Below are 93,898 nucleotides of genomic sequence, written 5' to 3'. Positions count from 1 at the left end.
GCCACCACCGGGCCGGGCGACGGCGCGGACGCACCCACCAGCGAGGGCGGGACCCCGCTCGCCGCAGCCGACGTGACCGGGGCGACCAGCGACTCCCGGCCGGCCACCGGCAGCACGACGGACGCCGCCGCTCCCCGCCCCGCGCCCATCGAGGAATGGCTGCGTCAGCAGGTCGCCGAAGCCCGCTGGTCGCAGCCGCACGACGTGCTCGGGCCGCACCCCGTCGACGGCGGCACCAGCGTGCGCGTCGTCCGGCACCTCGCGACCGCCGTCCGCATCGTCCGGCCCGACGGGGACGACATCGAGTTGACGCACGAGGGCGACGGTCTCTGGGCCGGAGCCACCGCGGGCGAACTCGGCCGGTACCGGGTCGAGGCCGACTACGACCCGGACCCTTCGGCGGACAGCGACGACATCACGTGGACGACGGACGACGCCTACCGCTTCCCACCGACCATCGGCGAGCTCGACCTGCACCTCTTCGGCGAGGGCCGCGACGAACAGCTGTGGCACCACCTCGGCGCGCACGTCACGACCGTCGACGGGGTCGAAGGCGTCTCGTTCACCCTCTGGGCACCCCGCGCCACCGCGGTCCGCGTGATCGGTGACTTCGAGGGGTGGGAAGGCCGCACCACCGCGATGCGCCGCCTCACCGACCTCGGCGTGTGGGAACTGTTCTGGCCGGGCGCGCTCGTGGGCCAGCGGTACAAGTTCCAGCTCCTCACCGACTCCGGCTGGGTCGAGCGCGCGGACCCGTTCGCGCGCCGCACCGAGGTGCCTCCGCTGACCGCGTCCGTGATCGACGACTCGCACCACCAGTGGTCCGAGGGCGATGCGCAGTGGATGGAGCACCGGGCGCGCACCACCACGCACGACCGTCCGATGAGCGTGTACGAGGTGCACCTGGGATCGTGGCGTCCCGGGCTGTCGTACCGCGAGGCCGCCGATCAGCTGATCGGGCACGTGCAGTACCTCGGGTTCACCCACGTGGAGTTCCTGCCGCTCTCCGAGCACCCGTTCGGCGGCTCGTGGGGCTACCAGGTCACCGGATACTACGCGCCGACGGCACGGTTCGGCTCCCCCGACGACCTCCGGTACCTCATCGACCGTCTGCACTCCGCGGGCATCGGCGTGGTCATGGACTGGGTGCCCGGGCACTTCCCGAAGGACGAGTGGGCGCTCGCGAAGTTCGACGGCTACGCGCTGTTCGAGCACCCGGATCCCCGCCGCGGTGAGCAGCTCGACTGGGGCACCTACGTGTTCGACTTCGGGCAGCCGCAGGTCCGCAACTTCCTCGTCGCGAACGCGCTGTACTGGCTCGAGGAGTTCCACATCGACGGGCTCCGGGTCGACGCCGTCGCCTCGATGCTCTACCTCGACTACTCCCGCACCGAGTGGTTGCCGAACATCCACGGCGGGCGAGAGAACCTCGAGGCGATCTCGTTCCTGCAGGAGACGAACGCCACCGCGTACAAGCGCTACCCCGGCATCGTGATGATCGCCGAGGAGAGCACGTCGTGGCCCGGCGTCACACAACCCACGAACGCCGGCGGCCTCGGGTTCGGCCAGAAGTGGAACATGGGCTGGATGCACGACTCGCTCCAGTACATCGAGCGCGAGCCCGTCTACCGCAGCTACCACCACGACGAGATCACGTTCTCGTTCGTGTACGCCTTCAGTGAGCAGTTCACGCTGCCGATCAGTCACGACGAGGTCGTGCACGGCAAGGGTTCCCTGTACGGCAAGATGCCCGGCGACGAGTGGCAGAAGCTCGCGAACGTCCGCGCCTACCTGGCGTTCATGTGGGCGCACCCCGGCAAGCAGCTCCTCTTCATGGGGCAGGAGTTCGCCCAGTCCTCCGAATGGTCGGAAGCCCGCGGGCTGGACTGGTGGCTCCTCGACGACCCGGGACACCGGGGCGTGCAGGACCTCGTCTCCGCGCTCAACCGGGTCTACCGCGACACGCCGGCACTCTGGACGCACGACGCCACACCGGACGGCTTCGAGTGGATCGAGGGTGGCGACGCACCGCACTCGACGCTCGGGTTCCTGCGCAAGGACGGCGACGACCGGCTGGCGGTGTTCGTGAACTTCTCCGGCGTGCCGGTGGAGCGACGCTTCGGGCTGCCGGCGGCCGGCGCGTGGCACGAGGTGCTCAACACGGACGCCTCCGAGTACGGCGGGTCCGGCGTGGGGAACCTCGGCGTCGTCACCGCGGAGGACACCCCGTGGGCGGGACGCCCCGCGTCCGCGCACCTCGTGGTGCCGCCGCTGGGCGCCGTCTGGCTGAAGCTGGCGCGGTAGCCGCGACCACCTGACGGACGGGCGGCCCGGTGCCGGCTGGCACCGGGCCTCCCGTCCGTCGCACAACCGCGTGCGCCGCGTGCGCCGCGTGCGCCGCGAGACGGAAGCAGTACGCGAAAGCGACAGTGTTCGCGCGGAATCCGCGCGAACACTGTCGCTTTCCCGGACCACTCCGGCGGACCAGCCCGGCGGACCGCTCCGACGGAGCGCCCGGCGGCGGCGCCGCGGTCAGTACAGGGCGCTCGCCAGGCGGCGCCGGGCCGCGACGACTCGGGGATCCTCGGCACCGATCAGCTCGAAGTACTCGACGAGCCGGACGCGCAGCGCCTCGCGCTCCTCGCCGAACACCGTCGGCACGAGGTCGAGCAGGCGGCCGAACGCGTCCTCGACGTGCCCGCCGGAGATGTCGAGGTCCGCGACGGCCAGCTGCGCCTGCACGTCCGACGGTCCGGCTGCCGCGGCAGCACGGATGTCGTCGGCGGTGCGGCCGTTCAGCCGGTCGAGCAGCGACACCTGCGCGAGCCCCGCAACGGCCATCTGGTCGTGCGGGTCCTGCGCGATGGCGGTCTTGTACTCCTGGATCGCGGTGGCGTAGTCGCCCTGCTCGATCGCGTCGTACGCGGCCTGGTGGTGCGGCGGCAGTGGCTCCGGCTCGGGCTCGCCCTGCTCGGTGACGTCGGCGGAGGCAGCCCCGTCGACGGTCACACGGCCGGAGACGCCGTTCTGCTCGGCGGCGGCGAGCACCTGCTCGTAGACGTCGCGCACCTGCGCCTCGGGCAGCGCTCCGACGAAGAGTCCGAGCGGGCGCCCGCCGATGAGCGCGGCCACGGTGGGGATCGACTGCGCTTGGAACGCCTGGACGAGCTGCGGGTTGGTGTCCGCGTCGACCTTGGCGAGCAGGACCCGGCCGTCGTACTCGGCGGTGAGCTGCTCGAGGATCGGCGAGAGCTGCTTGCACGGCCCGCACCACTCGGCCCAGATGTCGACGATCACCGGGACGATCGTGGAGAGCTGCAGGACGTCCTGGAAGGTCTGGTCGGTGACGTCCAGGACGAGCGACGGGACGGTCAGGTCGGCGCCGGTCTCGCTGCCGGGCGCACCGGCCGCGGACGCACCGGCCGGGCCGCCACCCTGGCCGGCAGCGGGGCCGCCGGTGGGCTGCGGCGGCCGCTGCGCGCGGTCGACGAGGGACGACAGGTCGACGGCTCCGCGGAGACCGGACGGGGTCGGGGGGACGTTGGTCATTGCACCTCACTCGCTGCTGTCAGGCCCTGCGTGAACCCGAGCAGGACCACTTTGTCATCGGTGCCCACCGGGGGCACGTAGAAGAGCAGCTGCACGCCGTACGTGGCGCTGATGCCCTTCGTGCTGGAGTCGACGCCGGAGAGGGCCTTCACCGCACCCTCGGTGTTCACCTCGGCGCCGGCCGCCGTCGGCGTGACCTTCTCGATCTCGTTCAGGTCGGCGGAGACGAGTGCCCCCGCGCCGTCCGTCGCGATCGCGACCGCGCTGTCGTCCGGGACCTCGGACGAGTACTCGATCTTCGCGGTGTCGGGCAGCGCATCGGACTTCTTGTCCTTGTACGCCTTCCCGATGGTCGAGCGGAGACCGTCGCCGTCCGACTGGAAGAGCGACGCGTACGTGCTGTCCTCGTCCTTCGACAGGATGTCGCCGTACGCCTTGGCGATCTGGTCCGGCGCGATCGAGAGCAGCTTCGTGTTCGACGCGAGCAGCGCGGCGCCGAGGGAGGTGGGCGCGAGGCTCGGGATCTTCGCGGCGGCCTCGAGCGAGACGTCGTACGCGACCTTGTAGTCGTCGCGCGCGGAGTCCTGCACGAGCGTGAGCGCCTGCGGCGCGGACTTCGCGTCGCAGTCCTCGGCGACGACGGCGAACACCGTGCGCGGCCACGAGTCGGTCTGCTGCGGCAGCGCCACGCACACCTGTTCGGCGGAGATCGCGGGCGGGGCGTCGACGTCGGAGTCCTTCCCGCGGATCGTGTAGTTCGCCTCGCGCAGGTCGAGCGCGGCACCGGTGAACCGCTGCGCGGCGATCTTCGCGTCACGGGCGTCGTCGGCCTTCTTCGCGACATCGGCCACCCGCTGCACGATGCGACGGATCTGCTGCTCGGTCGCGGCGGTCGGCTCGGTCTGTCCAGCGGCGCCGGTGGCGGTCGCGGTGGGGGTCGGGCTGGCGGCCGACCCGCCCTGGGGCCAGTAGTCGGACGAGCACCCGGCCAGACCGAGCGCGCCGACGAGCACCACGGGGACCGCCACGAGGGCACGGCGTCCGCGACGGCCACGGACCGGCACCTGGGCACCGGCCGCTGCTGCACGGCGGGAGGCACGCACGCGCGGCGGACGCGATCCCCCGCTGCGACGGCGCGGGCCGCGGCCGCGACGCTGGTGGACGAAAGCCCAGATGAGCAGGACGACGCCGCCGACGAGGAAGACGGCGCCGGCGACGAGCAACGGGCCGACGGTCGGCGTCGCGGTGTCCCGCGGCCAGGTCACCGACACGTCGCTCGGAGCCGCGGCCTTGCCGTCGCCGACGATGATCACGGAGACGTCCTTCGGCAGCCGCACGGTGAACTGCCCCGCGCCGTCGTACTCCTGGTACCAGAGATCGCTTCCGGCGGGGTCCGGCACCGAGGTCGCGCTGCCGGTCGTGCGACCGACGAGCTTCGCCTGCTCCGCATCGAACCGCAGGGTGGTGTGCTTCGCGTCACCGACCCAGGCGTCGACGTCGGTGCTCTTGCCGTACGCGGCGAACACCTTGCCGGAACCGGACACGTTGATGCGCTGGTAGCCGGGGTTGGCGTTGAGCGTCGACCCCGGGATCACCGTCACCGGGGCCGAGGCCTTCGACGACGATGCCGCGACCAGCGACGACGGTGGCTCGAACACGGTCCGCTGGCCGACCGCGAGCGCGACGAGCAGCAGACCGATGACGAAACTGACGATCGCCAGGACGAATCGCACGGATCTTCTCCCTACCGCGCCGGGGTGGGGGTGTCGGCGCGCGAATCAGCGCTCCAGGATAGCGAGGGAGTCTGGACAGCGCATCCCCCGCCGCTGTCCGCGGTCACAGCCGCCGGTGCCCGCGCGCCACTACAATCGGGCCCGGGCCTTCCCTGCGCCCTCCCGCCGAGCACCCAGGAGCGAACACGTGGCGAACGACGAGGCAGAGTTCGGAACCGAGCTGCGCGGGTACCGCCGCGAAGACGTGGACCGTGCCCTGAACGACCTGCGCCGCGAGCTCATCAAGTCGAACAACGACCGCGCCGACGCCGCCAAGGAGATCCGTCTCCTGCAGTCCCGCGTCTCCGAGCTCCAGGGCGAGCTCGACGAAGCCGGCACCCCGACGTACAGCGGGCTCGGCACCCGTCTCGAGTCCACCCTCCGTGTCGCCGAGGAGCAGTCCACCCGCCTGATCAGCCAGGCCGACATCGACGCGCAGCGCCTGCGCGCGTCGAGCCGTGCGGAGGCCGACCGCACCCTGCGCGAGGCCCAGGACGAGGCGCGCGACACCCTCGAGGACGCCCGCACCCGCTCCACCGACGAACTCACCCGCGCGCGCGCCGAATCGGCCGACACCGTCGAGCGTGCGCGCGCGGAGGCCGGCCTCCTCGTGCAGGACGCCCGCAACGAAGCGGCCGCGATCCGCGGTGCCGCCGTCACGGAGGCCGCCGAGGTCCGTTCCGTCGCCATCCGCGAGACGAACGCCCTCCGCGCCCAGGTCGAGCACGAGGTCGCCGAGCTCCGCGAGATCGCCCAGCGCGAGTCCGCCGAAGCCCGTCAGGCCGCCGCGGACCTCACCCGTGAGACCGAGCACCGTCGCAGCGTGTTCGAGGCGGACCACGCGCGACGCGTCGAAGACCTCGACCGTGAGGAGACGACCCGCCGCGACGCCCTGGAGCGCGAGGTCACCGAAGGACGTGCCGCCTGGCACCGCGAGCGGGACGAGCAGCAGCAGGCGCACGCGCTGGAGCTCGAGACCGGGCGCGCCGACCTCGCGGCCGAGGTCGACCGGCGCCACGCCGAGATCGACGCCGAGCTCGCCGACCGCCGCCGGGTCCTCGACGAGGAGCTCGCCGCCGCACGCGCCGAGTGGGAGCGCGAACTCGCCGCGGCCCGCACCGCGCTCGCGCAGGAGATCGAGGCCGCACACGCGCAGCTCCGCGTCGACGAAGAGCAGACCCGGGCCGAGAACGCGCGCCTCGTGCAGGAGACCGCCGACCGCATCGCCCGCGAGCTCGACGAGCACGCCAGCCGTATCGAGCGCGAGCGCACCGAGGCCGAGGCCGCCGCGGAACGCGCCGCCCGCGAGCACGAGAACGAACTCGCCGCTCGCCGCGAGCGGGAGCACGCCGAGGTCGACACCGAGATCGCCGACCGCCGCACGGCCGAGCTGGGAACGCTCGAGGCGGAGCGCACCGCCCTGCGCCAGGAGATCGACACCGCTCGCGCCGACCTGAAGAAGGAGCGCGACGAGGTCCGTGCCGAGATCGCCCGGGAGCGCGACGAGGCCCGGACGACGCTCGAGTCGGAGCTCGCCGCTCGCCGTGACGACGCCGAGCAGGACTACCTGCAGAAGCACCACGAGACCGTCACGGAGACGCAGAAGTACCTCGACGAGGCGAACCTGCAACTCGCCGAGGCGACCCGTCGTGCGACCGAGGCCCGGGAGCGTGCCGAGCGGCTCCAGCAGGAGGCCGACGACCTCGAGCGCTCCAGCACCTCGGACGCGCAGGAGCACGCGCGGACGATCGTCGCCGACGCGCAGGACCGCGTGCACAAGATGATCGCGGACGCCGAGGAACGCACCGCGGGCATCATCGCCGAGTCGGAGGACCGGCTCGCGGCGATCCGTACCGAACGAGACGCGGTGGCCGGGTACCTCGAGAACCTCCGCGGCGTGTTGACGCACGCCACGGGGCTGCTCGGCACCGGACCGTCCGTGTCCGACGACGCCGACACCGCAGCAGACGAGGCCGCGGACGACAGCGAGGATGCGACCGCGCGCTGACGCACAGGGGCCTGGAGGCGCGACCCGCGCCTCCAGGTCGGCTCTCGTCGTCGACGCGGGCCGCTGGTCAGGCCGGAACGTGCGTCGGCAGCGGCGCGCTGCCGGGGACGACGAGGTCCGCGATCGCGTCGAGCACGATCCGCACGTACCGCTCCCCCACCCAGAGGTGCTTCGCGCCCGCGACGGGGACGACGCGGACGTTCGGTGCGAGCGCGAACCGTCGCGTCGCCTCAGCCGGCTGCAGGAAGTCGTCGTGCTCCGGCACGAGCGCCACCACCGGGACGGACACGTCCGCCCAGCGGGCGAGTTCCTCGTCGCTCGTGCGGTGCAACGGCGGCGACAGCAGGACGACCCCGGCGACCCGGCCGGCCTCGACGTGCTCGAGTGCGTGCTTGAGGATCACCTCGGTGCCGAACGACCAGCCGACCAGCCACGGCGTGGGCAGGCCGCGGTCGGCCACGTCGGCCACCGCGGCGCGGAGGTCGAACCCCTCGGAAACGCCGTCGCCGAAGACGCCCTCGGAGGTCCCCCGTGGCGACGTCACCGACCGGAAGTTGAAACGCAGCACGGCGATGTCGGCGAGGGCCGGCAGCCGCGCTGCGGCCTTCTTCAGCACGTGGGAGTCCATGAAGCCGTGCGCGGTCGGCAGCGGGTGCAGGGTGACGATCGTCCCGCGGGCCGGACGGTCCAGCGGTTCGGCGATCTCCCCCACGAGCGTGAGGTGGTCGTCGGTGACGAGCTCGATGTCCGTCCGCCGTGCGGGCAGCTCGGTGTTCGAGCGGATCTCGTCGGTGCTCACGAGGCGGTCCGGCACGTGGTCATGCGATGCTCCAGCAGTGGTTGTGCCAGTGGCGGCGGGACGCGAGGTCGGCTTCGTCACCGAGGACTCCATCGGCGCGCCACACGACCACGTGGGCGACCCCGGGCAGCACCGTGCCGCCGCAGCCCGGGCAGACGTACTCCTTCTGGGCGGACGCGGCGGAGACCGGCTGCACGAGGAACTCGCGCCCGCGCCGGACCTCGGTGCGCTTCCAGGAACTCATCAACCGGTCGAGGCCGGTCGGCTCCTCATCCTGCTCGGAGCCGCGGCCACGAGGACGCCGCGGCCGGTTGCTGCGCGGCACCCGTGCGGCCGATCAGTACCAGTTGTTCGCGACGCTGTGGGCCCAGGCACCGCACGGGGTGCCGTACACGCCCGAGATGTAGTTGAGACCCCAGGTGATCTGCGTCGCCGGGTTCGTCTGCCAGTCGGCGCCGACCGAGGCCATCTTGCTGCCGGGGAGCGCCTGCGGGATGCCGTACGCGCCGCTCGGGTTGTACGCGTTGACGCGCCAGCCGGACTCCTTGTTCCACAGGGAGACGAGGCAGTTGTACTGGTCGGTACCCCAACCGCGGGCGGTGACCATCTGCTGCGCGATGGCCTGGGCGCTCCCCGGGTCGGGGGTCGCGGCGGTGGCGGCGAGCGTGTTGGACGCGCTGACCGTGGCGGTCGTGTCGGTGGAGTCCGTGGTGTCGTCGGTCTCGGTCTTCGGCGCCTCGGTCACCTTCGGCTTCGGGACCGTCACGCCGTACGCGTCGCGCGTGACGTCGAACGCGGCGTAGGTCCCGTGCGCGGTGTACTCCTGCGGCGCGACCGGGGCCTTCACGAGCACCGGCGCGGTGACCGCTGCCTGGGCGACGTCGGGCTGCATCGGGTTGAAGAGCGAACCACCGACGAACCCGAACACCGCGAAGAAGGACAGCGCCGGGATCGTCGCGCGCTTGCGCATGAACGTGTTCACACTGCGGACGGCGGTCGGCTTCGCCGGGGCGGCCACCGCGCGCGCCCGACGCTGCTTGACGATGCGAGGGTCCGACGGGGTGGCGGGGACGGCGTGCGCGACCGATGCCTGCGCTTCCTGCGTGTCCGAGACCCGGTTCGCCGCGACCGACTTGGGGGCGATCACGGGCGCGATCGGCACCGCTGCCGTCGCGACCTGTGGGTTCGCCGGGAGGACCGAATTCTCCGCCGTGCGGGTTCGGTTCAGTGCCGCGCGGCGCTCACCGGCGGCCGAGAGGCCGAGGTGCTCGCGGGTATCGCGGTCGGAGCTGATGTCTGCCGTGTGCCTGCCCATGAGTTCGACCAGGATAACGGAACGATCACGGAAAGCGAAGCACCTGTGCGCAGCGCGTCGTCAGCGGACGGCGAGCATGACCTCGACGACGGCGTCGAGGAGCGCATCGACCTGCGATTCGCGGTAGCCGCCGTGCTTCGGTCGGAACACGATCGAGCGGACCTCGGTCAGGCTGAGCGGCTTGCCCTCGCGGAAGTACCCACCGAGGCGCTTCGCGAACGTGTCGACGTCCTTCGGGTGGTACCCGGTGCCGAGGACGCTCACCCTGCTGAAGCGCTGCCCGTCCGGCCGCTCCAGCCGCGCCACGACGTCCGAGGCCTTGGAGCGGGCATCCGCGTACCAGGCCTTCTGTCCGATCTCGGCGATCTCCCGCTCGCGCTCACGGGCGGCGAAGGCGTCCTCGAGACGCTCGAGTGCCGCATCCACGTGTGCGGTCGAGTAGCCGCCCTTGCGCATCGAGAACGCCGTGGCCCGGATCTTCGCCGCCTCGATCGCGGGAGCGGTGTCGTTCGTCGTGTAGGCGCGACGGGCGTCCTCGAGGAAGCGCTCGACCTCGTCGACGTCGTATCCGAGGGCGGAGCGGTCTGCGTTCGGGAAGGTGGTGGCCACGGCGACATTCTGCCAGGACCGGAGCCTGGTGTGACCTGGACGCGCTGTCGGTGCTCAGTGGTTGACGACGAGGTACAGCACGTACGCGACGGCGGCCGACGGCAGGATGCTGTCCATCCGGTCGAGCAGTCCCCCGTGCCCGGGCAGGAACGACGAGATGTCCTTGATGCCGAGATCGCGCTTGATCATCGACTCGGTCAGGTCGCCCAGCGTGGCCGACCCGGAGATGAGCACCCCGAGGATCACGCCCGTCCACCACGGCAGCCCGAGCATGAGCCACGCCACGACGATGCCGACGATGATGCTCGCCCCGACGGACCCGGCGAAGCCCTCCCACGTCTTCTTCGGGCTGATCCGCGGCGCCATCGGGTGCTTGCCGAGGTTGAGTCCTGTCGCGTAGGCGCCGGTGTCGACCGCCACGACGACGAGGATGAACGCGATCACCCAGAGCTCGCCGCGCGGCTGGGCGGCGAGCAGCACGACGCACGCACCGAGCAGCGTGATGTAGGCCTGTACGAACAACCCGTTCGTCAGGTCGCGCACGACGTTGCCGACGGGCGGCTTGGGACGCGCGACGGCGACCTCGACCAGGCGCCAGAGGCTGATGAAGACGATGCCGCCGAGCAGCGTGAACAGCGCGGGGATCTGTCCGCCCAGGAACGCCGCGGGGACCACCGCCACGCTGACGAGGACGCTCGGGATCCGCGGGACGTCGCGGCCGGCGAACCGCATGGCGCTCGCGAGCTCGTACACGCCGACGCCGAGCAGGAACGCCCCGACGACCATGAACGACGGCTTCCAGATGAGCAGCGACGCCAGCATCACCACCGCGAAGGCCAGGGCGATGCCGATCGCCGCCGGCAGGTTGCGCCCGGTGCGCGCCGTCAGTGCCTCGTTGCGGGCGCCGAAGTCGGCCTTCCGCTGCCGGAGCTGCGCCTCGAAGTCCGTGCGGGCAGCACGTGCCCGCGCATCGAAGTCCTGGCGCAGCCCCTTGGCGGAACGCTTCTGTGCTGTGGGGCGGTCATCGCCCTGGTCTGGACGGGGCATCAGACCTCGAGGAGTTCGGCTTCCTTCTTCTTCAGCGCGTCGTCGATCTGATCGACGTGCTTCTTCGTGAGGGTCTCGAGGTCCTTGTCGCCGCGCGAGATCTCGTCGTCGGAGATCTCACCCTTCAGCGCGTCGAGGTCGTCCTTCGCACGGCGGCGGATGTTGCGGATGACGACCTTGTGGTCCTCGCCCTTGCCGCGGACGAGCTTCACGAACTCCTTGCGGCGGTCCTGCGTGAGCTCCGGGATCGTGACGCGCACGATCTCGCCGTCGTTCGTCGGGCTGGCGCCGAGGTTCGGGAACGTCGCGATGGCGCGCTCGATCTCCTTGAGCGCCGACTTGTCGTACGGCGTCACGACGAGCGTCCGCGCTTCCGGCGTCTGCAGGGACGCCAGCTGCGCGAGCGGCGTCGGCGTGCCGTAGTAGTCGACCGGGATCTTCTGGAAGAGGGCGGCGTTGATGCGGCCGGTACGGACGGTCGAGAAGTCGTCCTTGGCGACCTCCACGGCCTTCGCCATCTTCTCGGTGGCTTCGGTCAGGACATCACTGATCACGGTGGTTCTCCTTCGGTACTGGCGTCGAGTCTAGTCAGCGGACGGGGTCAGTTGCTGACCACCGTGCCGATGCGCTCGCCCCGGATCGCCGCGGCGACGTTGCCGTCGCCCTCCATGCCGAAGACGTGCATCGGCATGCCGTTGTCCATGCAGAGCGAGAAGGCGGTGGCGTCGACGACCTTCAGGCCCTTCAGCAGGGCGTCCTGGTAGGTGACGTGGTGCAGCTTCTCGGCAGTGGCATCCTTCTTCGGGTCCGCCGTGTAGACGCCGTCGACGCCGTTCTTGGCGACGAGCACCTCGTGCGCGTCGATCTCGAGCGCGCGCTGGGCCGCGACGGTGTCGGTCGAGAAGTACGGCAGACCGGCGCCGGCGCCGAAGATGACGATCCGCCCCTTCTCGAGGTGCCGCTCGGCACGCCGCGGGATGTACGGCTCGGCGACCTGGGTCATGCTGATGGCCGACTGCACGCGGGTCGCGGCGCCGGCCTGCTCGAGGAAGTCCTGCAGGGCGAGGGCGTTCATGACGGTCCCGAGCATGCCCATGTAGTCGGCTCGGCCCCGGTCCATGCCACGCTGCGAGAGCTCGGCACCACGGAAGAAGTTGCCGCCGCCGACCACGATCGCGACCTCGACGTCCTGTGCGGCGAGGGCGATCTCCTTCGCGATGGTGCTGATGACGTCCGGGTTCACACCGAGGGACCCGGCGCCGAACGCCTCCCCCGACAGCTTCAGCAGCACCCGGCGGCGTCCGGTCTTCTCGTTCGTCATGTGGTCGCACCCTTCGTCGAATGTCTCGTGGGAATCTACTCGCGGCCCCGGTCGGGGCGCGAAAAACGGGGCCCGGAACCTGTTGGTTCCGAGCCCCGTCACGGGTTCGTTACGCGCCGACCTTGACGCGGGCGAAGCCCTGGATCGTGATGCCGGCGTTCTCGGCGGCCTTCGCGACGGAGATCTTGTTGTCCTTCGCGTAGTCCTGGTCGAGCAGCGACACCTGCTTGATGTAGGCGTTGAGGCGACCCTCGACGATCTTCGGCAGGGCGGCCTCGGGCTTGCCCTCTTCGCGGGTGATCGCCTCGACGGTCGCGCGCTCCTTCTCGATCGCCTCGGCCGGGACCTCGTCACGCGTCAGGTACGTCGGGTTCGCGAACGCGACGTGCTGCGCGATGGAACGAGCCTCGGCGGCGTCGGAGCCCGAGTAGGCGATGACGACGGCGATCTGCGGCGGGAGGTCCTGGCTGGTCTTGTGCAGGTAGATCTCGAAGTTCTCGCCCTCGACACGGGTGACCGTGCGGAGCTCGAGCTTCTCACCGAGGGCGGCGGCGTTCTCGTCGATGACCTCGGCGACGGTCTTGCCGTCCAGGGGCGCGGCGTTGCCGGCCGCGACGTCGGCGGCACCGGCGGCGGCGACCGCGGCGACGACCTTGTCGGCGAGCGTGGTGAAGCGCTCGTTCTTCGCGACGAAGTCGGTCTCGCTGGCGAGCTCGACGACGGTCGCGGCGCCGTTCCCGGCGGTCGCGACGACGACACCCTCGGAGGTGGCGCGGTCGTCGCGCTTGGCGACGGCCTTCGCGCCCTTGATGCGGAGGAGCTCGACGGCCTTGTCGTAGTCGCCGTCGGCCTCGACGAGCGCGTTCTTCGCGTCCATCATGCCGGCCCCGAGGTCCTCACGGAGCTTCTTCACGTCAGCAAGGCTGTAGTTGGCCATTGACTGGAGTCCTTTCTGGACTGTGCGTTCGTAGAGAGAGGAAAGGGGCGCCGAGCCGACCGGCCCGACGCCCCCGGTGGTCACTCGGCGGGGGTGGTCTCCGCGGCGGCCTCGGCCTCGGCCGTCGGCTCCGCGTTCTTCGCCTCGTCGGCGATCGGCTCGCCGATCTCCTTCGCGGCGACCTGCGCGTCTGCGTCGTTCTCTTCGACGGTCGCACCCTCGGGCGCGGCGTCGGCGGCCGGCGTCGCGGTCTCGCCACCGAGGAGCTCCTGCTCCCACTCGGCGAGGGGCTCGGCGGCCTCGTCGTCGTCGCCACCGTTGTGGCGGGTCTTCAGGCCCTCGGCCGCGGCGTCGGCGACGATGCGGGTGAGCAGACCGACGGAGCGGATCGCGTCGTCGTTGCCCGGGATCGGGTAGGTGATCTCGTCCGGGTCGCAGTTGGTGTCGAGGATGCCGATGATCGGGATCCCGAGCTTCTGCGCCTCGTCGACGGCGAGGTGCTCCTTCTTGGTGTCGACGATCCAGAGCGCGCTCGGGGTCCGCGTGAGGTTGCGGATACCACCGAGGGTCTTGTGGAGCTTGTCCAGCTCGCGCTTCTTGATGAGGAGCTCCTTCTTGGTGAAGCCCTTCGTCGTGTCGTCGAAGTCGATCTCCTCGAGCTCCTTCATGCGCGCGAGGCGCTTGGAGACCGTCTGGAAGTTCGTGAGCAGACCGCCGAGCCAACGCTGGTTGACGTACGGCTGGCCGACGCGGGTCGCCTGCTCGGCGATGGAGCCCTGCGCCTGCTTCTTGGTGCCCACGAAGAGGATCGTGCCACCGTGGGCGACCGTCTCCTTGACGAAGTCGTACGCACGGTCGATGAAGGCCAGCGACTGCTGCAGGTCGATGATGTGGATGCCCGAGCGCTCGGCGAGGATGAAGCGCTTCACCTTCGGGTTCCACCGACGGGTCTGGTGTCCGAAGTGGACGCCGCTGTCGAGCAGCTGGCGGATGGTGACGACGGCCATGCCGTCCCTCCTTGTTCTCGGCGCACGCCATCGAGGACGTACGCACGGTTGCGGTTGTGTCGGTCACGACCGGTGGTCGTGGCCCCTGGCGCCTCGGTCCGCATCCGCCCGCTCCGTGAGGAGCGGGACCGGTGGATGGGGTGCCTTGGTAGGCGCGCGAAGTCAGCGCAGGATGCGCTGCTGGAAGAACCTTAGCAGGTCGCAGGACGCACGGGAGGCGCGGTGCGGGTCGGACCCGCACCGCGCCTCCTGGATGGTCGCGTGGACGCGTCAGGCCTTGGCGCTGATCGTGTCGCCCTCGGCCGTGATGCCCATCTCCTCGAGGGAGCGCCCCTTCGTCTCCGGGATCTTCGCGAGGACGAAGAACAGGGAGAGCAGGGCGAACAGGGCGTAGATGCCGTAGGTCACGGTCAGGTTGAAGCCGGACAGGACCGGGAACGAGATCGTGACGAGGAAGTTCGCGATCCAGTTCGCCGCGGAACCGACGCCGAGCGCGGTGGCACGGATGCGGTTCGGGAACATCTCGCCGAGCAGGACCCACATGAGCGGACCCCAGGTGGCGCCGAACGAGACGACGAAGAGGTTCGCGAAGATCAGCGCGATGACGCCCCACGCGCCGGGGAGGCTGGGGTTGCCGTGCACGATCGTGGCCTGCGAGAACGCGATGGCGACCATCGTCAGCGACACGAACATACCCGCGGAGCCGGAGACCAGGAGCGGCTTGCGACCGACCTTGTCGACGAGCCAGATCGCGATGAAGGTCACGGCGACGTTCACGACCGAGGTGATCGTGGAGATGAGGAAGGAGTCGCTCTCCTTGAAGCCGACGGCCTGCCAGAGCGTCGTCGAGTAGTAGAAGATCACGTTGATGCCGACGAACTGCTGCAGGACGGCGAGGATGATGCCGACCCAGACGATCGGCTGCAGGCCGAAGCGGTTGCCCCGGATGGAGCCCTTCTTCTCGGTGGCCTCGCGGTCGATGCCGTCCTGGATCTCTTCGAGGCTCGTGTTGACCGTGTCGCGCGGCACGATCTTCTCCATCACGTCCCGGGCGTCGTCCTTGCGGCCCTTGGCGAGCAGGAAGCGCGGCGACTCCGGCAGGGTGATCGCCAGGATGCCGTACACGACCGACGGGATCACGCCGACGAGGAACATCCAGCGCCAGGCCGGCAGGCCGAGGACGACCTCGGAGGCGCCGCCGGCGGTGACCGCGAAGACCTGGTCGGACAGGAGCGCGGCGAAGATACCGATCGTGATCGCGAGCTGCTGGAAGGAGGCCAGCGTGCCGCGGATCTGCTTCGGCGCGACCTCGGAGATGTACGCGGGCGCGATGACCGACGCGGTGCCGATGCCGAGGCCGCCGACGAGACGCCAGATCACGAGGTCCCAGGTGGCGAACGCGAACCCGCTGCCGATCGAGGAGATGAGGAAGAGCACCGCTGCCCAGAACATCACCCGGGTGCGACCCCAGCGGTCCGCGAGGCGACCGGCGAAGTACGCGCCGAACGCGCAGCCGATGAGCGCCGAGGCGACCGCGAAGCCGCTCGCCGCCTCGGACAGACCGAACTCGTTCTTGATGGCGTCGACCGCTCCGTTGATGACGGACGAGTCGAATCCGAAGAGGAAGCCGCCGACCGCCGCTGCGATCGCGAACGCGGTGACCTTCCCCTTGAACGCACGGTCCTCGCCGTGCTGGGTGGACGTGTTCGACACGATGCTCCAGGTTCCCTGCCGCCGTGCGGGATGCTGCACGGTGCCCCGGCGGTCGGCTGGTTCGCCGTCCGAGCGGCGTTGCGTGTTCCGGAGCGCCCCAGACTGTACTCCCCGTCGAGCGCGGAGGCCCAACCCGGCGGCGCGCGCGGCTCACCTGTCCTCCCCAGGCCTGGAGGCGCGGCTCGTCATCCACGGATCGGCTCGCGGTGGTCGGTTCCCGCGTGGTTCCTCGGGAGGGTGGCCGCATGCAGCTCCGTCGCCGGCTCTCCCGCCTCGTCCGCCGTGGGCACCCGGTCGCGTGGTTCCCCGCCCTCCTGCTGGTCCTGGCCGTGCACGGGGCGATCTCGACCGCCGGAGCACGTTCGTCCGTCAGCGGTTCACCCCCGGAGGCGTCGGCGCGGGGGTCCGATGGCGAGCGGTGGGTGTGGCCGACCGGGAGCCGCGTGGTGAGCCGACCGTGGGAAGCCCCGGCGGACGACTACGCGGCGGGCCACCGGGGGCTCGACGTCCCGGCGGCGATCGGGGCCGTCGCGGTCGCGGTCGATGACGGCACCGTGACGTTCGCCGGTGCGGTCGCCGGTCGCGGTGTCGTGACGATCGACCACGGTGGCGGGCTCCGCAGCACGCTCGACTCCGTGGAGCCGACGGTCGCGAAGGGCGACACCGTGGCGCGGGGGGACGCCGTCGGCCGGGTGACGATCGGGCACTGCCCGGCGTCGGACCCGTGCGTGCACCTCGGCGCGCGGATCGACGACCGGTACGTCGATCCGACGCCGTACCTGCCGGCTGCGGCATGGCCGGTCCTGCTGCCCGAGGACGCCTGGACCGGCTGACCCGACCCACTAGGCGCGGGGATGTGCGGTGCGGTAGACCTCGCGCAGGCGCGCCGAGGAGACGTGCGTGTAGATCTGCGTCGTGCCGAGGCTCGCGTGCCCGAGGAGTTCCTGCACGGCACGGAGGTCCGCGCCCCCGTCGAGCAGGTGCGTCGCCGCCGTGTGCCGGAAGGTGTGCGGTCCGCTCGGCCCCTCGCCCGGGAGGTCCTGCAGCAGCCGTGCGACGATGCGGTAGGCGCTCCGCACCCCGAGCCGAGCTCCTCGATCGCCGAGGAACAGCGCACCGGTGTCCGCGGCGTCGGACCGCGCTGCGATGACCGGACGCCCGCGTTCGAGCCACGCCTCGAGCGCATCGCGTGCCGGCACCCCGAAGGGCACCACCCGTTCCCGCCCGCCCTTCCCGAGCACCCGGACGGTGAGTCGCCCGCGGTCGAGGTCGAGCACGTCGATGCCCACGAGCTCGCTCACCCGGATCGCCGCCGCGTACAGGAGCTCCACGACCGCGAGGTCCCGGAGCGCTCCCGGGTCGTCGCCCGCTGCTCGGCCTGCGAGCCCGTCGAGCAGCGTGCGGACCTGGTCCGACGAGACCACCCGCGGCAGGTGCGCCGCGCCCTTCGGTGCACGGAGTCGCGCGCCGGGATCACTCGCGATGAGACCGGACTCGCTCGCCCATCGCGTGAACGCCCGGACCGACGACGACCGGCGCGCGATGGTACTGCGGGCGAGCCCCCGGTGGTCGGCGTCCCACAACCAGTCGCGGAGCAGCTCGAGCCCGACGTCCGGGAGCCGTTCGGTGCCCCGGGCAGCGGCGAACTCCACGAGTTGCTCGAGATCGCCGGCGTAGGCCCGGACGGTCTGTTCGCTGAGGCCGCGGCCGTGCCGGGCGTGCGTGAGGAACGCGTCGACCGCCACTGCGAGCCGTTCGTCCGTGCGTTCCGTCACGCGCCCAGAGTAGGTCCGCCGACCGCCGTACCCGGCCGCACCCGCCGCGGGCGTCCAGCGTAGGTCCGGTGACCGCAGGTTCCCTGCCCACCCGCCGCGGCCGTCGGACGATCACCGTCAGCGGCGACACCACCCCTCGGCGAGCGGCGTCACGAGCCCCTCCAACTGTGCCAACGCGAGCGCGTCCGCAGCGTCGTCGACGGAGAGTCCGCTGCGCCTGGCGACCTCCTCCACCGGGATCGGCCGCCGGTCGAGCGCATCCAGCGCACGCTTCACGTGCGGGTCGGCATCGGTCGCGAGGACCACGGTCTCGGCGACCCGCGACCGCACGGCCACGTCGTCCGTCCCCGTCAGCACCGCAGTGATCGGGTCGCGCGGCGAGACGACGATCTGCGCGTTCCCCTGGGCGATGAGCCGGTGACACCCGACCGACGCCGCCGACGTGAACGCCCCGGGCACCGCGAACACCGGTCGCCCGAGCTGCATGGCGTGGTGCGCGGTGTTGAGGGCACCCGAGCGCGCAGCGGCCTCGACGACGACGGTCGCTTCCGACAGCGCGGCGATGAGCCGGTTGCGGCTGAGGAACCGCCACCGGGTCGGACGAGTCCCCGGCGGTGACTCGGAGAGCACCCGCCCGCGGGCGAGCACGTTCCGGAGCAGCTCGTGGTTGCCCGCGGGGTAGAACTGATCGATCCCACCCGCGAGGACGGCCGTCGTCGGCGTCCCCGCCGCCACGGCGACGCGGTGCGCGACCGCGTCGATGCCGTAGGCCCCTCCGGACACGATCTCGACCCCCGCGTCGGCCGCGAGCGACGCGATCTCGGCCGCGGCTTCGGCACCAGCGACGGTGTTCGCCCGGCAGCCGACGACCGCCATCGCCCCGACGCAACCGGCCGCCCCCACCGGGTCGTCCTGCTCGGACCGACTCCACAGCACGAACGGCGCGTGCGGGCCGAGGTCGTCCAGAGCGGTCGGCCATCCGGGATCGCCCGGGACGACCAACCGCGCTCCGACGGCCGTCCCCGCGGTGACGGCGGCGTTCGGGTCTGCTCCGCCCGCGCGTGGACGCCACCGCTCGAGTGCGGCGACGATGGCCGTGCGAACGCGATCCGGCCCGTCGGCGAACGACACCCCGCTCCGGAGGCGACCGACGAGGTCGTCCGGACCGGACTCGACCGCCCGACGGACCATGGCGAGCGACTCCTGCGCGCCGAACAGCGTGACGAGTTCGCCTGCCACGACGTCGCCCGGCTCGGCGAGGACACTCCACGCGACGCGGGCGAGCACGTCGTCGGGCGCGGCGGTCACAGGGCGCTCCGCAGCGCGAGCGCCCGTCGGACCTCATCGGCGCCGGGCCGCGACACGTCCCCGAGGTCGGCCATCGTCCACGCCAGCCGCATGACCCGGTCCCAGCCCCGCATGGTGAGCGTGCCGAAGTCGAGCGCGCGGTCCAGCGCGGTCGTCGCGCCCGGCTCAGCACGTCCCTCCGACCGGAGCCAGGGACCGGTCACCTCGGCGTTGCAGCTCCAGCCCGTCCCCCGCAACCGCTCGGCCATCCGCTGCCGGGCGATCGCCACGTGTTCCGCCGCGGCGGCCGTGGTCGGCGCGGTCCCCTCGGTCGCGCGGATCGTGCCCGTGGTCACGCGCGGGACGGCCACGCGGATGTCGATCCGGTCGAGGAGTGGCCCGGATATCCGACCGAGGTACTTGCGCACCGTACTCGGACTGCAGGAGCACAGCGGGCCGCCCCGGGACCCCGCGTTCCCGCACGGGCAGGGGTTCGCGGCGAGGACGACCTGACACCGTGCCGGGAACTCGGCGCTGCCGACGCTCCGGTGGATCGTGATCCGCCCGGACTCGAGCGGCTGGCGGAGCGCGTCGAGGACGGCCCGGGGGAACTCGGTCGCCTCGTCCAGGAAGAGGACCCCTCGCGTGGCGCGTGACACGGCCCCGGGCCGGAGGAGTCCCGATCCCCCACCGATGAGCGCCATCGCCGACGACGAGTGGTGCGGAGCTTCCCACGGCGGTCGGACGCTCCAGGACTGGTTGCCGAGGCCGCTCACGGAACGGACCGAGGCGACCTCGAGCGCAGCCTCGGCATCGAGGTCCGGCAGGAGTCCGGGCAGGCGCTCGGCGAGCATCGTCTTGCCTGCGCCCGGTGGGCCCAGCAGGAACATGTGGTGCCCGCCGGCCGCGGCGGCGATGACCGCTCGCACGCCGACGGCGTTCCCGATGACGTCGGCGAGGTCGTGCACCCGCGGAACGGGGTCGAGGGCAGCCGGTGGCAGCACCGGCTCGATGTCGACCGGAGGCAGCAGCGCACCGGCGGTGATGGCGCTCGCCCGCAGGGACGCGGTGCCGAGGACCTCGATGCCCGGGACGACGAGCGCTTCCTCGAGGTTGCCGACGGGAACGACGACCCGCTCGACACCGGCGTCCCGTGCCGCGATGACCATCGGGATGACGCCGGGGACCGGTCGGACCCGCCCGTCGAGACCGAGCTCCCCGATGTAGGCGACGTCGCGGGAGACCTCGGGCGCGATGCCCTCGGCCCCGAGGATCGCCATCGCGATCGCGAGGTCGAACCCCGACCCCCGCTTCGGGATCGACGCCGGCGTGAGGTTCACCGTGATCCGTCGGGCCGGGAGCGGACAGTCGGCGACCGCACTGGCAGAACGGACACGCTCGCGCGCTTCTCCGAGTGCGGCGTCGGGTAACCCGATGATGCTGAACCCGGGCAGCTGACTCGTGAGGTGGGCCTCGACCTCGATGACCCGACCCTGCACGCCCACGAGCGCGATGGCGGAGGCGCGACCGATGTCCGTCGTCACAGCACACCCGCGATGTGCTCGATGCCGACCCGTTCCCCGTCCACGTGCACCGCGACGGCGTCGATCCGGATCGCCCGTGCCGACACCTCCGGATGGGCGTCGAACCACGCCGGAACCAGTCGTCGCAACCGGGCGACCTTCGATGCCGTGATCGCCTCGAACGGATGCCCCGTCGAGATGCCCGCTCGCGTCTTCACCTCGATGAACACGAGCGTGCACGACTGCCACGCGATGATGTCGATCTCCCCGCGGGCACAGCGCCAATTGCGTTCGACGATCCGGAAGCCGTGGTCCGTCAGCCATTCCGCGGCGCGTTCCTCGCCGAATCGTCCGAGACTGCTGTTCCGCAGCGGTGTTTGCTCCATGTCGTTGCCTCCGCCACGACGATGTCGGAGCACGCCGCTGTCCGGGCAAGCGCGCAGCCGAATTGTGGAGAAGCACCACAGGGGTTCACTTGTGGAGGACAAACGAAGAACCCCGGACGACCGAAGTCGTCCGGGGTTCCCGATGCCACGCTCAGTGCGCGGCGGCGTACGCTTCCTGCACCTGGGTGGAGATACGGCCGCGGGTCGACACCTCGTACCCGTTCTCCTTCGCCCATTCGCGGATCTTCGCGAGCTCTTCGGAGTTGCCGCGCTTCGGCGCCGACTTCGGAGCGGCACCACCCGAACGACGGCCGGAGACCTTGCGCGCTGCCGCGACGTAGTCGGAGATGGCTTCACGGAACTTGTCGACGTTGTCGTCCGTCAGGTCGATCTCGTACGACGAACCGTCGAAGGCGAATTCGACGGTGCGGCCCTCGCCCGGGGCGATCGGCGAATCGTCGAGGTCGTCGACGAGCTGGACGGTGACCTTCTGTGCCATGACGTTGCTCCTGCTTTCGGGGATGGATATCCCCTCCACATTAGCGGGCGGAAATCACCGACGGACAATGGCCGCGGCGTTTCTCAGGAGTTGCAATAGAAGTGACGATCACTCGTCGAGCGCGAGTTCCTTCGGGAGTTCGAGTTCGCGGGAGGTGAGTTCCTCGACGTTCACGTCCTTGAACGTGAGCACACGCACCGATTTCACGAAGCGGTCGGAACGGTAGACGTCCCACACCCAGACGTCGCTCATCGTCAATTCGAAGTAGAAATCGTGCTCGGTGTCCCGACGGACGAGTTCCACCTCGTTCGCCAGGTAGAAACGCCGCTCGGTCTCGACCACGTACCGGAACTGCGACACGACGTCGCGGTACTCCCGGTACAGAGCCAGTTCGACCTCGCGGTCGTAGTCGTCGAATTCGTCGTCATCCATCGCGCCCACAGTCTACGGCGACGAGAGCGACCACGGCACCCGCGACGAGCACCGCCGGGTCAACCCGCGAACGCGTCCAGCTCCGCGAACCCGTCCAGCGCCACGCTCGACGCCTGGTGCAGCCAGCTCTTCCGGTGCAGCGCGTGCGCCCCGACCGCGCGGATGGCGTCGTAGTGCGCCGTCGAACCGTACCCCTTGTTCGAGGCCCAGGCGTAGTGCGGTGCCTCGTCGTGCGCCGCCGTCATGAGCGCGTCCCGGGCGACCTTCGCGACCACCGAGGCAGCGGCCACCGAGGCGCAGTCCCGGTCGGCCTTGACCCGCACGACGACCTCGAGCGGGTGGGCCGGCAGCCGCAGCGTCGCCGGGACCGCGCGGGTGAGCCAGTCGAAGGACCCGTCGAGCACGACCACCGCACCGTCGAGCGTCACTCCGTCCGAGACGAGCGCACCGAGCGCCGCCGCACCGGCCTGCCCGAGCGCCGGCACGATGCCCTGCTGGTCGACGACCTCGGCGGACGCCATGCCGACCGCGGTCCTGGTCCAGCGGCGCACCACCGGGTCGAGGGCTTCACGCCGAGCAGCGGTGAGCAGCTTCGAGTCCGCCAGACCCTGGGGGACGCGGCCGACGTCGATCGTCACCGCCGCGACGCCGACGGCCACGGGACCGGCGATCGCGCCCCGGCCGACCTCGTCCATGCCGATGACGGTCACACGGCCGTCGCCGAGGAGCTTCTTCTCGACGCGGAGGGACGGTCGCACGACGGTCACCCGTCCCGCTCCTCCGCGCCGGCGAACACGTCGGGGTAGTCGTCGAGCCACGTCCACCGGCTCGACGGCCACGAGATCACGAAGGCACGCCCGGTGACGTCGGAGAGCGGCACGAAGCCCTTGGACGGGGTGTCGCCGTTGTAGCGGGAGTCCTTCGAGTCGTACCGGTTGTCACCCATCACCCAGATGGTGCCCTTCGGCACGGTCACGGAGAAGTCGGTTCCGGAGGCGCGGGTCTCGCCCGTGGGCAGCTTCAGGTACGGCTCCTTGATCGGCACGCCGTTGACCGACATCTGCCCGAGGTCGTTGCAGCAGGACACCTTGTCGCCGGGGAGTCCGATGACGCGCTTGATGAGGTGGTCGTCGCTGTCGCCGGTACCGAGGCCGACCTGCGTGAGGAGCCAGTCGATCGCCTTCGCGGGCTGCGTGTCCGGCGTCACGTTCGGCACCTCGGAGCCGGTGAGCCACCCGCCCGGGTCCTTGAACACGACGACGTCCCCGCGCTTGAGCGAGACGACGTTCGGCACGAGCTCGTTGACGATCACCCGGTCGTTGATCTGCAGGGTGTTCTCCATCGACGCCGACGGGATGTAGAACGACCGGATGAGGAACGTCTTGACGAGGAACGACACGAGCAACGCCGCGATGAAGATGATGACGAGGTCGCGGAGGAACGTGAGGACGCCGTTGCGCTTCTTCTCGACACGGGGCCGGCGCCCGGTTTCGTCAGTCGTGTCCGTCATTTCCGCTCTCGTTCACACACCACACGCTCATGCAGGGAGCGAACACATGGGAAAGCCCCCCGTCGATGCACAACCGTACATGGACGAGGGGCCGACAGCGGCGTCCGGCTCGCGGACGCTCACTGTGAAGGCGATCAGGACTCGCGCTTCTCCTTGATCTTGCGGCGGGCGGCCTTGCCGCGGAGCTCGCGGAGGTAGTAGAGCTTCGCACGACGGACGTCACCCTTGGTGACGATCTCGATGTGGTCGATGATCGGCGAGTGCACCGGGAACCAGCGCTCGACGCCGACCTGGAAGCTCACCTTGCGGACCTTGAAGGTCTCGCCGAGGCCGTGACCCTGACGCGCGATGACGACGCCCTGGAACACCTGGACACGCGAGCGCGTGCCTTCGATGATGTTGACGTGCACCTTGATGGTGTCGCCGGGACGGAAGTCCGGGACGTCGGTGCGCAGCGACGCTGCGTCGACGTGGTCGAGGAGCTGGCTCATGATTGGGTCACTCTCTGCGGACGCGCACGGGTCGCCGCGGATCGATTTCGGTAAGTGGTGGTGTGCCCGGTGTCGGCGACTCCCCCGTGGCAGAGTCCAGCCAGGGCACGGCTGTCCATCTTGCCACATCGCAGCACACACGCCAAACGACGCCGACGACCCGGCAGGATGGACCCATGATCGAACTCCGCACCCCCGCCGAGCTGGACGGCCTCCGCGTCGCCGGCCGGTTCGTGGCCGACGTCCTCGACGAGTTGCTCGACACCGTCGACGTCGGCGTGAACCTCCTCGACCTCGACCGGGTCGCCGCGCGGATGATCGCGGACCGTGGTGCCGTCAGCTGCTACGTCGACTACCACCCGTCGTTCGGCAGGTCGCCGTTCGGCAAGAACCTCTGCACGTCGGTCAACGACGGCGCGCTGCACGGCCTGCCCCACGACTACACGCTCGTCGACGGGGACCTGGTGAGCCTCGACTTCGCCGCGAGCGTCGACGGCTGGGTCGCGGACTCCGCCGTGACCGTGCAGGTCGGGACCCCGCGGGAGGACGACCAGCGGCTCGTCGACACGGTCGAGCGCGCCCTGGTCGCGGGCATCGAGCAGTTCCGCCCGGGCAACAAGCTCGGCGACGTCTCGTACGCCATCGGACGGATCGCGCACGACGCCGGCTACGACGTGAACCTGCAGTTCGGCGGTCACGGTGTCGGCCGGACCATGCACGGCGACCCGCACGTGCCGAACGACGGGCGACCGGGCCGGGGGCTGAAGCTCCGCCCGGGGCTCGTGGTGGCGATCGAGCCGTGGCTCATGCAGGGCACCGCCGAGCTCTACCAGGACGACGACGGCTGGACGCTCAAGAGCGCGGACGGCTCGCGAGCTGCGCACGTCGAGCACACCGTCGCAGTCACGGAAGCAGGTCCCGAGGTCCTGACCCTGCGTCGCGCCCAGCGGGCCGACGCACCCGCCTGACGGACGCGCCCGGCGAGGGACTGGAGGCGCGGTGCCAGCTGGCACCGCGCCTCCAGTCCGACGCCCGTCGCGTTCACCCCCGCGAAAGCGACAGATGCACCCGATGCGACACCGCTTGTGCCGCCGAAGCGACGGATCACAGGGAACGTCCCGCGGCAATCTGTCGCTTTCGCGACAACGGCCAGGCCGCGACAGCGCAGCTGCGCTACGCGTCCGGCAGCAGGTCCGGCCGGACGCGCCGCGTCCGCTCCAGCTGCTGCTCGTGCCGCCACGCGCCCACGCGGGCGTGGTGCCCGCTGAGCAGGACGTCCGGCACGTCGAGGCCGCGCCACGACGCGGGCTTCGTGTACGACGGGTACTCGAGGAGGCCGTCCTCGTGCGACTCCTCGACGAGGGACTCCGGGTTGCCGACGACCCCGGGGACGAGTCGCCCGACGGCCTCGATCATCGCCATCGCCGCGACCTCGCCGCCATTCAGCACGTAGTCACCCAGCGAGAGTTCGACGACGGAGCAGCGCGACGCCGCCCACTCGAACACGCGGGCGTCGATGCCCTCGTACCGCCCGCAGGCGAACACGAGGTGCGGCTCGTCCGCGAGCGTCCGGGCGATGGACTGCTTGAACGGCGTCCCCGCGGGCGTCGGCACGACGAGCGTCGACGAGCCGTCGGGCCGCAACAGCTCGTCGAGCGCGAGCGCCCAGGGTTCGGGCTTCATGACCATGCCCGCTCCCCCGCCGTACGGGGTGTCGTCCACGGTGCGGTGCCGGTCGGTCGTCCACGAGCGGAGGTCGTGCACGTGCAGGTCGAGCAGGCCGCCGGAGCGGGCCTTGCCGAGCAGGGACACGTCGAGCACCGAGAAGAACTCGGGGAAGATCGTGACGATGTCGATGCGCACGACGGCTACGAGATCGTCTCGGGCCGGGAGGTGTCCTCGGGGTCCTCGAACAGGCCGGTGGGCGGCGTCACCGTGACGGTGCCGGCCGCGATGTCGACCGCGGGCACGATCGCCGCGACGAACGGCACGAGGACCTCACCCCGCGACGGGGTGTCGATGGCGAGGAGGTCCTGCGCCGGCAGGTGGTCGACACGGGCGACCCTCCCGACGGAGACGCCGTCACGGAGCACCTCGAGACCGACCAGCTGGTGGTCGTACCAGGCGTCGTCCTCGCCGGTCTCGGCGTCGGCGTCCTGCTCGACCCAGAGGATCGCGCGAGCGAGGGTCTCGGCGGCCGTGCGGTCTCCGACGCCCTCGAAGAAGGCGACCGGGTGGCCGTTGTACCAGCGGAGCTCGTCGAGCGTGATGGTCTTGCCGGCCCACGGCGAGTCGTCCGGGACCTGGAGCGTGAAGACGGCTCCGGGCGTGAACCGACGATCCGGGTCGTCGGTGTAGAGCTCGAGCTTGATGCCGCCCTTGAGCCCGTGCGCCTTCGTGATGCGACCCACCCGGAGCTGGGTCGTCTCCCTAGGAATCGGTGTCGACCACGTCGACACGCACCCGCTTGCCGTCGGCGAGAGCCGAGACGAGGGTGCGCAGCGCCTTTGCGGTCCGTCCGGCGCGACCGATCACGCGGCCGAGGTCCTCGGGGTGCACACGCACCTCGAGGACCTCGCCCCGCGCGGAGGTGGAACTGGCGACGCGCACGTCGTCAGGGTGATCGACGATCCCCTTGACGAGGTGCGTCAGCGCGGATTCGAGCAAGGAATTACGCCTCGGTCGTCTCGGCAGTGTCGTCGGCCGACTCGGCGGGAGCGGCGGCGGGGGCCGTCTTCTCCGACTTCGGCTTGAGGACGGCCTTCTTGGCGGTGTCGGCGACGAAGGGCTGCTTCGGCTCGGCGACCTTCACCTTGGACGCGGTGTCGGCCTCGCCCTTGAACTTGGCCCAGTCGCCCGTGAGCTTGAGGAGGGCGGCGACCTGCTCGGTCGGCTGCGCGCCGACGCCGAGCCAGTAGAGGGCACGGTCCGAGTTGATCTCGATGACCGAGGGCTCCTCGGTGGGGTGGTACTTGCCGATCTCCTCGATCACGCGACCGTCGCGCTTGGTGCGCGAGTCGGCGACGACGACACGGTAGTACGGCGCACGGATCTTACCGAGACGCTTGAGACGGATCTTGACAGCCACAAATGCTCCTGTTGCGTGTTGTTGTGGTTGAACCGGGACCGCGGGCGTGGGGGCACACACGGTGGAAGCTCGATGAGAACGTGATCCGCTGGATAGAGGGTCGAGCGGACACGATTCGACCGTTCATTCTTGCAGGTTTCCGAGCGAGAAGCGAGTCGGGACGCGCCGCTACGGCGCGAGTCGCCGCACCGCCTCGAGCGCTTCGGACGTCGCGCGGACCGCGTCGACGCTCCGGGCGTCCCGGGCACCGCCCACGACGGCGTACGGCACGCCGGCTGCCTGGAGGCCCGGCTCGAGTCCGTCGGCCGGCCCCGCGGCCGCCTCGGCACCGGTCCCGAGCGCTCGCTCCTGCCCGGCGCAGACGACGACGTGGTCAGCGGGGACCGGCCGCTCCTCGCCGTGCTCGTCGCGGATCCAGAGCACGCCGGGTTCGATCCGCAGGTACTCCCGCACCCCGCCGACCATGTGCACGCCGGCGTCCCGGAGCCGGCCGATCGCGACCCAGCGGGAGGTGATGCCGATCCCCTGCCCGAACTTGCCCGAACGGCGGAGCACGGTGACGTCACCGCCGGGTCGGAGCGTGCGGGTCGCCGCCGGGAGCCGCTGCGGCACGTCGCCGACGACCGCCTCGGACACGTCGAGGTCCCAGCGGGCGGCGAACTCGGTCGCGCGCAGGGCCTCGTCCGGGGACTCGGTCAGGAAGGCGGCGGTGTCGACGCCGATGCCCCCGCCGCCGATGATCGCGACGGTGCCCTCGGGGACCCCCTCGCGGAGCGCCTGCTCGTAGGACCGGACGTGCGGAAGCGAAGCGCCGGGGATGTCGACCGCACGCGGCACGACCCCGGGGGCGAGCACGACGGCGTCGCTCGAGGTCAGGTCGTCGGCGGTGGCGGCCCGACCGAGGTGGATGGTCGCGCCGCGCTCCTCGAGCTCGGCGCGGGCGGACCGGACCGTCGCGGCGTAGTCCTCCTTGCCGGGCACGAGCGCGGCGAGGTCGAACTGTCCGCCGAGCCGGTCGGACGCCTCCCAGAGGGTCACGGTGTGGCCCCGACGTGCGGCGTCCACGGCCGCGGCGAGTCCGGCGGGGCCGCCACCGACGACGTCGACCCGTTTCGGGGACGTCGTCGGGCGAGCGGGGAACGCCACCTCGCGGGCGGCGCGGGGGTTCACCAGGCACGACACCGGCTGGCCGATGATCGAACGGTCGAGGCAGGCCTGGTTGCAGCCGATGCAGGTGTTGACGAGGTCGAAGGCGCCGTCGAGCGACCGGTTCACGATCGCGGGGTCGGCCAGGAACGGGCGGGCGAGGGCGACGGCGTCGATGGTTCCGTCGGCGAGGACGGCCTCGCCGTCGCGCAGGTCGGTCATCCGGTTGGAGGCGATCACGCGCACGTCCGGGTGCTCCGAGGCACGCACGACGCCGGCGATCCGTGACGCGTACGCCAACCAGGCGCCGTGCGGCACGGCCGCCTGCACGGTCGGGGTGCGGGACTCGTGCCAGCCGATCCCGACCGAGATGCCGTCGAGCCCGAGCGGCAGCAGGTCGTGCACGAGGGCGTCGACCTCGTCGTCGGTGGTCGACCCCGGCATGAGGTCCGCGCCGGAGAGCCGGATCGTCACGGCGAGGTCGGGCACGGCCGCGCGGACCGCCGCCACGACCGACACCGCGAAGCGACGACGACGTTCCGGCGAGCCGCCCCACTCGTCGTCGCGGAGGTTCGTCAGCGGCGACTGGAACTGGTTGATGAGGTAGCCCTCGGACGCCATGATCTCGACGCCGTCGAACCCGATGGCGGCGGCGGACCGGGCGGCCGCCGCGAAGTCCTCGATCGTCCGCTCGATCTCCGCCGCGGTGAGCTCGACCGGGACCACGCCCCGAGCGGCGGACCACGGCAGCGGTGACGGGGCGACGGCCCGCTGCGGTTCCCCGTGCCGGTCCACCATCCCGTCCACGAGCGCGTACCGGCCGGCGTGGAAGAGCTGCGCGAGGATGGTGCCGCCCTCCTCGTGCACGGCGTCGACCGCGACCCGGAAGCGCTCGTCCGCTCCCCCGACGCCGAACACGGCGAAGTCGGGGCCGCCCCTGGCCTCGTCGCTGACGGCGATGCCGCCCGTGATGATGCACGCGGCACCGCCGGCCGCACGCTCGCGGTAGAACGCCGCCATGCCGGCCCCGCCGTCGTCGTGCACCTCGAGCCCGGTGTGCATCGACCCCATGACCACCCGGTTGGGAAGGGTCAGCGGGCCCAGCGTCCAGGGCGAGGAGACGACGGCGAGGTCCGGGACGGCGACGGTGCTCATGCCCCTACTCTGCCGCGTCGACAGCCGTGTCCGCGGGAGCGGGCAGCACCGCGTCACGCAGCGGCGACGTCGTGTCGGCCCAGTACGGCGGCGCGATGACGGTCAGGCCGCCGTCGACCGACAGGGTCTGCCCCGTGATGTACGACGCCTTGTCCGAGAGCAGGAAGTCGACCGCGTCCGCCATGTCGTCCGCGGTGCCCGGACGCTGCAGCGGCAGCTTCTCGATCACGGTCTGCATCGGCGCCTGCCCGGCGACCTTCGTGTAGAAGTACTCGAGCGAGTCGGTGTCGATGAGTCCGCCGTTGACGGCGTTGACCGTGATCTGACGCGGGCCGAACTCGACCGCCATGTACTTCGTGTAGGCCTCGCTCATGGCCTTCGCAGCACCGAGCGCGGCGTAGGTCGGGAACGCGCGGAGCGATCCGTACGAGGTGACGACGACGATGCGGCCGCCGTTGTCCATGAGCTCGGCGGCGCGCTGGGCTCCGAGGACGAACGAACGGGCGTTGGTCGCGTAGCTGCGGTCGAGGTGGTGCAGCTTGAGTTCCTTGACCGGCTTGAACGCGCTCGCAGCGGCGTTCGCGACGAAGTAGTCGAGACGGCCGTAGGTGTCGCGCACCAGGTCGAACAGTGCGTCGATCGACTCCGGCTGCTCGATGTCGACCTGCGCCGTGATGCCGTCGCCGCCGGCCGCCTTGACGTCGGCGAGCGACTCCTCGGCCAGGTCGGCGTTGCCCTTGTACGTCACGACGACGGTGACGCCGCGCTGGCCGAGCTTCTGCGCGAGCAGGCGGCCGATGCCGCGCGAGGCGCCCGTGATGAGCGCGATGGGAGCCGTGGTGGAGTCGGTCACGTCAGTCCTTCTGGGTTGCGTTTCGTGCGTGGATGACGGACTGGAGGCACGGGGCAGGCCCGCACCGCGCCTCCAGGCCGCGTGTCTGGTTGCGTCTAGAACCCGGCCTGGCCGGTCACGACTGCGCGGCCGACGACCAGCTTCTGGATCTCGTTCGTGCCCTCCTCGAAGCGCTGCGCACGGGCGTCGCGGTACACGCGCTCGATGGCGTTGCGCTTCCAGTAGCCCTGTCCGCCGTGCACCTGCAGAGCCTTGTCGGTGACGCGGGCGAGCATGTCGACCGCGACCATCTTCGAGGCGCTGGACAGCGTGCCGGCGTCCGCACGGTCCTCCTCGTAGGCGCGGGCGGCCTCGAGCACGAGGGCGCGCGCGGCGGCGATGTCGGCGTAGTTCTCGGCCAGGTAGAACTGGATCGCCTGTCGGCTCGACAGCTTCTTGCCGAACGTCTCGCGCGTGTTCGCGTACTCCACGGCGAGCTCGTTGGCACGCTCGGCGAGACCGACGGCGCTCATGGCGACCGACACGCGGCTCGGCAGGAGGAATCCGCCGAGGGCGACCTCGAGACCCTGTCCCTCCTCACCCAGACGGGCGGAGGCCGGGATCGGGGTGTCCGTGAACCGGAGGATCGCGTGGTCGGTGCCGCGGATGCCCATCGTGTCCGAGTCGTCGATCACCTCGGCGCCCGGCAGCCCGGTGTTCGGCATCAGGAACGCGATCGTGCCGTCCTGCCCCGCGGTGCCCTCGAGCCGGGCGGCGATGAGCCAGTAGTCGCACTTGACGCCGAACGTGATGAGGTGCTTCTCGCCGTTCATCACGTACGTGTCACCCTCGCGACGGACGGTCGTGCGGATGTCCGCGCCGGTCCCGGCCGTGGCCTCGGTGAGCGTGAACGCAACGAGCGCGTCGCCGGCCACGCTCGGCTTCACGACCTGCTCGATCTGCTCCGGCGTCGCGTACGGCTGCATCGCGCGCCAGGTGCCGTTGATCACGTGCACGAGCATGCGGATCGACGCGTGCGAGCGGGAGACGATCTCCATGATCTCGAGGTAGCGCGAGAACGGGATGCCCCGTCCGCCGAGCTCGGCCGGCGCCGCGAGGCCGAGCCATCCCCGGTCCTTGAGCTCCTGGAAGAGCTCGGGCGCGACCTGTCCGGTGCGCTCGATCTCCTCCGCCCACTCCTCGCCACGGCCGCGCACCCACTCGGTGACTTCGGTCTTGAGCTGCTGGAAGGCGGCCTCGTCGAAGGTCGTCGTCATCGTGTTCAGTTCTCCTTCGTCGCGACGAGCGCGGCAGCCTGCTCCCGCAGGACGTTCTTCTGGACCTTGCCGACCGCGTTGCGGGGCAGTTCGTCGATGTACTCGAGCCGCTCCGGCCAGTAGTACTTGGACACGTTCGCCTGCTCGAGGTACTGCTGCATGGCGGTGAAGTCGAGCGGCTCGTCCCTCCGGGCCGACACGACGAAGGCGCAGGCGCGCTCGCCGAGCCGGGCATCCGGCATCGCGACGATCGCCACGTCGGTGACGAGCGGGTGCTGGTAGAGCAGGTTCTCGATCTCGACGACGGGGATCTTCTCGCCGCCGCGGTTGATGACGTCCTTGACGCGCCCGGTGATCGAGAGGAATCCCTTGTCGGACACCTTCGCGAGGTCGCCCGTGCGGTACCAGCCGTCCTCGGTGAAGACGTCGTCGGTGAGGTCCGGGCGGTCGAGGTAGCCGTCGAACATCGTCGGCGAGAACAGCTCGAAGTTGCCCTCGGTGTCCGCCGGGAGTTCGTGGCCCTCGTCGTCGACGATGCGGATCGTGATGCCCGGCAGCGCGCGGCCGTCGTGCCCGTAGGCGTCCGCCGGGTCGTCGCTCGGGCTGGACAGCGCGCCGAGGCAGGTCTCGCTCGTACCGAACGCCCCGAGGATCGCGCTGCCGAGCACCGTGCTCGCCCGCTGCGCGAGGGCACGCGGCACCGCGGCGCCGGTCGGGACGAAGATGCGCAGGCTCTCCGGTGCCGGGGCGCCGGCCTCGACCAGGTCGACCAGGTCGGTGAGGAACGGCGTCGCGCACTGCACGAACGTCGCCTTCGCGGCGCCGAACGCCTGCTCGAGGGCCACGGTGCCGTCCCACACGGGCTGGATGACCTGCGGTGCACCGAGGCGGAACGCCAGGAGCATGCCGTACAGGAACCCGGTCTGGTGGGCGAGCGGCGACGGGATGTAGATCCGGTCCTCGCTCCTCAGGCCGGACTGCGCCACGTGCATCGCGGTCGCGAGGCCGAGGGTCCGGTGCGGGTGCTGCACGCCCTTCGGCTCACCGGTGGTTCCGGAGGTGAAGAGGAGCTGGCAGACGTCGTCCGGGCCGGGAGCGTGGGAACGGATCTGGTCGACGTCCACCTGCACGGAGTCGAGCGCCGTGTCGAAGTAGCGCCAGTTCCACTCGCTCGCGGCGAAGCGATCGGCGGCGTCCGCGGGCAGCGGCGGCTGGTTCGTCGGGCTGTCGACCTGGCCGCGGGCCTCGGCGCGGAGCACGACGACGTGCTCGACCGACAGCCGGCGCTTCTGCGCCTTCGCCTCGTCGATGACGTCGAGGAGCTCGAGCGCCGGGCGACGCTTCCGGAAGACGTTCGGCAGGAACACGACGCGGGCGCGGGACCGGGCGAGGGTCATCGTCGTCTCACGGGGCCCGAACACCGGCATGATCGGGGTCGCGACGGCGCCGATCTGGACGGCGCCGAGCGTGATCGACACGAACTCGCGCCAGTTCGGCAGCTGCATCGCGACGGACTCGCCCCTGCGGACACCGAGCTCGAGGAGCAGCGCCGAGACCTCGTCGGCCTCGTCCTGCAGTTCCTTCCACGTGGTCTCCACGGATTCCGGGCCGCCGACCTCGATCACGGCGAGGCCGTCCGGGTCCGTCTCCGACAGCGTGCGGACCTTCTCGCTGAGGACGAGCGGGTCGGCGTCGACACCGGCGAGCTCGGGCAGCGCACCCGTCGTCGTGGCCTGCTCCTCGCCGAGGTCCGTGCTCTCCGCTGCGGCCTCCGCCGCGTCGATCCGGTCGTCACGAGCGACCTGGGCGGCGAGGGCGTCGCCGACCTCCATGTCCAGTCCGACGGAGTTCATCGCCTCGAGGAACGTCGGGTACGAGATCCGGTAGGCGCGCGGGTAGGTGAGCGAGGACACGCCCTCGGCCTTGGACGCGGCGACCGCGAGCGACATGAGCACGCGGTGGTCGTTGAACGACGACATCGGGGAGCCGTGCAGCTCACCGGGTGCGACACCCGTCACGCGGAGCTCGTCGGCGCCCTGCTCGGCCCGGCCGCCCATCCGGTTGAGCTGCAGCATCGCCGCCACGCGGTCGGACTCCTTCAACCGGATGTGCGCCACGTTCCAGAGCCGGGTCGTGCCCTCGGCGAAGGTCGCCATCGTGGACAGGATCGGCAGCAGGTCCGGGATCGGCTGGCAGTCGATGTCGAGGGGCTTGAGCGGGGAGCCGTCGTGCTCGATGCGCACGAAGCCGGTCTCCTCGTCGATCCGCATCGGGACGCCCATCGCCGTGGCGAGATCGAGGAACTCGCTCTCCGGGTGGTCGGTCTCCGCGGTGGTGAAGGCCGTCATGCCCCGCAGCAGCACGTTCGACTCGCGGATGCCCGCCGCGGCGATGCCGAACGCGGCCGAGCCGATGTCCGGCGGGATGACGTAGTCGTGCGGAGTGGCCTGCTGGTTCGCCGGTATCCGGTACTCGAGCCAGTCGTCGGACACCTCGACCGTGAGTCCGAACTGCCGCATCATGCGGACCGTCAGCTCGACGTACGGCTGCTCGTTGAGCCGACCCCCGGTGATGTGGATGCGGGTCTCCTGCTCGGCGAACGGCGCCACGAGGAGCAGCCCCGAGATCCACTGCGACAGGGTGCCGGCGATCTGGACGTCGCCGCCGCGCGGTCGCTTCGGCTGCACCGTCACGGGCGGGCAGTCGTTCGTCGCCTCGAGCTCGATGCCCATCTGCGTCAGCGAGGTGAGCAGCGCCTTGATCGGGCGACGCTGGAAGTACTTCATGCCCGACAGGGTCATCGGCTTGTCCGCCAGGGACGCCAGACCCGTCATGAAGTACAGCGTCGTGCCGGACGACCCCATGTTGAGGATGCCGTCCGCTCCGCGGGAACCGTGGTCCACCACGTCGGTCGCCTCGTACCGCCCACCGAGACCGGTGACGTGGTATTCGTTCCCGCGCCGCTTGACGTCGACACCGAGGGCACGGAGGGTGCCAACGGTCCATTCGACCTGCCTGGTCGCGCTGATGCCGGAGACGATGCTCGTCCCCTTCGCCAGCGACGCGAGCACCAGCGCGCGGTGCGCGTGGTACTTCGAGACCGGGATGTCGAGTTCTCCGACGAGCGGTGCGGACGTGCCGCGCACGACCAGCTGCATGCGTACCTCTTCCGTGTTGGGCGTCTCTACGGTACGCCCGGTGTGCATCCACTGTGAATCGGATACGCACGACCGGGAGCGCCGTTCCTTGTGCGTGTCCGACAACGCGGCGGGCAGGATGTACAGCATGGACATCCGCTTCACCGAGTCCCGACCGTCGACCATCGGCGTCGAGTGGGAGCTCCCGCTGGTCGATCGGGACACCGGCGACCTCACGCCGCGTGCGCCCGCTGTCATCTCCGCCGTGCAGGAGCGTCTCGGCGATCACGACCGGGTGACCGAGGAGCTCCTGACGAACACGGTGGAGGTCGTCAGCAGCGTGCACTCGCGCGTGGAGGACGCGACGAGGGAGCTGTCCGGCATCATCGGCGAGGTCGTCGACGCCGCGGAAACGCTCGACGCGCAGGTGATGTGCGCGGGTACCCACCCCTTCGCGGTGTGGGACCAGCAGGAGATCACCCCGGACAGCGAGCACTACACGACCCTCATCGACCGGACCCGGTGGTGGGGACGGCAGATGCTCATCTGGGGCGTCCATGTCCACGTCGGCATCGACGACCGCGACAAGGCCCTGCCGATCCTCGGTGCGATGCTCGCCTACGTCCCGCACCTGCAGGCGTTCACCGCGTCGAGCCCGTTCTGGGCCGGCATCGACACCGGGTACGCCTCGAACCGCGCACTCATGTTCCAGCAGCTCCCCACCGGCGGACTCCCGCCGGCGCTCGGCGCGTGGGCGAACTTCGAGGAGGTCGTGGACGACCTCACCCGCACCGGCGTCATCGAAGGGTTCAAGGACCTCCGCTGGGACATCCGGCCGTCACCCGGGTGGGGCACGCTCGAGAACCGCGTCTCCGACGGCATCTCGACGCTGCACGAGGTCGGCGCGGTCACCGCACTCGTCCAGTGCCTCGTCACCGCGATGTCCGACCGGCTCGACGCCGGCGAGACCCTGCCGACCATGCAGCCCTGGTTCATCCGCGAGAACAAGTGGCGGGCCGCCCGGTACGGGATGGAGGCCGAGATCATCACGAACGCCGCCGGCGACGAACGGCTCGTGACCGACGAGGTGCACGACCTGGTCCACCGACTCGATCCCGTGGCGGAACGCCTCGGCTGCCAGGAGGAACTGCACCACCTCGACACGATGATCGCCGACGGCGCGTCGTACCAGCGGCAGCTGCAGGTCGCGCAGGAGAACGGCGGCGACCTGCGCGCGGTCGTCCGCCACCTGGTCACGGAACTGCGGGAGTCGCTCTAGACGCACGCTGCACACGATGGAGGCGCGGTGCCAGCCGGCACCGCGCCTCCCGTCCGACGATCGGTCGGTCTGTCTACCGACCCAGGAACTTCTGCAGGCTCGCGAGCTCTTCCTCGGTCGGCGCCTTGCCGCCCTTGGCGCCGCCGCCGAGCCCGAGGCCGGACCCCTTCGGCGCCTGCTGCGGAGCGGCCGCGGCACCGGCGGCGAGCGCCGCGCGCTTCGCCGGGTTGCCGACCTTGGACTTCTTCTTGCCGCCGCCCTGCTGCTGCTTCTTACCGCCGTGCATGCCGGGGATCGGGCCCATGCCGGGCATCTGCGGCACGCCGCCGCGGGCGACGGTCTTCATCATCTTCGCGGCCTGCTCGAAGCGGCTCACGAGGGCGTTGACCTCGGTCACGGTCGAACCGGCACCCTTCGCGATGCGGAGGCGGCGCGAGCCGTTGAGGAGCTTCGGGAGCTCACGCTCCTGCGGGGTCATCGACTGGATGATCGCTTCCGTGCGGACGATCTCGCGCTCGTCGAAGTTGTCGAGCGCCTCGCGCATGCCCTTGGCGCCCGGGAGCATGCCGAGCATGCCCTTGATCGAGCCGGCCTTGCGGAGCTGCTGCATCTGCTCGAGGAAGTCGTTGAGCGTGAACGAGTCGCTCGCGATCTTCTCGGCGACCTTGCGCGCTTCGTCCTCGTCGAAGGCGGACTGCGCCTGCTCGATGAGGGAGAGGATGTCGCCGAGGTCGAGGATGCGGCTCGCCATGCGGTCCGGGTGGAACGGCTCGAAGTCGTCGAGGCCCTCACCCGTGGAGGCGAACATGATCGGGCGGCCGGTCACGCTGGCGACGGACAGTGCCGCACCACCGCGGGCGTCACCGTCGAGCTTCGACAGGACCACGCCGGTGAAGTCGACGCCTTCCTGGAAGGCACGTGCGGTGGCGACGGCGTCCTGACCGATCATCGCGTCGATGACGAACAGGACCTCGTCCGGGTCGACCGCCTTGCGGATGTTCGCGGCCTGCTTCATGAGCTCGGCGTCGACGCCGAGACGACCGGCGGTGTCCACGATGACGGTGTCGTACTGCTGGTCGACCGCGGCCTTGATCGCGTTCTTGGCGACCTTGACCGGGTCGCCGACGCCGTTGCCCGGCTCGGGCGCGAAGACGTGCACGCCGGCCTGCTCGCCGACGACCTGCAGCTGCTGGACGGCGTTCGGACGCTGGAGGTCCGCCGCGACGAGCATCGGCGTGTGGCCGTCCTTCTTGAGCCACTTGCCGAGCTTGCCCGCGAGGGTGGTCTTACCGGCACCCTGCAGACCCGCGAGCATGATGACCGTCGGCGGTCGCTTCGCGAACTCGAGGCGGCGCTGCTGCCCGCCGAGGATGCCGACGAGCTCCTCGTTGACGATCTGGACGACCTGCTGCGCCGGGTTGAGCGCGCGGTTGACCTCGTCGGAGAGGGCGCGCTCGCGCACCGCAGCGGTGAACGCCTTGACGACCTCGAGCGCGACGTCGGCGTCGAGGAGCGCCCGCCGAATCTCGCGGACGGTGCCGTCGACGTCGGACGGAGTCAGCCGACCCTTGCTCCGCAGGTTGCGGAAGGTCTCGGTCAGCCGATCGGAGAGTGAACCGAATTGCGCCATGATCCGTCGATTCTACAAGGCCCGCCACCGACGATCCGGACCGTTCACGAGGGTGCACACGGTTGGCGGTCGATCGCCGGCACCTGCCGTGGGCACGCGCGCTCTACCAGGACGAACTCCGGGCTGCGTCGTGGACGGACCTGCCACCGCTCTGACCATGTTGTTGGACGGAGTACACAAACTGTCGTAGCCTGGCGCGCATGCCAGCACTCGAGATCGTCCGACGTCCGGGTCTGCTCGACTACGCCGACGGACTCGCGCTGCAGCAGGACCTGCGCGCCGACGTCGTCGCGGGCCGCTCCCCCGGCGCGCTCGTCCTCTGCGAGCACCCGTCCGTGTACACCGCCGGGCGCCGGACCGAACCGTCCGACCTGCCGACGGACGGCTCCCCCGTGGTCGAGGTCGACCGCGGCGGACGGATCACCTGGCACGGACCGGGTCAGCTCGTCGCCTACCCGATCGTCCGACTCGCCGAACCGCTCGACGTCGTGGCGTGGGTGCGCGACCTCGAGCAGGTCATCCTCGACGTCGCTGCCGCGGTGGGCGTCCGCGCCGAGCGGGTCGAAGGGCGGAGCGGTGCCTGGTCCCCGGGACCGACGGCGCCCCGCACGCCAAGGTCGGCGCGATCGGACTGCACGTCGCCGAGGGCGTCACGAGCCACGGCATCGCGATCAACTGCGACAACGCGCTCGACGCCTACGCCGCGATCGTCCCGTGCGGCATCGCGGACGCCGGCGTCACCACACTCAGCCACGCCGCCGGACGGAACGTCACCGTCGACGAGGTCGCCGACGTCGTGGCCGACCGTGTCCGGGCCGCCGAGCACGGGATGCGGACCGGGAGACGGATCAGCAACGCCGCCGCACGACAGGAGACGCTCGTATGACCCTCGCCCCCGAAGGCCGCCGCATGCTCCGTGTCGAGGCCCGGAACGCCGAGACACCGATCGAGACGAAGCCCGCCTGGATCAAGACCCGCGCCACCCAGGGTCCGGAGTTCCGCGAGCTGTCCGGCCTGGTCCGCGAGAAGCAGCTGCACACCGTCTGCCAGGAGGCCGGCTGCCCGAACATCTTCGAGTGCTGGGAGGACCGCGAGGCCACGTTCCTGATCGGCGGCTCGCAGTGCACCCGCCGCTGCGACTTCTGCCAGATCGACACCGGCCGCCCCGAACCGCTCGACCGCGACGAGCCCCGCCGAGTCGCGGACTCGGTCGTGTCGATGGGTCTCAAGTACGCGACCGTGACGGGTGTCGCCCGCGACGACCTCGACGACGGCGGAGCCTGGCTCTACGCCGAGACCATCCGTGCGATCCACGAGCACTCCCCCGGCACCGGCGTGGAGATCCTGGTGCCGGACTTCAACGGCCGGCCCGACCAGCTCGGCCAGGTTTTCGAGGCCCGCCCCGAGGTCTTCGCCCACAACGTCGAGACCGTCCCGCGGATCTTCAAGCGCATCCGTCCGGCGTTCCGCTTCGAACGTTCGCTCGACGTCCTCACGCAGGGCCGGGACGCGGGGCTCGTGACCAAGTCCAACCTCATCCTCGGCATGGGCGAGGAGCGCGGCGAGGTCGAGGACGCCCTGCAGCGCTTGTTCGACGCCGGCACCGACATCATCACGCTGACGCAGTACCTCCGCCCGTCGCCGAGGCACCTGCCGGTCGCGCGCTGGGTCAAGCCGGAGGAGTTCGTCGAGCTGCGCGAGGTCGCGGAGCGGATGGGCTTCGCGGGCGTGCTCACCGGGCCCCTCGTCCGCTCGTCGTACCGTGCGGGCCGGCTGTGGGCCCGCGCGATGGTCGCGCGCGGCGACTCCGTCCCGGAGCACCTGTCGCACCTGTTGGACGCAGCACCGGGCCGCCAGGCGGTCTGACGGCCGCGGTCGATCGGCGGACCGGCTCTCGCGGAAGCGACACAATCCCGCGGTGGTCCCGCCGGTTTCTGTCGCTTTCGCGGCGCACACGGCGGGCCGATCCGTGATTCGTCGCTTTCGCGATTCCACCGGACCCATGACGGACGGGAGGCGCGGTGCCAGCCGGCACCGCGCCTCCCGTCCGTCAGGTGGTGCGTCTACGCGCGACCGCGGATGCTCCTGAGCAGCCAGCCGATGACGGCGAGCAGGATGAGCACGATCCCGATCCAGAGCAGGAACTTCAGGGCACCGACGAAGATGCCGCTGAAGAGCAGGACGAGACCGACGATGATCGCGATGATCAGCAGGGCGGGCATGGCAACTCCTTCTTGGTGAGCAGTACGGCACGGACGGTACACCGATTGCTCAGCGCGCGTTCAGCGCGCTGTCAGACCGTTCAGCCGACGAGGTTCTGCACGAACACGTGCGGCGTGAAGCCGGTGAGGTCGTTGATGCCCTCGCCCTGCCCGATGAGCTTGATCGGGATGCCGGTCTTCTCCTGCACGCTGAGCACGAACCCCGCCTTGGCGGAGCCGTCGAGCTTGGTGATGACGAGCCCGGTGACCCCGGCACCCTCGATGAACGCCTGCGCCTGTGCGAGACCGTTCTGCCCGGTCGTCGCGTCGAGGACGAGCAGGACCTCGGCGATCTCGGTCTGCTTCTCGACCACGCGCTTGATCTTCGACAGCTCGTCCATGAGCCCGGCCTTGGTGTGCAGCCGACCGGCCGTGTCGATGACGACGATCTCGGTGCCCTCGCGGATGGCCTTCTCGACCGTCTGGTACGCCACCGACGCCGGGTCCTGCCCGGGCTGCGACGGACGGACGACGTCGACGCCGGCACGCTCGGCCCAGGTCGCGACCTGCTCGACGGCGGCCGCGCGGAAGGTGTCCGCCGCGCCGACGACGACGGTGCGGTCGTAGGTCTTGAGGAACTTCGCGAACTTGCCGATCGTGGTGGTCTTGCCGACGCCGTTCACCCCGACGACGAGCACGACGGCCGGCCGGTTGCTGAGCTTGAGGGTGGTGTCGAGCTTCGAGAGCCGCTCCTCGAGCACCTCGCGGAGCATGCGCTGCAGGTCGGCGGGGTCGGTCGTGCCGTACCGGTCGACGCGGGCGTGCAGGTCCTCGATGATCTCCTCGGAGATGTCGGGCCCGAAGTCGGCGCCGATGAGCGCCGTCTCGAGGTCGTCCCACGTGGTCTCGTCGATCGTCTTGCGCTGGAACAGCCCGCGCAGCCGGGAGGACAGTGACCAGGAACTCGCCATGCTCCCAGCTTAGAGCGCGGCGGGTGTGCGCTGTGCCCGGTATGCTCGTCCACACGAAGGGGAGTATTCCTCCTCGGCGACCTCGTCAGTACGGCCCGGGACGATCCGGATCCGGGGCGCCGGTCGGTTCCCGCACTCGCAGTGGACCGGCGGAAGAGACCTTCAGGCATCGGCGTACCCGGTACGCCCCCTGAAGGGAACTCGATGGACGTCCATCTCTCCGTCTGGCTCATCACCATCGCCGGCATCCTGGCGCTGCTGGTGTTCGACTTCTTCTCGCACGTCCGCACGCCGCACGTCCCGCACATCCGCGAGTCCGCGTTCTGGTCCGTGGTGTACATCGCGCTCGCCGTCGCGTTCGGTGTCGGCGTCTGGGTGTTCGGCGGGCACCAGGCCGGCGGCGAGTACTTCGCCGGGTGGCTCACCGAGAAGGCGCTCTCGGTCGACAACCTCTTCGTCTTCCTCATCATCATGACGAGCTTCGCCGTGCCGAAGGAGTTCCAGCAGAAGGTGCTCCTCGTCGGCGTCGCGATCGCCCTCGCCGCGCGTGGCGTGTTCATCGCGCTCGGCGTCACGATCATCGACAACTTCTCGTGGGTGTTCTACCTGTTCGGTGCGCTGCTGTTCTGGCTGGCGTGGTCCCAGGCACGGGGTGGGAACGAGCACGACGCGGAAGAGGGCGATTCCCGCCTCATCCGGCTCCTCCGACGCATGATCCCGACCTCGAAGGAGTACGACGGCGACCGGCTGACCACCAGGGTCGACGGCAAGCGGCTGTTCACGCCGATGCTGCTCGTCATGGTCGCGATCGGCCTCACCGACGTGCTGTTCGCGCTCGACTCGATCCCGGCGATCTTCGGCCTGACGCAGGACGCCTTCATCGTGTTCACCGCGAACGCGTTCTCGCTCCTCGGTCTGCGGCAGCTCTACTTCCTCATCGCGGGGCTGCTCGAGCGGCTCATCTACCTCGGCCAGGGGCTCGCCGTCATCCTCGGGTTCATCGGGGTGAAGCTCGTCTTCCACGCCATGCACGTCAACGAGCTGCCGTTCGTCAACGGTGGCGAGCACATCGAGTGGGCGCCCGAGATCCCGATCTGGTTCTCGCTGGGCTTCATCATGGCGACGATCGCCGTCGCCACGGTCGCCTCGCTGGTGGTGTCGAACCGGCGGCAGAAGCGGGGCCTGACCCCGACGGGCTCGCAGCGCACGGTCGAGGCGGACGCCGACTAACGCCCCGGCGCTACGCGACGGCCTCGGCCGGCTCGCGCTTCTGCACCCGCTGCCCGACGACGGCCGACACCCCGTCCTGCCGCATCGACACCCCGTACAGGGCGTCGGCGATCTCCATCGTGCGCTTCTGGTGCGTGATCACGATGAGCTGCGAGGACGCGCGGAGCCGTTCGAACACGGTGAGCAGCCGCCCGAGGTTGGCGTCGTCGAGCGCCGCCTCGACCTCGTCCATGATGTAGAACGGCGACGGACGGGCGGTGAAGATCGCCACGAGCAGCGCCACGGCGGCCAGGGAGCGCTCGCCACCGGACAGCAGGGTGAGCCGGTCGATCTTCTTGCCGGCGGGCTTCACCTGCACCTCGATGCCCGTGTTCAGCAGGTCGTCCGGGTTCGTCAACGCGATCGACCCCGAACCGCCCGGGAACAGGATCGGGAAGATGACGTCGAACGCCTCCTTCGTGTCGGAGAACGCGGACTCGAAGATCGTCTGCATCTTGGTGTCGAGCTCGTCGATGATGGTCATGAGGTCGGTGCGGGTCTTCTGCAGGTCCTCGAGTTGCTCGGCGAGGAACGCGTGCCGCTGCTCGAGCGCCTGGAACTCCTCGAGCGCGAGCGGGTTCACCTTGCCGAGCTGGCCGAGGTCGCGCTCGGCGGCCTTGAGGCGGCGCTCCTGCTCGGCCCGGTCGTACGGCACGGTCTCGACGTCGGCCGGGTCCACCTCGTCGGTGGAGTCGAACTCGGGCAGGGCGGGCCCGCCGGGCAGGGTGGATTCGGCGTCGACGAGCTCGGGGGCGTCGACGTCGACGTCGGGGTCGGTCTCCACGTCGGTCTCGCCGTCGAGCGTGTCGTCCTGGTGCTCCCGTTCGGCGGCCGCACGGGCACGCTCGGCCTCGCGGTGCTTCCGCGCGAGGACCCGCGGGTCGACCAGGACGTCGACGGGCACCGGAACGTGCGGCCCGTACTCGGCGACGAGCACGGCCTCGACCAGCCCGAGTTCGCTCTGCGCCCGGTCGAGCACCCCGGACACGTGCAGCTTCTTCTCGTAGATCTCCATCTCGAGCGAGTGCACTCCGTCGGTGATGGTCTGCAGCCGGTCCCGGAGCTCGCGCTCCTCGTTCCGGATGGTCTGCAGTTCGGTGTTCCGTTTCGACCGCTCGGACTCCTCGGTCGCGAGCTGCACGCGCGCCTCGGCGAGCGACCGGTCCACCGCGCCGAGCAGCCCCGGCAGGTCGGCGAGCACGCCCTCGGCCACCGCGATCTGCCCCCGGCGGATGACCGCGAGGCGCGCGGCTTCCTCGGCTGCGGCACGTTCGGCCTCGAGCTGCCGCTCCAGCTGGTCGGCACGGGTCCGCTCGGCCCGCACCCGCTCGCGCACGGTCTCGACCTGGATGCGCTGCTCGATCTCGGCCGCACGGGCGGCCTCGAGCGCCTCCTGCAGGGCTGGGCGTTCCGACGCGTCGACGACGGGCCGCGGGCGCTCGCTGAACTCGCGGTGCGTCCGCTCGGCGGCCGCGAGGGCGTCCTCGGCGGCCTCGACCGCGCCGTCGGTCTCGGCGAGGGCTGCCCGGAGCCGCTCGACCTCGGCCGCGGCGTTCTCCACCTTCGCCCGCGTGGAGGCGCTGGTCCGGTCGTACTCGGCCTTCGCCCGTGCGTAGGCGCGCGATGCGGCGTCGGCATCGTCCGCCCCGCGGCGCGCGTCCTCGACGGCGGTGCGAGCGGCCTGGAGGCGCGTGGCCGCGTCCTCGGCGTCGCGCGCGATCGCGTCGCGTCGGGTCACGGCGTCGTCGCGCTCCGCGACGAGTTCGATGCGCGAGGTCACGCGCTCCCCGCCGCCGGTGACGCGGACGGCGCGGACGAGGTCACCGGACCGCGTCACCACCGTGGCGTGCGGGGCGGCGGCGAGCACCGCCTCCAGGTCGACGTCATCCGTCTCCGCGACCAGCGTGTCCCGCAGGATCGCGGCGATGGCGCTCGGTCCCTGCACGAGGTCGAGCGCGCGGCGCACGCCGCTGGGCAGACGTTCGGGCAGGTCGGTGGCCGGGGCCGCCGCGTCGGCGACGACGACGTCGATGCGGCCGATGTCCTCGGCGCGGGCGTGCGCGACGGCGTCGAGCGCGACCGACCGGTCGTCGGCGAGGACGGCGTCCGCGAGCCCGTCGAGGGCGACCGCGACGGCGCCCTCGAAACCGGGCGTGACCGTCAGGCTGTCGGCGAGACGGCCGACGATGCCTGCGCGCCCCGCGTCGATGAGCGCCTGCGAACCGTCGCGGACGTCGATGGACATGCCGAGCGCGGCGACGCGGGCGTCGAGCGCGTCCCGTTCACGCTCGAGGGCGTGCAACCGGTCACGGTGCTCGTCGCGAGCGGTCTGCGCTGCCTCCTGCTGCTCGCGCGCGGACTCCAGCGCGGCGGACAGTGCCGCTTCATCGACGCCCTCGGACGGGTCGGTGCCGAGTTCGGCGAGGGCGGCCACCGCCCGCTCGGAACGCTCGCGCGCCTCGGTGAGCGCGCGCTCGCGGCGCTCCCGGTCGGCGACCGCGGAGCCCCGCTTCGACCGTGCGACGTCGACGGCGGACGCGAGCCGCTGCACCTCGAGGTCGTGCTGCGAGACGAGGGCGGCCTGGGCGGCGATCCGCTCGTCGAGGGCGTCGAGGGCCGCCCGGGCCTCCTGCACGCGCTGCGCGGCGGCCGCGGTCCCTCCGGTCATCTCGGCGGCCTGCGCCTGGAGCCGGTCGGCCTCGTTCCGGACGCCCTGCACCTGCTCGGGCGTGATCGTCGGCCCCTGCTGCGGAGCGTCGGCCTGCTGCGCGAGGAACATCAAACGTTGGTTCGCCAGGCTGGACAGCCCGCGGAGCCGCTCCTGCACGCTCTCCAGCCGGTGCACGACCGTCCGTGCGCGGTCGACGTCGTCGCCGACCATGCTCTGCTCGACGTGCTGCTGCCGGGCGCGGGTCTGGTCGAGGCGCTCCTGGAGGACGATGCGCTCGGACTTGCGGCCCGCCTCGACCTCCTGGTGCTCGTGCAGCTCGCGGCGCAGACGGACGACGTCGTCGGCGAGGATACGGGCCTTGGCGTCACGGGCCACCGCGGCGACCGACTGGGCCTTGCGGGCGACCTCGGCCTGACGACCGAGGGGCTTCAGCTGGCGCCGGATCTCGCCGGCGAGGTCGGACAGGCGGGTCAGGTTCGTCTGCATCGCCTCGAGCTTGCGGAGGGTCTTCTCCTTGCGCCGGCGGTGCTTGAGGATCCCCGCGGCCTCCTCGATGAAGCCGCGACGGTCCTCGGGGGTGGCGTGCAGGACCTTGTCGAGCTGCCCCTGGCCGACGATGACGTGCATCTCCCGCCCGAGACCGGTGTCGCTCAGGAGTTCCTGGACGTCGAGCAGGCGGCAGTTCTCACCGTTGATCGCGTACTCGCTCCCGCCGTTGCGGAACAGCGTGCGTGAGATCGTCACCTCGGAGTACTCGATCGGCAGCAGCCCGTCGGAGTTGTCGATCGTGAGGAGCACCTGGGCGCGGCCGAGCGGACCGCGCGTCGAGGTGCCCGCGAAGATGACGTCCTCCATCTTGCCGCCGCGGAGGGTCTTCGCGCCCTGCTCCCCCATGACCCAGGCGAGGGCATCGACCACGTTGGACTTGCCCGAGCCGTTCGGCCCGACGATGCACGTCACGCCGGGCTCGAACGCGAACGTGGTCGGTTGCGCGAAGGACTTGAACCCCTTGATGGTCAGGCTCTTCAAGTACATGCGGGTCTCCGGGGTGGTCGGTTGGGCGTCAGGCTAACGCCTGCGCGGCCGCGGAGCGGGCTGGCACACGGGGCAACGGTGGCTGGACCGGTTCATGAACGCCTCGCGCACGATCGTCGTCCCGCACCGCGGACACGGCTTCCCCTGCTGCCCGTACACGCTCAGGCGTTGCGAGAAGTACCCCGACTGGCCGTTCACGTTCACGTACTGCGCGTCGAAGCTCGTCCCACCGTCCTCCAGCGCGCGGCCCAGGACGAGTCGGACCTCGTCCAGGAGTCCGCGGAGCTCGCTGCGGCCCAGCCGATCCGCCGGGCGGTCGTGGTGGAGCTTCGCGGCCCACAGCGACTCGTCGGCGTAGATGTTCCCGATGCCGCTCACCACGCCCTGGTCGAGCAGCACACGCTTGATCCCGCTCGACCGCTTCCGCGCCATCGCGATGAACCGGTCGTCGTCGAACGCGGGGTCGAGCGGATCGCGGGCGATGTGCGACACCTGCTTCGGGATGCTCCGGCGCCACGCGGCGTCGGGGTCCGTGTCGTCCACGTGCCCGGCGGACCCCGCGGGAGCGCCGTCCACCGTCGGGACCATCTCGTCGATCGCCATCGAACCGAACGTGCGCTGGTCGACGAACTCGAGCTCGACCGGTGGCTCCGGGGCTCCGTCGCGGTCGGTGCCAGCGGGCTGCACCTCGAGGAGGATGCGGCGGTGCTTGGCGGCTTCGCGTCCGCGCCCGAGCAGGATCTGCCCGCTCATGCCGAGGTGGGCGACGAGCGCCTCGGGCCGATCGCCCTCGCGGGCCGGCTGCAGCGGGAACCACATGAACTTGCCACGACGGACCGCGGCGGCGATGGTGCGTCCGGTGAGCCGCTCGGCGAAGTCCTCGGCCGGGCCGTCGTGCCGGGTGAGCGCGCGGTCGTCCACGACGTCCACGTGCAGGACGCGCGCGCCGCTGACGGCCGGTTCGAGGCCGGCGCGGACGACCTCGACCTCGGGGAGTTCGGGCACGCGGTCAGGCCGCCCGGCCGGAGAGCCGGGTCCACGCCTCGAGCGCAGCGGCCATCTCGGCGGTCTTCTTGCTCGACCCCCTCCCGGTCGAGACGTCCTCGCCCTGCAGTACGACGGTCGCGTGGAAGGTCTTGTCGTGATCGGGACCGGCCTCGGTCACGCGGTAGGACGGGTTGCCCAGCGAGAGGCTCGACGCGAGCTCCTGCAGGCTCGTCTTCGGGTCCATCGCGGCGCCGAAGCGGTCCGGGTCGATGAGCAGCGGCTCGACCAGCCGGAGCACGAGCGCTGTCGCCGGATCCGGGCCGGCGGACAGGTACGTCGCGCCGATGACGGCCTCGACCGTGTCGGCGAGGATCGACGACTTGTTCCGGCCGCCGGTCTGCTCCTCGCCCTTCCCGAGCCGGAGGTACTCGCCAAGCCCGATCATCCGGGCGATCTCGGCGAGGGCGACCGTCGAGACGAGGCTGGCGCGCCGCTTGGCGAGGTCGCCTTCGTCGAGGTCGGGGAAGGACCGGTAGAGCTTCACGGTCACGGCCTGGCCGAGGATGGAGTCCCCGAGGAACTCGAGACGTTCGTTGTGCCCGATGCCGCCGTGCTCGTACGCGTACGAGCGGTGCGTGAGGGCGAGCTGGAGCAGCTCGAGGTCGATGTCGGCCCCGAGGATGCCCTGCAGACGAACGACGTCCGGCCCCACGGGGCGGGACCCCGTGGTGCCGGACGTCGCGGTCATGCGTTCGGTCCGATCAGACGTCGGCGACCTTGCGGCCCTTGTACTCCATGTACAGGGGCGTGCCGGCCGAGTCCTCGACGACCTTGGCGCGGTGCGGGAGGCTGTAGGTGACCTTGCCACCCTCGATCGTCTTCACGAGCTGGACCGGAGCGGCCTTCCACTGCGAACGACGGGCGTGCGTGTTGGCACGGGACTGCTTGCGCTTGGGAACGGCCATGGTGGTTCTCTTTCGGTTGGTCGGTGGTCAGTGGCGAGGGGCGGCGGTCAGTCGGCCTGTTCGGCGTCGGACCGCTCCTGACCCTCGGTGGTCTGGGGCGTGGTCGTGCTGGCTTCGTCGGTGGTCTCGCCGCCGCTGTCCGCGTCGTCGAGGGTGAGTCCGCTCAGGGCTGCCCACCGGGGGTCCAGGACCTCGTGAGCGCGCTGCTCGCCGATGTCGGCCAGTCGCTCGCCCGTCACCGGGTCGAGGCCTGGGCAGTCCGGTCGGCAGACCGGCTGGAACGGCAGCGCCAGCACCACCGCATCTCGAACGACCTGTTCACAATCCACGAGGTCATCGTGAACGAAGAAGTCGAAATCCTCCGAGGCATCATACGCGAACAGCTCGGCGAAATCGACCTCGACGGGTTCGCTGATCTCGATCAGGCAGCGCGAGCACTCCCCCTCGGCCTCGGCCGAGGCGTGGCCGGAGACGAGGACGCCCTCGTGCAGGCCCTCGAGCCGCACGTCGATGTGCATCGTCGCGCCCTGGCGGACAGCGATGACGCCGGCCCCCATCGCGTCCGGCACCGTGATGTCGAGCGAGTGCTCGCGCATCTCGCCCGGCCGGTGCGCGAGGTCGCGCACGCGCAGGGCGTAGGGGCTGTTCACGTGGGAAGACACGATCGACAAGCCTACAGCGCTCCGGCCCGTGAGTCGAGGCGGTGGACGGGCGTGTTCAACGTCCGGTGTGCTCGTGGAGCGCGGCCGCCACGACCGCGGGCACGTACGGGGCCACGTCGCCGCCGAGGGACGCGACCTGCCGGATGAGCGAGCTCGACACGTGCGCGCGCGACGCTTCCGGCAGCAGGAACACCGTCTCGACGTCCGCGAGGTGCCGGTTCATGATCGCCATCGGGGTCTCGTACGCCACGTCCTCGCCGGAGCGGACGCCCTTCACCAGGACCTTCGCGCCGACCTGCCGGCAGTAGTCGACGAGCAGCCCGGAGGTCCACTCCCCGACCCGCACGTTGTCGGGCAGGCCCGTCTCGACGAGCGATTCCTCGATGAGCCGGACCCGGTCGACGGCGTCGAACATCGCGGGCTTCTTGTCGGGGTTGTGCACGACGAGCACGTGCACCTCGTCGAACAGCCCCGCGGCTCGGCCGATCACGTCGAGGTGCCCGAGGGTCACGGGATCGAACGAACCGGGAACCACCGCGATCTGCGCCATGCGATGACGATACCGAGTCGTCCGTGCGAGTTCCCGACGTCGGCGCGGCGGTCAGTTCTTGCCGAGGAACGCCGCGTCGGACTCGTCGAGGCGGCGGGCCAGGGCTTCGCGCAGCGCCGGGTGCCCCTCGAGCTGCGGGTCGGGCTCGAGGATGCGCTCGGCTTCCTCGCGCGCGTCGACGATGAGGTCGGCGTGCTCGACGACGCGCAGCAGGTTGAGCGACGACCGGCCGCCCGACTGCCGTTCGCCGAGGACGTCGCCCTCGCGCCGGAGCTCGAGGTCGACGCGGGCGAGTTCGAACCCGTCGTCCGAGGCCGACACCGCGTCCACCCGCTCTCGGGACGTCGTCTCGAGCTCGGCAGCGGTGACGAGGAGGCACACGCCGGCGTACTGGCCGCGACCGATGCGCCCGCGGAGCTGGTGCAGCTGCGAGACGCCGAACCGGTCGGCGTCGAGGACCGCCATCATCGACGCGTTCGGCACGTCGACGCCAACCTCGATCACGGTGGTCGCGACCAGGACGTCGACGCCGCCGGCGGCGAACGACGTCATGACGCGGTCCTTCTCCTCCGCCGTCATGCGGCCGTGCAGGACCTCGATCCGGCGCCCCCCGAGCACGGGCATCGCGCGCATCCGCTCGGCCGTCGCAAGCACGGTGGCGGGCGCACGCTTCGGAACGTCGTCGTCGGACTCGGGATCGGGTTCGCCGTCGTCCTCGGCGTGGGCGTCGTCGATCGCCGGGCAGACCACGAACGCCTGCCGGCCGGCGCTGAGCTCCTCGGCCATGCGGGTCCAGATGCGGGATTCCCACCCCGGGTGCTCGGCGAGGCCGACGGTGAAGGTCTCCACGCCGGCCCGACCCGAGGGCAGCCCGGTGATCGTCGAGACGTCGAGGTCGCCGAAGACCGTCATCGCCACCGTGCGCGGGATCGGCGTCGCCGTGAGGACGAGCACGTGCGGCGGTGTCGCGCCCTTCGTGCGGAGGGCCTCGCGCTGCTCCACGCCGAAGCGGTGCTGCTCGTCGACGACCACGAGCCCGAGCTCGGCGAAGTCCACGCGGTCGCCGAGGAGCGCGTGCGTACCGACGACGAGCCGCGAACTGCCGGACGCCGCGGCGAGCAGGGCCCGGCGGCGTTCGTCGGTCGACTGGGAGCCGGTGAGGATCACGGGGCGGAGTTCCGCCGCGAGGTCCGGCCCGAGGAACTTCACGATCGACCGGAGGTGCTGCGCCGCGAGCACCTCGGTCGGGGCGATCAGCGCGGACTGGCCGCCGGACTCCGCGACCGTGAGCATCGCCCGGATCGCCACGAGGGTCTTGCCGGACCCGACCTCGCCCTGCACGAGGCGGTGCATCGGCCAGTCCCCCGCCAGGTCGTGGGCGATCTCGGCGCCGACCGACTGCTGGTCGTCGGTGAGGGTGAACGGCAGGGTGGCGTCGAACCGTTCGAGGATGCCGCCGGGCGAGGCGGAGCGGGGCGTGGCGGCCGTGGCCCGGGCGGCGATGCGGCGCTGCACCAGGGCGGTCTGCAGCACGAACGCCTCGCGGTAACGGAGGGCGTCCTGCGCGCGCTTGAAGTCGGCGACCTTCTCGGGGCGGTGCAGGAGCTCGAGGGCGCGCCGGAACGGCACGAGGTCGAGCCGCGCGCGGACCGGACCGGGGATCGGGTCCGGCAGGTCGGGCAGGGTGTCGAGGACGATGCCGATCGACTTCGCGATCTGCCACGACGAGAGGGTCGAGGTCGCCGGGTAGATCGGGATCGGCTGGCGCGACCAGCGGATCGCTTCCTCGTCCCCGGGGTCGGCCGTCGCGCGGGGGTCGTCGCGGTCGAAGAGCTCGTAGTCGGGGTGCGCCAGCTGCCGGGCGCCCCGGTAGTCGCTGACCTTGCCGGCGAAGATGCCGCGGGCACCGGGCACGAGGTCCTTCGTGCGCCAGCCTTGGTTGAAGAACGTCAGCGTCAGCAGGCCCTTGCCGTCGCCGATCTTCGCTTCGAGGATCGACCCGCGTCGGGCACGCATCGTCCGTTCCCGCACGTCGACGACCTCGGCCACGATCGTCACCGACTCGCCGATCGCGAGCGAGTCGAGCGCCGTCAGGGCGCCGCGCTCGGCGTAGCGCCGGGGTGCGTGCTCGAGGAACTCCCCGACCGTGCGGTACCCGAACGCCTTCTCGATGGCGCTCGCCGTCCGGCCGCCGAGGACGTTCGCCAGCCGCGCGTCGAGCGGCGCGGGACCGAGGTCCGGCGCCGCCGGCTCGGTTGTCGTTCCGGTCGTGACCACACGTCAACGGTACCCGGCGGGACCGACGTGCCCCGTGCCTCCAGGCCGGCCTGTGGACGACTCCTGGAGCGTCCGACGGCCCGCTACGGTGGCTGCATGACCCGCATCATCGCCGGCGCCGCCGGTTCCACCACGCTCCGGGTGCCGAAGTCCGGCACGCGGCCGACGAGCGACCGGGTGCGCGAGGCGCTGTTCTCGTCGCTGGAGGCACGGGGGCTCGTGGACGACACGTCGGTGGCGGACCTCTACGCGGGGACCGGTGCCCTCGGGCTCGAGGCGGCGTCCCGCGGCGCGGTCGAGGTCGTGCTCGTCGACCGCGCATCCGCCGCGGCGCAGGCCTGTCGGGCGAACGCCCGGGCGGTTCAGCAGCGTGTGCCCGGCGTGCGGATCGACGTGCATCCGCAGCCCGTGCTCGGGTACCTGCGCGGCACCGTGCGGACGTTCGACCTGGTGTTCATCGACCCGCCGTACGACGTCACGGAGCACGAGCTCGCCGAGGTGCTCGAGGCCCTCGTGCCGCGGTTGACGACGGCCGCCGTGGTGATCGTGGAGCGGAGCAAGCGTTCCCCCGAGCCCGCGTGGCCCGACCGCCTCGAGCCGTTCAGCAAGCGCAGCTACGGAGAGACCGTGGCGTGGGAGGCCGTGGTCGCCGCCGCGTAGTCCGTCCCGTGTCGTGACGTCCGCGCAGGCACGCGGTTCACGACACCGCACTGGTCGATCGACGCACGAGATGTCGAACGATGCACACGCACCGAGGGCGTGTGCATGTTCCGACACCCCACCGGTCGATCGACACGTGGAACGTCGCAGGATGCTCACGCACGAACTGCCTGGAGGCACGGATCGCGTCCGGCCGACGCGTCGCCACGTCAGGGGCTCGGGTCAGCCGGCGGCACCGTCCCAGTCGGCGTAGGGGTCCCAGCCGGTGGTCGGCACCGGTGTGGTGCCGTGCACGAGGTAGGCCTCGGAGCGGTCGCGCACGACGCCGATCCGGCGGAATCCCCCGGGCAGCGCCGAGTCCGCGGGGAACGTCGCGAGCAGCCCGTGGTCCTCGCCGCCGTGCAGCGCGATGTCGTCGAGGTCCGCCTCGAGCGACAGCGTGACACCACTGGCGCGGGCGAGCCGACCGGCGTCGATCGCCAGGCCGTCGGACAGGTCGAGCATGGCCGTGGCGCCGGCTCCGGCGGCGAGGGGGCCGTCGGCGATCGGCGGTACCGGGCGCCGCTGCCGTGCGACGTCGGGGTCCCCGTCCGCCCCGCTCGCGACGGCCGCCGCGCGGGAGGGTTCCCCGTGCTCGTCGACGCCCTCGCGGAACAGCCGCGTGAGACCGCGAGCGGCGGCTCCGAGCTCGCCGGACACCGCCAGGACGTCGCCCGGTCGGGCGCCCGAGCGGACGACCGGTGCCCGACCCTCGAGGTCGCCGAACGCCGTCACCGAGACCGTGAACGTCGCCGAGGTCGACAGGTCGCCACCGACGACGCCGCACGTGGGCGCGAGGGCGTCCACGGCCACCCGCACGCCGTCGGCGAAGGACTCGAGCACCGCGACCGGGGTGCCCTGCGGCGCCGCCAGGGCGATGACCAGCCCGGTCGGCACCGCCCCCATCGCCGCGACGTCCGAGAGGTTCGTCGCGACGGCCTTCCAGCCGACGTCCTCGGGCGAGGACCACGCCCAGCGGAAGTCCGGGCCGTGCACCATCATGTCGGTCGTCACGACGAACCGGCCGTCCGGCGCGGACACCACCGCGCAGTCGTCCCCGGGGCCGAGGACCGGCGTCCCGGCCGGGAGCCGTCGCACGATGCGGTCGAGGACGGCGAGTTCGCCGAGGTCCCCCACGGTCGGTCCGGCCCAGGCGTCGTACGTCGCGTCCACACGAGAACGGTAGCCTGGACACCGATGGACACCGTGCGCCGCCCCTCCCGGAAGATCGCGATCGCCGGCGTCGTGATCGCCCTCGCGGCGGGACTGACCGGGTGCACGAACGCCGTGGCGATGTCGCCGGCGCCGTCCGCGAACGCCGCCGCGTGCGCCGCAGCACAGGTCCGGCTGCCGGCCGCGGTCGACACGAAGTTCGACCTCCGGAACACGAACGCGCAGTCGACCGCCGCGTGGGGCGACCCCGAGGTGGCGCTGTACCACTGCGGCGTGGCCGTGCCGACGGTGTCGGACCTGCCCTGCTTCTCGTTGAGCGGGGTCGACTGGATCCGCGACGACCGCGGCAAGCGGATCATCTACACGACGTTCGGTCGGTCTCCGGCGGTGCAGGTCGTCATCGACTCGACGAAGACCACGAACCAGGTCGTGCAGGACGTCACCGACGCGGTCTCGACCCTGCCGAAGGACGGCCACGAGTGCCTCGACGCGTCCCAGGTGCAGGGCTGAGCAGCGTCAGCGGACGGCGGCGCGCCCCAGCTCGATGAGCTCCGTCACGAGCTCGCCGTAGGACACCCCGGATGCCGCCCAGCACCGCGGGTACATCGACAGCGGGGTGAACCCCGGCATCGTGTTGACCTCGTTCACGACGAAGCCGTCGTCGGTCAGGAAGCAGTCGACCCGGGCGAGGCCGGCGCCGCCGATCGCCTCGAACGCGCGGGCGCCGATCGACCGGATCTCGTCCGTCTGCTCGTCGGTCAGGGGCGCCGGGCAGAGCAGGGACTCGTCCCCGCCGAGGTACTTCGAGGCGAAGTCGTAGAAACCGTCCTCCGCGACGACGATCTCGCCGGGCAGGCTCGTGCGCGGGACGCCGTCACGGCCCTCGAGCACGGCGACCTCGACCTCGCGGCCGATCACCCGCGGCTCGACGATCACCTTCGAGTCGTGCTCGAACGCCAGGTCCATCGCGGCGCCGAGCTCCGCCGGCTCGTCCACGCGGGAGACCCCCATGCTGGAGCCCGCGCGCGCCGGCTTCACGAACAGCGGCCACCCGTGCGCGGCGACCGCCTCGGCGACGTCCACCGGGTCGGCCGCCCACTCGCGTCGGAGCACGGTCGTCCAGGGCGCGACCCGGAGTCCGGCGTGCTCGAGGACGGCCTTCGCGACGTGCTTGTCCATCGCCAGGGCGCTGGCGAGCACCCCGTCGCCGACGTACGGCAGGCCGGCGATCTCGAGCAGCCCCTGGACCGTGCCGTCCTCACCGAACGGGCCGTGCAGGATCGGGAACACGATGTCGACCGGGATCGTGGTGGCTGTTCCGTCCGGGTGGGTCACGACGAGCTCACGCGTGGCCGGCGAGGTCGGGAACGCGACGCGCGTGCCGTTGTCCGGGACGGTCGGGAGTGCGCCGTCACGCAACGCCCACTGCGCCGGGTCGTCGGACTGCAGCGTGAACGCGCCGTCCTTCGTGATCCCGACCGGCACGATCTCGTACACGGAGCGGTCGACCACGTCCATGATCCCCCCGGCGGTCACGCAGCTGATCTCGTGCTCGCTGGAGCGCCCGCCGAACAGCACGGCGACGGTGGTCGTTGACATGGGAGCCCCCTCGGAGATCGTGGGCACGGCCGGACCGGTCACTCGCCCTGGGGCTCGTCGGTCTCGGTGAGGTGCGGCGCGATGTTGCGCGGATCGAGCCTACCGGCGAGCACCTCGGCGACCTGCCCCACGATGGGCATGTCGACACCGTTCGCCGCGGCGAGCTCGAGGATCGGGGCCACCGACGCCAGGCCCTCGGCGGTCTGGTCCATCTGGCGCACGACCTCGTCGAAGCGGTACCCCTGGCCGAGCAGCCGACCGGCGGTGTTGTTCCGCGAGAGCGGCGACTGACACGTCGCGATGAGGTCGCCGAGACCCGCGAGTCCGGACAGCGTCGACGGCTGCGCACCGAGCGACACCGCGAAGTCTGTCATCTCGGCGAGGCCGCGGGTGATGATCGACGCCTTCGTGTTCTCGCCGTAGCCGACCCCGTCCACGATCCCGATCGCCACGGCGATGAGGTTCTTGAGCACCCCGCCGAACTCGGTCCCGATGACATCGGTGTTGATGAACGAGCGGAAGTACGGGTTCGTCGCGACCGCGGCCACCGCACTCGCCGTCTCGGCCGAGGACGACGACACCACGGCGGCGGTCGGCTGGCGCCGGGCGATCTCGAGCGCGAGGTTCGGACCGCTCGCGACGGCGATGCGGTCCTGGTCGATCCCGAGGCCCTCGAGGAGGACCTCGCTCATGCGCAGACCAGTGCCCTTCTCGACGCCCTTCATCAGGCTGACGACGGGCACGTCGGGCGCGAGCAGCGCACGGATCGCGGACAGGTTCGAGCGGAGCGTCTGCGACGGCACCGAGACGTAGACCTGCGAGGCGCCGTCGAGCACCTGCTCGAGCGACGTCGACGCGGTCAGGGTGCGCGGCAGGTTGATGCCCGGCAGGTAGTCGGAGTTGCGCTTCGTCTCGGTGATCTCGCGCGCCACCTCCGGACGCCGGGCCCACACCACGGTGGACGCTCCGCCCTCGGCGAGCACCTTCGCGAACGTGGTCCCCCAGCTGCCGGCACCGATGACGGCCACGCGCGGCTTGTCGGTGGACTGCATGACCACCCGGATCGCTGCGGTGTCCACCGCACCGGGCGCGGCGGCGACGGGATCGGGTCGGTCGTCGTGCGGTCGGAGCTCACTCAAACCTGCCGGTCTCCTTCTGGTTGTTGGCCGCCGGGTCCCAGCGGGTCGCGGGTGCCTGCTGACCGCGGAGCTGTTCGAGCAGTGCGGTGATGTGGCGCATCAGGAGCTCGGTCGCCTCGACGAGCAGCTGCTGGTCGATGGGCTTGCCACGGTACGCGGACAGGTCCACCGGGTCGCCGACGATGACGTCCACGCGGGACGGCGGGAAGAGTCGGATCTTCTTCGAGTACCGCGCCATGATGTTCTGCGTGCCCCAGTGGGCCATCGGGATGAGCGGCACGTCGTTCTCGAGCGCGATCCGCACCGCCCCGGTCTTGCCGCGCATCGGCCACAGGTCGGGGTCCCGGGTGAGCGTTCCCTCCGGGTAGACGATGATCGCCCCACCCTGCTCGACGAGGGACCGGCCGCCGCCGAGCGGATCGCTCAGACGGGTCCGGCCGGAGCGTTCGACCGGGATCTGTCCCATGCCGGACATGAGCTTCCCGAACACCGGCACCCGGAAGAGCGACGCCTTCGCGAGGAACCGCGGAGCACGCTTGCTGAGGTACACCGCGGTGCCGACGACCAGCGGGTCGATGTTCGTGAAGTGGTTCGGCGCCAGGACGAACGCACCGTCCGCCGGCAGGCGGTTCGGACCGTGCCAGTGGTAGCGGGCGGAGAACCGGAACGTCGGGATGACGACGGACGCGACGACGCGGAAGGCGGTGTTCAGCTCGCCGCGTCGCCACCGGCGCCCACGGACGGGCATGCCCGTCGTGACCTGCGTGTCGGGGCCGCGCCGCGCCTCCAGGCCGTCACCAGGATGCGTGGACACGTCAGCCGGCGAAGTCGAAGTCGGCGCCGAGCTTGCGCAGCTTCGGGATGAAGTGCTCGTAGCCGCGGCTGATGATGCCGACGTTCGTGATGTGCGACTCGCCCTCCGCGGTCAGCGCCGCGATGAGGTGGCTGAACCCGCCGCGCAGGTCCGGCACGCGGACGTTCGCGGCGTGGAGCTTCGTCGGGCCGGTGATGACGGCGGCCTGCTCGAACGGACGGCGAGCGACGCGGCGGTCGTGGCCGGGCAGCCCGTCCTTGTGCACGACGATGTCGGCACCCATCTCGTTGAGGGCGTCGGTGAACCCGAAGCGGTTCTCGTACACGGTCTCGTGCACGACGCTGCGCCCCTCGGCCTGGGTGAGGGCGACGACGAGCGGCTGCTGCCAGTCCGTCATGAACCCGGGGTGCACGTCGGTCTCGATGACGACGGGCTGGAGGACGTCGCGCTCGCGGTAGAACCGGATGCCGTCCTCCTGGATGTCGAATCCGCCGCCGACCTTGCGGAAGACGTTGAGGAACGTCATGAGCTCTTGCTGCTTCGCACCCTCGACGAAGATGTCGCCGTTGGTCGCGAGTGCCGCGGAGGCCCAGCTGGCCGCCTCGTTGCGGTCGTTGATCGCGCGGTGCGTGTAGCCGCGGAGCGACTGGACGCCCTCGATGAAGATGACGCGGTTCGGCTCGACCGAGACGATGGCGCCCATCTTCTGCAGGATCGCGATGAGGTCCATGATCTCGGGCTCGATCGCGGCGTTCCGCAGCTCCGTGACCCCGGAGGCGAGGACGGCGGAGAGCAGGACCTGCTCGGTCGCGCCGACGCTCGGGTACGGCAGCTCGATGGCGGCGCCCTTGAGTCCGTTCGGCGCCGTGAGGTGGATGCCGCTGACCTGCTTGTCAACGACGGCACCCATCGCGCGGAGGGCGTCGAGGTGGAAGTCGATCGGGCGGTCGCCGATGCGGCAGCCGCCGAGGTCGGGGATGAACGCCTCGCCGAGCTTGTGCAGCAGCGGACCGCAGAACAGGATCGGGATGCGGCTCGAGCCGGCGTGGGCGTCGATCTCCGCGAAGTGCGCGGACTCGACGTTCGACGGGTCGAGGATGAGTTCGCCTCGTGCAGGATCGGTGATGCGCACGCCGTGCACCTCGAGCAGGCCGCGGACGACCTTGACGTCGGAGATGTCCGGGACGTCCCGGAGGATCGACGGGGTGTCGCCCAGCAGCGCAGCGACCATGGCCTTCGTCGCGAGGTTCTTCGCCCCGCGGACCTCGATGCGCCCCACGAGCGGCTTGCCCCCGCGGATGACGATCTCGTCCGACTTGAGGCCAACGCGTGCCCCTGCGGCTGCTGCGTCCTGTACGAGAGAGTTCACTACTTCACCGGCAATGTCTTCGGCCGCCAACGGGAGCGGCGGGATTCGAACTCCGTGATCGAGGTCTCGTCACGGAGGGTGAGCCCGATGTCGTCGAGCCCTTCCATCAACCGCCAACGAGTGTAAGCGTCGATCTCGAAGGGGACGTCCACATCTCCGAGCGACACGCGCTGGGACACCAGGTCGACCGTCGCCTCGATGCCGGGGTTCCGCTCGATCTCGGCCCAGAGCCGTTCGACTTCCGATTCGGTCACGATCGCGGTGACCAGGCCCTGCTTGCCCGCGTTGCCCTTGAAGATGTCCGCGAACCGGGGCGAGACGACGACGGTGAAGCCGAAGTCGCGGAGCGCCCAGACGGCGTGCTCGCGGGACGATCCGGTACCGAAGTCCGGTCCGGCCACCAGCACCTGCGCGCCCTGGTACTCGGGCCGGTTGAGCACGAAGGACTCGTCCTGGCGCCACCCGGCGAACAGCGCGTCCTCGAAGCCGGTCTTCGTCACGCGCTTGAGGTAGACGGCGGGGATGATCTGGTCGGTGTCGACGTTGGACCGCTTGAGCGGGGCGGCGATGCCGGTGACGGTGGTGATCTTGTCCATCAGATGGCCCCTTCAGTGGTGTTCGCAGCGCGGGTCACGTTCGCCAGAGCGTCGTCGGTCTCGAGGTCCCACGGGCTCGAGAGCGTCCCGCGCACCGCGGTGGCGGCGGCGACGAGCGGCGACACGAGGTGCGTCCGCCCGCCCTTGCCCTGGCGTCCCTCGAAGTTGCGGTTCGAGGTGGAGGCGCAGCGCTCCCCCGGCGCGAGCTGGTCGGGGTTCATACCGAGGCACATCGAGCAGCCGGCGAACCGCCACTCGGCGCCGAAGTCGGTGAACACCTTGTCGAGCCCCTCGGCCTCGGCCTCGAGCCGGACGCGCGCGGACCCCGGCACGACCATGACCCGCACGCCCGGTGCTTTCTGACGGCCCTGGATGATCGACGCGAAGGCCCGCAGGTCCTCGATGCGCGAGTTCGTGCACGATCCCATGAAGACCGCGTCGACCGCGATGTCCTTCATCGGGGTGCCCGCGGCGAGGTCCATGTACTCCAACGCCCGCGATGCTGCGGCCTGGTCGTTGGGGTCGCTGTAGTCGGCGGGGTTCGGCACCGACTCGGACAACGACACGCCCTGGCCGGGGTTCGTGCCCCAGGTGACGAAGGGCTCGAGCTCGTCGGCGTCGATGAAGACCTCGGCGTCGAACACGGCGTCGTCGTCGGTCTTCAGGGTCTCCCAGTACGCGACCGCGTCGTCCCAGTCCTGCCCGGTCGGCGCGTGGTCGCGGCCCTCGACGTAGTCGTAGGTGGTCTGGTCGGGCGCGACCATGCCGGCACGGGCGCCGGCCTCGATCGACATGTTGCAGATGGTCATCCGGCCCTCCATCGAGAGCGCACGGATCGCGGAGCCGCGGTACTCGAGCACGTAGCCCTGACCACCGCCGGTACCGATCTTCGCGATGACCGCCAGGATGATGTCCTTCGCCGTGACGCCCGGGCGCAGCGTGCCCTCGACCGTGATCGCCATCGTCTTGAACGGCTTGAGCGGCAGCGTCTGCGTCGCCATGACGTGCTCGACCTCGGAGGTGCCGATCCCGAACGCCATCGCGCCGAACGCGCCGTGGGTGCTCGTGTGCGAATCGCCGCACACGACCGTGATCCCGGGCATGGTCAGGCCGAGCTGCGGGCCGACCACGTGGACGATGCCCTGCTCCTTGTCGCCCAGGGAGTGCAGGCGGACCCCGAACTCCTCGCAGTTGCGGCGGAGCGTCTCGATCTGGGTCCGGCTCGTCGGGTCGGCGATCGGGCGATCGATCGCGAGGGTCGGCGTGTTGTGGTCCTCGGTCGCGATCGTCAGGTCGAGGCGGCGCACCGGGCGCCCAGCCTGGCGCAGGCCGTCGAACGCCTGCGGACTCGTGACCTCGTGCACGAGGTGGAGGTCGATGTAGAGGAGGTCCGGGTTCCCGTCCTCGCCCTTGACCACGACGTGGTCGTCCCACACCTTCTCGGCGAGCGTCTTTCCCATGACGTCGACCTCCTCGTTCCTCGTTCGCGCCGCGGCGGCGGCGATCCGGACGCCGCTGCTGCGGCGTGATCGGGCGAGTCTAGCAGGTTGGTATACCAATCGGGGACAGGCGGGTGGAGCCGGTCTGGAGGCGCGGGCCGGGTCCTCGACGACCGTCGCGGTGGAAGAATGGTCACGACATGACGACACCTGCGCACTCGACCCGGACCGTGAACCTCGAGGGCGCAGCACGCGCCGCGATCGCCGGTGGCGCTCCGCTCGCGCTGCTCATCGCGCTCGGGATGCCCGGGTACGCCGCGTTCGCCATGTTCGCCGGCTTCACCGCGATCTTCGGGGCGACCGAGCCCTACCGACAGCGCGCCGTCACCACCGGGGTCGCCGGCGCGATGCAGGCACTGTGCATGTTCGCCGGCGTCGGGGTCTCCCTCGCCGGGTCGCAGCTCTGGATGCAGGCCGTCGGGCTCGTCCTGGTGCTCGTGTTCGCGGTGTGCACCCTCAGCACGCTCCGCACGATCCCCGCGCAGCCGATCTTCCCGACGTTCGCGTTCGTCGTGTCCGCGCTCGTGCCCGTCAAGAGCGCCGACCTGCCGCTCGTCGCGACGATCATCGTCTGCTCGGTCGTCTGGGCGTGGCTCGTGGCGATGTCCGGGTCGGTCCTCCGACTGGTCCTCCACCCGCGGGCGCCGCACCGCTTCCGACCGCTCGCCGCTCCGAAGCACCGGACGCTCGCCATCCTGCGGACCCCCGCGCTCTGGGAGACCGTCGCGCTCAACGTGGTCGGCGCACTCGTCGCGGGAGGGATCGCGGAGACGATCCCCTGGCTCGGGCACCCGTACTGGGCGGTCGTCGCCGTCGTCTCGACCCTGCCCGCGCTCCGCCAGCGGCACACGGTCCTCCGCGCGTTCCAGCGCTTCATCGGCACGATCGGCGGCACCGTCATCGCCGTCGGCATCCTGCTGCTCGAGCCGTCGGCGTGGTGGATCGTCCTCATCGCCGTCATCGGACAGTTCTTCGCGGAGATCTTCGTCGCGCGGCACTACGCCGTGACGCTCCTGTTCCTCACGCCGCTCGCGCTCGCCGTGTCGTGGCTGAGCCTGCCCGAGGCGCCGGAGCTCCTCGCGCTCGACCGCATCGCGCAGACGACGCTGGGCGCGCTGGTGAGCGTCGCGCTGCTGTTCGTCGGGCGCGGCATCGAGCGCCGACGGGGTCGCGCACTCGGCGCGACGAGCGCCATCCGCACCGTCTGAGCCGGCTGAGCCGCCTGTCGGACTGGAGGCGCGGTGCGGGCCCGCCCCGCGCCTCCAGTCCGTCGGCCGATTCGGCTCAACGCAACGTCGGCGGTTGCTCGCAGCGGAATGTCGCTGCGCGCAACCGCCGACGTTGCGTCTTGGGAGGGGTCAGTCGCGCGGCTGGATGTTCCAGACGTCGATGACGGGGCGGCCGTGCTCGTAGCCCAGCACGCTCACCGACGCCGTGCCGAGCTTCAGCACCGCACCGTCTTGCGGTGCCAGCCGGATCCAGGCTGCGCCGAGCGCCCGGAGGACGTGGCCGTGGGCGACGACGATGGCGTCCTCGCCGTCGGCCAGCACCGGACGCGCGCGGTCGATGATGCGCTCGACGCGGACGCGGACCTCGGCGGCGTTCTCGCCGGGCGTGTCACCGGCCGGGACGCCGTCGGTCCAGAGGTCCCACGGCCCGTGCCGCAACACCTTGATCTGCGGCGTCGTCAGTCCCTCGTACGCGCCGTAGTCCCACTCGTAGAGGTCCTCGTCGATGTCCGCGTCGACCCCGACGAGGGCGGCGGTGTCCCGGGCGCGCTGCAGCGGGCTGGACAGTGCCAGCGCGAACGTGCGATCCGCCAGGTACCGGCCGGCACGCTTCGCCTGCTCGATGCCGTTCTCCGTGAGGGGGATGTCGGTGCGGCCGGTGTGCTGCCCGCTCTTCGACCACTCCGTCTCTCCGTGACGGACGAGGACGAGTTCGCCGGGGCGTTCCGAGGTCATGTGTTCCTTCCGAGCCAGAGGCCGAGCGCGGCTGCGCCGACCGAGACGACGAGCATCCCGAGGCCGTTCAGGACGGCGAGCCGGGGCTTGCCCGTTCGGAGGAGCTGTACGGTCTCGACGCTCGCCGTCGAGAACGTCGTGTACCCACCCATCATGCCCGTTCCGAGCACCGCGACCGCCGGGAGCGGGATGGTGCCGGCTTCCCCGAGGCCCGTCAGCAGTCCGAGGACGAGCGATCCGGACAGGTTGATGACGAGCGTGCCGAGCGGGAAGCCGGTGACCCGGGCCTTCACGAGTCCGTCGAGCAGGAAGCGCAGGGCGGCCCCGACTCCCCCGCCGATCGCGACGAGCACGAGTTCCGCGGCGGTCACCGGGCTGCTCCCCGGGTGCCGGTACCGGCGCCGCGCGGTCGGACGAGGGCCGCGATCCAGAGGCCGGCGACCACCGCGAGCAGACCGAGTACCGCGGTGAGGACGGCGTACCCGCTCCCGGCACCCCAATGGCCGTCGCCGAGGAGCCGCGCGGTGTCGTCGGTGAGCGTGCTGTAGGTCGTGAAGCCCCCGAGGAGGCCCGTGCCGACGAACAGCCGGATCCGCCGACGTCGTCCGACGTCGGGGCCGCGGTGGGCCAGCGCCTCGAGCAGGAGGCCGAGGAAGAAGGCCCCGGCGACGTTGATCGCGAGGATCACCCAGCTGATGCCGTCGTGAGCGGGGAACGCCGCGGCGAGCGCCGCGCGGACGGCGGTTCCGATCGCACCGCCGAGCGCGACCACCGCGAGGTACGTCCAGCGGAGGTGCGGCGGACGGGCCGGTCGGGTCTCGGTCTCGTCGACCTCGATGTCCGGGTCGATCGGGATGCTGCCGGAGTCGGTGAGGTGCCGCCCTGGTTCGTCGTGCACGATGCTCCTATCGCCGAGCACGCCGGATCGTCTCCGCGCGTGCGGTGTTCTCGGGATAGGGACCGTCGGCGGATGTCCGCGGTTGGGTCCGGCAGGCCCCACTGCCGGGTCTGACGACTCGATCAGCGTAGCGTGTCACTCCGCCACGGCGGCGATGCCCTCGATCTCGACGAGCTGGTCGTCGTAGCCGAGGACGGTCACGCCGAGCAGGGTGCTCGGCACGTCGTGGTCGCCCATCGCGGTCCGGACGACCTCCCAAGCGGCGACGAGGTCGGCCTGGTGCGACGACGCGACGAGCACCCGCGTCTGCACGAGGTCGTCGAGCGCGGCGCCCGCGTCGGCGAGTGCGGTGCGCAGGTTCTCGACGCACCGCGCCGCCTGTCCCCGGACGTCGCCGACCGCCACCGTCGTCCCGTGTTCGTCGAGCGGGCAAGCCCCCGCCAGGAACACGAGACGTGCACTCGCCGGCGCTGTGGCGGCGTACGCGTACTCGGCGACGGTGCTGAGGGAGTCGGATCGGATGAGCTGCACGACGCTGGTCACGGCACCACCCTGCCAGAGCCGTGACCGCCCGCCGTGGTCAGCGCAACGAGAAGCCTCCGTCGGAGGTGAGCACCTGCCCGACGACCCAACTGCCCGCACTGGTCGCGAGCCACCCGATGAGCTCGGCCGGGTCCGCCGGCGCTCCGACACGGCCGAACGGCGTGCTGGAGATGTACTCGTCCAGATCGTCGAGGGACCGGTCGGTGGTCTCGGGGTCCATGTACCCGGTGTTCACCGGCCCCGGGTTGATCGTGTTGAGGACCAGTCCGAGTTCCAGGAGTTCGGCCGCGACGGTCGCGGTGACCCCGGCGAGCGCAGCCTTGCTGGCGGCGTAGGCGACCTCGCCGACCATCGCCCCGTGGATCTGGCCCGAGGTCATCCAGAACACGTGCCCCTGCGCCTCGGGGTAGGGGCCGTTCCCGGCGACGCGGTCCCCCGGACGCCGTGGTTCGTCGGTCCGCGGGGCACGGAGCCGTGCGAACTCGGCGGTGAGCAGCAGGGTCGCGCGGGTGTTGACGTCCCAGAAGGCGTCGAGGCGCTCCGGCGTCATGTCGAGGATGCTGCCGTCGTCGCCGCTCTTGGCGTGGTTGCACACGAGGATGTCGAGCCGTCCGGTGAGCGCCGTCGCGGCCTGGACGACCTCGGGGATCGCCGTCGCGATGGAGAGGTCGGCGGCGACGTCCGCGAACCGTGCTCCCTCGGTCAGGTGTTCCCGGACGCCGGCGCGGACCGCGTCGAGGTCGTCGCCGCCCCACGGCAGGTCGAGGTCGTGCGGACGGTGGTGGTGGATGACGACGTTCGCGCCGAGCGAGGCGAGCTTCGTCGCGACGGCGAACCCGATGCCGCGGCGCCGGGAGACACCGGTGACGAGGGCGGTCTTGCCGTGCAGGGGCAGGTGTGCGGACATGGTGAACCTTTCGATGGCGCCGACGACGGGCGCGCGGATGGTGATCGAAGAAGGTTCAGCGGCACTGCATGGACTCGAGCGTAGCGAGCACCCGGCGTTTCCGGAAGAGGCGACGAGGTCGTGGCGTGCCGCACGAACGACGAAACCCCCGACGAGCCGGAGCTCGTCGGGGGTTTCGGTGTGCTGTGACCCCAGCGGGATTCGAACCCGCGTTACCGCCGTGAGAGGGCGACGTACTAGGCCGCTATACGATGGGGCCGGTCACGACATGGGAATCCCCCGCCCGGGAGCGGGGGTCTCATGCTCGTTGTCGGAAGCGGTGGCAAGCCACCTGTGGTGACCCCAGCGGGATTCGAACCCGCGTTACCGCCGTGAGAGGGCGACGTACTAGGCCGCTATACGATGGGGCCGTTCCGACAACCCGATAAGTATTGCACAGGCCTCGCAACCTGCCAAAACGAGGCGTGTCGCCCGGGTGCGCCGCCATGCCGGGACGGGCATACGGTGGAGCGATGACCGCTGATCGGGACGGCTCCGCACATGTCCATCGGGTCGAGGGCGGCGGGTCGGTGCTCCGGATCGGCCTGTCGGGGTGGCAGTACGACGGCTGGCGTGGCGACTTCTACCCGGAGCGGCTCGCGAAACGGCGGTGGCTCGAGTACGTGGCCGAACGGTTCCCCACGGTCGAGCTGAACGGTTCCTTCTACTCGCTGCAGCGTCCCGATCGGTACCGTGCCTGGCGGTCGGCTTCGGGCGGGCAGCCGTTCCGCTTCGCGGTGAAGGGCGGCCGGTACGTGACGCACATGCTCCGGCTGCGGAACGTCGAGACGGCGCTGGCGAACTTCTTCGCGTCCGGTCCGCTCGAACTCGGCGAGACCCTCGGGCCGGTGCTCTGGCAGCTCCCCGAGACCCTGCTCCCCACTCCGGAGGTGCTGGACGCCTTCCTGATGCTGCTCCCCCGGTCGCACGGCGCGGCCGCCGAACTCGCGAGCCGTCACGACGACAAGGTCGCAGCGTTCGCGCAGCAGCACGACGGCCTGGACCCCGCCAGGCACGCGGTCGGACACACCGCGATCGTCCACGCGCTCGAGGTGCGCGCCGCCGGACTCGGCTCCGAGCACCTCGACGTCCTGCGCCGGCACCGGGTGGCGCTCGTCGACTCGCACGCCGGCGACTTCCCGCGTCTCCGGGAGGACACCGGCGCGCCGATCGCCTACCTCCGGCTGCACGGCGCGCCCAGGACCTACCACGACGGGTACTCGGCGCAGGCCCTCGGGAGGTGGGCGTCGACGGTGGTCGAGCACCTCGACGCCGGACGCGATACGTACGTGTACTTCGACAACGACGCCGAACGGCACGCGCCGTGGGACGCGCTCGCGCTGGACCGGATCGTCGCCGACCGGCTCCGACGGCGCGTACGCGCAGCGACGAGCGCCGCGGACGACCGAACCCAGGTGCAGAACGCGCGGGCCGACCGGCGCGTGACCGCGCCGGCGAGAGCGACCTGATCCGTCCCGTGCCGCGGCCCCCTGCGGTGGGCGGGGCGAGCCGGGGAGCCGTGCCGCGCCTCCAGGCCCGCGGCGGCGTCAGATCGTGAGCGACTCGCCGGGGGCGAGGACGACGAGCGACCCGGTGGGCGCGACCGCCTCGCGGAGGCGACCGGTGTGCATGCCGTACCCGATCTCGGAGAGCGTCGCCTCGTGCACGGGGTAGGCGCGGCGGGGTCCGACGGCGAGGACGTAGTCCATCATCTCGCCGACCTTGAGCCACGGTGCGCCGACGGGTGCGGCGAGGACCTCGACGGGGACGTCGGGCACCGTGTACGAGTCGCCGGGGTGGAAGAGCCTCCCGTTCACGAGGACCCCGGTGTTGTCGACGACGGGGACGCTCGAGTGGATGACGTTGTGGCGGGTGCCGAGGAAGGCGAGGTCGAACGGGCCGACGGAGCGGTGGTCACCGTCGGTGACGACGTCGACCGCGGTACCGGCGAGCACCCTGGCGACGCCCGCGGGGCCGATGACGACGGCGTCCGGGTTGCGGCGGAGGATGCGCTCGACCTGTTCCGACGTGACGTGGTCCGGGTGCTCGTGCGTGACCACGACGGCGACGACACCGTCCGCGTCGACGGGACGGGTGAAGTTCCCCGGGTCGATGACGAGCCGGGCGGCGCCGTCGGTGACGACCTGGCAGGCGTGTTCGAGCTTGGTGACCTCCATGCGCCCGACCCTACGCGCGGCGGCGCGGCGGCGGAGCGCTCGCGTTGAACCAGGGATCCGACATCGAACCACGGTCCGGCGCTGGTTCGACGTCGTTTCCGTGGTTCGGGCCGGCGGCGGTGGCGCGGCGGCGCACCGCGCCGGCGGCGCACCGCGCTACGCCCGCGGCACCCCCGTCGTCGACCGCACCACGAGGTGCGCCGGCGCCGCCGGCAGCGGCCCCGCCACCCCCTCGTCCAACTCGGCGAGGACCGCCCGGGCGGCGGTCCGCCCCTGCGCCACGGGGTCCTGCGCCACGGTGGTCAGCCCCACGACCTCGCCGTACTCGTGCCCGTCGATACCGAGGACGGAGACGTCGCCCGGCACCGAGAGCCCCGCACGTCGGGCGGCGAGCATGACCCCGAGTGCCATCTCGTCGGACGCGCAGAACACCGCGGTCGGGCGGGAAGCGGGCGCGGTGGCGAACAGCGCGGCGCCGGCGTCGACCCCGCCCGCGAACGAGAACCGGCCGTCGAGGATCCAGTCCTCGCGGACGGCGAGCCCGTGCGCGACCATCGCGTCGACGAACCCGTCGCGGCGCAACCACGGCACGGCGACGTTCATCCCCGCTTCGTCCTGCCCGCCGACGTACGCGACCTCGCGGTGGCCGAGTCCGCAGAGGTGGTCGACGGCGATCGCGGCGACCACGACGTCGTCGACCCCGACGTTGCGGAGGCCCGGCGCCGGCCCGCCGATGACGACCATCGGGTGCCGGGTGAGCTCGAGTTCGGCGCGCTCGGTCTCGTCGAGCACGAGGGACAGCAGCACGAGGGCGTCGACCCGGTGCCGGAGCATGGAGCGTCGGAACGCCCGGTCGCGGTCCCCCCCGGGGCCCCCGAGGTTGTACAGCACGAGGTCGTACCCGGCGCGCCGCAGTTCCGCGTCGACGCCGCCGAGGGCCTGCACGTAGAACCACCGGTCGATCACGGGCACGACGACCCCCACGGCGCGCTGGCGCCCGGTGGCGAGGCCGGCCGCCGCCGAGCTCGGGACGTACCCGAGTTCGTCGGCGACCCGCCGCACCTGGTCGATCGTGGTGTCCGCGACGCTCGACATCCCCCGCAGCGCGCGGGACACGGTGGACTTCGACAGGCCCGTGACGGTCGCGATCTCCTGGATGCCCATGGCCACGGTCTGGAGGCCCGTCAGCCGTCCGACGGTCGCGTCACGTCGGTGACGTGGCCGGCCGGGGTCGGGTCGGCCACCGACCGCGCGTCCGTCGCACCGGCGAACGCCGGCGACGCGGCAGCCGCGGCGCGGCGACGTTGCCGCACCTGCTGCCGACCGGCCGGGGCGAGCTCGTCCCATCCGACGTGCCGGTGGACGCGCGCGTCTGCCGACGCGACGGTCGTGCCGTGCCCGACCCGAGCGGCGGACGCGGACGCGGATCGGCCGTGGTCCGCCCGGGGCACGGGCACCGAACGTCCGGCGGGCTGCCCGCCGATGCCGTCCGCCGACTCCGTGCGTCGGAGGACCGACACCCGCCACCGGTCGAGGACGACGACGCCGAGCACGCACACGAGCAGGACGAGTGCCCACCCGAGCGCGGGCCGCCCGGTGACCTCGCAGAAGACCGTGACCCCGAGGAACAGGGTCCCGAACATCCCGACGAAGCCGATGGCCTCCTCGATGCGGGCGGTGGGCCGGGCGGGGCTGCGCTGCGCCATGACGGTCACCCCTTCACGCCGCCGGCGGTGAGGCCGGCGACGATGCGACGCTGGAACACGAGCACGAGGATGACGAGCGGGATCGTGACGATCGTGCCCGCCGCCATGACCGCCGTGTAGGGCTCCTGGTGCGGCTGCGTCCCGGCGAACGACGCGATGGCGACGGTGACCGGCTGGGTGGCGTCCGAGGACAGCTGGGACGAGATGAGGTACTCGTTCCAGGAGGAGATGAACGCCAGGATCGCGGTGGTGAACACGGCTGGTGCGGCGAGCGGCAGGATGATCCGCCGGAACGCCTGCACGCGGGTGCACCCGTCGATGCGTGCGGCTTCCTCGAGGTCCCACGGCATCTCGCGGAAGAAGGACGCGAGCGTGTACACGGTGAGGGGCAGCACGAACGAGATGCTCGGCAGGATGAGGGCCTGGTACGTGCCCATCCAGCCGATGTCCGTGAACAGCTGGAACAGCGGCGAGATGAGCGCGACGCCGGGGAACATCGACGCGGCGAGGATGGCGCCGGCGATGAGCGACTTGCCCTTGAACTCGAGGCGGGCGAGCGCGTACGCGGCGCTCGTTCCGACGAGCAGCGCGATGATCGTCACGACACCGCCGATGAGCAGGCTGTTCGCGAGCGCCCGCCCGAGGTGGTTGCCGAGCGCCGTGGAGAACGCGGTCGCGTAGTTGTCGAGCGTCACGTGCGTCGGCCACGGTGTGGCGTCGAACGTGAACCCGACGTCGCGGAAGCTCGTCACCACCATCCAGTAGAAGGGCAGCAGGCACCAGATCGCGATGATGACGGCCTGGATGCCGGTGCGGAGTTTGGAGCCCGTGTGCCGCTTCACGCGCACGTCGGCGCGTGCGCCGGCACGTTCGCCGGGAACGGACACTGACCGGGGGCGGTCGGCTGCGAGGGTCACTTGAGCTCACCCTTCTGCTGGGCTGCCTGCGTCTGCACCACGTTCGCCCCGAGGAACCGGACGAACACGAACGCGACGATGAAGATCACCAGGAACGTGATCGTGGAGAGCGCCGACGCGGAGTTGAACCCCTGCCGGATCTGGTCGACCACGAGGATCGACAGCGTCGTCGTGGCGTTGCCGGAACCACCGCCACCGCCGGTGAGGATCGCCGGCAGGTCGTACATGCGGAGCGCGTCGAGCACGCGGAACAGCACGGCGACCATGAGCGCGGGCTTGATCAGCGGCAGCGTGATGAGCGTGAAGCGCTGGACGGTGGAGGCTCCGTCCATCTTGCCGGCCTCGTAGACCTCCTCGGGGATGAGCTGCAGACCCGCGAGGATGAGCAGTGCCATGAACGGGGTGGTCTTCCACGTGTCGGCGATGATGACCGCCCACCGGGACGACCACTCGCCGCTCGTCCAGAGGATCTGCTGCCCGAGGACGTGGTTGAGCACGCCGTTCGCGTCGAAGATGAAGTACCAGAGCTTCGCGGTGACGGCGGTCGGGATGGCCCACGGCACGAGGATCGCGGCACGGACGAGCGCGCGGCCCTTGAAGTTGCGGTTCATGATGATCGCCATCCAGACGCCGATGATCGTCTCGGCGAGGACGGTCACGACCGTGAAGAAGAACGTGTTGCCCATCGACACCCAGAACTGGGAGCCGATGCTGCCGGGCGGGCAGGTGGCGTTGCCGCACTGCTGGGCGAGCCAGTGCACGTAGTTCGTGACCCCGGCGAAGCCGCCCTGGACGAACAGGCCGGTCGCCTTGTCGAGGCCGGAGTCGAGCTGGAACGACTGGACGACGGCGCTGACGACCGGGTAGCCGATGACGATGGCGAGGAGCACGATCGTCGGGCCGATGAGGTACACGGCCCAGCGGCCGTGCTCGGCGTTGAGTCCGCCCTTGCGCCGCTGGCGCTTCGGTTCCATGCCCTGGGGATTCGGGATGGCGGCGGGGATCTCGGTTGCTGCTGACACGTGGCGGCCTCCTTGCCGGGGTGTCGGGACGCAGGTGATGGCGGACTGGGCCCACGCCGCCGGTTCCCGGTCGTCGCGGAGCGGCGACCGGGCCGTGCCGGTGGGGAGAGGCGCGGTGCGCGCTGGCACCGCGCCTCCCGTCCGATGCGGCGTGAGCCGCGTGCAGTGCTAACTGCCGCTGCTGGTGGCCGTCTTGAGGGCCGCCTGCATGTCCTTCAGGGCTTCGTCGACGCTCTTGGATCCCTTGAGGGCGGCGTACGTGTTGTCCTGGATCGCCTTGGTCACGGCCGGGTAGAACGGCGTGACCGGACGGGGCTCGGCCGACTTGATCGACTTGAGCAGGGTCGGCAGGTACGGCAGCTTCGAGGTCAGCTCGGAGTCGGTGTAGAGGTCACCGACGACCGGGGCGAGCGAGCCCTGCGTCGCGAAGAACTTCTGCGTCTCGTTGGAGGTGAGGAACTCGAGGAAGTCGTGCGCCGTCGCCTTGTGCTTCGAGTACACGCTGATCGCGGCGTTGTGACCGCCGAGCGTCGAGGCGCCGACGCCGTCCTTGCCGGGGATCGGGGCGATGCCGAAGGTGTCCTTCACCTTGCTCGACCCGTCGGTCTTCGCGAGGTTGTAGACGTACGGCCAGTTGCGCAGGAACAGCAGCTTGCCGTTCTCGAACGCGGTGCGGCCCTGCTCCTCCTGGTAGGTGATCGCCTCGGCCGGGATGTTCCCGTCCTTGAAGGCGTCGACCAGGTTCTGCAGGCCGGCCTTGGCGTCGGCCGTGTCGACGTCCGGGCTGCCGCTCTTGTTCAGGACGGAGCCGCCGGAGCCGTTGATGGCCTCGGACGCGTTCACCGTGAGGCCCTCGTACTTCGCGAACTGCCCCGCGTAGCACCCGATCCCGGCCTTCTTGGCGATGTCGCAGTCCTTCATCATCTCGGCCCACGTGGTCGGGGGCGTCTTGACGAGGTCCTTGCGGTAGTAGAGGAGCGCACCGTCGGAGGTCTGGGGTGCCGCGTAGAGCGTGTTGTTGTAGGTCGCGGTCTTCACCGTGGCCGGCAGGAGCTTCGAGGTGTCGAGCTTCATCTTGCCGGTGAGCGGCACGAGCCAGCTCTTCGCCGCGAACTCCGCGGTCCACACGACGTCGACGTCGACCACGTCGTAGTTGTCGTCCTTCGCCTGGAAGTGCTGCACGAGGTCGTCGTGCTGCTGGTCGGCCTGGTCGGACTGCTCCTTGAAGGTGACCTTCTCGTCCGGGTGGGCCTTGTTCCACTTCGCGATCAGCGGTCGGACGACGTTCGAGTTGTCCTTGCCCTGCACGTACGTGATCGGGCCGCGGCTGTCCTGCCCGTTCTGGGCGTCGTTCGATGCCGAGCTCCCGCCCGAGCAGCCGGCGAGCGCGAGGCCGATGACCGCGACCCCCGCTACCGATGCGAACCGCACCTTGGCGCGTGTTGTCTTCACAGCGTTGTCTCCTCATCGAGATCACCAGGAGACGCCGATCGGGTGACGACGACGCTGCCTGGAGCAGGCGGCGCTGCCTGCTGATGGAGGAAACTACGCCCGCTCACAGCCTTTCGCAACCGGTTGCAAAGATTCCGTGACCTGCTCGTGATCACCGTGTTCCGTTCGGTTTTCGGAAACCTGCGGGGTTCCGCACGAACCCCGCCATGGGATTCCGTCGTCGTTGTCCGGTTCCCCACCCCGACGTAGCGTCCACGACATGGCCCTGCTCTCCCCCGTCACCGTCCCCGGCCCGCGCCGGGTCGTCAGCGTCGATCTCGACGCTCCCCTGCCGCGGCTCGTCGCCGACGAGTCCGGTTCCTCCGCGCTCGTCGTGGGGTACCGCGGCGGTCACCCCGTGACGACCCTCGACGTCCTGCTGACGGCGGACCCCGACGACGCCGCACGCGCGATCGCACCGCTCGTCGAGCAGGTCGGCCCCGCGGCCCACGAGGAGCCGGTCGCCGACGCGGACCTCCCGATGATCTCCATCGTGGTCTCGACGATCGTCAGCCGCGTCGAGGACATCGGCAAGCTGCTCGACGTCCTCGAGCACCTCGACTACCCGCGGCACGAGGTCATCCTCGTCGACAACCGCGTCAAGCTGCCGGCGGTCGATCCGCTCCCCTCGCTCCTCGAGGGCCGGAACGTCCGACTCGTCACCGAACGCCGTCCCGGGTGCTCCGCCGGCCGGAACGCCGGGGTCGCCGCCGCGAAGGGCGAGGTCATCGCCTTCACCGACGACGACGTCCGCATCAGCCCGCAGTGGCTCAGGATGATCGGTTCGCGGTTCGTCCGCGAGCCCGACCTCGACGCCGTCACCGGGCTGATCCTCCCCGTCGAGCTCGAGACCCCCGCGCAGATCTGGTACGAGGCGTACTACGGCGGCTTCAGCGGCGAGCGCACGTTCGAGCCCGTGACGATCGTCCCCGACGAGGTCGAGGGAGCGATGCGGCACGCGCGGGTCCGTGCGATCGCCCCGGACGGCTCCGTCCGCAAGCACTTCGCGGTCTACGGCATCGGCGGCTACGGCGCAGGCGCGAACTGGTCGGTCCGTCGCAGCGCGTTCGACGCCGTCGGCGGGTTCGACTGCACGCTCGGGGCCGGGGTGCCCGCCCGCGGCGGCGAGGACCTCGCGATCTTCATCGACATCCTCTGGGGCGGCGGCCGCATCGGCTTCGAGCCGCGCGCGGTCGTGCACCACCGGCACCGCCAGGACCTCGAGGGACTCCACCACCAGCTCCACTCCAACGGGGTCGGGTTCACCGCCCTCATGTGCGCGCTCGTCCTCAAGGACCGCCGGCACCTGGTCGCCCTCACGCGCCTCATGCCGGTGGCCGCGCGGATCAAGACGAGGCAGCTCGTGTCGCGGATCATGGGCAAGCGGGACGCGGCGCCGGAGACCCTGACCGAGGCGTCGACCACCCGCATCCCCCGCTCCCTGGCGTACCACGAGTTCCGCGGGTTCCCGGCGGGTCCGGCGGCGTACGCGCGGAGCCGGCGGTTCTGGCGCGACGTCGAGGAGGGGCGCTTCCGCCCGTAGTCGCGACCACGACGTGCCGGGAGGCGCGACGCCGACCGGTGTCGCGCCTCCCGGCACGTCGTCGTACGGTGCGGGCGCGTCAGGCGTGAGGCGTCCACCTCGCCGCAGACCGGCCGCGCCGGCGCGCCCCGCCTACCCGCGGCGCAGACGCCCGCGCACGTACCGTAGCGGTCCCCCGAGCGCAGCGAGCAGCTCGGCGCGCTTGAGCCCGGCCGTCGCGGCACGGAACTCGTCGTCGACCGGCCAGCCGCCGACGGCGTCGACGGCTGCCGACACCTCCCCGGCGCCCTGGCCGAGCGCCCCGAGCTGCCGGAGCGCACCGAAGGCCCGCCGGAGCACCGCGACGGCGGTCGACGGCCTCGTCATGAGCTTCGCGACCCAGGCGCCGAGCCCGGTCCCGTAGCCGAGCGCCTGCGATCGCAGCGCCGCACGGTCCGGGCGGTGCCGGTGCCACACCACGGCGGAGGGTTCGACGGCCAGGGCGCCCCCGGAGAGGAGCGCGCGGGTGAAGAGGTCCGGATCCTCCCCGGCGCGCGCCGGGGTCCCGGGGCCGAGGGCGACGTCGAAACCGCCGAGCTCGAGCGCCGCGGAGCGCCGGAGCGACATGTTCGCCCCGGTGCCGAACGCCCCGACGGAGAACGGGAACAGGGGCAGGTCGGCGGGCGGGGACGCGGTACGGAACACGCGGCGCTCGAGGTTCCGCGCCCAGGTCACGCGCTCGTCGAAGTACCGCTGCGTGGGTGTTCGGAGCTCTCCCGAGGGGACGAGCCCGGTGGCGCAGACCACGTCCGCGTCGCGGGCGTACACCTCGGCGATCGCGGCGAGCCACTCGCGGTCGACGACCACGTCGTCGTCGACGAAGGCGACCACCGATCCGGAGGCGTGGGCGAGACCGGCGTTCCGTGCGCGCGAGACGCCGGCACGCGCCTCCAGGACGTAGGTGAGCCGCGGGTCCGCGAACGAGCCGACCACGGCACGCGTCGCATCCGTCGTGGGCGCGTTGTCCACGACGATGACCTCGAAGTCGTCGTACGCGGACGCGAGGACCGAGCGCACGCACCGGCGGACGTCGTCCGGCCGGTCGCGGGTCCCGATGACCACGGACATGCGGCCGGGGTGGGTCGCCCGGGCAGCGGACGGGAGGCTCGTGGTGCGCAGTGCGCGCAGGGCCGGTACCAGCTCGGCCGGGTCCACTTCCCCGCGGTCGTCCACGGACACGTCGACGAAACCGGCGACTTCGCGTCCGTCCCGGACGAGCAGCCGGGCGCGGCGGAAGCCCTCGGCGCCGGCGAGTTCCACGACGGACGCGGCGAGCGCCTCCTGCCGGTCGACCGCTCCGACCCAGGCGGCACCGGCCCACGTGGGAGCGTCGGGTGCGGGCATCGCGGGCGTGAGCGTGAGCACGCGTGTCGTGGTCGCCTGGTGGTCGGTCATGCTCCGATGCTCCGGTGGTGTCCCCGCACGGTCAACGACCCTGGTTCCTCCCTGCGTTCCTCTTGCGGTTTGCCGCCAGCGGTGGGTTGCCGCAGGGGTGGGTCGTCGCCCGGTAGGATGGAGCCGACGACCCGGTGGCAGCGCGCCGGGCACGAGGAGGACGCATGTCGGCAGGCCCCAGGACCGAGTTCGGGGACCTCCTCCTCGCGGAGCAGGACATCGTCGTGGTCGACACCGCGATCTGCGTGTGCGGGCACGCGCAGGAGGCGCACGAGCACTACCGTCGCGGATCCGACTGCGCCCTCTGCGACTGCCCGAAGTTCCGCAGGAAGCGCTGATCAGCCGGGGTGCTGCGGGAAACCGCTGCATCCCCGCAGAGGCCCGGTGGACGCCTTGTCGGCCCCGGATCGGCGCGGTTAGCGTCGCGTCCATGGCCACCTTCCCCGCGGCTCCCGCGTGCATCGTCCTCGCCCACGAGGACCCCCGGCACGTCCGCCGTCTCGTCGAGGCGCTCGACCCGTTCCCGGTGTTCCTGCACTGCGACGCGAAGACGCCGGAGACGGTGTTCCGGGCGATGACCGACGGCCTCCCCGACCGCGTCCGTCTGCTCCCCCGCATCAGCACCGGCTGGGCGAAGTGGGAGAACGTCGCCGCCGAGGTGTCCGGCTACCGCGCCGCCCTCGCCGCGACGGACGCGACCCACGTGGCCGTGCTCACCGGCAGCGACTACCCGCTCGCGAACCCGGCGGAGGTCACCGCCCTGCTCGAGGCACACCGCGAGGAGTCCTTCGTCGCCGTGCACCCGCTGCCGTACGAGGCCTGGGGGCGGGACGGCGGTCGCGCACGGATCCGGTACCGGCACTGGGCGTGGCGCAAGCACATGCTGCGACTCCCGATCCCCCGTCGGGTGCCGCGGGACGTCGTGTTCGCCGGTGGTTCCCAGCTCAAGGTCCTGGCCCGGCACCATGCCGCCTCGGTCGTCGACGCGTTCGACCGGCGGCCGGACCTCGTCCGGTTCTGGCGTCGCGCGTGGATCGCGGACGAGAGCTTCGTGCCGTCGGTCCTCAGCTCCCCCGCACTCACGCCGGGCTTCGCCGAGGAGCACGTGGCGCACCCCCTGTGGTGGATCGGGTGGGACGGGAGTGCGCGGAAGAGCCCGCCGTGGCTCTCGCTCCCCGACGCCGAGCGACTGCTCGCGCGCCGGACCGGGTCGGACGTGGACCTCCCGCACGTGTTCGCGCGGAAGTTCTCGACCGAACGGAGCTCCGACCTGCTCGACCTCGTCGACGAGGCGTTCGGGCTGCGTCCCGAGGCCGTCCTGGCGGCGGCGGCTCCGGTTGCATCGGCGAGTCCCGCTTCGGGTCCCGCTTCGCCTCCTCCGGCGGCCGCACCGGGGGTGATCGCGCCGTGACCGTCCCCCAGCCCCGCCGCGAAGCCCGCGCAGCACGAGCCGCCACCGAGGGCGCCCGGCCCTCCGCCGACGGCGCCCGGCCGGCGGAACCGCTCACGACGGCGGCCGTGTCCGTCTCCGAACCGGCGTCCGAAGCGCTCGACACCGGCGCCGTCGCCGTCGGGAAGGGCGCCTCCGTCCTGTTCGGTCGTGGCCTGCTGTACGTCGTGGTGTGGTCGATGCAGCTCGTCGTCTCGTCGCTCATCTCCCCGGTCCTCGCCCACCTCATGCCGCCGTCGGAGTTCGGCGTGCTGGCCTCCGCGATCGCCCTGTACCAGGCGCTCGTCGTGCTCGCGGTCGCGGGCCTCGACCAGGCCTCGGTGCTGCAGCGCGCCGAGGACGACGACGACCGCCGAGCCCGCGGGCTGCTCGCGGTCGGGATGATCACGGCGTCCATCGTCACCGTCGCCGCGCTCACCACGGTCCCCGTCTGGGGCGACGCGGCCGGGTTCGTCGGCGAACACCCGCTCCTGCTGGTCGCCGTGCTCTGGACCGGCCCCGCGGCGATCGTGCAGATCTCCCTCGCGTTCCTCGTCGCGCAGGACCGCATCCGCGTCTTCGCGGTGACGAGTCTGCTGTCCTCGATCGGCGGATCGATCATCGGACTCGTCCTGCTGACCGTGGTCCACGCCGACGCCACCACCTACGCCTGGGGCGGCGTCGTCGCCCAGGGCGTCGCGATGGTCATCGGCATCGCTGCGACACGACCGCGGTTCGGCGGCCTGTTCGACCGCCGGACGACGGCCCGCGCGTTCCGCCTCGGCATCCCGATCGCACTGGGCAACCTCTCCTACTTCGTCCTGAACGCCGGTGACCGCGTCGTCGTGCAGCGGCTGCTCGGCCCGGACGAGGTGGCGCGGTACCAGATCGCCTACGTCGTCGGTTCGGCCGTGATCCTCCTGCTGTCCTTCACGAGCCAGGCCTGGGCGCCGCACTTCGCCGCGCTCCGGGACGCCGTCGTCCGTCGACGACTCGCGATGCACTCCCGCGACGAGCTCTACCGGATGCTCGCACCGGTCCTCCTGGCCGTGACGCTCGTGTCGCCGATCGCGCTGCCGATCCTGGCGCCGGCGTCCTACCGGGTGCACGAACTCACCATCGTCGTGTTCATCGTCGCGGTCACCGCCTTCCCCGTCGTCGCCAGCGGTGCGACCGGCCGCCTGCTCCTCGTCGAGCGCCGAGGCGTCGCCGTCGGCGTGATCGCCGGGATCGCCGGGGCGGTCAACATCAGCGCGAACCTGGTGCTGGTCCCGCTGTTCGGCATCGCCGGCGCCGCGATCTCCACCGTCTTCGCCTACCTCGTCCTCGCCGCGATGCAGCAGTTCGCCCTGTCGGACCGCCGTGAGTGGCGTGGTCCCGGCGCCCGTGTGGTGCTGCCGGTCGCCGCGGCCCTCGCCGTCGCGGCCGTCTCCGTGTTCGTCCCGCAGGACGCGCTCTGGAACTGGGTCCGCGCCGCCGGTGTGCTCGCCTGCCTGCCCTGGTTCCTCCGCCGACTGCGCGCGGCACGTGGAGGTACGTCATGACCGCTCCGCATCCCGCCCAGACCCGTCGACGCCTCCGGGTCGGGGTCGTCGTCACCGGCCTCGCCATCACCGGCGGCCTCGAGCGGTGCGTCCTCGAGGACACGCGTGAGCTCGTCGCGGCCGGACACGAGGTCGAGGTGTGGCACCACGCCGCCCGCTCGAACCGGGTCGACGACGGGCGGGAGCCGTTCGAACGGCTCGGCGTCCGTCTCGTGGACGCGACCGACTACCGGTTCGGCGTCCGCACCGCGCTCCGCGACGCGTTCCGCTTCGCCCGTGAGGGCCTCCGGCTCCGCCGCTCCCACCTCGACGTCCTCTGGCTGAACCGACCCGAGTACCTGCCGTTCGGCCGCCTCGCGTCCCTCGTGTCCGGCGTGCCGCTCGCCGTCCACCTGCACCACCTCCCCAACTACAGCCGGATCGGGCCGTTCTCCGGAGGCCGCACCAGGTTCCTCGCCGTCTCGCACGCGATGGCCGAGGCCTGGGGCGCGGCCGGCGCACCCGCCGACAAGATCACGATCGTGCCGAACGGGGTCGACACCGACGAGTTCACCCCGCCCTCGCCGGCCGACGTCCACAGCGCACGCACCGCGCTCGGCATCACCGACGACACCCCGACGGTCCTCTACTACGGTCGGCTCAGCCGGTCCAAGGGCGTCGTCGCCCTCCTGGAGGCATGGGGACGCGTCCTGACGGCGTCGGCGCAGCGCACCCCGAGCACCACGTCCGCCGGTCCCGGCGAGAGCACGGTGAAGCAACCGCTGCTCGTCCTGGCCGGTGCGCTCTACCCCGACGAGGCCCCGCACGTCGAACGCGCCGTGGCGGCGCTCCCCGCGGGCTCCGTCCTGCTGGCACCCGAGCGGGACGACGTGCTCCCCCTCCTCCACGCCGCCGACCTGGTCGTCGTGCCGTCCATCGAACCCGAGGGGTTCGGCCGCACGGTCATCGAGGCGATGTCGGCCGGCCGGCCCGTCGTCGCGGCGGCGTCCGGCGGGACGGGCGAGATCCTGTCCGGCGACTGGGCCCGGTTCACGGTCGACCCGACGGACACCGGAGCGCTGGCGCGGAAGGTGCTCGACACGCTCGACGAGGCGGTGCACGATCCGTCGCTCGGCACGCGCAGTCGCGAGTGGGTGCGGTCGCGGTACGGGCGTGCGCCGCACATGGCCGCGCTCCTGGACGCGCTGCAGGAGCACGCTCGAGCCTGACGGCACGGGCACCGTCCGGCCCGGCCGTCCGTCGCACGGCATGCACGAGGGGCCCGACGCTCGATGCGTCGGGCCCCTCGACGTCCTCGCCGGATCAGCCGTCCTGCGCGGGCGCCGCGGACTCGGGCGACGACCCTGCCGGCACGTCGATCGTGATCCAGTCGATCAGCAGCGATCCAGCAGCGTTGCGCGGTGGGGTCCCCTGGAGGGACCCGGCCTGCACGACGAGGTGCATCCGTTCCGTCGGGATGTTCTCCGTCGTCGTCCCGACCACCTCGTCGTCGATCAGGAAGGACATCTGCTTCGGCGTCCACTCGATCGTGTACGTGTGCCAGTCCGCGAGCGACGCCCCGGTCTCCTGGTGCATGCACTTCTCGGCCGGGTCCTCGAGGCAGTGCACGTTGAGCCACGCAGGCGCGCCGAGCGCCCCCTCGGGGAAGTCGACCTCGCCCTGCGCCCAGACGTTCGCGTCGCTCCACAGCAACACCGCGACGCCGTACCCGTCGACCTCGTCGCTCTTCATCCGGATGCTGTACCGCCCGGACGTCTGGCCGCCCCACTGCCCGTCGACGAGCGGGACGATGCCGCCGGCGAGCGGGGTTCCGCCCGCCGTCGTCCGCAGGCGCATGTCGAGCATGCCGTCGTGTGCGGTCAGCGCCGTCGCCGTGTACTTCCCGGTCCCGGCCGTGTCCGCGAACCCGTGGTAGACCGAGAACCGGTCCGTGTAGGCCGCTTCGAATCCGCCGCGCGGAGTCGTGTCCGAGAAGTCCTCCGAGAACGCACGGGTCCACCCGCTGCCGTCGCTCGTGGGCATGGTCACTCCGCTCGGGTCGACGCCGTCACCGGTCGCACCGGCGGTGGACGCGGCCATCGCCCCCGCAGCGATCACGAGGGCTCCCGCTGCGAGGGCGATCGTGCGGCCCCCGTTCCGGAGCGCCGCACCGTGCCGGGCGATCCCGACCCCGTGCGCCGGCGCCGCACCGTGCGCCGAGGCGGCACGGGGGTCGACCGGCGGATCGCCCGCGGCCCGCGTCATCCAGCTGCCCATGCACGTACCTCCGCGAGACCGACGTTGATCGTGCTGGCGGAGACGCCGGTGGTCGTGAGCCGTACCCACGTGACGTTCCTGGCGGCGAAGTCGATCGTCCGGGCCGTGCCGTCGTTCGGGAGCGCCCCGACCGCCACCTGGCTGCCGTCGGAGAACGTGAGCGTACCGCTCGTGATCTGGTCTGCGCTGTTCGGCCGGTCGTTCTGGACGATGCGTTGGAGGGACACCGGGGCGGTCCAGTCGAGCTGGTACCAGACGCCCGTCCGGCCGCCGGGGGCGACCCACTCGGCCGTGTAGTCGTCCCGGTACCCGGAGACGACGCCGTCCACGCCCTTCGCGACCGTCTGCTCGTCGGCGGGGTTGTCGGAGGACGCGGACGGCTGAGCGCTCGCAGTCACGTCCTTCAGAGCGGGCGTGGTGGACGCGGTCGAGGACAGCGCCCGGATCTCGGCGAGGTCGATGTTCTCGGTCGAGGAGCTCACCGACGTCACGGTGAAGCGGGCCCACGTGACCGGGCGGGCCGTGAAGGTCACCTTCTGGACCGTCCCGCCGTTCGCGAGCGCCGGCACGGTCACACTGGACCCGTCCGAGAAGGTCAGCGTGCCGGCGAGTACCTGGTCGTTCGCGTTGGGGCGGTCGGCCAGGGCGATCTCATTCAGCGTCGTCGCCTTCGCCCACCCGAGCTGGATCCACGTCCCGGCACCGCCGGAGGGGGCCACCCACTCCGCCGACGGCGTCGTCGGGTACCCGTCCACCACGCCGTCGACGGCCTTGAGCACGGTCTGCCCGTCAGCCGGGTTCTCCGCACTCACGATCACCGTCGCGGAACCCGTCACGTCCGACCCGGACGTGGTCGGGGTGGCAGGGTGGTCGGGTCGGTCGACGTGGTCGGGGTGGTCGACGTCGCTGAGGTGGTGTACGCCCGGATCTCGGCGAGACCGATGTTCTCGGTCGTACTGCTCACGGACGTCACGGTGAACCGTGCCCACGTCACCTGCCGGGCCGCGAAGGTGACCGACTGCAACGCGCCGCCGTTCGCGAGGGCGGGTACCGACACGCTGGATCCGTCCGAGAAGGTCAGCGTCCCACCGAGCACCTGGTCGTTCGCGTTCGACCGGTCGGCCAGGTCGATCTCCGTCAGGCTCGTGGCCTTCGGCCACCCGAGCTGGATCCACGTGCCGGCGCGACCGGACGGGGCGACCCACTCGGCGGTGGGCGCATCGGGGTACCCGCTCACCACGCCGTCGACCGCCTTGGCGGCGGTCTGCCCGTCGGCCCGGTTCTCGGCGCTCGCGGTCACCGTCGCGGAACCCGTCACGTCGGTGCGGTTCGGGTCGGTCGTCTCGGCGGGGACCGTCGACCCCGCCGTGTACTGCCGGCTGAGCCAGGAGGTCTCCGGTCGGGACGAGCAGGCCTCCCAGGACGCGCAGGTCTCGTCGTCGTGCGCGGCGTACGTGAAGAACGCGTCTGCCTTGGCGTCGGTCTGCGCGGTCGTCAGGTTCGCCGGCCGGTCCGCGATCGGGTAGCCCATGTACCCGGTGAACTGGTGGCTGCCCGCGTACTGCTCCTGCACCTCGTTCGTGAGGTACCCGACCGTGTGGTGGTCGCTGTGGTCGCCGTCGCCGTACGACCCGACGTAGTCCAGGGTGTGGATGTCGGTCGGCGTGAAGTCCTCGGCGACGGCGAGCAGGGTGGCGCGCAGCTGCGCGAGGGTGTAGCTGGCGGTGTGCGCCGCACCGGTCACCGTGTGGATCGTGTCGATGTCGCCCGCGTACAGCTGTTGGAGGCTCTCGTAGCCGTCGGCCCGGAACCCGTTCCCCTCGACGTTGCCGTCGGGGAGCTCCATGAAGACCATGCTGATACGGGGATCGGCGGTGAGCGTCTCCGTGTGCAGGGTCTTCCCGGCAGCGGTGAGCGACCCCGTGGTCGATGCCGAGTCGACGCCGGCCATGTTCGCGTACGCCGCCAGGAGCCCCTCCTGACGGCCCTGCCAGTACGAGGTCGAATAGCCCGCGTCACCCGCGGTGACGACCACCGTGCGGACGCAGCGCCCGGCGTCGATGTCCTTGCGGAGGTCGGTGCCCTCGAACAGCAGGTCGTCGTCGGGGTGGGCGATGACGTCGAGGACACTGCCCGCACTGCAGTCCGCCGTGGTGGTGGCGGCCGCGGCGCTCGTCCCGACGGTCTGCAGCACGAGGCCGGGGCCGGCCAGGGCTGCGACGAGCCCGACGAGCACTGCGGTGGTGGACGCGACGACACGCCGCTTCCTCCGGGGTTCAACGAGTCGCATGACGCAGGCCTTCCGTTGTCAGTTCGTACATCGCGGTGGTGCCGGACGACCAGACGCGCTTCCAGTAGGGCGACGTCGCCATGGCCTCGGCGAGCTTCTGGTAATCCGCGTCGGTCTGGTACCCGTACCGCTCGTCGTAGGCGCCGAACGGTTCGGCGACGAGGGCGTAGTACTTGGTCGCGCTCCAGTTGGCCACGAGGTCGCGGGTGATGTCGGAGACGTCGGCTTCCGCGTCGTAGCCCTCGGGGGCCGGGTACTCGCTGAGCGCCTCACGGGACAGGTAGCCGACGTCGAAGTACCGCGCGCCGGTGTTGCTCGGCACCGCGTTCGCAGACCCGGTGAGGAGCATGACCGACCCGGCCGGAGCGGTGCGGTCGTAGAGCTGCGTCGCCTCCGACTGGCTCCGGGTCATGACGCGGCTCCAGTCGAGCGCCGTCTGCCCGAACGCCCCGATCGCGACCAGCGCCGCGACGCCGAAACCGGCCACGGCGAACCGGACGGCCGACGGGTGCATCGCACGGCTGACGAGCGAACCGGCCCAGGAGAGACGACCGGTCGGCAGCGGGAGCGCGGCCGCGAGGACGGCGATCCAGGGTGTGGCGAACAGGACCACGCGGAAGATGCCCTCCTGGCCGTAGTTCGTCGCCACGAGCAGCGAGATCGGGCTCGCCGAGGCTGCGAGGAGAGCCCAGTGCAGCCGGTCGCGCCGGAGCAGCACGGTGATCAGCGCGACGAGGCCGAGCACCACGAGCGCCGCGGCCGGCACGTCGAACGCGAGCTGCGTCACGAGCGGCTCCGGCAGCACGGTCTTGTCGTGCGTGGGCGGTTGGACGTTGTCGAGCAACCGACCGACCGCCGCGAGGGAGACGAACTTGTCGAGCACGCTGCCGTTGAGCACGGCGAAGACGACCGCGGGCACGAGGACCACGACCGGCACCCACCAGGGCCGGACGAGCCGGAAGACCACCAGCGCGACGAGTGCCGCGACGGTCAGGTAGGGCGAGATCTGGTGCGTGACGGCCAGCACGATGCCGATCGCGCCGATCGCGATGACCCGGGAGAGCCCGACCGCACGCGGACGGAGGACGCTGACGGGTTCGCCGTCGCTGTCGGCACGCGTGACTCGGCGCAGCGGGCCCGTGGCGAGCACGAGGATCGCCACCGACAGGAGGATGCCGACCGACTGGGGGGAGAAGTACGTGGTGTTGAGCGCCCCGGTCATGGCGGTCAGGAACGCGGCGATCCACGGACGCCGGCTGCCGGGCAGCCAGTGCGCGGCAAGGACCCCGACCGCGATGGTGGTGGCGAAGGCCAGCAGGGCCGGCACCCACGCGGCGAGGAGCATCGCGTTGACGATCCCGCCCACGTCAGCCACCCAGGCGCCACCGGCGAAGAGCCCGGACCAGGTCTGGAAGATGTCCGCCGCCGGGTTGGTCGTGCCGTTCTGCCGGATGTACTCGAGCACGCCGATGTGGCGGGCGGCCGCGGCCACGGTCGGCACGCCGTACGTGATCGCCTGGGCGAGCTGGATGACGCCGCCGAGGACGACCACGGGCACCGCGACGCCGCGACCACGGACCACGGCGACCACGGCCGCCGCGACCGTCACGGCGAGCCCGATCGGCAGGCCGATGCCCAGCGAACCGAACAGGCCGTCGCGAACCGGGTCGCCGATGTGCGTGATCGCCGTGACCACGACGACGACGAGCCCGACGAGGGACGCTGCGGCGACCGTGTGCGTGGTGTTCCAGGGGCCGAGCACGCCCCCGGCGAGCCGCAGGCGTTGGAGGTCGCGGACGTCCCGCGGCACCGCGACGGCGATCGCGACGGCGGTCAGCACGACCACGGCGACGAACGGCACGGCCGGATGCCAGACGGCCGCGGTCGCCATCGTGTAGCCGATGGCGATCGTACCGACGAGCGACGCCGTGACGGAGAGCAGGGCGAACCGGGCCAGCGGCATCGGACGGACCAGGAGCATCGGCGCCACGCCGAGCAGGGCGAACAGGAAGACCCCGATCGCGCTCCCGCGCAGCACCGGCACGCCGAGGACGGTGCCGAGTCCGGCGACGACGAGGGTCAGGACGACGAGACCGGCGGCGCCGAGACGGGCGACCGGGCCCATGGCGCTGCCGGGTGCTGCCTCGCCACCGTGCTCGCGCACATCCTCGGCCCCCCTCTCGAGTCCGCGCTGAAGCTCGTGGCGGCCGTGGGCCGTGCGGTCGATGGTGCCCGCGCCGCCGAGGCGTTCGGCGAGCGCCAGGATCGGCGCCGTGAGCACCGAGCGACGTTCGACACGACGGAGTCGACGGGCCGTCTCGGCGAACTCGACGTCGACGGCACCCACCGGCCCGGCGACACCGGCCGGGGCGGAGTCCCCGGCCCCACCGGCACCACCGGCGGGTTCGAGGCCGAGCCGTGCGAACGCGCTGATCGCCTCGGGGACGGCGTCCACCGATGCGGTGAGGGTGTCGCGGTCGAAAGCGTTCTTGGTCATCCAGGCTCCGAGTCCGTGGCCGTACGCGGCGGCGGAGCGGCGGAGCGACATCACGTCGTCCTCGGAACGCTGCCAGGCGATCGCGGCGGGTTCGACGGCGATCGCGGAGCCCGCGAACAGCAGTCGGGTGAAGAGGTCGAGGTCGTCCCCGCCACCCACACGGGTGCCGGGACCGAAAGCGGTGTCGAAGCCGCAGATGCGGAGCGCGGCCTGCCGTCGGACGGCCAGGTTCGCGCCGGTGCCGTACTCGGCGGCGGCGAAGGGGTGGAGCGGCACGTCGTCCGGGTCGTCGTCGAGTCGGAAGACCCGACGGCGGACGGTCCGTGCGGCGTTCGTGTGGTCGTCGTGCCATCGCTGGGCGGGCGTGCGGAGTTCGGCGCTCGGCACGAGGCCGGTCACGCAGGCGACGTCGTCGTTCGCGGCGAACGCCGAGGCGAGTGCGGCGACCCACGAGCGGTCGACCATCGCACCCTCGCCGACGAACGCGACGACCTCACCGGTGGCGACGAGCAACGCGGCGTTCCTGGCAGCGGCGAGCCCGCCGTCCGGCGCCGCGACGGTGGTCACCCGGTGGCCGGCGATGTCGACGACCCCGGTCCCGTCGGCGCCGCGGGAGACCACGACGACGTCGAAGTCCGCGCCGTCGCAGGCGAGCACGGAGCGCATGGTCGGGCCGGCGGCTCCGTCCGTGCAGAGCACCACGGTGACGGACGGCAACGCCTGATCAGCGGCCGGACGTCGCTCGGGAGTCGGCATCGGCCGGACCGCGTGTTCCAGGGTACGGACGTCGATCATGGCCCCGCCGCGACGGCGTTCGGTGATCTCGGTCTCGACGAAGCCGACGGGCTCGCCGTGGTCGCGGACGAGCAGTCGGGCGCGGCGGTACCCGTTCGCCCCGCTGAGGGCGAACGCGTCTCGGTGGCTCGCGCCGTGCAGGTCGGCGCGGTCGATCTCGCCGACCCACAGGGCGCCGTCCCAGGTCGGTACCAGTGTCTGCTCGACGACGGGCGCGAGGACCCGGGTGAGCGTCGCGCGGGTCACAGCGTACCGACCGGCTGCCTGGTGACGCGGTTCGCCGGGGCGACCACGACGACACCGCCGAGGAACCGTCCGACGCCGTAGCCGACGACGGTGCTCAGCACGGACAGCGCGATCGCGAAGGCCCGGAGGCCACCGCCGCGGCCGACCGAGCGGAGCTCGCGGGCGACGGCGCCGGGGATCACGCGGGTCAGGTAGGTGGATTCGCTGGAGAGCGAGTCCCCGGTGCCGACGCGGCGGCTCAGCACGGCCTTCGAGATGCCCTCGTAGTAGCTGCGGCGACGCAGGTAGCGCATCGTCACGCGGTCGGCCGACACGCGGTGCGAGACGTTCGAGCGCGGCTCGTGGCGGATCCTCGACCCGGGGCGCACCTGGGCGATGCGGATGCAGAGCTCGGTCTCCTCGCAGCCGAGGGGCTGGGTGCCGACGCGGCCGAGACCCTCGCGGAACCCGCCGGCGAGGAGGATGGCATCACGGCGGAACGCCATGCTCGAGCCGATGACGTTGCGCACGTCGCCGGCCGTCTCGGGCAGGCCGGCGTAGCTGCAGCCGACGATCCAGAGGAGTTCGTCGGAGTACGGGCCGGCGCCGGTGACGGTGGGCCACGACGGGGTCGCACGGCCACCGACACCGACGACGTCCGGGTCGTCGAGGGCGGCCAGCATGTGCCCGAGCCAGTCCTCGTCGGCGGTCGCGTCGTCGTCGAGGAACGCGACGACGTCCGCGTCGGTCCGGGCGACACCGGTGTTGCGTGCACCCGAGAGGCCGCGTTCCTCGGTGTTCTCCAGGACCCGCAGTTCGGGCCAGCGTGCGACCGCACGGGCGAAGAGCTCGGGCTCGTGGTCGATCACGATGATGACCTCGGGATGTTCCGGCTGCCGCTTCGCGGACTCGACGCTGTCCTGCAGGTCGCCCCACCGCAGCTGCGTGTAGGCGCAGATGACGACGGCGACGCTGCTCATACGACGTCCCCTTCGAGGGCGCGTGCGGCGACCGTCGCGGACGTGGTGGGCGCGACGATCTCACCGGTGGGCGCGTCGACCGGCGACACCGGTGCCGTGGGGAGCGTCGTGGCGGAGCCGCCGGCGAGCGCCGCGACCTTCGCGCGGGAGCGGGCGTCCACCGAGCGACGGCGTTCGTGCACGATCGACTTGAGCACGCGGATGCCGTCGGTGACCGCGTTGAGGTTGCTGGAACCGTGCACGCGGAGCTTCTCGTGGCTCGGGACCTCGGCGATGCGCAGCTCGGCGGCCGACCAGCGGCACGTGAGGACCGTCTCGATCTCGAAGCCGTCGCCCCACCGCATGGAGCCGTCGGCCGGCTGCGGCAGCGTCGACGACAGCAGCGCGATCTCCGGGAGGGTGTCGGCCCAGAACGCGTTGTAGCCGTAGCAGAGGTCGCTGTAGCGGGTGCCGAGGATCAGGTTGCACAGGACGTTGAGCCCCCGGTTCCCGAGGTTCCGGACGATCGTGATGTCGTCGCTGCCGCCACCGAGCGCGTACCGCGTGCCCTTGGCCACGTCGGCGCCGTCGCGCAGCGCCTGCACGAAGCGGGGGATCTCGTCCGGGTCGGCCGAGCAGTCGGCGTCGAACATGACGACGACGTCGCCGGTCACGGCCTCGAAGCCGCAGGCGAGGGCGTTGCCCTTGCCCTTGCGGGTCTGGTGCACGACGCGGATGTCGGGCATGAGGCGCTGCGCCGTCGCGATGGTGTCGTCGACCGAGTTGCCGTCGACGAGGATCACCTCGTACACGGGCGGGAGCTTCGGCAGGATGATCTCGAGGTTGCGTGCCTCGTTCCGTGCCGGGATGACGACCGAGACTCGGGGATCGGCAGGACGTGCGGTGCTGGCGGTCATTGGTGTTGCTCCTGTCGGGTTCAGGTTGCAGGGCGGAGAACGCTGCTGCGAGTGCCGCGCGGACGACGCTCGCCGGTCCGGCAGGAGCGCGGGTACGACGCCACCGGATTCCCGGGTGAGTGGGTACTCTCCCCCGTTGTTCCAACCCTCGCCGTGGCCGAGGTGTCGGTCAATGCGATCGGGGGTCCATTGCGGACCATCGGTGGTGGATACGGAAACCCGCAACGACCGCAGGTCGGCGCGGTCCGCGCGAGGCCGGGGAACGACGGACGGGAGGCGCGGTGCCAGCCGGCACCGCGCCTCCCGTCCGTCGCGTCCCTCGGTTCAGCCCTGTGCCGGATCCTCCGGCTCGAAGGCCGCCCGCAGGGCGGTCGCGAGCTCCGCGACGTGCGGCTCGCGCAGGAGCGACGTGTGCTCGGCAGCGATGCGGACCGTCTCCCGGCGCCCGACGAGCAGCGACTTCCAGCCCTCGGCGTCCGGGTTCGCGTCCGCCACGACGTACGTCGAGCGGCCCGCGAACGGCGTGGGGTGGTGTCGCCGGGTGACGATCTCCGCCTGGTCGAAGAAGGCGTCGAAGTCCTTCTGCCCACCGAACCGGAGCACGCCGGCGGTGTACGCGCGGAACCGCTTGGCGGCCTGCGCGCCGTACGGGACGCCGGCGGGCATCACGCGCTTCACGAGCTTGTCGACGCCCTTCTGGAGCGACCGCACCGTGGGGTTGGACGCCTCCCGCGGTTCCATGCGGCCGAAGTGCAGGCGTGCCTGCTCGGACTTCGAGCGCGGCAGGTAGGTGTCGAGGAGGGCGAGGTGCTCCACCTGCTCCCCCGCCTCGGTGAGCTGCCGCGCGATCTCGAGCGCCACGAGGCCGCCGAGCGAGTGCCCGACGAGGAGGTACGGGCCGCGCGGCTGCACGATGCGCATGAGGGCGAGGTAGCGGCGGGCGATGCGTTCGATGCTCCAGTCCGGGAAGCTGCGCCGCTCGAGACCGTGCTGCTGGAACGCGTACACGTCGTGGTCCGGCAGGTACCGCGACAGCGGGAGGAACGTCAGGGCGAGGGCGCCGCCGCCCGCCAGGCAGAACACCGGCGGCCGGCCCGCCTCGCGCGCACTCGACACCTTGACGACGTCCGGGTGGCTCGGGAGGGCGCTCGTCCCGGTCCGGACCCGGTGGGCGAAGGCCCGGAGCGTCGGGTGCTCGAGCAGCTCGGACGCGCGCAGGTCGACACCGAGGCGCTCATGCACGACGGTGAGCATCTCCTCCGCGGAGAGCGAGTCGCCGCCGAGGGCCGAGAAGTCCTCGTCGAGGTGCACGCCGCGGAGTCCGAGGACACCGGCCCAGATCTGCCCGACCACCAGCTCCCACTGGTCGTACTCCCCCTCGACCATCTCGGCCTCGATGCTCGGTGCGCCGGGCAGCTCGGCGCGGTCGACCTTGCCGCGCTCGTTCCGTGGCAGTTCGGTCATCGGCACGATGGACGCGGGGACCATGTACTCCGGCAGCCGCTCCCGGAGTGCTCGGCGGACCGCCGCCGGAGCGGGGGTGCGGGCGCCGGGACGTCCGACGACGTAGGCGACCAGCCGGGTCACCGCCGGCGGGTCCACCTGCGCGGTGACGACCGCGTCGTGGACCTCGGGGATCGCCCGGAGCGCCGCTTCGACCTCGCTCGGCTCGACCAGGTAGCCACGGACCTTGACGGCGTCGTCCGACCGGCCGAGGAGCACGAGCCTGCCGTCGGCTTCGAGGCGGGCGAGGTCGCCCTGCCGCCAGGTCGCCCGGCCGTCGTCGTCCCGCCCGATGCGCTCCGCGGTCTTCTCGGGCGCGCCCCAGTACCCGCACGTCATGCCGTCGGAGACGACCAGGAGCTCGCCGGTCTCCCCGAGGGGTGCTTCCGACCCGTCTTCGCGCACGATGCGCACCGTCTTGCCGTGGAGCGGCCACCCGGCCGGGATCACCCCGTCCGGGACCGGCTCGTCCGGCTGCACGGAGAAGTAGGCGACGCAGCCCATCTCGCTCGACCCGAACCCGTTCCAGAACACCGTCCCGGCCCCGAGGTGCGGGCGGGCGGCGGCCAGGTCGGTGCCGGTGACGGGCTCGCCGAGCGTCATCAGGAAACGGAGGTCGGTCAGCGCCCTCCGAGGGGCACGGTCGTCGGCGCCCACCGTGCTGACGATCGAGCGGAGGAGGTGCGGCGTGCACACCAGGCACGTGACGCCCTGCTCCTCGAGGCGGTCGAGCGTGCGCTCCACACCGAGGTCGCGGGGGTCGATGAGCACGACCGCGCCGCCGTTGAGAAGGGTGGAGAAGGCGAACAGGAACCCAGCGGCGAACGACAGCGGCAGGACGACACCGAGCCGGTCCCCGGGGCCGGGGCCGAGTGCCACGGCGTCCTGCTCGGTGTTCTGCAGCTGCTGGCGGTGGGTCATCGCGACGCCCTTGGGGAGCCCGGTGGAACCCGACGTGAAGACCAGCACCAGGGGGTCGGCGCCACCGGGCCGGTGCTGCCCCTGCCCGCGTCCCGCGCCGGTGGTCTCGGTCCCGTGCGCGGCGTCGCCCGGGTCCTCGGCACGGGCCAGGAGGTCCTCGAGCGGGTGCACCCGGCCCCCGGTCCCGGCCAGCACGCCCTCGGCCGTGCCGAGGCGACCGGCGTCGGCGACGACCTCGTCCAGCCCGGCGAGGGCGGCGACGTGCGCCAACCGGGCCGGCGGGAGGTGGTCGTCCATGACGACGACGGTGCGACCGGCCGCCACGATCGCGAGGACGCCGATGACCGCCTCGGTGGTCTGCCCCGCCATGATGCCGATCGGCTTCGACGCGCCGCCCGGCTGGGCGCCGACCCCGGCACCGGCGTGGTCGTCCGGACGGAGCACGTCGCTGAGCACGGCGGCCAGCGAGGTCACCAGGCGGTCGGCCTCCCCGTAGGTCACGGAGCGGCCGTCGCCCGAGAGCGCCGGTTCGTCGCGGTGCCGGGCGACCACGCGGTCCCAGCGATCGAGGACGGAGTGGTCGTCGGCCACGGCGATCGCGGGCACGTGGTCCCAGGTGTGGATCACGGAATCGGTGGAGGGCACGAGGACACCCCTGTCTGCTCGTCAACGGACCGCCAGCGGAGCGATGGCGGTGCTGCGACCGTACGTCGGGCATCCGACGGGGTGCGAGGTCGAGGTCGCCTCCTGCGGTTCCCCGCAAGCGGCCTGGAGGCGCGGCTCGCGTCCGTCGTGTGCCTCACCGGAGCGAATGGCCCGCCGTGCCGACGGGCGAGGTGGCCGTGGGTTCGTGCGGATCACCGCAGCCTCGGAATCGGCATTGAAGCGCCGATGCAGGAGCCGTGCGTGCGCGGGCTCAGCCGGGAACGCAGAAAGCCCCCGGATGTACCGGGGGCTTCCTCAAGTGCTGGGGTACCTGGACTCGAACCAAGAACGACGGTACCAGAAACCGCTGTGTTGCCAATTACACCATACCCCAAGAGGCCTTGCGGCCCCGTGTCCCGGTTGCCCGGGGCACGATCAACTACTGTACAGCATCCCGGAGGTCCGCAAGACCACCCACGAGGTCCCGGTGCACCGCAGCCGCCGTCACGGCCCCGTGGCCCGCCGCCACGATGAGCTGCTCCGGCCCGGGCGGGGTCACGTCGCCCACGGCGTACAGACCGGCGAGGTTCGTCCGTCCGGACCGGTCGACCACGACGAGCCCCTCGGCGTCGCGTGCGAGGTCGGCGTCCACCCAGTCCAGGTCGGCGTGCCAGCGCGGTCGGACGAACCCGCCCGTGCGTGGCTCCACGTGCCCGTCGGCGAGGCGGACACCGGTCATCCCCGAGCGGTCCCCCTCGAGGTCCGCGACGGGCCGTTCGTCGAGGCGCACACCCGCGGACGCCAGACGCTTCCGTCCGGTGTCGTCGAGCCTCGCGACGCCGTTCGTGTACACCACCAGGTCATCCGTCCACGCCGCGACGAGCAACGCACGGTCGACCACGTCGTCGGTCTCGCAGATGAACGCCAGCGGCTCGCCCGCCTTCTCGTACGCGTCGCACTCCACGCAGCTGTGCACGGCGGTGCCGTAGAAGGCGCGGAGCATCGGCAGGGGTGGGAACTCCTCACGGAGACCGGTCGCGATGACCACCGCGCGGGCCGACGCCTCGACCTCGACGCCCCGCCACGAACCGTGCACGAGCCACCGGTCGCCCTCGGGAGCGACCCGGTCCACGACGGCCTGCACGACCGTCGCCTCGGCGTAGCCCTCGACCTCGGCCCGCCCGAGCTTCCGGAGCTCCAGCGGCGAGACGCCGTCCCGCGTGAGGAACCCGTGCGAGCGCAGCGTCGCGGCGTTCCGCGGACGGTTCGCGTCCACGAGCAGCACCGTGCGCTTCGCTCGCACGAGGTTCAGCGCGGCGCTCAGGCCCGCGGGACCGGCCCCGACGACGGCCACGTCGACCGTCAGGCGGCCCGGCCCGCTCACGTCAGCGGTCCGCGAGGCGACGCAGCCGCGTGACGGTGGAGTCCTTCCCGAGGATCTCCATCGACTCGAACAGCGGCGGGCTGATCCGACGACCGGACACCGCCACACGGAGCGGGCCGAACGCCAGGCGCGGCTTCAGGCCGAGCCCGTCGATGAGCGCCGCACGCAGCGCACCCTCGATCGCCTCGGTCGTCCAGTCCTCGAGCGGCTCCAGGGCGGTGATGCTCGCGCGGAGCACGTCGCCGGCATCGGGCTTGAGGGTGCCGACCGCGTCGTCCTCGACCACGAGGTCGTCGTCCGACGTGAACAAGAACCCCAGCATGCCGGGCGCCTCACTCAGGAGCTGCATGCGCTCCTGCACGAGCGGCGCCGCCTTGGTGAGGACCTCGAGCTGCGCCGGCGTCGCCGGATCGGCCACGATGCCCGTCAGGTACGGCAGGAGCCGATCGCGGAAGTCAGCGGCGTCGAGGAGACGGATGTGGTCGCCGTTGATGGCCTCTGCCTTCTTGTGGTCGAAGCGCGCGGGGTTGGGGTTCACGTCCGCGACGTCGAACGCCGCGACCATCTCGTCGATCGAGAACACGTCCCGGTCGGGGCCGATCGACCAACCGAGCAACGCCAGGTAGTTCACGAGCCCCTCGGGGATCATGCCCGCGGCACGGTGGTGGAACAGGTTCGACTCCGGGTCTCGCTTCGAGAGCTTCTTGTTGCCCTCCCCCATCACGTACGGCAGGTGGCCGAACACGGGGATGAACTCGGCGATACCGACCTCGTAGAGCGCCTCGTACAGGGCGATCTGGCGCGGGGTGGACGACAGCAGGTCCTCACCGCGGAGGACGTGCGTGACGGCCATGAGCGCGTCGTCCACCGGGTTCGTGAACGTGTACAACGGCTTGCCGTTCGGCCGGACCACCACGAAGTCCGGGAAGGTGCCCTGCTTGAAGGTGATCTCCCCACGGACGAGGTCCTGGAAGCTCAGGTCACGGTCCGGCACACGCAGGCGCAGCGCCGGCTCACGCCCCTGGTCACGGAAGGCCTGGCGCTCCGCCTCGGTGAGGTCGCGCTCGTGGTTGTCGTAGCCCTGCTTCGGATCGCGCCCGGCGGCCTTGTTGCGGGCTTCCATCTCCTCCGGCGTGACGAAGGACTCGTAGATGTGCCCCGACGCCTTGAGCTTCGCGATGACGTCCTCGTACACGTCCGACCGCTCGGACTGCCGGTACGGACCGTGCGGCCCACCCGCCTCGACGCCCTCGTCCCAGTCGAGCCTCAGCCAGCGCAGCGCCTCGAGGATCTGCTGGTAGGACTCTTCGCTGTCCCGCGCTGCGTCGGTGTCCTCGATCCGGAACACGAGCTTGCCGCCCGTGTGGCGCGCGTACGCCCAGTTGAACAGGGCGGTGCGGATGAGCCCGACGTGCGGTGTGCCGGTCGGGCTCGGGCAGAAGCGGACACGGACGTCGGAGCCGGAGGCAGTGGTGAATGGCGCAGTCATGACTCCACGATCCTACCGGCCGGACACCCTTGAAACGCAGAAAACCCCTGACCAGTCAAGGTCAGGGGTTCCCTGGTGTTGCAACGTTGAGTCCGGCGGCGTCCTACTCTCCCACAAGGTCCCCCTTGCAGTACCATCGGCGCTGAGAGGCTTAGCTTCCGGGTTCGGAATGTGACCGGGCGTTTCCCTCTCGCTATGACCACCGGAACACTTTCGACCCAATCACTTGGAAATCCGAAAGCTGTTCCGCGCATGCGCGGTGTTCAGTTTCTTGTTCCCGATCGTCTGTCGGGAACCACAAAGTGGACGCGAGCCCCACACCCGAAAGTGTGGGAAATAGTTGTGTTGTCAAGTCTTCGGCTTATTAGTACCGGTCAGCTCCACGGGTCGTTAGTCCCCGCTT

The 93,898-nt window shown here is 71.4% G+C and carries 84 protein-coding genes, 3 tRNA genes, 1 rRNA gene and 1 pseudogene; 18 read left to right on the top strand and 71 right to left on the bottom strand.

The annotated features are described in order from the left end of the window. A partial coding sequence (gene glgB / locus HP507_RS09570) for a 1,4-alpha-glucan branching protein GlgB (RefSeq protein WP_420890011.1) occupies nt 1-2,304 on the top strand: 2,304 nt, incomplete at its 5' end. A gap of 228 nt (nt 2,305-2,532) precedes the next feature. Here the strand turns inward: glgB and HP507_RS09565 are convergent. Both HP507_RS09565 and HP507_RS09560 read right to left on the bottom strand, forming a co-directional pair. After that, nucleotides 2,533-3,549, bottom strand: coding sequence for a tetratricopeptide repeat protein (locus HP507_RS09565; RefSeq protein WP_175351553.1), 1,017 nt, complete (start codon nt 3,547-3,549; stop codon nt 2,533-2,535). Beyond that, the gene (locus HP507_RS09560) at nt 3,546-5,282 is read right to left on the bottom strand and encodes a DUF8094 domain-containing protein (protein ID WP_175351552.1); all 1,737 of its coding nucleotides are present in this window, start codon (nt 5,280-5,282) and stop codon (nt 3,546-3,548) included. The genes HP507_RS09565 and HP507_RS09560 overlap by 4 nt, the downstream gene beginning before the upstream one ends. A 187-nt stretch (nt 5,283-5,469) precedes the next feature. Here HP507_RS09560 and HP507_RS09555 point away from each other — a divergent pair, with 187 nt between their 5' ends. Beyond that, nucleotides 5,470-7,329: a coiled-coil domain-containing protein gene (locus HP507_RS09555; RefSeq protein ID WP_175351551.1), complete on the top strand. Its 1,860-nt coding sequence runs from the start codon at nt 5,470-5,472 to the stop codon at nt 7,327-7,329. 67 nt (nt 7,330-7,396) lie between these two features. Here the strand turns inward: HP507_RS09555 and HP507_RS09550 are convergent, their stop codons facing one another. The 10 genes from HP507_RS09550 to HP507_RS09505 all read right to left on the bottom strand — a co-directional run bounded on the left by HP507_RS09550 (nt 7,397) and on the right by HP507_RS09505 (nt 16,077). Next, on the bottom strand, nt 7,397-8,143 hold the full coding sequence (locus HP507_RS09550) for an alpha/beta hydrolase (protein ID WP_175351550.1): 747 nt from the start codon (nt 8,141-8,143) through the stop codon (nt 7,397-7,399). A gap of 4 nt (nt 8,144-8,147) precedes the next feature. Beyond that, nucleotides 8,148-8,453 (bottom strand): hypothetical protein, encoded by a 306-nt coding sequence (locus HP507_RS09545; protein WP_175351549.1) that lies wholly within the window; start codon nt 8,451-8,453, stop codon nt 8,148-8,150. A 12-nt stretch (nt 8,454-8,465) separates the two neighbouring features. Further along, a complete protein-coding gene (locus HP507_RS17900) occupies nt 8,466-9,443 on the bottom strand; it encodes a lytic transglycosylase domain-containing protein (RefSeq protein WP_246328355.1) in 978 nt (325 codons plus the stop codon). A gap of 60 nt (nt 9,444-9,503) precedes the next feature. Continuing rightward, entirely contained in the window at nt 9,504-10,052 is a 549-nt protein-coding gene (locus HP507_RS09535) for a DivIVA domain-containing protein (protein WP_175351548.1), read from the bottom strand. A gap of 54 nt (nt 10,053-10,106) precedes the next feature. Next, on the bottom strand, nt 10,107-11,099 hold the full coding sequence (locus tag HP507_RS09530; RefSeq protein WP_175351547.1) for a phosphatidate cytidylyltransferase: 993 nt from the start codon (nt 11,097-11,099) through the stop codon (nt 10,107-10,109). After that, entirely contained in the window at nt 11,099-11,653 is a 555-nt protein-coding gene (gene frr, locus HP507_RS09525; RefSeq protein WP_175351546.1) for a ribosome recycling factor, read from the bottom strand. Before frr ends, HP507_RS09530 begins: the two co-directional genes overlap by 1 nt. A 47-nt stretch (nt 11,654-11,700) precedes the next feature. Beyond that, on the bottom strand, nt 11,701-12,420 hold the full coding sequence (gene pyrH, locus HP507_RS09520) for a UMP kinase (protein WP_175351545.1): 720 nt from the start codon (nt 12,418-12,420) through the stop codon (nt 11,701-11,703). Nucleotides 12,421-12,529: 109 nt separating this feature from the next. Further along, a complete protein-coding gene (tsf, locus tag HP507_RS09515; RefSeq protein WP_175351544.1) occupies nt 12,530-13,357 on the bottom strand; it encodes a translation elongation factor Ts in 828 nt (275 codons plus the stop codon). A gap of 80 nt (nt 13,358-13,437) precedes the next feature. After that, on the bottom strand, nt 13,438-14,364 hold the full coding sequence (gene rpsB, locus HP507_RS09510; RefSeq protein ID WP_175351543.1) for a 30S ribosomal protein S2: 927 nt from the start codon (nt 14,362-14,364) through the stop codon (nt 13,438-13,440). 270 nt (nt 14,365-14,634) lie between these two features. Then, nucleotides 14,635-16,077 carry a sugar porter family MFS transporter gene (locus HP507_RS09505; RefSeq protein WP_271206989.1) on the bottom strand — a complete coding sequence of 481 codons (1,443 nt, stop codon included), beginning with the start codon at nt 16,075-16,077 and terminating at the stop codon, nt 14,635-14,637. A gap of 245 nt (nt 16,078-16,322) precedes the next feature. On the opposite strand from HP507_RS09505, the gene HP507_RS09500 reads away from it, so the two are divergent. After that, nucleotides 16,323-16,910: a murein hydrolase activator EnvC family protein gene (locus tag HP507_RS09500; protein ID WP_175351542.1), complete on the top strand. Its 588-nt coding sequence runs from the start codon at nt 16,323-16,325 to the stop codon at nt 16,908-16,910. 9 nt (nt 16,911-16,919) lie between these two features. Here HP507_RS09500 and HP507_RS09495 read toward each other — a convergent pair whose 3' ends face one another. The 9 genes from HP507_RS09495 to rplS form a co-directional block, all read right to left on the bottom strand. After that, entirely contained in the window at nt 16,920-17,852 is a 933-nt protein-coding gene (locus tag HP507_RS09495; RefSeq protein WP_175351541.1) for a tyrosine recombinase XerC, read from the bottom strand. Nucleotides 17,853-17,969: 117 nt separating this feature from the next. Next, nucleotides 17,970-19,160 carry a DNA-processing protein DprA gene (gene dprA / locus HP507_RS09490; protein ID WP_175351540.1) on the bottom strand — a complete coding sequence of 397 codons (1,191 nt, stop codon included), beginning with the start codon at nt 19,158-19,160 and terminating at the stop codon, nt 17,970-17,972. Then, nucleotides 19,157-20,683, bottom strand: coding sequence for a YifB family Mg chelatase-like AAA ATPase (locus HP507_RS09485; protein ID WP_271206988.1), 1,527 nt, complete (start codon nt 20,681-20,683; stop codon nt 19,157-19,159). Before HP507_RS09485 ends, dprA begins: the two co-directional genes overlap by 4 nt. Further along, nucleotides 20,680-21,048, bottom strand: a complete 369-nt coding sequence (locus HP507_RS09480; protein WP_175351539.1) for a YraN family protein — start codon at nt 21,046-21,048, stop codon at nt 20,680-20,682. Before HP507_RS09480 ends, HP507_RS09485 begins: the two co-directional genes overlap by 4 nt. A 151-nt stretch (nt 21,049-21,199) precedes the next feature. Next, entirely contained in the window at nt 21,200-21,547 is a 348-nt protein-coding gene (locus tag HP507_RS09475) for a histone-like nucleoid-structuring protein Lsr2 (RefSeq protein ID WP_175351538.1), read from the bottom strand. 108 nt (nt 21,548-21,655) lie between these two features. Continuing rightward, on the bottom strand, nt 21,656-21,979 hold the full coding sequence (locus HP507_RS09470) for a DUF2469 family protein (protein ID WP_175351537.1): 324 nt from the start codon (nt 21,977-21,979) through the stop codon (nt 21,656-21,658). Nucleotides 21,980-22,038: 59 nt separating this feature from the next. After that, entirely contained in the window at nt 22,039-22,746 is a 708-nt protein-coding gene (locus HP507_RS09465; RefSeq protein WP_175351536.1) for a ribonuclease HII, read from the bottom strand. Next, a complete protein-coding gene (gene lepB, locus HP507_RS09460) occupies nt 22,743-23,489 on the bottom strand; it encodes a signal peptidase I (RefSeq protein WP_175351535.1) in 747 nt (248 codons plus the stop codon). Before lepB ends, HP507_RS09465 begins: the two co-directional genes overlap by 4 nt. Before the next feature lie 134 nt (nt 23,490-23,623). Continuing rightward, entirely contained in the window at nt 23,624-23,980 is a 357-nt protein-coding gene (rplS, locus tag HP507_RS09455) for a 50S ribosomal protein L19 (RefSeq protein ID WP_175351534.1), read from the bottom strand. 176 nt (nt 23,981-24,156) lie between these two features. Here rplS and map point away from each other — a divergent pair, with 176 nt between their 5' ends. Next, a complete protein-coding gene (gene map / locus HP507_RS09450; RefSeq protein WP_175351533.1) occupies nt 24,157-24,948 on the top strand; it encodes a type I methionyl aminopeptidase in 792 nt (263 codons plus the stop codon). A gap of 205 nt (nt 24,949-25,153) precedes the next feature. On the opposite strand, the gene trmD is transcribed toward map, so the two are convergent. The 8 genes from trmD to aroA form a co-directional block, all read right to left on the bottom strand. Beyond that, nucleotides 25,154-25,843: a tRNA (guanosine(37)-N1)-methyltransferase TrmD gene (trmD, locus tag HP507_RS09445; RefSeq protein WP_175351532.1), complete on the bottom strand. Its 690-nt coding sequence runs from the start codon at nt 25,841-25,843 to the stop codon at nt 25,154-25,156. A gap of 5 nt (nt 25,844-25,848) precedes the next feature. Next, a complete protein-coding gene (rimM, locus tag HP507_RS09440) occupies nt 25,849-26,391 on the bottom strand; it encodes a ribosome maturation factor RimM (protein WP_175351531.1) in 543 nt (180 codons plus the stop codon). 19 nt (nt 26,392-26,410) lie between these two features. Then, on the bottom strand, nt 26,411-26,647 hold the full coding sequence (locus HP507_RS09435; RefSeq protein WP_022902329.1) for an RNA-binding protein: 237 nt from the start codon (nt 26,645-26,647) through the stop codon (nt 26,411-26,413). Nucleotides 26,648-26,651: 4 nt separating this feature from the next. After that, the gene (rpsP, locus tag HP507_RS09430) at nt 26,652-27,068 is read right to left on the bottom strand and encodes a 30S ribosomal protein S16 (RefSeq protein ID WP_175351530.1); all 417 of its coding nucleotides are present in this window, start codon (nt 27,066-27,068) and stop codon (nt 26,652-26,654) included. Between the two features lie 168 nt (nt 27,069-27,236). After that, nucleotides 27,237-29,369, bottom strand: a complete 2,133-nt coding sequence (locus tag HP507_RS09425) for an oxidoreductase (protein WP_175351529.1) — start codon at nt 29,367-29,369, stop codon at nt 27,237-27,239. Nucleotides 29,370-29,373: 4 nt separating this feature from the next. Next, entirely contained in the window at nt 29,374-30,222 is an 849-nt protein-coding gene (locus HP507_RS09420; protein WP_175351528.1) for an SDR family oxidoreductase, read from the bottom strand. Nucleotides 30,223-30,317: 95 nt separating this feature from the next. Then, entirely contained in the window at nt 30,318-31,478 is a 1,161-nt protein-coding gene (locus HP507_RS09415; protein ID WP_175351527.1) for an acyl-CoA dehydrogenase family protein, read from the bottom strand. Nucleotides 31,479-31,483: 5 nt separating this feature from the next. Next, nucleotides 31,484-34,636 carry a 3-phosphoshikimate 1-carboxyvinyltransferase gene (aroA, locus tag HP507_RS09410; protein ID WP_175351526.1) on the bottom strand — a complete coding sequence of 1,051 codons (3,153 nt, stop codon included), beginning with the start codon at nt 34,634-34,636 and terminating at the stop codon, nt 31,484-31,486. A gap of 118 nt (nt 34,637-34,754) precedes the next feature. Here aroA and HP507_RS09405 point away from each other — a divergent pair, with 118 nt between their 5' ends. Beyond that, nucleotides 34,755-35,894: a glutamate--cysteine ligase gene (locus HP507_RS09405; protein ID WP_217508647.1), complete on the top strand. Its 1,140-nt coding sequence runs from the start codon at nt 34,755-34,757 to the stop codon at nt 35,892-35,894. Nucleotides 35,895-35,967: 73 nt separating this feature from the next. On the opposite strand, the gene ffh is transcribed toward HP507_RS09405, so the two are convergent. Beyond that, on the bottom strand, nt 35,968-37,524 hold the full coding sequence (gene ffh, locus HP507_RS09400; protein WP_175351524.1) for a signal recognition particle protein: 1,557 nt from the start codon (nt 37,522-37,524) through the stop codon (nt 35,968-35,970). 200 nt (nt 37,525-37,724) lie between these two features. Here ffh and lipB point away from each other — a divergent pair. The 3 genes and pseudogenes from lipB to lipA form a co-directional block, all read left to right on the top strand. Then, a pseudogene (lipB, locus tag HP507_RS18550) lies at nt 37,725-38,060 on the top strand (lipoyl(octanoyl) transferase LipB); the annotation flags it as partial. Further along, nucleotides 38,018-38,410 carry a lipoyl protein ligase domain-containing protein gene (locus HP507_RS18545; protein WP_376984343.1) on the top strand — a complete coding sequence of 131 codons (393 nt, stop codon included), beginning with the start codon at nt 38,018-38,020 and terminating at the stop codon, nt 38,408-38,410. The pseudogene lipB and the gene HP507_RS18545, both read left to right, overlap by 43 nt. After that, nucleotides 38,407-39,390: a lipoyl synthase gene (gene lipA, locus HP507_RS09390; RefSeq protein WP_175351523.1), complete on the top strand. Its 984-nt coding sequence runs from the start codon at nt 38,407-38,409 to the stop codon at nt 39,388-39,390. Before HP507_RS18545 ends, lipA begins: the two co-directional genes overlap by 4 nt. 197 nt (nt 39,391-39,587) lie before the next feature. On the opposite strand, the gene HP507_RS09385 is transcribed toward lipA, so the two are convergent. Both HP507_RS09385 and ftsY read right to left on the bottom strand, forming a co-directional pair. Beyond that, a complete protein-coding gene (locus HP507_RS09385) occupies nt 39,588-39,746 on the bottom strand; it encodes a hypothetical protein (protein WP_175351522.1) in 159 nt (52 codons plus the stop codon). A gap of 80 nt (nt 39,747-39,826) precedes the next feature. Continuing rightward, nucleotides 39,827-40,696 (bottom strand): signal recognition particle-docking protein FtsY, encoded by an 870-nt coding sequence (ftsY, locus tag HP507_RS09380; RefSeq protein WP_175351521.1) that lies wholly within the window; start codon nt 40,694-40,696, stop codon nt 39,827-39,829. Between the two features lie 204 nt (nt 40,697-40,900). Here ftsY and HP507_RS09375 point away from each other — a divergent pair, with 204 nt between their 5' ends. Beyond that, the gene (locus HP507_RS09375; RefSeq protein ID WP_175351520.1) at nt 40,901-41,926 is read left to right on the top strand and encodes a TerC family protein; all 1,026 of its coding nucleotides are present in this window, start codon (nt 40,901-40,903) and stop codon (nt 41,924-41,926) included. Nucleotides 41,927-41,936: 10 nt separating this feature from the next. Here HP507_RS09375 and HP507_RS09370 read toward each other — a convergent pair whose 3' ends face one another. The 7 genes from HP507_RS09370 to HP507_RS09340 all read right to left on the bottom strand — a co-directional run bounded on the left by HP507_RS09370 (nt 41,937) and on the right by HP507_RS09340 (nt 51,112). Next, on the bottom strand, nt 41,937-45,671 hold the full coding sequence (locus HP507_RS09370) for a chromosome segregation SMC family protein (protein WP_175351519.1): 3,735 nt from the start codon (nt 45,669-45,671) through the stop codon (nt 41,937-41,939). Nucleotides 45,672-45,704: 33 nt separating this feature from the next. After that, nucleotides 45,705-46,676, bottom strand: a complete 972-nt coding sequence (gene mutM / locus HP507_RS09365) for a bifunctional DNA-formamidopyrimidine glycosylase/DNA-(apurinic or apyrimidinic site) lyase (RefSeq protein ID WP_175351518.1) — start codon at nt 46,674-46,676, stop codon at nt 45,705-45,707. A gap of 4 nt (nt 46,677-46,680) precedes the next feature. Then, nucleotides 46,681-47,406, bottom strand: a complete 726-nt coding sequence (gene rnc / locus HP507_RS09360; RefSeq protein ID WP_175351517.1) for a ribonuclease III — start codon at nt 47,404-47,406, stop codon at nt 46,681-46,683. Nucleotides 47,407-47,419: 13 nt separating this feature from the next. After that, a complete protein-coding gene (gene rpmF / locus HP507_RS09355; protein ID WP_071292475.1) occupies nt 47,420-47,623 on the bottom strand; it encodes a 50S ribosomal protein L32 in 204 nt (67 codons plus the stop codon). 47 nt (nt 47,624-47,670) lie between these two features. Then, entirely contained in the window at nt 47,671-48,249 is a 579-nt protein-coding gene (locus HP507_RS09350; RefSeq protein WP_333781352.1) for a YceD family protein, read from the bottom strand. 91 nt (nt 48,250-48,340) lie between these two features. Beyond that, the gene (gene coaD, locus HP507_RS09345) at nt 48,341-48,835 is read right to left on the bottom strand and encodes a pantetheine-phosphate adenylyltransferase (protein WP_175351516.1); all 495 of its coding nucleotides are present in this window, start codon (nt 48,833-48,835) and stop codon (nt 48,341-48,343) included. 51 nt (nt 48,836-48,886) lie between these two features. Further along, entirely contained in the window at nt 48,887-51,112 is a 2,226-nt protein-coding gene (locus HP507_RS09340) for an ATP-dependent DNA helicase RecG (RefSeq protein ID WP_175351515.1), read from the bottom strand. 96 nt (nt 51,113-51,208) lie between these two features. Here HP507_RS09340 and HP507_RS09335 point away from each other — a divergent pair, with 96 nt between their 5' ends. Continuing rightward, entirely contained in the window at nt 51,209-51,772 is a 564-nt protein-coding gene (locus HP507_RS09335; RefSeq protein ID WP_175351514.1) for an RsmD family RNA methyltransferase, read from the top strand. 222 nt (nt 51,773-51,994) lie between these two features. On the opposite strand, the gene thiL is transcribed toward HP507_RS09335, so the two are convergent. Beyond that, on the bottom strand, nt 51,995-52,984 hold the full coding sequence (thiL, locus tag HP507_RS09330; RefSeq protein ID WP_175351513.1) for a thiamine-phosphate kinase: 990 nt from the start codon (nt 52,982-52,984) through the stop codon (nt 51,995-51,997). Between the two features lie 24 nt (nt 52,985-53,008). Here thiL and HP507_RS09325 point away from each other — a divergent pair, with 24 nt between their 5' ends. Then, nucleotides 53,009-53,494 (top strand): DUF3515 family protein, encoded by a 486-nt coding sequence (locus tag HP507_RS09325; protein WP_175351512.1) that lies wholly within the window; start codon nt 53,009-53,011, stop codon nt 53,492-53,494. Between the two features lie 6 nt (nt 53,495-53,500). Here the strand turns inward: HP507_RS09325 and HP507_RS09320 are convergent, their stop codons facing one another. The 6 genes from HP507_RS09320 to leuC all read right to left on the bottom strand — a co-directional run bounded on the left by HP507_RS09320 (nt 53,501) and on the right by leuC (nt 59,961). Then, nucleotides 53,501-54,583 carry a D-alanine--D-alanine ligase family protein gene (locus tag HP507_RS09320; protein WP_175351511.1) on the bottom strand — a complete coding sequence of 361 codons (1,083 nt, stop codon included), beginning with the start codon at nt 54,581-54,583 and terminating at the stop codon, nt 53,501-53,503. 38 nt (nt 54,584-54,621) lie between these two features. Continuing rightward, nucleotides 54,622-55,635 (bottom strand): NAD(P)H-dependent glycerol-3-phosphate dehydrogenase, encoded by a 1,014-nt coding sequence (locus tag HP507_RS09315; RefSeq protein ID WP_175351555.1) that lies wholly within the window; start codon nt 55,633-55,635, stop codon nt 54,622-54,624. A 79-nt stretch (nt 55,636-55,714) separates the two neighbouring features. Next, on the bottom strand, nt 55,715-56,536 hold the full coding sequence (locus tag HP507_RS09310; RefSeq protein WP_333781351.1) for a lysophospholipid acyltransferase family protein: 822 nt from the start codon (nt 56,534-56,536) through the stop codon (nt 55,715-55,717). Nucleotide 56,537: 1 nt separating this feature from the next. Continuing rightward, nucleotides 56,538-57,905 (bottom strand): UDP-N-acetylglucosamine 1-carboxyvinyltransferase, encoded by a 1,368-nt coding sequence (murA, locus tag HP507_RS09305; protein ID WP_175351510.1) that lies wholly within the window; start codon nt 57,903-57,905, stop codon nt 56,538-56,540. Continuing rightward, the gene (gene leuD / locus HP507_RS09300) at nt 57,905-58,501 is read right to left on the bottom strand and encodes a 3-isopropylmalate dehydratase small subunit (protein ID WP_175351509.1); all 597 of its coding nucleotides are present in this window, start codon (nt 58,499-58,501) and stop codon (nt 57,905-57,907) included. The genes murA and leuD overlap by 1 nt, the downstream gene beginning before the upstream one ends. Beyond that, nucleotides 58,501-59,961, bottom strand: a complete 1,461-nt coding sequence (gene leuC / locus HP507_RS09295; RefSeq protein ID WP_175351508.1) for a 3-isopropylmalate dehydratase large subunit — start codon at nt 59,959-59,961, stop codon at nt 58,501-58,503. The genes leuD and leuC overlap by 1 nt, the downstream gene beginning before the upstream one ends. A gap of 179 nt (nt 59,962-60,140) precedes the next feature. Here leuC and HP507_RS09290 point away from each other — a divergent pair, with 179 nt between their 5' ends. After that, nucleotides 60,141-61,208, top strand: coding sequence for an FUSC family protein (locus HP507_RS09290; protein ID WP_175351507.1), 1,068 nt, complete (start codon nt 60,141-60,143; stop codon nt 61,206-61,208). A gap of 150 nt (nt 61,209-61,358) precedes the next feature. On the opposite strand, the gene HP507_RS09285 is transcribed toward HP507_RS09290, so the two are convergent. The 7 genes from HP507_RS09285 to HP507_RS09255 all read right to left on the bottom strand — a co-directional run bounded on the left by HP507_RS09285 (nt 61,359) and on the right by HP507_RS09255 (nt 64,722). Next, the gene (locus HP507_RS09285) at nt 61,359-61,964 is read right to left on the bottom strand and encodes a histidine phosphatase family protein (RefSeq protein WP_175351506.1); all 606 of its coding nucleotides are present in this window, start codon (nt 61,962-61,964) and stop codon (nt 61,359-61,361) included. After that, a complete protein-coding gene (gene crcB, locus HP507_RS09280; RefSeq protein WP_175351505.1) occupies nt 61,961-62,335 on the bottom strand; it encodes a fluoride efflux transporter CrcB in 375 nt (124 codons plus the stop codon). Before crcB ends, HP507_RS09285 begins: the two co-directional genes overlap by 4 nt. Continuing rightward, on the bottom strand, nt 62,332-62,862 hold the full coding sequence (locus HP507_RS09275; protein WP_175351504.1) for a fluoride efflux transporter FluC: 531 nt from the start codon (nt 62,860-62,862) through the stop codon (nt 62,332-62,334). Before HP507_RS09275 ends, crcB begins: the two co-directional genes overlap by 4 nt. Nucleotides 62,863-62,997: 135 nt before the next feature. Next, nucleotides 62,998-63,405: a RidA family protein gene (locus HP507_RS09270; protein WP_175351503.1), complete on the bottom strand. Its 408-nt coding sequence runs from the start codon at nt 63,403-63,405 to the stop codon at nt 62,998-63,000. Between the two features lie 37 nt (nt 63,406-63,442). Then, complete coding sequence (locus HP507_RS09265; RefSeq protein ID WP_175351502.1) at nt 63,443-64,312, bottom strand: SDR family oxidoreductase; 870 nt, start codon at nt 64,310-64,312, stop codon at nt 63,443-63,445. A 186-nt stretch (nt 64,313-64,498) separates the two neighbouring features. After that, a tRNA-Glu gene (locus tag HP507_RS09260) sits at nt 64,499-64,571 on the bottom strand. Nucleotides 64,572-64,646: 75 nt separating this feature from the next. After that, a tRNA-Glu gene (locus HP507_RS09255) sits at nt 64,647-64,722 on the bottom strand. A gap of 102 nt (nt 64,723-64,824) precedes the next feature. On the opposite strand from HP507_RS09255, the gene HP507_RS09250 reads away from it, so the two are divergent. Continuing rightward, on the top strand, nt 64,825-65,820 hold the full coding sequence (locus HP507_RS09250) for a DUF72 domain-containing protein (RefSeq protein ID WP_175351501.1): 996 nt from the start codon (nt 64,825-64,827) through the stop codon (nt 65,818-65,820). 78 nt (nt 65,821-65,898) lie between these two features. Here the strand turns inward: HP507_RS09250 and HP507_RS09245 are convergent, their stop codons facing one another. From HP507_RS09245 to HP507_RS09220, 6 genes are all read right to left on the bottom strand, one after another. Next, nucleotides 65,899-66,528, bottom strand: coding sequence for an MBL fold metallo-hydrolase (locus HP507_RS09245; protein ID WP_175351500.1), 630 nt, complete (start codon nt 66,526-66,528; stop codon nt 65,899-65,901). 156 nt (nt 66,529-66,684) lie between these two features. Beyond that, the gene (locus HP507_RS09240; protein WP_175351499.1) at nt 66,685-67,692 is read right to left on the bottom strand and encodes a LacI family DNA-binding transcriptional regulator; all 1,008 of its coding nucleotides are present in this window, start codon (nt 67,690-67,692) and stop codon (nt 66,685-66,687) included. Nucleotides 67,693-67,712: 20 nt separating this feature from the next. Next, nucleotides 67,713-68,234: a hypothetical protein gene (locus HP507_RS09235; protein ID WP_175351498.1), complete on the bottom strand. Its 522-nt coding sequence runs from the start codon at nt 68,232-68,234 to the stop codon at nt 67,713-67,715. Between the two features lie 5 nt (nt 68,235-68,239). Continuing rightward, nucleotides 68,240-69,082 carry a carbohydrate ABC transporter permease gene (locus tag HP507_RS09230; protein ID WP_271207089.1) on the bottom strand — a complete coding sequence of 281 codons (843 nt, stop codon included), beginning with the start codon at nt 69,080-69,082 and terminating at the stop codon, nt 68,240-68,242. 65 nt (nt 69,083-69,147) lie between these two features. Continuing rightward, complete coding sequence (locus HP507_RS09225) at nt 69,148-70,125, bottom strand: carbohydrate ABC transporter permease (RefSeq protein WP_175351554.1); 978 nt, start codon at nt 70,123-70,125, stop codon at nt 69,148-69,150. A gap of 216 nt (nt 70,126-70,341) precedes the next feature. Then, on the bottom strand, nt 70,342-71,625 hold the full coding sequence (locus tag HP507_RS09220; RefSeq protein ID WP_175351496.1) for an ABC transporter substrate-binding protein: 1,284 nt from the start codon (nt 71,623-71,625) through the stop codon (nt 70,342-70,344). 259 nt (nt 71,626-71,884) lie between these two features. Between HP507_RS09220 and HP507_RS09215 the strand changes: the two genes are divergently transcribed. Next, the gene (locus HP507_RS09215) at nt 71,885-73,207 is read left to right on the top strand and encodes a glycosyltransferase (RefSeq protein ID WP_175351495.1); all 1,323 of its coding nucleotides are present in this window, start codon (nt 71,885-71,887) and stop codon (nt 73,205-73,207) included. A 132-nt stretch (nt 73,208-73,339) separates the two neighbouring features. Here the strand turns inward: HP507_RS09215 and HP507_RS09210 are convergent, their stop codons facing one another. Continuing rightward, on the bottom strand, nt 73,340-74,641 hold the full coding sequence (locus tag HP507_RS09210) for a glycosyltransferase family 2 protein (protein WP_175351494.1): 1,302 nt from the start codon (nt 74,639-74,641) through the stop codon (nt 73,340-73,342). A 164-nt stretch (nt 74,642-74,805) separates the two neighbouring features. Here HP507_RS09210 and HP507_RS09205 point away from each other — a divergent pair, with 164 nt between their 5' ends. From HP507_RS09205 to HP507_RS09190, 4 genes are all read left to right on the top strand, one after another. Beyond that, a complete protein-coding gene (locus HP507_RS09205; RefSeq protein ID WP_175351493.1) occupies nt 74,806-74,979 on the top strand; it encodes a hypothetical protein in 174 nt (57 codons plus the stop codon). A gap of 92 nt (nt 74,980-75,071) precedes the next feature. Next, nucleotides 75,072-76,052, top strand: a complete 981-nt coding sequence (locus tag HP507_RS09200) for a beta-1,6-N-acetylglucosaminyltransferase (protein WP_175351492.1) — start codon at nt 75,072-75,074, stop codon at nt 76,050-76,052. After that, the gene (locus HP507_RS09195) at nt 76,049-77,614 is read left to right on the top strand and encodes a lipopolysaccharide biosynthesis protein (RefSeq protein ID WP_175351491.1); all 1,566 of its coding nucleotides are present in this window, start codon (nt 76,049-76,051) and stop codon (nt 77,612-77,614) included. The genes HP507_RS09200 and HP507_RS09195 overlap by 4 nt, the downstream gene beginning before the upstream one ends. After that, nucleotides 77,611-78,822 (top strand): glycosyltransferase family 4 protein, encoded by a 1,212-nt coding sequence (locus HP507_RS09190; RefSeq protein WP_175351490.1) that lies wholly within the window; start codon nt 77,611-77,613, stop codon nt 78,820-78,822. Before HP507_RS09195 ends, HP507_RS09190 begins: the two co-directional genes overlap by 4 nt. A gap of 94 nt (nt 78,823-78,916) precedes the next feature. On the opposite strand, the gene HP507_RS09185 is transcribed toward HP507_RS09190, so the two are convergent. The 11 genes from HP507_RS09185 to rrf all read right to left on the bottom strand — a co-directional run bounded on the left by HP507_RS09185 (nt 78,917) and on the right by rrf (nt 93,702). Continuing rightward, nucleotides 78,917-79,870, bottom strand: a complete 954-nt coding sequence (locus HP507_RS09185; RefSeq protein WP_175351489.1) for a glycoside hydrolase family 16 protein — start codon at nt 79,868-79,870, stop codon at nt 78,917-78,919. Then, the gene (locus tag HP507_RS09180) at nt 79,855-80,706 is read right to left on the bottom strand and encodes a DUF7402 domain-containing protein (protein ID WP_175351488.1); all 852 of its coding nucleotides are present in this window, start codon (nt 80,704-80,706) and stop codon (nt 79,855-79,857) included. The genes HP507_RS09185 and HP507_RS09180 overlap by 16 nt, the downstream gene beginning before the upstream one ends. Continuing rightward, on the bottom strand, nt 80,703-82,160 hold the full coding sequence (locus HP507_RS09175; RefSeq protein WP_175351487.1) for a DUF7402 domain-containing protein: 1,458 nt from the start codon (nt 82,158-82,160) through the stop codon (nt 80,703-80,705). Before HP507_RS09175 ends, HP507_RS09180 begins: the two co-directional genes overlap by 4 nt. After that, nucleotides 82,147-85,698 (bottom strand): glycosyltransferase, encoded by a 3,552-nt coding sequence (locus HP507_RS09170; protein ID WP_175351486.1) that lies wholly within the window; start codon nt 85,696-85,698, stop codon nt 82,147-82,149. The genes HP507_RS09175 and HP507_RS09170 overlap by 14 nt, the downstream gene beginning before the upstream one ends. Then, a complete protein-coding gene (locus HP507_RS09165) occupies nt 85,695-86,657 on the bottom strand; it encodes a glycosyltransferase family 2 protein (protein WP_175351485.1) in 963 nt (320 codons plus the stop codon). Before HP507_RS09165 ends, HP507_RS09170 begins: the two co-directional genes overlap by 4 nt. Continuing rightward, complete coding sequence (locus HP507_RS09160; RefSeq protein WP_254701033.1) at nt 86,654-87,553, bottom strand: glycosyltransferase family 2 protein; 900 nt, start codon at nt 87,551-87,553, stop codon at nt 86,654-86,656. The genes HP507_RS09165 and HP507_RS09160 overlap by 4 nt, the downstream gene beginning before the upstream one ends. Before the next feature lie 324 nt (nt 87,554-87,877). Continuing rightward, nucleotides 87,878-90,622, bottom strand: coding sequence for an alpha/beta fold hydrolase (locus HP507_RS18390; RefSeq protein WP_175351484.1), 2,745 nt, complete (start codon nt 90,620-90,622; stop codon nt 87,878-87,880). A gap of 322 nt (nt 90,623-90,944) precedes the next feature. Continuing rightward, nucleotides 90,945-91,016, bottom strand: a tRNA-Gln gene (locus HP507_RS09150). A gap of 45 nt (nt 91,017-91,061) precedes the next feature. After that, the gene (locus HP507_RS09145) at nt 91,062-92,006 is read right to left on the bottom strand and encodes an NAD(P)/FAD-dependent oxidoreductase (RefSeq protein WP_175351483.1); all 945 of its coding nucleotides are present in this window, start codon (nt 92,004-92,006) and stop codon (nt 91,062-91,064) included. 1 nt (nt 92,007) lies between these two features. Next, a complete protein-coding gene (gltX, locus tag HP507_RS09140) occupies nt 92,008-93,495 on the bottom strand; it encodes a glutamate--tRNA ligase (RefSeq protein WP_175351482.1) in 1,488 nt (495 codons plus the stop codon). Between the two features lie 90 nt (nt 93,496-93,585). Beyond that, nucleotides 93,586-93,702: ribosomal RNA gene (gene rrf / locus HP507_RS09135) — 5S ribosomal RNA — on the bottom strand. Between the last annotated feature and the right edge of the window lie 196 nt (nt 93,703-93,898).

The organism is Curtobacterium pusillum, assembly GCF_013359865.1.
GTDB lineage: Bacteria > Actinomycetota > Actinomycetes > Actinomycetales > Microbacteriaceae > Curtobacterium > Curtobacterium pusillum.
Note: the sequence above shows the minus strand (reverse complement) of the source record. Positions and strands in the feature narration are given on the sequence as shown.

What these genes read in the sequence shown, in the direction of transcription:
- HP507_RS09565 (WP_175351553.1), bottom strand. Translation starts at nt 3,549, where the DNA reads ATGACCAACGTCCCCCCGACCCCGTCCGGTCTCCGCGGAGCCGTCGAC.
- HP507_RS17900 (WP_246328355.1), bottom strand. Translation starts at nt 9,443, where the DNA reads ATGGGCAGGCACACGGCAGACATCAGCTCCGACCGCGATACCCGCGAG.
- HP507_RS09530 (WP_175351547.1), bottom strand. Translation starts at nt 11,099, where the DNA reads ATGCCCCGTCCAGACCAGGGCGATGACCGCCCCACAGCACAGAAGCGT.
- pyrH (WP_175351545.1), bottom strand. Translation starts at nt 12,420, where the DNA reads ATGACGAACGAGAAGACCGGACGCCGCCGGGTGCTGCTGAAGCTGTCG.
- tsf (WP_175351544.1), bottom strand. Translation starts at nt 13,357, where the DNA reads ATGGCCAACTACAGCCTTGCTGACGTGAAGAAGCTCCGTGAGGACCTC.
- rpsB (WP_175351543.1), bottom strand. Translation starts at nt 14,364, where the DNA reads ATGGCCGTCGTCACCATCCGCCAGCTGCTCGACAGCGGCGTCCACTTC.
- HP507_RS09500 (WP_175351542.1), top strand. Translation starts at nt 16,323, where the DNA reads ATGCAGCTCCGTCGCCGGCTCTCCCGCCTCGTCCGCCGTGGGCACCCG.
- HP507_RS09480 (WP_175351539.1), bottom strand. Translation starts at nt 21,048, where the DNA reads ATGGAGCAAACACCGCTGCGGAACAGCAGTCTCGGACGATTCGGCGAG.
- HP507_RS09475 (WP_175351538.1), bottom strand. Translation starts at nt 21,547, where the DNA reads ATGGCACAGAAGGTCACCGTCCAGCTCGTCGACGACCTCGACGATTCG.
- HP507_RS09470 (WP_175351537.1), bottom strand. Translation starts at nt 21,979, where the DNA reads ATGGATGACGACGAATTCGACGACTACGACCGCGAGGTCGAACTGGCT.
- lepB (WP_175351535.1), bottom strand. Translation starts at nt 23,489, where the DNA reads ATGACGGACACGACTGACGAAACCGGGCGCCGGCCCCGTGTCGAGAAG.
- rplS (WP_175351534.1), bottom strand. Translation starts at nt 23,980, where the DNA reads ATGAGCCAGCTCCTCGACCACGTCGACGCAGCGTCGCTGCGCACCGAC.
- map (WP_175351533.1), top strand. Translation starts at nt 24,157, where the DNA reads ATGATCGAACTCCGCACCCCCGCCGAGCTGGACGGCCTCCGCGTCGCC.
- HP507_RS09425 (WP_175351529.1), bottom strand. Translation starts at nt 29,369, where the DNA reads ATGAGCACCGTCGCCGTCCCGGACCTCGCCGTCGTCTCCTCGCCCTGG.
- HP507_RS09415 (WP_175351527.1), bottom strand. Translation starts at nt 31,478, where the DNA reads ATGACGACGACCTTCGACGAGGCCGCCTTCCAGCAGCTCAAGACCGAA.
- aroA (WP_175351526.1), bottom strand. Translation starts at nt 34,636, where the DNA reads ATGCAGCTGGTCGTGCGCGGCACGTCCGCACCGCTCGTCGGAGAACTC.
- HP507_RS09405 (WP_217508647.1), top strand. Translation starts at nt 34,755, where the DNA reads ATGTACAGCATGGACATCCGCTTCACCGAGTCCCGACCGTCGACCATC.
- ffh (WP_175351524.1), bottom strand. Translation starts at nt 37,524, where the DNA reads ATGGCGCAATTCGGTTCACTCTCCGATCGGCTGACCGAGACCTTCCGC.
- lipA (WP_175351523.1), top strand. Translation starts at nt 38,407, where the DNA reads ATGACCCTCGCCCCCGAAGGCCGCCGCATGCTCCGTGTCGAGGCCCGG.
- HP507_RS09385 (WP_175351522.1), bottom strand. Translation starts at nt 39,746, where the DNA reads ATGCCCGCCCTGCTGATCATCGCGATCATCGTCGGTCTCGTCCTGCTC.
- ftsY (WP_175351521.1), bottom strand. Translation starts at nt 40,696, where the DNA reads ATGGCGAGTTCCTGGTCACTGTCCTCCCGGCTGCGCGGGCTGTTCCAG.
- HP507_RS09375 (WP_175351520.1), top strand. Translation starts at nt 40,901, where the DNA reads ATGGACGTCCATCTCTCCGTCTGGCTCATCACCATCGCCGGCATCCTG.
- HP507_RS09370 (WP_175351519.1), bottom strand. Translation starts at nt 45,671, where the DNA reads ATGTACTTGAAGAGCCTGACCATCAAGGGGTTCAAGTCCTTCGCGCAA.
- rnc (WP_175351517.1), bottom strand. Translation starts at nt 47,406, where the DNA reads ATGACCGCGACGTCCGGCACCACGGGGTCCCGCCCCGTGGGGCCGGAC.
- rpmF (WP_071292475.1), bottom strand. Translation starts at nt 47,623, where the DNA reads ATGGCCGTTCCCAAGCGCAAGCAGTCCCGTGCCAACACGCACGCCCGT.
- coaD (WP_175351516.1), bottom strand. Translation starts at nt 48,835, where the DNA reads ATGGCGCAGATCGCGGTGGTTCCCGGTTCGTTCGATCCCGTGACCCTC.
- HP507_RS09335 (WP_175351514.1), top strand. Translation starts at nt 51,209, where the DNA reads ATGACCCGCATCATCGCCGGCGCCGCCGGTTCCACCACGCTCCGGGTG.
- HP507_RS09325 (WP_175351512.1), top strand. Translation starts at nt 53,009, where the DNA reads ATGGACACCGTGCGCCGCCCCTCCCGGAAGATCGCGATCGCCGGCGTC.
- HP507_RS09320 (WP_175351511.1), bottom strand. Translation starts at nt 54,583, where the DNA reads ATGTCAACGACCACCGTCGCCGTGCTGTTCGGCGGGCGCTCCAGCGAG.
- HP507_RS09315 (WP_175351555.1), bottom strand. Translation starts at nt 55,635, where the DNA reads ATGCAGTCCACCGACAAGCCGCGCGTGGCCGTCATCGGTGCCGGCAGC.
- leuD (WP_175351509.1), bottom strand. Translation starts at nt 58,501, where the DNA reads ATGGACAAGATCACCACCGTCACCGGCATCGCCGCCCCGCTCAAGCGG.
- leuC (WP_175351508.1), bottom strand. Translation starts at nt 59,961, where the DNA reads ATGGGAAAGACGCTCGCCGAGAAGGTGTGGGACGACCACGTCGTGGTC.
- HP507_RS09290 (WP_175351507.1), top strand. Translation starts at nt 60,141, where the DNA reads ATGACGACACCTGCGCACTCGACCCGGACCGTGAACCTCGAGGGCGCA.
- HP507_RS09285 (WP_175351506.1), bottom strand. Translation starts at nt 61,964, where the DNA reads ATGACCTCGGAACGCCCCGGCGAACTCGTCCTCGTCCGTCACGGAGAG.
- HP507_RS09265 (WP_175351502.1), bottom strand. Translation starts at nt 64,312, where the DNA reads ATGTCCGCACACCTGCCCCTGCACGGCAAGACCGCCCTCGTCACCGGT.
- HP507_RS09250 (WP_175351501.1), top strand. Translation starts at nt 64,825, where the DNA reads ATGACCGCTGATCGGGACGGCTCCGCACATGTCCATCGGGTCGAGGGC.
- HP507_RS09245 (WP_175351500.1), bottom strand. Translation starts at nt 66,528, where the DNA reads ATGGAGGTCACCAAGCTCGAACACGCCTGCCAGGTCGTCACCGACGGC.
- HP507_RS09240 (WP_175351499.1), bottom strand. Translation starts at nt 67,692, where the DNA reads ATGGGCATCCAGGAGATCGCGACCGTCACGGGCCTGTCGAAGTCCACC.
- HP507_RS09235 (WP_175351498.1), bottom strand. Translation starts at nt 68,234, where the DNA reads ATGGCGCAGCGCAGCCCCGCCCGGCCCACCGCCCGCATCGAGGAGGCC.
- HP507_RS09225 (WP_175351554.1), bottom strand. Translation starts at nt 70,125, where the DNA reads ATGGAACCGAAGCGCCAGCGGCGCAAGGGCGGACTCAACGCCGAGCAC.
- HP507_RS09215 (WP_175351495.1), top strand. Translation starts at nt 71,885, where the DNA reads ATGGCCCTGCTCTCCCCCGTCACCGTCCCCGGCCCGCGCCGGGTCGTC.
- HP507_RS09210 (WP_175351494.1), bottom strand. Translation starts at nt 74,641, where the DNA reads ATGACCGACCACCAGGCGACCACGACACGCGTGCTCACGCTCACGCCC.
- HP507_RS09205 (WP_175351493.1), top strand. Translation starts at nt 74,806, where the DNA reads ATGTCGGCAGGCCCCAGGACCGAGTTCGGGGACCTCCTCCTCGCGGAG.
- HP507_RS09200 (WP_175351492.1), top strand. Translation starts at nt 75,072, where the DNA reads ATGGCCACCTTCCCCGCGGCTCCCGCGTGCATCGTCCTCGCCCACGAG.
- HP507_RS09190 (WP_175351490.1), top strand. Translation starts at nt 77,611, where the DNA reads ATGACCGCTCCGCATCCCGCCCAGACCCGTCGACGCCTCCGGGTCGGG.
- HP507_RS09185 (WP_175351489.1), bottom strand. Translation starts at nt 79,870, where the DNA reads ATGGGCAGCTGGATGACGCGGGCCGCGGGCGATCCGCCGGTCGACCCC.
- HP507_RS09175 (WP_175351487.1), bottom strand. Translation starts at nt 82,160, where the DNA reads ATGCGACTCGTTGAACCCCGGAGGAAGCGGCGTGTCGTCGCGTCCACC.
- HP507_RS09165 (WP_175351485.1), bottom strand. Translation starts at nt 86,657, where the DNA reads ATGAGCAGCGTCGCCGTCGTCATCTGCGCCTACACGCAGCTGCGGTGG.
- HP507_RS09160 (WP_254701033.1), bottom strand. Translation starts at nt 87,553, where the DNA reads ATGACCGCCAGCACCGCACGTCCTGCCGATCCCCGAGTCTCGGTCGTC.
- gltX (WP_175351482.1), bottom strand. Translation starts at nt 93,495, where the DNA reads ATGACTGCGCCATTCACCACTGCCTCCGGCTCCGACGTCCGTGTCCGC.